110 protein-coding genes and 4 tRNA genes (1 of these 114 running past the window's edge) are annotated in these 115,343 nt (G+C 37.9%); 12 read left to right on the plus strand and 102 right to left on the minus strand.

What is annotated here, in order from left to right; genetic code table 11:
* Positions 1 to 663: 663 nt before the first annotated feature.
* A complete protein-coding gene (locus H4K35_RS07225; RefSeq protein WP_182626719.1) occupies positions 664 to 2,829 on the plus strand; it encodes a M3 family metallopeptidase in 2,166 nt (721 codons plus the stop codon).
* A 40-nt stretch (positions 2,830 to 2,869) separates the two neighbouring features.
* Here H4K35_RS07225 and H4K35_RS07230 read toward each other — a convergent pair whose 3' ends face one another.
* The 43 genes from H4K35_RS07230 to rpsL all read right to left on the minus strand — a co-directional run bounded on the left by H4K35_RS07230 (position 2,870) and on the right by rpsL (position 33,106).
* Entirely contained in the window at positions 2,870 to 3,427 is a 558-nt protein-coding gene (locus H4K35_RS07230) for a hypothetical protein (protein WP_182626720.1), read from the minus strand.
* A gap of 36 nt (positions 3,428 to 3,463) precedes the next feature.
* Positions 3,464 to 4,471 carry an LLM class flavin-dependent oxidoreductase gene (locus tag H4K35_RS07235; protein WP_182626721.1) on the minus strand — a complete coding sequence of 336 codons (1,008 nt, stop codon included), beginning with the start codon at positions 4,469 to 4,471 and terminating at the stop codon, positions 3,464 to 3,466.
* A 153-nt stretch (positions 4,472 to 4,624) separates the two neighbouring features.
* Complete coding sequence (gene xpt / locus H4K35_RS07240; RefSeq protein ID WP_182626722.1) at positions 4,625 to 5,191, minus strand: xanthine phosphoribosyltransferase; 567 nt, start codon at positions 5,189 to 5,191, stop codon at positions 4,625 to 4,627.
* A gap of 151 nt (positions 5,192 to 5,342) precedes the next feature.
* Entirely contained in the window at positions 5,343 to 5,999 is a 657-nt protein-coding gene (locus tag H4K35_RS07245) for a class I SAM-dependent methyltransferase (protein WP_182626723.1), read from the minus strand.
* 242 nt (positions 6,000 to 6,241) lie between these two features.
* On the minus strand, positions 6,242 to 7,690 hold the full coding sequence (locus H4K35_RS07250) for an HmuY family protein (protein WP_182626724.1): 1,449 nt from the start codon (positions 7,688 to 7,690) through the stop codon (positions 6,242 to 6,244).
* Between the two features lie 2 nt (positions 7,691 to 7,692).
* Positions 7,693 to 9,816, minus strand: coding sequence for a TonB-dependent siderophore receptor (locus H4K35_RS07255; protein WP_182626725.1), 2,124 nt, complete (start codon positions 9,814 to 9,816; stop codon positions 7,693 to 7,695).
* A 142-nt stretch (positions 9,817 to 9,958) separates the two neighbouring features.
* Entirely contained in the window at positions 9,959 to 10,894 is a 936-nt protein-coding gene (gene ctlX / locus H4K35_RS07260; protein ID WP_182626726.1) for a citrulline utilization hydrolase CtlX, read from the minus strand.
* Positions 10,895 to 10,904: 10 nt separating this feature from the next.
* Positions 10,905 to 11,819: a dimethylarginine dimethylaminohydrolase family protein gene (locus tag H4K35_RS07265; RefSeq protein WP_182626727.1), complete on the minus strand. Its 915-nt coding sequence runs from the start codon at positions 11,817 to 11,819 to the stop codon at positions 10,905 to 10,907.
* Between the two features lie 126 nt (positions 11,820 to 11,945).
* Entirely contained in the window at positions 11,946 to 13,232 is a 1,287-nt protein-coding gene (locus H4K35_RS07270) for a citrate synthase (protein WP_182626728.1), read from the minus strand.
* A gap of 287 nt (positions 13,233 to 13,519) precedes the next feature.
* On the minus strand, positions 13,520 to 14,809 hold the full coding sequence (gene eno, locus H4K35_RS07275; RefSeq protein WP_182626729.1) for a phosphopyruvate hydratase: 1,290 nt from the start codon (positions 14,807 to 14,809) through the stop codon (positions 13,520 to 13,522).
* A gap of 116 nt (positions 14,810 to 14,925) precedes the next feature.
* Positions 14,926 to 16,035, minus strand: coding sequence for a glutamine-hydrolyzing carbamoyl-phosphate synthase small subunit (gene carA / locus H4K35_RS07280; RefSeq protein ID WP_182626730.1), 1,110 nt, complete (start codon positions 16,033 to 16,035; stop codon positions 14,926 to 14,928).
* 101 nt (positions 16,036 to 16,136) lie between these two features.
* The gene (gene rplQ / locus H4K35_RS07285) at positions 16,137 to 16,616 is read right to left on the minus strand and encodes a 50S ribosomal protein L17 (RefSeq protein ID WP_182626731.1); all 480 of its coding nucleotides are present in this window, start codon (positions 16,614 to 16,616) and stop codon (positions 16,137 to 16,139) included.
* Between the two features lie 33 nt (positions 16,617 to 16,649).
* A complete protein-coding gene (locus H4K35_RS07290) occupies positions 16,650 to 17,642 on the minus strand; it encodes a DNA-directed RNA polymerase subunit alpha (protein ID WP_182626732.1) in 993 nt (330 codons plus the stop codon).
* 25 nt (positions 17,643 to 17,667) lie between these two features.
* Positions 17,668 to 18,273: a 30S ribosomal protein S4 gene (gene rpsD, locus H4K35_RS07295; RefSeq protein ID WP_002987483.1), complete on the minus strand. Its 606-nt coding sequence runs from the start codon at positions 18,271 to 18,273 to the stop codon at positions 17,668 to 17,670.
* An 84-nt stretch (positions 18,274 to 18,357) separates the two neighbouring features.
* Positions 18,358 to 18,741, minus strand: a complete 384-nt coding sequence (gene rpsK, locus H4K35_RS07300; RefSeq protein WP_158962485.1) for a 30S ribosomal protein S11 — start codon at positions 18,739 to 18,741, stop codon at positions 18,358 to 18,360.
* A gap of 11 nt (positions 18,742 to 18,752) precedes the next feature.
* A complete protein-coding gene (rpsM, locus tag H4K35_RS07305) occupies positions 18,753 to 19,127 on the minus strand; it encodes a 30S ribosomal protein S13 (RefSeq protein ID WP_182626733.1) in 375 nt (124 codons plus the stop codon).
* Between the two features lie 2 nt (positions 19,128 to 19,129).
* Entirely contained in the window at positions 19,130 to 19,246 is a 117-nt protein-coding gene (gene ykgO / locus H4K35_RS07310; RefSeq protein WP_002987490.1) for a type B 50S ribosomal protein L36, read from the minus strand.
* A 13-nt stretch (positions 19,247 to 19,259) separates the two neighbouring features.
* Complete coding sequence (gene infA, locus H4K35_RS07315) at positions 19,260 to 19,475, minus strand: translation initiation factor IF-1 (protein WP_002987492.1); 216 nt, start codon at positions 19,473 to 19,475, stop codon at positions 19,260 to 19,262.
* A 5-nt stretch (positions 19,476 to 19,480) separates the two neighbouring features.
* Positions 19,481 to 20,827: a preprotein translocase subunit SecY gene (gene secY, locus H4K35_RS07320; RefSeq protein WP_002987494.1), complete on the minus strand. Its 1,347-nt coding sequence runs from the start codon at positions 20,825 to 20,827 to the stop codon at positions 19,481 to 19,483.
* A 16-nt stretch (positions 20,828 to 20,843) separates the two neighbouring features.
* Positions 20,844 to 21,296: a 50S ribosomal protein L15 gene (gene rplO, locus H4K35_RS07325; protein ID WP_182626734.1), complete on the minus strand. Its 453-nt coding sequence runs from the start codon at positions 21,294 to 21,296 to the stop codon at positions 20,844 to 20,846.
* A 12-nt stretch (positions 21,297 to 21,308) separates the two neighbouring features.
* Complete coding sequence (rpmD, locus tag H4K35_RS07330; protein WP_182626735.1) at positions 21,309 to 21,491, minus strand: 50S ribosomal protein L30; 183 nt, start codon at positions 21,489 to 21,491, stop codon at positions 21,309 to 21,311.
* Between the two features lie 11 nt (positions 21,492 to 21,502).
* Positions 21,503 to 22,027 (minus strand): 30S ribosomal protein S5, encoded by a 525-nt coding sequence (rpsE, locus tag H4K35_RS07335; protein WP_002987497.1) that lies wholly within the window; start codon positions 22,025 to 22,027, stop codon positions 21,503 to 21,505.
* Between the two features lie 6 nt (positions 22,028 to 22,033).
* Positions 22,034 to 22,384 (minus strand): 50S ribosomal protein L18, encoded by a 351-nt coding sequence (rplR, locus tag H4K35_RS07340; RefSeq protein WP_060874045.1) that lies wholly within the window; start codon positions 22,382 to 22,384, stop codon positions 22,034 to 22,036.
* An 11-nt stretch (positions 22,385 to 22,395) separates the two neighbouring features.
* On the minus strand, positions 22,396 to 22,938 hold the full coding sequence (gene rplF, locus H4K35_RS07345; protein WP_182626736.1) for a 50S ribosomal protein L6: 543 nt from the start codon (positions 22,936 to 22,938) through the stop codon (positions 22,396 to 22,398).
* A 17-nt stretch (positions 22,939 to 22,955) separates the two neighbouring features.
* Positions 22,956 to 23,354, minus strand: a complete 399-nt coding sequence (gene rpsH, locus H4K35_RS07350) for a 30S ribosomal protein S8 (RefSeq protein ID WP_002987500.1) — start codon at positions 23,352 to 23,354, stop codon at positions 22,956 to 22,958.
* 22 nt (positions 23,355 to 23,376) lie between these two features.
* Positions 23,377 to 23,646 carry a 30S ribosomal protein S14 gene (gene rpsN / locus H4K35_RS07355; protein ID WP_002987503.1) on the minus strand — a complete coding sequence of 90 codons (270 nt, stop codon included), beginning with the start codon at positions 23,644 to 23,646 and terminating at the stop codon, positions 23,377 to 23,379.
* 4 nt (positions 23,647 to 23,650) lie between these two features.
* Positions 23,651 to 24,202, minus strand: a complete 552-nt coding sequence (gene rplE / locus H4K35_RS07360; RefSeq protein WP_182626737.1) for a 50S ribosomal protein L5 — start codon at positions 24,200 to 24,202, stop codon at positions 23,651 to 23,653.
* 2 nt (positions 24,203 to 24,204) lie between these two features.
* Positions 24,205 to 24,522 carry a 50S ribosomal protein L24 gene (gene rplX / locus H4K35_RS07365; RefSeq protein WP_182626738.1) on the minus strand — a complete coding sequence of 106 codons (318 nt, stop codon included), beginning with the start codon at positions 24,520 to 24,522 and terminating at the stop codon, positions 24,205 to 24,207.
* Positions 24,523 to 24,534: 12 nt separating this feature from the next.
* Positions 24,535 to 24,903, minus strand: coding sequence for a 50S ribosomal protein L14 (gene rplN / locus H4K35_RS07370; protein ID WP_002987507.1), 369 nt, complete (start codon positions 24,901 to 24,903; stop codon positions 24,535 to 24,537).
* Between the two features lie 2 nt (positions 24,904 to 24,905).
* Positions 24,906 to 25,163, minus strand: coding sequence for a 30S ribosomal protein S17 (rpsQ, locus tag H4K35_RS07375; protein ID WP_182626739.1), 258 nt, complete (start codon positions 25,161 to 25,163; stop codon positions 24,906 to 24,908).
* A gap of 17 nt (positions 25,164 to 25,180) precedes the next feature.
* Positions 25,181 to 25,372, minus strand: coding sequence for a 50S ribosomal protein L29 (gene rpmC / locus H4K35_RS07380; RefSeq protein ID WP_002987509.1), 192 nt, complete (start codon positions 25,370 to 25,372; stop codon positions 25,181 to 25,183).
* A 12-nt stretch (positions 25,373 to 25,384) separates the two neighbouring features.
* The gene (gene rplP, locus H4K35_RS07385) at positions 25,385 to 25,804 is read right to left on the minus strand and encodes a 50S ribosomal protein L16 (protein WP_002987510.1); all 420 of its coding nucleotides are present in this window, start codon (positions 25,802 to 25,804) and stop codon (positions 25,385 to 25,387) included.
* Between the two features lie 18 nt (positions 25,805 to 25,822).
* Positions 25,823 to 26,542, minus strand: coding sequence for a 30S ribosomal protein S3 (gene rpsC, locus H4K35_RS07390; RefSeq protein WP_182626740.1), 720 nt, complete (start codon positions 26,540 to 26,542; stop codon positions 25,823 to 25,825).
* An 8-nt stretch (positions 26,543 to 26,550) separates the two neighbouring features.
* Positions 26,551 to 26,961: a 50S ribosomal protein L22 gene (rplV, locus tag H4K35_RS07395; RefSeq protein ID WP_182626741.1), complete on the minus strand. Its 411-nt coding sequence runs from the start codon at positions 26,959 to 26,961 to the stop codon at positions 26,551 to 26,553.
* A 9-nt stretch (positions 26,962 to 26,970) separates the two neighbouring features.
* The gene (rpsS, locus tag H4K35_RS07400) at positions 26,971 to 27,249 is read right to left on the minus strand and encodes a 30S ribosomal protein S19 (protein ID WP_002987514.1); all 279 of its coding nucleotides are present in this window, start codon (positions 27,247 to 27,249) and stop codon (positions 26,971 to 26,973) included.
* Positions 27,250 to 27,260: 11 nt separating this feature from the next.
* Complete coding sequence (gene rplB, locus H4K35_RS07405; protein ID WP_182626742.1) at positions 27,261 to 28,085, minus strand: 50S ribosomal protein L2; 825 nt, start codon at positions 28,083 to 28,085, stop codon at positions 27,261 to 27,263.
* A 6-nt stretch (positions 28,086 to 28,091) separates the two neighbouring features.
* Positions 28,092 to 28,382, minus strand: coding sequence for a 50S ribosomal protein L23 (gene rplW / locus H4K35_RS07410; RefSeq protein ID WP_158962477.1), 291 nt, complete (start codon positions 28,380 to 28,382; stop codon positions 28,092 to 28,094).
* A 7-nt stretch (positions 28,383 to 28,389) separates the two neighbouring features.
* Positions 28,390 to 29,019, minus strand: a complete 630-nt coding sequence (gene rplD / locus H4K35_RS07415) for a 50S ribosomal protein L4 (RefSeq protein ID WP_182626743.1) — start codon at positions 29,017 to 29,019, stop codon at positions 28,390 to 28,392.
* Positions 29,019 to 29,636 carry a 50S ribosomal protein L3 gene (gene rplC / locus H4K35_RS07420; RefSeq protein WP_182626744.1) on the minus strand — a complete coding sequence of 206 codons (618 nt, stop codon included), beginning with the start codon at positions 29,634 to 29,636 and terminating at the stop codon, positions 29,019 to 29,021. Before rplC ends, rplD begins: the two co-directional genes overlap by 1 nt.
* Before the next feature lie 113 nt (positions 29,637 to 29,749).
* Entirely contained in the window at positions 29,750 to 30,055 is a 306-nt protein-coding gene (rpsJ, locus tag H4K35_RS07425) for a 30S ribosomal protein S10 (protein ID WP_026710316.1), read from the minus strand.
* A gap of 11 nt (positions 30,056 to 30,066) precedes the next feature.
* Positions 30,067 to 32,202: an elongation factor G gene (gene fusA / locus H4K35_RS07430; protein WP_182626745.1), complete on the minus strand. Its 2,136-nt coding sequence runs from the start codon at positions 32,200 to 32,202 to the stop codon at positions 30,067 to 30,069.
* A gap of 21 nt (positions 32,203 to 32,223) precedes the next feature.
* On the minus strand, positions 32,224 to 32,700 hold the full coding sequence (gene rpsG / locus H4K35_RS07435; RefSeq protein ID WP_002987522.1) for a 30S ribosomal protein S7: 477 nt from the start codon (positions 32,698 to 32,700) through the stop codon (positions 32,224 to 32,226).
* Positions 32,701 to 32,725: 25 nt separating this feature from the next.
* Positions 32,726 to 33,106 (minus strand): 30S ribosomal protein S12, encoded by a 381-nt coding sequence (rpsL, locus tag H4K35_RS07440; protein WP_002987523.1) that lies wholly within the window; start codon positions 33,104 to 33,106, stop codon positions 32,726 to 32,728.
* A gap of 183 nt (positions 33,107 to 33,289) precedes the next feature.
* On the opposite strand from rpsL, the gene H4K35_RS07445 reads away from it, so the two are divergent.
* On the plus strand, positions 33,290 to 34,951 hold the full coding sequence (locus tag H4K35_RS07445; protein ID WP_182626746.1) for a BamA/TamA family outer membrane protein: 1,662 nt from the start codon (positions 33,290 to 33,292) through the stop codon (positions 34,949 to 34,951).
* Between the two features lie 107 nt (positions 34,952 to 35,058).
* Complete coding sequence (rlmB, locus tag H4K35_RS07450; protein ID WP_182626747.1) at positions 35,059 to 35,793, plus strand: 23S rRNA (guanosine(2251)-2'-O)-methyltransferase RlmB; 735 nt, start codon at positions 35,059 to 35,061, stop codon at positions 35,791 to 35,793.
* A gap of 151 nt (positions 35,794 to 35,944) precedes the next feature.
* On the opposite strand, the gene H4K35_RS07455 is transcribed toward rlmB, so the two are convergent.
* A complete protein-coding gene (locus tag H4K35_RS07455) occupies positions 35,945 to 36,736 on the minus strand; it encodes a rhomboid family intramembrane serine protease (RefSeq protein WP_182626748.1) in 792 nt (263 codons plus the stop codon).
* A 152-nt stretch (positions 36,737 to 36,888) separates the two neighbouring features.
* On the opposite strand from H4K35_RS07455, the gene H4K35_RS07460 reads away from it, so the two are divergent.
* Positions 36,889 to 38,166 (plus strand): replication-associated recombination protein A, encoded by a 1,278-nt coding sequence (locus H4K35_RS07460; protein ID WP_182626749.1) that lies wholly within the window; start codon positions 36,889 to 36,891, stop codon positions 38,164 to 38,166.
* Positions 38,167 to 38,180: 14 nt separating this feature from the next.
* Here H4K35_RS07460 and H4K35_RS07465 read toward each other — a convergent pair whose 3' ends face one another.
* From H4K35_RS07465 to murC, 3 genes are all read right to left on the minus strand, one after another.
* The gene (locus H4K35_RS07465) at positions 38,181 to 38,879 is read right to left on the minus strand and encodes a YjjG family noncanonical pyrimidine nucleotidase (protein ID WP_182626750.1); all 699 of its coding nucleotides are present in this window, start codon (positions 38,877 to 38,879) and stop codon (positions 38,181 to 38,183) included.
* 57 nt (positions 38,880 to 38,936) lie between these two features.
* Complete coding sequence (locus H4K35_RS07470) at positions 38,937 to 39,677, minus strand: RadC family protein (protein WP_182626751.1); 741 nt, start codon at positions 39,675 to 39,677, stop codon at positions 38,937 to 38,939.
* A 128-nt stretch (positions 39,678 to 39,805) separates the two neighbouring features.
* The gene (gene murC, locus H4K35_RS07475; protein ID WP_182626752.1) at positions 39,806 to 41,158 is read right to left on the minus strand and encodes a UDP-N-acetylmuramate--L-alanine ligase; all 1,353 of its coding nucleotides are present in this window, start codon (positions 41,156 to 41,158) and stop codon (positions 39,806 to 39,808) included.
* Positions 41,159 to 41,442: 284 nt separating this feature from the next.
* Between murC and H4K35_RS07480 the strand changes: the two genes are divergently transcribed.
* Entirely contained in the window at positions 41,443 to 41,895 is a 453-nt protein-coding gene (locus H4K35_RS07480; protein ID WP_182626753.1) for a DUF4190 domain-containing protein, read from the plus strand.
* A 1,058-nt stretch (positions 41,896 to 42,953) separates the two neighbouring features.
* On the opposite strand, the gene H4K35_RS07485 is transcribed toward H4K35_RS07480, so the two are convergent.
* The 11 genes from H4K35_RS07485 to hpt form a co-directional block, all read right to left on the minus strand.
* Positions 42,954 to 45,107: a S46 family peptidase gene (locus H4K35_RS07485; protein ID WP_182626754.1), complete on the minus strand. Its 2,154-nt coding sequence runs from the start codon at positions 45,105 to 45,107 to the stop codon at positions 42,954 to 42,956.
* A 54-nt stretch (positions 45,108 to 45,161) separates the two neighbouring features.
* Complete coding sequence (mnhG, locus tag H4K35_RS07490; RefSeq protein WP_182626755.1) at positions 45,162 to 45,566, minus strand: monovalent cation/H(+) antiporter subunit G; 405 nt, start codon at positions 45,564 to 45,566, stop codon at positions 45,162 to 45,164.
* Entirely contained in the window at positions 45,559 to 45,834 is a 276-nt protein-coding gene (locus tag H4K35_RS07495; protein WP_182626756.1) for a monovalent cation/H+ antiporter complex subunit F, read from the minus strand. Before H4K35_RS07495 ends, mnhG begins: the two co-directional genes overlap by 8 nt.
* Entirely contained in the window at positions 45,831 to 46,316 is a 486-nt protein-coding gene (locus H4K35_RS07500) for a Na+/H+ antiporter subunit E (RefSeq protein ID WP_182626757.1), read from the minus strand. The genes H4K35_RS07495 and H4K35_RS07500 overlap by 4 nt, the downstream gene beginning before the upstream one ends.
* A 7-nt stretch (positions 46,317 to 46,323) precedes the next feature.
* On the minus strand, positions 46,324 to 47,835 hold the full coding sequence (locus H4K35_RS07505; protein ID WP_182626758.1) for a proton-conducting transporter membrane subunit: 1,512 nt from the start codon (positions 47,833 to 47,835) through the stop codon (positions 46,324 to 46,326).
* Positions 47,832 to 48,185 carry a Na+/H+ antiporter subunit C gene (locus H4K35_RS07510; protein WP_182626759.1) on the minus strand — a complete coding sequence of 118 codons (354 nt, stop codon included), beginning with the start codon at positions 48,183 to 48,185 and terminating at the stop codon, positions 47,832 to 47,834. Before H4K35_RS07510 ends, H4K35_RS07505 begins: the two co-directional genes overlap by 4 nt.
* Positions 48,186 to 48,204: 19 nt before the next feature.
* Positions 48,205 to 48,645 (minus strand): Na+/H+ antiporter subunit B, encoded by a 441-nt coding sequence (locus H4K35_RS07515; protein ID WP_182626760.1) that lies wholly within the window; start codon positions 48,643 to 48,645, stop codon positions 48,205 to 48,207.
* A complete protein-coding gene (locus tag H4K35_RS07520) occupies positions 48,626 to 50,944 on the minus strand; it encodes a putative monovalent cation/H+ antiporter subunit A (protein ID WP_182626761.1) in 2,319 nt (772 codons plus the stop codon). Before H4K35_RS07520 ends, H4K35_RS07515 begins: the two co-directional genes overlap by 20 nt.
* Before the next feature lie 174 nt (positions 50,945 to 51,118).
* On the minus strand, positions 51,119 to 52,120 hold the full coding sequence (gene obgE, locus H4K35_RS07525; protein ID WP_182626762.1) for a GTPase ObgE: 1,002 nt from the start codon (positions 52,118 to 52,120) through the stop codon (positions 51,119 to 51,121).
* 53 nt (positions 52,121 to 52,173) lie between these two features.
* Entirely contained in the window at positions 52,174 to 52,749 is a 576-nt protein-coding gene (locus H4K35_RS15780; RefSeq protein ID WP_255492396.1) for an adenylate kinase, read from the minus strand.
* 33 nt (positions 52,750 to 52,782) lie between these two features.
* Positions 52,783 to 53,316: a hypoxanthine phosphoribosyltransferase gene (gene hpt, locus H4K35_RS15785; RefSeq protein WP_255492397.1), complete on the minus strand. Its 534-nt coding sequence runs from the start codon at positions 53,314 to 53,316 to the stop codon at positions 52,783 to 52,785.
* A 742-nt stretch (positions 53,317 to 54,058) separates the two neighbouring features.
* On the opposite strand from hpt, the gene H4K35_RS07535 reads away from it, so the two are divergent.
* Both H4K35_RS07535 and purE read left to right on the plus strand, forming a co-directional pair.
* Positions 54,059 to 55,213, plus strand: coding sequence for a 5-(carboxyamino)imidazole ribonucleotide synthase (locus H4K35_RS07535; protein WP_182626763.1), 1,155 nt, complete (start codon positions 54,059 to 54,061; stop codon positions 55,211 to 55,213).
* A 3-nt stretch (positions 55,214 to 55,216) separates the two neighbouring features.
* The gene (gene purE / locus H4K35_RS07540) at positions 55,217 to 55,699 is read left to right on the plus strand and encodes a 5-(carboxyamino)imidazole ribonucleotide mutase (protein ID WP_182626764.1); all 483 of its coding nucleotides are present in this window, start codon (positions 55,217 to 55,219) and stop codon (positions 55,697 to 55,699) included.
* 95 nt (positions 55,700 to 55,794) lie between these two features.
* Here purE and H4K35_RS07545 read toward each other — a convergent pair whose 3' ends face one another.
* From H4K35_RS07545 to H4K35_RS07685, 29 genes are all read right to left on the minus strand, one after another.
* Positions 55,795 to 56,502 (minus strand): sterol desaturase family protein, encoded by a 708-nt coding sequence (locus tag H4K35_RS07545; protein ID WP_182626765.1) that lies wholly within the window; start codon positions 56,500 to 56,502, stop codon positions 55,795 to 55,797.
* A 52-nt stretch (positions 56,503 to 56,554) separates the two neighbouring features.
* Positions 56,555 to 57,625, minus strand: a complete 1,071-nt coding sequence (locus tag H4K35_RS07550) for a mannose-1-phosphate guanylyltransferase (protein ID WP_182626766.1) — start codon at positions 57,623 to 57,625, stop codon at positions 56,555 to 56,557.
* Positions 57,626 to 57,635: 10 nt separating this feature from the next.
* Positions 57,636 to 58,259 carry a SprT-like domain-containing protein gene (locus H4K35_RS07555; RefSeq protein ID WP_182626767.1) on the minus strand — a complete coding sequence of 208 codons (624 nt, stop codon included), beginning with the start codon at positions 58,257 to 58,259 and terminating at the stop codon, positions 57,636 to 57,638.
* Between the two features lie 12 nt (positions 58,260 to 58,271).
* Complete coding sequence (locus H4K35_RS07560) at positions 58,272 to 58,949, minus strand: SDR family oxidoreductase (RefSeq protein WP_182626867.1); 678 nt, start codon at positions 58,947 to 58,949, stop codon at positions 58,272 to 58,274.
* A 2-nt stretch (positions 58,950 to 58,951) separates the two neighbouring features.
* On the minus strand, positions 58,952 to 59,899 hold the full coding sequence (locus tag H4K35_RS07565; RefSeq protein ID WP_182626768.1) for a M28 family metallopeptidase: 948 nt from the start codon (positions 59,897 to 59,899) through the stop codon (positions 58,952 to 58,954).
* A 115-nt stretch (positions 59,900 to 60,014) separates the two neighbouring features.
* Positions 60,015 to 61,652, minus strand: a complete 1,638-nt coding sequence (locus tag H4K35_RS07570; protein WP_182626769.1) for a pyruvate dehydrogenase complex dihydrolipoamide acetyltransferase — start codon at positions 61,650 to 61,652, stop codon at positions 60,015 to 60,017.
* 9 nt (positions 61,653 to 61,661) lie between these two features.
* A complete protein-coding gene (pdhA, locus tag H4K35_RS07575) occupies positions 61,662 to 62,660 on the minus strand; it encodes a pyruvate dehydrogenase (acetyl-transferring) E1 component subunit alpha (protein WP_182626770.1) in 999 nt (332 codons plus the stop codon).
* Positions 62,661 to 63,113: 453 nt separating this feature from the next.
* Entirely contained in the window at positions 63,114 to 64,616 is a 1,503-nt protein-coding gene (locus H4K35_RS07580) for a calcineurin-like phosphoesterase family protein (protein ID WP_182626771.1), read from the minus strand.
* A gap of 10 nt (positions 64,617 to 64,626) precedes the next feature.
* A complete protein-coding gene (locus tag H4K35_RS07585; protein ID WP_182626772.1) occupies positions 64,627 to 66,081 on the minus strand; it encodes a SusD/RagB family nutrient-binding outer membrane lipoprotein in 1,455 nt (484 codons plus the stop codon).
* A gap of 2 nt (positions 66,082 to 66,083) precedes the next feature.
* Positions 66,084 to 69,317: a SusC/RagA family TonB-linked outer membrane protein gene (locus tag H4K35_RS07590; protein ID WP_182626773.1), complete on the minus strand. Its 3,234-nt coding sequence runs from the start codon at positions 69,315 to 69,317 to the stop codon at positions 66,084 to 66,086.
* Positions 69,318 to 69,747: 430 nt separating this feature from the next.
* Positions 69,748 to 70,062 (minus strand): DUF3467 domain-containing protein, encoded by a 315-nt coding sequence (locus H4K35_RS07595; RefSeq protein ID WP_182626774.1) that lies wholly within the window; start codon positions 70,060 to 70,062, stop codon positions 69,748 to 69,750.
* 3 nt (positions 70,063 to 70,065) lie between these two features.
* Positions 70,066 to 74,361, minus strand: coding sequence for a DNA-directed RNA polymerase subunit beta' (gene rpoC / locus H4K35_RS07600; RefSeq protein WP_182626775.1), 4,296 nt, complete (start codon positions 74,359 to 74,361; stop codon positions 70,066 to 70,068).
* Between the two features lie 70 nt (positions 74,362 to 74,431).
* On the minus strand, positions 74,432 to 78,244 hold the full coding sequence (gene rpoB, locus H4K35_RS07605; RefSeq protein WP_182626776.1) for a DNA-directed RNA polymerase subunit beta: 3,813 nt from the start codon (positions 78,242 to 78,244) through the stop codon (positions 74,432 to 74,434).
* 127 nt (positions 78,245 to 78,371) lie between these two features.
* Positions 78,372 to 78,740 (minus strand): 50S ribosomal protein L7/L12, encoded by a 369-nt coding sequence (gene rplL / locus H4K35_RS07610; RefSeq protein WP_182626777.1) that lies wholly within the window; start codon positions 78,738 to 78,740, stop codon positions 78,372 to 78,374.
* A gap of 83 nt (positions 78,741 to 78,823) precedes the next feature.
* Positions 78,824 to 79,312: a 50S ribosomal protein L10 gene (rplJ, locus tag H4K35_RS07615; RefSeq protein ID WP_182626778.1), complete on the minus strand. Its 489-nt coding sequence runs from the start codon at positions 79,310 to 79,312 to the stop codon at positions 78,824 to 78,826.
* A 22-nt stretch (positions 79,313 to 79,334) separates the two neighbouring features.
* Complete coding sequence (gene rplA, locus H4K35_RS07620; protein WP_002987567.1) at positions 79,335 to 80,024, minus strand: 50S ribosomal protein L1; 690 nt, start codon at positions 80,022 to 80,024, stop codon at positions 79,335 to 79,337.
* An 18-nt stretch (positions 80,025 to 80,042) separates the two neighbouring features.
* Positions 80,043 to 80,480 (minus strand): 50S ribosomal protein L11, encoded by a 438-nt coding sequence (gene rplK, locus H4K35_RS07625; protein WP_182626779.1) that lies wholly within the window; start codon positions 80,478 to 80,480, stop codon positions 80,043 to 80,045.
* 54 nt (positions 80,481 to 80,534) lie between these two features.
* A complete protein-coding gene (nusG, locus tag H4K35_RS07630; protein ID WP_182626780.1) occupies positions 80,535 to 81,089 on the minus strand; it encodes a transcription termination/antitermination protein NusG in 555 nt (184 codons plus the stop codon).
* A 13-nt stretch (positions 81,090 to 81,102) separates the two neighbouring features.
* On the minus strand, positions 81,103 to 81,300 hold the full coding sequence (gene secE, locus H4K35_RS07635) for a preprotein translocase subunit SecE (protein ID WP_182626781.1): 198 nt from the start codon (positions 81,298 to 81,300) through the stop codon (positions 81,103 to 81,105).
* A 15-nt stretch (positions 81,301 to 81,315) separates the two neighbouring features.
* Positions 81,316 to 81,386, minus strand: a tRNA-Trp gene (locus H4K35_RS07640).
* A 59-nt stretch (positions 81,387 to 81,445) separates the two neighbouring features.
* On the minus strand, positions 81,446 to 82,633 hold the full coding sequence (tuf, locus tag H4K35_RS07645; protein WP_182626782.1) for an elongation factor Tu: 1,188 nt from the start codon (positions 82,631 to 82,633) through the stop codon (positions 81,446 to 81,448).
* A 58-nt stretch (positions 82,634 to 82,691) separates the two neighbouring features.
* Positions 82,692 to 82,763, minus strand: a tRNA-Thr gene (locus H4K35_RS07650).
* Between the two features lie 23 nt (positions 82,764 to 82,786).
* A tRNA-Tyr gene (locus H4K35_RS07655) sits at positions 82,787 to 82,867 on the minus strand.
* Positions 82,868 to 82,897: 30 nt separating this feature from the next.
* Positions 82,898 to 82,971, minus strand: a tRNA-Thr gene (locus H4K35_RS07660).
* 93 nt (positions 82,972 to 83,064) lie between these two features.
* Positions 83,065 to 83,364: a ribosome-associated translation inhibitor RaiA gene (gene raiA, locus H4K35_RS07665; RefSeq protein ID WP_182626783.1), complete on the minus strand. Its 300-nt coding sequence runs from the start codon at positions 83,362 to 83,364 to the stop codon at positions 83,065 to 83,067.
* 23 nt (positions 83,365 to 83,387) lie between these two features.
* Positions 83,388 to 84,284 (minus strand): tyrosine-type recombinase/integrase, encoded by an 897-nt coding sequence (locus H4K35_RS07670; protein WP_182626784.1) that lies wholly within the window; start codon positions 84,282 to 84,284, stop codon positions 83,388 to 83,390.
* A gap of 68 nt (positions 84,285 to 84,352) precedes the next feature.
* On the minus strand, positions 84,353 to 84,547 hold the full coding sequence (gene rpsU / locus H4K35_RS07675; RefSeq protein ID WP_182626785.1) for a 30S ribosomal protein S21: 195 nt from the start codon (positions 84,545 to 84,547) through the stop codon (positions 84,353 to 84,355).
* Between the two features lie 140 nt (positions 84,548 to 84,687).
* Positions 84,688 to 85,431, minus strand: coding sequence for a LytTR family DNA-binding domain-containing protein (locus tag H4K35_RS07680; RefSeq protein ID WP_182626786.1), 744 nt, complete (start codon positions 85,429 to 85,431; stop codon positions 84,688 to 84,690).
* Entirely contained in the window at positions 85,428 to 86,513 is a 1,086-nt protein-coding gene (locus H4K35_RS07685) for a sensor histidine kinase (protein WP_182626787.1), read from the minus strand. The genes H4K35_RS07680 and H4K35_RS07685 overlap by 4 nt, the downstream gene beginning before the upstream one ends.
* 417 nt (positions 86,514 to 86,930) lie before the next feature.
* On the opposite strand from H4K35_RS07685, the gene H4K35_RS07690 reads away from it, so the two are divergent.
* Positions 86,931 to 88,118, plus strand: coding sequence for a dicarboxylate/amino acid:cation symporter (locus H4K35_RS07690; protein WP_182626788.1), 1,188 nt, complete (start codon positions 86,931 to 86,933; stop codon positions 88,116 to 88,118).
* A gap of 108 nt (positions 88,119 to 88,226) precedes the next feature.
* Here H4K35_RS07690 and H4K35_RS07695 read toward each other — a convergent pair whose 3' ends face one another.
* The 9 genes from H4K35_RS07695 to H4K35_RS07735 all read right to left on the minus strand — a co-directional run bounded on the left by H4K35_RS07695 (position 88,227) and on the right by H4K35_RS07735 (position 104,082).
* Positions 88,227 to 89,369, minus strand: a complete 1,143-nt coding sequence (locus H4K35_RS07695) for an acyl-CoA dehydrogenase family protein (protein ID WP_182626789.1) — start codon at positions 89,367 to 89,369, stop codon at positions 88,227 to 88,229.
* An 11-nt stretch (positions 89,370 to 89,380) separates the two neighbouring features.
* Positions 89,381 to 90,283 (minus strand): helix-hairpin-helix domain-containing protein, encoded by a 903-nt coding sequence (locus tag H4K35_RS07700; protein ID WP_182626790.1) that lies wholly within the window; start codon positions 90,281 to 90,283, stop codon positions 89,381 to 89,383.
* A gap of 46 nt (positions 90,284 to 90,329) precedes the next feature.
* The gene (locus H4K35_RS07705; RefSeq protein ID WP_182626869.1) at positions 90,330 to 90,551 is read right to left on the minus strand and encodes a PspC domain-containing protein; all 222 of its coding nucleotides are present in this window, start codon (positions 90,549 to 90,551) and stop codon (positions 90,330 to 90,332) included.
* Between the two features lie 25 nt (positions 90,552 to 90,576).
* Positions 90,577 to 91,863 carry a DUF2851 family protein gene (locus H4K35_RS07710; protein ID WP_182626791.1) on the minus strand — a complete coding sequence of 429 codons (1,287 nt, stop codon included), beginning with the start codon at positions 91,861 to 91,863 and terminating at the stop codon, positions 90,577 to 90,579.
* Positions 91,864 to 91,962: 99 nt separating this feature from the next.
* Complete coding sequence (locus tag H4K35_RS07715) at positions 91,963 to 93,996, minus strand: putative porin (protein ID WP_182626792.1); 2,034 nt, start codon at positions 93,994 to 93,996, stop codon at positions 91,963 to 91,965.
* A gap of 102 nt (positions 93,997 to 94,098) precedes the next feature.
* Positions 94,099 to 95,604 carry a RagB/SusD family nutrient uptake outer membrane protein gene (locus H4K35_RS07720; RefSeq protein ID WP_255492398.1) on the minus strand — a complete coding sequence of 502 codons (1,506 nt, stop codon included), beginning with the start codon at positions 95,602 to 95,604 and terminating at the stop codon, positions 94,099 to 94,101.
* Between the two features lie 33 nt (positions 95,605 to 95,637).
* The gene (locus tag H4K35_RS07725; RefSeq protein WP_182626794.1) at positions 95,638 to 98,871 is read right to left on the minus strand and encodes a SusC/RagA family TonB-linked outer membrane protein; all 3,234 of its coding nucleotides are present in this window, start codon (positions 98,869 to 98,871) and stop codon (positions 95,638 to 95,640) included.
* A 627-nt stretch (positions 98,872 to 99,498) separates the two neighbouring features.
* Positions 99,499 to 101,019 carry a RagB/SusD family nutrient uptake outer membrane protein gene (locus tag H4K35_RS07730; protein WP_182626795.1) on the minus strand — a complete coding sequence of 507 codons (1,521 nt, stop codon included), beginning with the start codon at positions 101,017 to 101,019 and terminating at the stop codon, positions 99,499 to 99,501.
* Between the two features lie 6 nt (positions 101,020 to 101,025).
* Positions 101,026 to 104,082: a SusC/RagA family TonB-linked outer membrane protein gene (locus tag H4K35_RS07735; RefSeq protein ID WP_182626796.1), complete on the minus strand. Its 3,057-nt coding sequence runs from the start codon at positions 104,080 to 104,082 to the stop codon at positions 101,026 to 101,028.
* 446 nt (positions 104,083 to 104,528) lie between these two features.
* Here H4K35_RS07735 and H4K35_RS07740 point away from each other — a divergent pair, with 446 nt between their 5' ends.
* The gene (locus H4K35_RS07740) at positions 104,529 to 105,128 is read left to right on the plus strand and encodes a ribonuclease HII (RefSeq protein WP_182626797.1); all 600 of its coding nucleotides are present in this window, start codon (positions 104,529 to 104,531) and stop codon (positions 105,126 to 105,128) included.
* A gap of 60 nt (positions 105,129 to 105,188) precedes the next feature.
* Here the strand turns inward: H4K35_RS07740 and hemL are convergent, their stop codons facing one another.
* From hemL to H4K35_RS07755, 3 genes are read right to left on the minus strand one after another with little or no spacing between them, the layout of a single operon-like run.
* Positions 105,189 to 106,469, minus strand: coding sequence for a glutamate-1-semialdehyde 2,1-aminomutase (gene hemL, locus H4K35_RS07745; RefSeq protein ID WP_182626798.1), 1,281 nt, complete (start codon positions 106,467 to 106,469; stop codon positions 105,189 to 105,191).
* Positions 106,470 to 106,475: 6 nt separating this feature from the next.
* A complete protein-coding gene (locus H4K35_RS07750) occupies positions 106,476 to 107,375 on the minus strand; it encodes a glucosaminidase domain-containing protein (protein WP_182626799.1) in 900 nt (299 codons plus the stop codon).
* 7 nt (positions 107,376 to 107,382) lie between these two features.
* On the minus strand, positions 107,383 to 108,267 hold the full coding sequence (locus H4K35_RS07755; protein WP_182626871.1) for a 1-aminocyclopropane-1-carboxylate deaminase/D-cysteine desulfhydrase: 885 nt from the start codon (positions 108,265 to 108,267) through the stop codon (positions 107,383 to 107,385).
* Between the two features lie 216 nt (positions 108,268 to 108,483).
* Between H4K35_RS07755 and H4K35_RS07760 the strand changes: the two genes are divergently transcribed.
* Together H4K35_RS07760 and H4K35_RS07765 are read left to right on the plus strand one after the other, a co-directional pair.
* On the plus strand, positions 108,484 to 110,472 hold the full coding sequence (locus H4K35_RS07760) for a urocanate hydratase (protein ID WP_182626800.1): 1,989 nt from the start codon (positions 108,484 to 108,486) through the stop codon (positions 110,470 to 110,472).
* A gap of 23 nt (positions 110,473 to 110,495) precedes the next feature.
* Positions 110,496 to 111,056: a DUF4136 domain-containing protein gene (locus H4K35_RS07765; protein WP_182626801.1), complete on the plus strand. Its 561-nt coding sequence runs from the start codon at positions 110,496 to 110,498 to the stop codon at positions 111,054 to 111,056.
* 349 nt (positions 111,057 to 111,405) lie between these two features.
* On the opposite strand, the gene H4K35_RS07770 is transcribed toward H4K35_RS07765, so the two are convergent.
* Positions 111,406 to 112,554: a hypothetical protein gene (locus H4K35_RS07770; protein WP_182626802.1), complete on the minus strand. Its 1,149-nt coding sequence runs from the start codon at positions 112,552 to 112,554 to the stop codon at positions 111,406 to 111,408.
* A gap of 346 nt (positions 112,555 to 112,900) precedes the next feature.
* Here H4K35_RS07770 and H4K35_RS07775 point away from each other — a divergent pair, with 346 nt between their 5' ends.
* Positions 112,901 to 114,649 (plus strand): aromatic amino acid hydroxylase, encoded by a 1,749-nt coding sequence (locus H4K35_RS07775; RefSeq protein ID WP_182626803.1) that lies wholly within the window; start codon positions 112,901 to 112,903, stop codon positions 114,647 to 114,649.
* A 15-nt stretch (positions 114,650 to 114,664) separates the two neighbouring features.
* Here the strand turns inward: H4K35_RS07775 and H4K35_RS07780 are convergent, their stop codons facing one another.
* The gene (locus H4K35_RS07780; protein WP_182626804.1) at positions 114,665 to 115,297 is read right to left on the minus strand and encodes a DUF4230 domain-containing protein; all 633 of its coding nucleotides are present in this window, start codon (positions 115,295 to 115,297) and stop codon (positions 114,665 to 114,667) included.
* A gap of 14 nt (positions 115,298 to 115,311) precedes the next feature.
* Positions 115,312 to 115,343 carry the 3' end of a GSCFA domain-containing protein gene (locus H4K35_RS07785; RefSeq protein ID WP_182626805.1) on the minus strand. The gene runs 925 nt beyond the window's last position, so only the last 32 of its 957 coding nucleotides appear in the window; its start codon lies off the right edge, out of view — the gene reads right to left on this strand; its stop codon occupies positions 115,312 to 115,314.

A 115,343-nucleotide genomic window follows, 5' to 3' on the forward strand; every position in this document is an offset into this window, starting at 1 on the left:
TTTCTACTGCTTTTCTATGAACGTCTGCTTGTTTAATGCGGATGCAAAAGTAGTACCTTTTTCACCACTTCCAAATTATTTGTTGCTTTTTTTTCAGTGAAATTCCACTTTTATTCACAACTCATTATTATAACGCACGTTAGATCGAAAAGTTTTTTTTGTAGGTTGCGCGGTTCGCTCGTTGCTCGTCGCTCGTCGCTCGTTGTAAAGCACAATTATCTTACAAAAGAAGAAACTAAACAAACCGTGCAAATCGTAGCGTAGCGAAAATCGTAACGAAGTGAAGATTCATCGAATACCAAAACCAATATAGACTAGGTGAGATAAACCGCACAGATTTTGTTGCTCTTTGCTCTTTGCTCTTTGCTCTTCGTTCTTCGTTCGATGCTCGTTGTAAAGCCCAATTATCTTACAAATGAAGAAACTAAACAAACCGTGCAAACCGCGCAAAGAACAAATCGTAGATTCATCGAACACCAAAACAATTGTAAACTAGGTGAGATAAACCGTGCAAAGAACAAATCGAAAATCGTAACGAAGTGAAGATTCATCGAACACCAAAACAAAATATGAACTAAGTGAGATAAAAGCCAAACAACAAAAAAGACCAACCTAATAATATATGTCTATCTTTGGTTTCATCTATTTTAAACATTAAATATTATGTATGTGAAAAAAGCAATTCTTGGAACCTTAACGGGTGTTTCTTTATTTAGTGTCTCATGCAAACAAAATCCGGATCAAATGGAAGCAGCTACAAATTGGGATGAAAATAATTCCTTTTATACAGAAAGTACGTTACCTTATCAAACAGCAGACTTTGAAAAGATAAAAAACAAAGATTTCAAACCGGCTATTTTAGAAGGAATGCGTCGCCAGGTAGAAGCGATCGATAAAATCACAGCCAACACAGAAGCGCCAACTTTTGAAAACACTTTAGTTGAGTTAGAAAAGTCAAGTGCTTTATTGGATCGCGTAAGTGCTGTCTTCCATATATTGGTTGGAGCCCATACAAATGATGAGATTAAAGCCATTAACCAAGAGCTATCTCCTAAATTTGCTGCCCACCGCGATGGGATCTACCTAAATGATGCTCTTTTTCAAAAAGTAAAACAGCTTCATGATCAGCAAGCATCGCTGGGTTTAACGAATGAACAAACACGTTTATTGGAGGTATACTATCAGGAATTCGTACGTTCAGGGGCAAATTTAAAACCTGAACAGAAGGAAACGCTAAAAGCTATCAATCAAGAATTGGCTACGTTAACAACTACCTTTGGCGATCAGCTCCTAGCGGCAACAAAAGCAGGAAGCGTAGTTTTTACACAAGATGAGTTGGACGGACTTTCGTCTTCTGAAATGGAAGCCTTCAAACAAGCAGATGGAACTTATGCTATCCCTTTAAACAATACTACACAACAACCGATTGCTGCTACTTTAAACAAAAAAGAATCGCGCCAAAAATTATTTGAAGCAGGTTGGAGTCGCACAGAACAAGGTGATGATAACGATACAAGAGCAACATTACTAGCGATTGCGAAGAAAAGAGCTGAAAAAGCAGAATTATTAGGTTATAAAAACTATGCTGAGTGGAGTTTACAAGGAAGTATGGCCAATAAACCCGAACAAGCTAAAAAATTAATGGACCAATTAAGTCCTTATGCAGTGGGTGCTGCGACACAAGAAGCAAAGGAAATTCAAGACCTTATTAATCAAGAGGCCGATCCTTTTACTTTAACTGCTGCTGATTGGGATTATTATGCAGAAAAAATCAGAGAACAAAAATACGCGTTGAACCTAAATGATGTAAAACCGTATTTTGAAATGAATGCTGTATTAGAAAAAGGCGTTTTCTATATGGCACAAAAACTATATGGTATTACCTTCGAGGAGCGCAAAGACATCCCTGTATGGCAGGAAGATGTTCGCGTATTTGAAATTTTCAACGAAGACAAAAGCCCGATTGGTTTATTTTACGTTGACTTTTACGCACGTGAATCAAAACGCGGAGGTGCTTGGATGGGCAATCTAGTTACCCAATCCAAATTATTAAACCAAGCGCCTGTCGTATACAATGTGTGCAATTACCAAAAGCCAGCAGCGGGTCAACCAACACTATTATCACCTGATGAAGTAATTACTATGTTCCATGAGTTTGGACATGGATTACACGGATTCTTCTCTGATGTAACTTATCCTACTTTGGCAGGAACAAGTGTTTCCCGCGACTTCGTAGAATTGCCTTCTCAGTTTCACGAGCATTTTGCCTTTTTACCTGAAGTATTGACCAACTATGCAAAACACTATGAAACAGGTGAGGTAATACCTGCTAGTTTAATCGAAAAAATGAAAGCAGCACAAAACTTTAATATTGGCTATGGTTTAACTGAAATTTTAAGTGCCTCTTTATTAGATATGGAATGGCACACGATTTCTTCGACGACAGCGATTAAAGATGTCGCTACATTCGAAAAAGAAGCCTTAGCAAAATATGGTATTGATTTAGCGACTGTACCACCTAGATATCGCTCTTCTTTCTTCAACCATGTATTTGGCGGTGGGTATGCAGCAGGGTACTATTCGTACACTTGGGCAGAAACACTAGACAATGATGCATTCCAATGGCTCGTAGAAAATGGAGGAATGACCCGTGAAAATGGAGAAATCTTTAGAGCGAAAATTTTATCCAAAGGAAATACAAAACCCTCAGATGAAATGTACCGCGAATTTAGAGGAAAAGACGCAACCATTGATGCTTATTTAAAGATGAAAGGGTTTGATCAACAGAACACATTTAAAAAAGACAATAAATTAGATGCAAAAATCTAATCCACAAAAAAAGGTCAGCGTTGTGTACGCTGACCTTTTTTTATTCATTCACTTCTTTGAAACTAGTAATCATTCGCTCCATTTTTTCTTTATTCTCCTCTTTTCTTTTCTTTAATGTCCAAGTCAATACTTGATAGTAATCGTCTTTTCCCTCAAAGGCAGCAAAAGTATAATAAACGTCTAAACCAGAAACAGTAGCTGTAAAATCAACACGTTTCCCTTTTAACCCATTAATTGTGTTAGCTGTAAATACGAGTTTATTTGGTTCAATATTCGTTAAAGTTGAAGTCAAAAGATCCAACGTTCCTTGAGCAAACAAGTCTAATGTTTTTTCATCGCCTTCTACATTTGTCTCGGCTTGCTCAAACATCGCTTTAATTGCTGCTTTGTTTTCATTGAGCACAATAAAATACAATTCTTCATTGGCATTTTGCAACTGAAAACTCGCTGCACTATTCAGGTGTTTAGTCTTCTGCATTGTTGAAGGTGCATCAATACTAAATTTACCTGGATACCCCATTTCAGTATAGGAACTTTTATTGCTACAAGCGGTTAGTAGAATTAATAGAAGTAACATACTCCCTATTCTCTTTATCATACTATTTGAATTTAGAAAACAAAAATACACAGAAAATTAATTACGCGCCAAATCGTTCATCACTTCAGCAAATAATTGCATGCTGTACTTGCGCTTGTCGTAATCATAGATTGGTGTGGTGATCATCAATTCATCTACTTCAAGCACTTCACAAAAGCGATTGAGTTCAGGCAACAGCTCCTCTTTCGTTCCGATGAAAGAACAAGCCGTCATATTGTAAACAGCAGCTTCTTCTTGTACAGTCCAGATTCCCTGCATCGATTCGATAGGTGGTTGCAATGGTTTTCTGTCATTTCGAATAATTCCCAAAAACATGCGGTAAAATGAGGTGGCTAATCGTTCGGCTTCATGGTTAGAATCCGCCAGTATTGCATTGACACAAGGCATGAAATAGGGTTCGTCTAATTGAGCAGACGCTTTGAAATTATTTCGATATATTTTTCCTGCCATCTGAATTTGATCAGGAGCAAAATGGCTAGCAAAAGCATAAGGTAATCCCAACTCCGCGGCCAAATAAGCGCTATCTGTACTCGAGCCCAAAATCCAAAAGGGGATATCCAATCCTTCACCTGGGAAAGCTCTTACTTTTGCGGTTGCATTAGAGGAACTAAGAAAGGTTTTTAATTCTTGTATTTGCTGCGGAAAGAAATTCGCGCTCATCGTATCATTTCTCCTCAAAGCCATTGCAGTTACTTGATCTGTACCTGGTGCTCTTCCCAATCCCAAATCAATCCGATTGGGATATAAAGATTCTAATGTTCCGAATTGTTCCGCAATTACTAAAGGAGGGTGGTTAGGCAACATAATTCCGCCAGAGCCTACGCGTATTTTTTCTGTTCCACCGGCGACATATCCAATTAAAACAGCAGTAGCTGAACTTGCAATATGAGGCATATTGTGGTGTTCGGCTAACCAAAAACGTTGATAGTTCAGCTTTTCAGCATGTTGTGCAGTCGCTAATACGTTGTTTAACGTCTCTTTCGTCGATTTATCTGCCCCTATGACAGCTAAATCTAAGAAAGAAAAGGGTATATTTTTTTTCATACTACTTACTCTTGTAAAAAATTATTGCAAGCTATTAAGGTAATACTTATAAAAAAGAAACGCTAACCCTATAGAAATAGTTTAACATATTCAGGTCGTCCCTGGAATACCTCTAACTAAAAAACCCATTCACATTGGAATGGGTATACTATTTTATCGGATGGTAATTGTACAGTTTGACAAATCGTCGATGATGGCTAAAGACTCCACGCGAACTCCTTTTTCTTCTAGTAGCGTTCGACCTTGTTGGAAGGCTTTTTCAATGATGAATCCCATCCCAACCAAAGTAGCACCTGATTGCTCAATAAGATCTAATACTCCTACTGCAGCATTTCCATAGGCCAAAAAATCATCAACAAATAGTACATTATCTTCAGGGGTTAGGAAATCATTACTGATCACGACATCATAAGTTCTGTCTTTTGTGAACGAATGGATCTGTGTGTGCAACATATTTTCCATGGTAGATGGCTTCTTTTTCTTTGCGAAGACCACGGGAAGATTGAGCAAATAGCCCGTCATAATTGCAGGTGCAATTCCACTAGCTTCAATAGTCATAATCTTATTGACATTAGTAGCTGCAAATCGGCGTACAAACTCTACGCCAATGGATTTCATTAAAACTGGATCCATTTGATGATTGATAAAGCTATCTACTTTTAAAATTCCTCCTTCAAAACATCGTCCATCTTGAAGAATACGCTGACGTAATAATTCCATTTTTCTTGTGTGTTGTCTATGAATAAATAAAGGAGATTGTATCAAATCTCCTTTGGGTAATATCGATGCGAAGTTAAATAATCTCCATGCGTTTACAAAATTCACAAACGCATTCTTTTAAAACAAGAACAATTCGTTTTCTTCTCTCTTGTTATTTTTTGCCTCTTAGTACAACAAAGGGGCGAATCACTTTATTTCCTAATTTATCCAGGGTATTCTCGATGTATTGCCAACGCTCAACATGGCTATATCCTATATTAGTCATAATGCGAATCAACCATTCTGTCCTGTAAAAATGAAAAATATCTTCATTGGCAAATGGTTGCTGCTGCGCAAAATCTTCTCTAATATAAGACAAAGCGATACTCCCACCTGGTTTCAATACGCGATAAATCTCGGTGAAATACTTGACTGGATCATTCCAAAAATAAACTGTATTGACTGAAAAACAATGATTAAAAACTTTATCAGGATAGGGAAGGATGTTTTCTTCTTGTGCCAGTGTCAAGTCAATTTGTTCCTGCGGCAAAGACTCTTTTACCTTAATTGCCATATCCAACATAAGCGCTGAAATTTCAATCCCCGAATAGTGAATATCTTTGGCTATAGAAAAAATATAAGGCAAGTGTTTTCCGCTTCCGAATCCAATTTCTAAAACAGTTTCGCTCTGATAAAGTTGCAAACGGTCTACTGTTTTGTAAATCATATTGCTATTTGATTTAAACATTACTTCCGCCAACTCCTCTCCTGCTTCTCCTGACGGACATCGCAGCTGATTTGCCACCTCATTTAAATCTAAATTACTCATTCCTTTTAATTTTGTTCAAAGATAGCTATTTAGAATGAGTCCACATAATATTCTATTCGTTTATTTTCATTTCCTTAGCTAAAAAAGTACAAACGAAAAACCCCGAAATGCGATTTCGGGGTTTTCCTAACAAAAATAAACTAACAACTCAATAAAGAACAAATACAAAAAGCTATTTGCCATTCGATTGAATTCAACATATAGAGTGCGACAACTAATCTCTATATAATCTTCTATATTTTTTATCTCAACAAGGCGTATTCGAACTTCGGATATCCGCGGTCTCCTGCTGCATTGAAGAAATCTAACATTCTCATTTTATAATAATTTCCTTTGGCGTCTTTGATTACGTAGAAAACGTCTTTGTACAAAATTTTAGCATTTGCGACCTCTCTCCATGTTCCACCAATAGTAGAAAAGTCTTCAGACAATTTACTTTCTTCAACGCTTTGTAGATTGTACGCCTTGAAAAAGGTCTTATCGCCTTTTGGAATTTCAACTTTGTATGCTTTTACTCCGCCATATCTATTTTGCAAGATAAAATCTGAGTAGCCATAAGATCCTTTTGGGTCACCGGCTTGATCTACTTTATTTGTAAATACAGTAAAGTTAAGATCCCATTTTGTTTTACTCGGTTCAACGGATACGATTCCATTGCTATTAAAGCTAAAGAACGTAAAGTTAAAACCAGGTGTTTTAGGAATGAGTACCTCTTTGTGTGTGCTTTCATTTAAGTCTGCGTATTGCAATAGGTAGCCTCCTTGACGTTTTAGGATGCGCAATTTTTTCCAACCGCGTTCTTTTCCTGTTACTTCTACTGAACCTGGCTCAACATTTCCTGTTCCTGGTTCAAATCCTAAATTGACTAAATAGATTTTATTATCTGCATCGACATCGGATATACGGTGAATTGCAGTAATATCAGGATCTCCAGAAGGATCGTCAATATACTCTAAGTTAGCCGGGTCAAAAGTTCCGATTTTAACCAGTCCTTTCATTGTTTGGATGGTAGCATCTTCACGAACTTCATCAATATTTTTAGCTCCTTTTATAATTCCAGCAGCCATATACACTGATCCGTTTAGACGAACTCTGAACTCACTTCCACTGTCAAAGGCTAAATCCCAAGAGGTACGCTTCACTTCATACATGGCTTTTCCTCCTAAATCGACATAGACTTGATTGGGTTGGGTTGGACCACCTACATTTGGTGTTAAAATTCCACCCAAAGAAGTATCAAAACTAATCATCATAACATTGTACCCTTGAATTTTTGGCGTTTTAGCCTCATAATTCACTTTGGCAATATTAAACTGTATCGTTTTATCCATTCGATCATACGGGAAAATTAAATTTTCAAACGTAAAAGTCGAACTCTTGGTTCCCTTTACGATAGGCACAATTAATTTATCTCCGGCTGCGGCAGGTTGCGTTGAGAAATCTACCCCATAAATTGCTTTACTTGGGATTATCTGAATTTCAATGCTTCCATCCCCTTGTGCAATTTCAGAAAAAACAAGTTCAATCTCTCTTGTAGTTTCAATTTCTCTATATGGAATAGAGGGATCGTCAAAAGCAACAATAAAATCGCGGACATCATTATTTCCATTATTAGAATCTTTCTCACATGAACTGAAAAAAACGAGTGCAACAATTGCAATAACAAGTTTTCCTAATCTAAAATTCTTCATAATTAAAAGCCTAATTTATATTGTAATTTAATAAAGACACTGGTTCCATATCCAATTGGATTTGAAGTAGCCCCAGCTGAATGTCCTGTTCCTCCACTTGTAGTTGAACGGATGTCTTTAATGTCAAATAAGTTTCTCACTCCAACAGTTGCGTGCAACATATTTTTAAAGAACGGTTGTCTAACTGTAATGTCTAACCAAGAATAACTTTCTTGTTTCCCTTTTACGTAGTACTCTCCAAATTCATCTGAACCTTTTTTGAAACGCTCTTCTTCTCCATTGAATTTATAGTATAAAGAAAAGTTTGTTCCTGTTTTTGGCAAGCGGTAATTGATATTAGCGGTCACCTCTGGCGTATACAAGAATTTATCGGTTCCCTTTGGTGCTTGATAAATTTCTTGAGATACTCCTGACATAGTAAAACCAAGACCAAAGTCGAACGAATTCCAACTCAACTGGCTTAAAAACGTCACCCCAATATTGCGGTATAAATCTGTATTTTCGTAAACAAATTTCAATCCGTCTGGATTTACTAATTCGATTAAATCAATTTTGTCTGAAACTTGTAAATAGCGTCCAGTTAAACTATTGCTTACTTCGATATTATCTCCTAAAGCAAAGGTTTTTTTAACGTTTAAGAACGCCGTTTTTCCCTTTTCAGGATTCAAATTTTCATTTCCTTGTAAATCGTGATTCACATCGACGAAATAAGTATATAATTCTTCGTAATTCGGCAAACGAGGGGAAGTTCCAATAGTTCCTCTAACTTCGTAATCACCTGGTAGTACGTATTTCAACACTAAGCTCAACGCGTGTTGACTGTCAAAGGTATTAGATGTCATCAAGCGATACCCCGGGCGTACCATTAATCGCGGCAAAACATTGATTTCAGAAGAAGCGTAAAAGTCATAACTTCCCAATGCTTTTTTCTGTGGATTTTCTGCTAACTGTTCTGACATAGCAGAATATCCGTTGGTATACGCTACTTCATATCCTACTTGAAACTTTGCCTTTTCGAGGTTTACAAACTCGCTAAACGTACCGCGAGAAAAGAACACCTCTCTACTTTCACTTTTAAATGAACTGCGATCGTATTTTTCGTCGTACATAATGCGATATCTGTACTTATCTGTTTCTCGCTCTTGTTTTTGATATGAGAACGATAAATCAAAACGAAATAAATCCTCTAATTTACCAGACGTATTTAATACGTTTGACCAACGTTTTGTATTGAGTATACGATCCGTTGCTACAGGATTGATTGTTTCGAAAATAGGATCTTCGTTAATACTAAACAGCTTCGCATAATCTTTCATACGTTCATCGAAGAACTCGAATTTATAATATACGCGATACGAATTCTTGTGGTAATTCAAAAACCCTTTGACGTTATTTTGATTTTTTGGCAACCATTCATGCCCCCTTTTATCTTCATCTCCAAAGTAGGTAAATCCTTTTCGGTCGTCATACCATCCTTTAAAATCACTGTGGATATAAGATAAACTGGCATATAAATTATCATTGATGTTGTGTCCCATGGTAATTCCTTGAACATGCTTTCCTTTATTCTTCCAGTCATATTCGTTTCCAACGGATTCCTCTTGTACAAACAAGTTGACATTCCAATCGTTGATATTGTTCTTTTTTGTGATAATATTAATGATTCCCGTTACTGCATTGGCCCCATAGTCAACTCCCATGGCTCCCTCAACAATTTCGATTTGTTCGATATCATCAAGGTTAATTTGGGTTAGGTCGGTATTGTTCCCGAATCCCTCGTCTGAGATCATGGGTACGTTATCAATTAAGATGGTAAAATACTGAGCGTCTAGACCAAACATTTTTACTGTTGAACGGCCCGTCCCTGCATTGGGAAGAATTGAAATATTCATTACTTGATTCAAAGCATCTGCTAAAGTAACCGCTCCTAAATTTTCAATGCGTTGTCTATTGATAACAGTTACGTTGTTGACAGCTTTGTTGATCGATTGAGGATTATATTGACCAGAAATCACAATTTCTTCCAATTTTCGCTCTGGTTCTTTGATCGTATCATTCGTTTGAGCAACTACGGAAGAACTCAACGTAAGTAAGGTCCCTGTTGCAAGCAGTAGTGAACGTTTCATTTATATGTAATGTCTTTTATTTAGATAGATTCTTAATTGCAAAGATAAATAAAATATATTATTTAAAATCAATTTAAATAATATATTTTTCATAAAAAAAGCGAAGTTAACTACTTCGCTTTTTGATCTATACGTATAACTACTAGTTTTTAGGTAAAAACACTTCTGCCATCATGCAGCGTGCACTTCCCCCACCACATGCTTCGATAGTATCTAAGCTACTGTGTAGTATTTTTGAATGCTTTTCTAGGGTTTTAATCTGTGCATCGGTCAAGCTGTTATAAGCTTGGGTAGACATGATTAAGTATTTTTCTTCGTTAGCTCCTAGAATTTGCAACATATTTCCTGCAAAATTATTCACTTGCTCTTCGGTAATCAACACTACTTCTTTACCCGATTGTTTTAGGTGATTTAAAACGATTTTTCGCTCTTGTTTATCGTCTATGGTATCCGCACAAATCACGGCAAATGTATCACCTAGACACATCATCACATTCGTGTGGTAAATGTTTTTGCGCTCGCCATTTACAGTTTGAAACGCTTCAAAGATAACGGGATTCATTTCGAAATCTTCACAAAACTCAATAACTAATCCCTCATCTGCACGTGGAGATAAAGCACAATAGGCAATTTCATTGGTGCGATCTAACAGCAAGTTTCCTGTTCCTTCCAAGAATAAATCATCTTCCTCTGCTGATGTATAGTCCCAAATATCGTTGATTACGAATCCTTGTTCTTCTAATATATCCAAGATATCTTCTCGTCTTTCCAATCTTCTGTTTTCTGCAAACATCGGATATAAAACCACTTCTCCTGATTCGTGGAAAGAAATCCAGTTATTAGGAAAAATACTATCTGGTGTATCGGGATCTAGGGTATCATCAACAACGGTAACATTCACTCCTACTGCACGCAATTTTTCTACAAAAGCATCAAATTCTTGTTGTGCTTTTGCATTCACCGTAGCAGGTGTTAAATTGTCTAATACCTTTTGGTAGTAATTGTTAACAGCTGTTTGCTCATTCATACGAAAAGCAACCGGGCGAATCATCAGAATATTATTTGTAATTTGTTTCATAGTATTCGAATTAATCTCGTATTAAAGGTAATGTGGAACAACGCAATAAGCCTTCTTGCTTGGCAATTTCGGCATACGGAATCTCTTCCACTGTTATATTGTGACTTCTCAACCAATTATTCAATCGCGTAAAGTTCTTTTCAGAGACTACTACGTCAGGTGCGATTGAGAATATGTTGGAGTTCATGTGATACATTTCTTCTCGTGTAATTTGGAATAGGTTTTCTTCTCCAAAGATGTCTACCAAGTAATTGTATTCGTTTTGGTCATAGAATCCTCCTTTATAGATTATCGCTTTGTCCAATCCTACAGGTTGAAAACAACAATCGAGGTGAAGTGCATTATCTCTAGGTTCTACTTTAGATTTGACCAAATCAAAGCTCTTAACTATCTTATTTGGAAATAATTCGCGAATAAAGGCAACGCCTAGTTCGTTGGTTCGAGCGGTAATATAGTTGCTGTAATCTGGTCGTTTATAAGAACCGATAAATAGGTGATCATTCCACAACATTACATCCCCGCCTTCGAAATGCATTTCCTCTGGTGCGGATATAATATCGTTGGGATTAATTTGGTCTAAAACGTAGTTAATAGCGGCTAGTTCTCTATCGCGATCGGGAAGTATATTGGCTTTGATAAATTTATTATCAATAACGAATCCGATATCTCGGGTAAAAATCTGGTTGTAGTCTTCAATAATTTCAGGTCGAAAAACCTGTACGTCGTATTTTTGAAAAACTTGATTAAACGCTTCCATTTCGTTAATCATATCTGCTTCTACAGGATACGTACCTGCTTTGATGTGCTCAAGCGATTTAGGATCGTAGGCTTCTTCTATTGTAGGTGTGGGTCCATTACTAACGGCAGTGCCTAGGACCACAGCCCGCAAGCGAGAGGTTTCATTCTTTACATTTAATTGTAACATAAACTGTCATTTTGTACAAATATAGTAAAACCTTTAATGTGTTTGTTTTTTTTGTGAAGTTTGTCAATCCTTGACAAAACATAGCTTAAACAAAAAAGGAGATGTTTATACATCTCCTTTTTGCTCTTATTTTCTTTCATTCATTGGAACGAAATCTCTCAACGGTTCTCCAACGTATAATTGACGTGGACGTCCGATTGGTTCTTTGTTAATTCTCATTTCTTTCCACTGAGCGATCCAACCTGGTAAGCGACCGATAGCAAACATTACGGTAAACATTTCTGTTGGGATACCCAATGCTCTATAGATAATTCCAGAGTAGAAATCTACGTTTGGATATAAGTGACGATCTACGAAGTACGGATCTTTTAATGCTGCTGCTTCTAATTGTTTAGCGATATCTAAAACAGGATCATCAACTCCTAATTTAGCTAACACTTCATCAGCTGCTTTTTTAATGATACGCGCTCTTGGATCGAAGTTTTTGTAAACGCGGTGACCGAATCCCATTAATCTAAATGGATCATCTTTGTCTTTTGCTTTGTTGATGTATTTTTCAACATCTCCACCGTCATTTTGAATAGCTTCTAACATTTCAAGTACAGCTTGGTTAGCACCACCGTGAAGTGGTCCCCAAAGTGCAGAAACACCCGCTGAAATAGACGCGAATAAACCTGCATGTGAAGAACCTACCATTCGTACAGTTGCAGTAGAACAGTTTTGTTCGTGATCTGCGTGTAGGATGAATAATTTATCAACCGCATTTTTAATGATTGGGTCGATTTCATATGGTTCAGTTGGCAAAGCAAACATCAAGTTCATGAAATTATCTACATAGCTTTTTGTATTGTTGTAGTAATTTAATGGATATCCTTTTGCTTTTCTATACGTCCAAGTTGCGATAACTAAGAACTTACTCATTGTTTTACAAACAGCTTCGTATAAGCTCTTCTCACAATCAGCATCGACAACTTTAGGATTAAAAGCCGTTAATGCACTAGTCAAAGAAGCTAAAACGCCCATTGGGTGTGCTGTTTTCGGGAAACCATCAATGATATTCTTCATTTCTTCGTTTACCAAAGAGTATTTGCGAATATCTTTTTCAAATTGAGTTAATTGCTCTTGTGTAGGTAACTCTCCGAAAATAATCAAATAAGAAACTTCTAAAAAGTTAGATTTAGCAGCAAGGTCCTCGATTGAATAGCCTCTATATCTTAAAATTCCTTGTTCCCCATCTAAGAAAGTAATCGCACTTTGGCATGAACCAGAATTTTTGTATCCTGGATCTAAAGTGATAGCCCCTGTTAATGCACGTAATTTTAAGATATCAATTGCTACTTCGTTTTCAGTACCAACTAATACTGGTAGTTCGTGTCTCTGACCATCAACTTCTATAAAAGCTGTTTTAGACATATTGTTATTTTTTATTTTTCTTTACTTTTTATTTATATAATCAAAAACACTTAAAATGTTTTTTTGCAGTCGGAAAGATAGGAAATATTATGCTTACATACAATAGCTAAAAGCTATTAATAATCATTGATTCACAACATTTTCGACACAATTTCTATAAAGGTATATTGTTATAAACAATTATATTTCAATCTACAATATACTATTAAAAAAATAATAAATACTCATTTTTTTTGCAAAAAAAAACCCAACACAATAAGTTGGGTTTTTTTATTAATCTAATGGTATTAGTTTATTTTAAATGCTTTTTCTTGTGGATAATAAGCAACATCACCTAATTCTTCTTCAATACGAAGCAATTGGTTGTATTTTGCCATACGGTCTGAACGCGAAGCTGAACCTGTTTTAATTTGTCCACAGTTTAATGCCACTGCTAAATCTGCAATAGTACTATCTTCCGTTTCTCCTGAACGGTGAGACATCACGGAAGTATATCCTGCATTTTTCGCCATATTAACCGCTGCAATCGTTTCGGTTAATGTTCCGATTTGATTCACTTTAATCAGAATAGAGTTTCCAATTCCTTCATTGATTCCTCTTTCTAGACGCGTTACATTAGTTACAAATAAATCGTCTCCTACTAATTGAACTTTATCACCAATACGCTCAGTTAAGTACTTCCATCCTTCCCAATCATCTTCTTGCATTCCGTCTTCGATAGAAATGATAGGATATTTAGCAGCTAATTCAGCTAAGTAATCTGCTTGTTCTTTCGATGTGCGAACTTTTCCTAAATCACCTTCGAATTTTGTGTAATCGTAAGATCCGTTTACATAGAACTCAGAGGCTGCACAATCCAATGCTAACATAATTTCATCACCAAAGCGGTAACCAGCATTTTCTACTGCTACTTTAATTGAATCTAAAGCGTCTTCTGTCCCTTTTAATGTAGGAGCGAATCCTCCTTCATCTCCAACAGCAGTACTCAATTGTCTATCGTGTAAAACTTTTTTCAAGTGGTGAAAAATTTCTGTCCCCATTTGCATGGCATGTGAAAAGGTGATCGCTTTGACAGGCATGATCATAAACTCTTGAAATGCGATAGGCGCATCCGAGTGAGAACCTCCATTGATAATATTCATCATGGGAACAGGAAGTGTATTGGCTGAAACACCTCCTACATAGCGGTATAGTGGCATACCTAACTCTTCAGCAGCAGCTTTAGCCAAAGCTAAAGAAACACCTAAAATAGCGTTTGCCCCTAAATTACTTTTATTTGGTGTACCATCTAAGTCAATCATCAATTGATCGATATAGTTTTGTTCGAATACGCTTAAACCTACAATGTGCTCTGCGATAATGGTGTTTACGTTTTCAACCGCTTTTAAAACGCCTTTACCCATAAACGCGTGTCCACCATCTCTCAATTCGACAGCTTCGTGTTCTCCTGTAGAAGCTCCTGATGGAACTGCAGCTCTTCCTAAACTACCATTGCTGGTAATAACATCCACTTCAACAGTTGGATTACCTCTAGAATCTAAAATTTGACGTGCGTGAACGCTTAAAATTGTACTCATAATCAAAGTTGTGTATTAGAATTCGGTCGTTAACCTAATATGGTATATTGTTGCTGACCCTTATGTTGTGTAAGTATACTTTTTCAAAGCTAATTTAATCCTAAAAAGGAGCTTTTTTATTTTATTGCCATATTCGAAACGAAATCGTCGAATAAGTATCTAGAATCGTGTGGCCCAGGGCTAGATTCTGGATGATATTGTACGGAGAAAACAGCTTTGTTTTTCATGCGTACACCTGCCACTGTCCCATCGTTCAAATGCAAGTGTGAGATTTCAAGTGTAGGATGATTAGCTAATGCTTCCTTGTCAACTGCAAATCCGTGGTTCTGAGAAGTAATTTCGCCTCTACCGGTTAAGACATTCATGACAGGGTGGTTCACTCCTCTGTGTCCGCTAAACATTTTGTAGGTACCTACGCCTTGAGACAAGCAGATTAATTGGTGTCCTAGACAGATACCAAAAACAGGTAAACTTCCTTCTACTACTTGCTTCACTACGGCTAAAACACCTTTATCAGCTAATGCTTGTGGGTCACCAGGTCCGTTAGACAAGAAGATACCATGCGGATCGAAAGCCAGCAAATCTTCGTACGTACTATTGAATGGGAACACTTTGATATAGCAATCGCGTTCGGCCAAACAACGCAAAATATTTGTTTTAATTCCCAAATCAAGTACAGACACGCGGTAGGTACTATCAGGATTACCGAAAAAGTAAGGTTCTTTCGTAGATACTACAGAAGAAAGCTCTAAACCTTCCATGGAAGGCACTTCGTTCAATAAGGCTTTCAATTCTGCTACTGTTTTACCATCAGTGCTTAAAACGGCATTCATAGCACCATGATCACGGATATAGGCGGTTAACGCTCTTGTATCCACATCAGAGATGGCTACTAATTGATGCGCATCGAAATAATCATAAAGGCTTGCATCAGCATTAGGACGGGAATATTCGTAGCTAAAGTTCTTACATACTAAACCTGCGATTTTAATCCCATCAGAATCAACTTCGTCTGCATTAACGCCATAGTTACCGATGTGTGGATTGGTAGCTAACATGATTTGTCCATAATACGACGGATCAGTAAAGACTTCTTGATATCCAGTCATTCCGGTATTAAAGCAGATTTCTCCGAAAGCGGTTCCCTTAATACCAATTGATTTACCATAAAAAACGGTGCCATCAGCTAAAACAATGATACCGTCTTCTTTTCTTTTATATTCCATGTGTAAGTTGTATTGTAGTGATGCAAAAATAAAGCAAAAAAAAGGACATTCTAAAAAGAATGTCCTTTTAATTTTATAATGAAAACATATGTAATGAATGATTATTCATTTGTTTCTGTTTCAGTTGTAGTAGCTTCAGTTTGAGGAGCGTCAACAGTTTCAGCTTTCTTCTTCCCTCTACGAGTCGTTTTCTTAGCTTCTTTTTTCGCTACATTGTAGATTTCGTTGAAGTCAACGAATTCGATCATAGCCATATCAGCGTTATCTCCTAAACGGTTACCTAACTTGATGATACGAGTGTATCCACCTGGACGATCACCAACTTTTTGAGCAACCTCTCTGAACAATTCAGTAACAGCTTCTTTGCTTCTCAAATAAGAGAAAACAACACGACGATTATGTGTATCGTCAGTTTTAGCTTTAGTTACTAATGGTTCAATATATTGTTTTAATGCTTTCGCTTTAGCTACAGTAGTATTGATACGCTTGTGCTCGATCAAAGAACAAGCCATATTAGCCAACATAGAATTTCTATGTCCAGCTTTTCTACCTAAGTGATTTATTTTTTTTCCGTGTCTCATTGCGTTATCGAATTTAGACTTTAGCGGTCTAGATTATTCTTTATCTAATTTGTATTTTGATAGATCCATACCAAAATTTAATCCTTTCACAGCTACTAATTCTTCTAACTCAGATAAAGACTTCTTACCGAAGTTTCTGAATTTCATCAAATCGTTTTTGTTGAAAGATACTAAATCTCCTAATGTATCTACTTCAGCCGCCTTTAAACAATTTAACGCTCGAACTGAAAGATCTAAATCTACCAATTTAGTTTTTAGAAGCTGTCTCATATGCAATGATTCTTCATCGTATGATTCAGTTTGAGCAATTTCATCAGCCTCTAAAGTAATTCTCTCGTCTGAGAACAGCATAAAATGATGAATCAATGTTTTAGCTGCTTCTGTTAAGGCGTCTTTTGGATGAATAGAACCGTCTGTAGTAATATCAAACACTAACTTTTCGTAGTCAGTTTTTTGTTCTACACGGTAATTTTCTATAGCATACTTAACGTTCTTAACTGGAGTATAAATCGAATCTGTGAAAATTGTTCCGATAGGTGCATTGGGCTTTCTGTTCTCCTCTGCTGCCACGTAACCTCTTCCTTTTTCGATGGTTAAATCCATGGTAATTGAAACACTGCTTTCGCAATTGAAGATAACCAACTCTGGATTTAATACTTGGAAATTAGAAATAAACTTCTGGAAATCACCAGCTGTCATTTGTTCTTTTCCTGAAAAAGTGATGCTTACAGATTCATTATCTACATCTTCCACCTGACGTTTAAAACGTACCTGCTTTAGGTTAAGGATAATTTCAGTAACATCCTCAACAACACCAGCGATGGTAGAAAACTCGTGATCAACTCCTTCGATACGTACTGAAGTAATAGCATACCCCTCTAACGAAGACAGAAGTACTCTTCTCAATGCATTACCAATAGTCAATCCATATCCCGGTTCTAAAGGTCTAAATTCGAATTTACCTTTAAAATCGGTCGAATCAATCATGATAACTTTATCGGGCTTTTGAAAATTAAATATTGCCATATTTGTTTCGACTGAATGTCAATTATTATTTGTTGTACAACTCTACGATTAACTGTTCTTTGATGTTTTCTGGAACTTGAAGTCTTTGAGGTACAGCAACGAAAGTACCTTCTAAAGTTTCAGGATTCCAAGTAATCCATTCGTAAACAGAACTAGAATTAGATAACGAACGTTCGATAACTTCTAAAGATTTAGATTTTTCACGAACAGCAACTTTATCACCAGCTTTTAATTGGTAAGAAGGAATATTCACTACTTCACCGTTCACTGTGATATGTCTGTGAGAAACTACTTGACGTGCAGCTCTACGAGAAGGAGCAATTCCCATTCTGTAAACTACGTTATCTAATCTCGATTCACACAATTGAATCAATACCTCACCAGTAACTCCACGAGCAGCCGCAGCTTTCTTGTAAATATTACGGAATTGCTTTTCTAAGATACCGTATGTGTATTTTGCTTTTTGTTTCTCCATCAACTGGATTGCATACTCAGATTTTTTAGCTCTTTTCTTTGCTAATCCGTGTTGTCCTGGAGGGTAGTTTCTTTTTTCGAATGATTTATCATCTCCGAAAATAGCTTCGCCGAACTTACGAGCGATTTTTGTTTGTGGACCAGTATATCTTGCCATTTTTCAAAATAAAAAAAAGGTAGGGATTATGAATTCAGGTCACTTTCCTCCGATAATCTATCCTACCTTTGGTTATACTATAAATTAAACTCTTCTTCTCTTAGGAGGACGACATCCGTTGTGTGGCATTGGAGTAATATCGATAATCTCAGTTACTTCGATTCCACCGTTATGTAAAGATCTGATTGCAGATTCTCTTCCGTTTCCAGGACCTTTTACATATACTTTTACTTTTTTCAATCCTGCCTCAAGTGCAACTCTACCACAATCTTCAGCAGCCATCTGAGCAGCGTACGGAGTGTTCTTTTTAGAACCTCTGAACCCCATCTTACCTGCAGACGACCAAGAGATTACTTCACCTTTCTTGTTTGTTAAAGAAATAATGATATTGTTGAATGTTGCATTAATATGAGCTTCACCTGTTGTTTCTACAACAACTTTACGCTTTTTTGTATTCGCTTTAGCCATATTACTACTTATTATTTAGTTGCTTTTTTCTTGTTAGCAACAGTTTTTCTTTTACCTTTTCTCGTTCTCGAGTTATTTTTCGTTCTTTGACCTCTAAGTGGAAGTCCTGTTCTATGACGAATACCTCTGTAACATCCGATGTCCATAAGACGTTTGATGTTTAAAGAGATTTCTGAACGTAACTCTCCTTCAATTTTGAAATAACTTACTGCTTCACGGATAGCTCCGATCTCATCATCATTCCAATCTTGTACTTTCTTATCTTCATCTACATTGGCTTTAGCTAAAATTTCTTTAGCTCTACTAGAACCAATTCCGAAGATATAAGTTAAAGCAATAACTCCTCTTTTGTATTTAGGTATATCTACCCCTGCGATTCTTGCCATAATTATCCTTGTCTTTGTTTAAATCTAGGATTCTTTTTATTAATAACGTAAAGTCTACCTTTTCTACGTACTATGATGCACTCGGCACTTCTTTTTTTAACTGATGCTCTTACTTTCATTTTAATAGCCTCTTTAATATCTATAAGTAATTCTTGCTTTGGTCAAGTCATATGGACTCATTTCCAATTTCACGCGATCACCAGGTAACAACTTAATGTAGTGCATACGCATTTTACCTGAGATGTGCGCGATCACAACGTGACCATTTTCTAATTCTACACGGAACATTGCATTAGACAATGCTTCAATTATTGCTCCGTCTTGTTCTATTGCTGATTGTTTTGCCATAAAAATTAAGCTGTCGCTCTTCTATTTTTACCACTCGTCATCATACTATCGTACTGTTTGTTCAATAAGTATGAATTAACTTGTTGGATTGTATCAATTACAACGCTCACCATAATTAATAGTGAAGTTCCACCATAAAACATCGCCCATCCTTGTTGAACTCCTAAGATACTTACGATAATTGCTGGGAAAACAGCAATGATAGCAAGGTAAAGAGATCCAGGGAATGTAATCAACGACATAATTCTATCTAAGAAATCTGCAGTTTCAGAACCTGGTTTAACCCCAGGAATAAAACCACCACTTCGCTTCAAGTCATCTGCCATTTTATTAGTAGGTACTGTAATCGCGGTGTAAAAGTACGTAAAAATAATGATTAATAAAGCAAAAAGTAAATTATACTCCCAACCGAACACATTATGGAATGTATTACTGATTGATTTTGCAGTATCCGAAGTTGATAAACCAGCTACAGCAGCAGGCACAAACATGATCGCCTGAGCGAAGATAATTGGCATAACTCCTGAAGCATTTAGTTTTAAAGGAATCCACTGACGGTTTCCTCCTAACATGGATTGATCGTAGGTTCCAGAAGCACTTCTACGTGCATATTGAACTGGAATTCTGCGCACTGCAAGAGTCAAATAGATACAAGCAACGATAATCAATAACCATAAAATTACTTCAATAACAACTAACATTGGTCCTCCGTTATTTTCTGTAATACGCGATTGGAACTCTTGAATGAAAGACATAGGAAGTCTTGCAATAATACCAACCATAATCAATAACGAAATACCATTTCCAATCCCTTTATCAGTAATTTTTTCTCCTAACCACATTGCGAAAATAGTCCCGGCAGTTAGAATCATTACTGAAGAAAACAAGAATGAGAAAGAATTAAAACCTAGCAAAAATGCATCTGACGGCAATTGCACATACAAGTTATAGATATAACTTGGTCCTTGTAATAAGGTAATACCAATAGTTAACCATCTTGTAATTTGATTCATTTTCTTTCTACCGCTTTCTCCATCATTTTGTAATTTTTGCAGATAAGGAACCGCAATTCCCATCAGCTGCACCACAATGGAAGCAGAAATGTAAGGCATAATACCTAAAGCAAAAACAGATGCTTGTGCGAAAGCACCACCTGTAAACACGTTAATTAACCATCCAATTCCTTGATCAGTTTGATCCGTCAACGCTTGCAATTTCGTTGCATCAATACCTGGTAGAGTTACTTGTGTACCGAAACGGTACACAAGTAATAGTCCTAATGTGATTAAGATTTTATTTTTTAACTCTTCAATTTTCCAGATACTGGCTAATGTTTCAAAAAACTTCTTCATCCTGTTCACTAAGATTTTATAACGTTACAACTTCTCCTCCTGCTGCTTCGATAGCTGCTTGGGCAGAAGCTGAAAATTTATGAGCAGAAACTTTTAATTTTGCTTTTAGCTCTCCACGTCCTAAAACCTTAACTAAACTGTTTTTTGTAGCTAATCCTAAATCAACTAATTGAGAAAAATCTACAGCATCAGTTACTTTTCCGCTATCAACAAGACCTTGTAAAGCCTCTAAGTTAATCACAGCGTACTCAACTCTGTTAATGTTTTTGAAACCGAATTTAGGTACACGTCTTTGAAGTGGCATTTGTCCTCCTTCAAATCCGATTTTTTTCGAGTAACCTGAACGTGATTTAGCACCTTTATGTCCTTTTGTAGAAGTTCCTCCTTTTCCAGAACCTTCACCACGACCAACACGTTTGTTTTGGTTGTGTACTGAACCGTTTGCTGGTTGTAAATTACTTAAATTCATCTATTGCGAATATTATTTAATTTCTTCTACAGAAACTAAGTGTTGAACTTTATTTACCATTCCTAAAATTGCGCTAGTAGAATCGTGTTCAACTACCTGACCAATCTTACGAAGTCCTAAAGCCTCTAATGTTCTCTTTTGGTTAAGAGGACAATTAATTTGGCTTCTTACTTGTTTTATTTTGATTTTCGACATAATCTTTCAAATTAACCTTTAAATACTTTTTCTAAAGAAATTCCTCTTTGTTTTGCAACTGTAGAAGCGCTTCTTAATCGTAATAAAGCATCGAAAGTAGCTTTCACCACGTTATGTGGATTCGAAGAACCTTGAGACTTAGATAATAAATCTGTAATTCCTACAGCTTCAACTACCGCTCTGACAGAACCTCCAGCAATAACTCCCGTACCTAATGATGCAGGCATCAACAATACACGAGCTCCACTGAATTTTCCTTTTTGTTCATGCGGAATCGTATGACCGTTTAAAGGAACTTTAACTAAGTTTTTCTTAGCATCTTCAACTGCTTTAGCAATAGCCTCAGATACATCTTTAGATTTACCTAAACCGTGACCCACTACACCGTTTTCGTCACCTACTACAACAACAGCAGAAAAACCAAAAGCTCTTCCCCCTTTTGTCACTTTAGTAACACGGTTAACACTAACCAAACGATCTTTTAAATCAAGACCGCTTGGTTTTACAAATTCTACGTTTTTATAATTTTGATACATAACTAATTAGAATTTTAATCCAGCTTCTCTAGCGCCGTCTGCTAATGATTTAACACGTCCGTGGTATAAATAACCGTTTCTATCAAAAGATACAGTTTCGATACCTGCTTTTAAAGCTTTCTCTGCGATTAGTTTTCCAACCGATGCAGCAGTTTCAACATTGGTTCCTCTTGTTATCCCAGCTTCTCTTGACGATGCTGACACTAAAGTTACTCCATTTACGTCATCTATGATTTGTGCATAGATCTCTTTATTACTTCTGAATACAGAAAGTCTTGTTCTTGCAGGAGTACCGCTAACAGTCTTTCTAATTCTGAACTTTATACGTTGTCTTCTTTCAGATTTTGTTAATGACATAGTCTTAATTTTTAAGCTGATTTACCTGCTTTTCTTCTTAATTCCTCACCTACAAACTTGATTCCTTTTCCTTTGTAAGGCTCTGGCTTACGGAAAGAGCGGATTTTTGCAGCTACTTGACCTACTAATTGTTTGTCGTAAGAAGTTAATTTTACTAAAGGATTTTTACCTTTTTCTGATATAGTTTCTACTACAACTTCAGGAGCGATATCCATCACGATATTGTGAGAGAAACCTAAAGCTAAGTCTAACTTTTGTCCTTGATTAGAAGCACGATATCCTACCCCTACAAATTCTAAAGTTATTGTAAATCCTTCAGAAACACCAGTAATCATATTGTTGATTAAGCTACGATATAATCCGTGTTTTGCTCTTTCATCTTTTGCGTCAGATGATCTTTCAACAATAACTTGATTATCTTCTACTTTAACACTAACTGTATCGAATTTCTGAGTAAGCTCTCCTAATTTACCTTTAACAACAATAACGCCTTCTTGAACATCAACTGTTACACCAGCAGGAATTGCTATCGGACTTTTTCCTATTCTTGACATTTCTTAGTCTTTTTAAATTAGTATACGTAACAAACTACTTCTCCACCAACATTAAGTTGTTTTGCTTGTTTCCCTGTCATCAATCCTTTTGATGTAGAAACGATTGCAATTCCCAAACCATTTAAGATTCTAGGAAGGTCAGTTGCAGAAGCGTATTTACGCAAACCTGGTTTACTAATTCTTTGGATATCTCTAATCACAGACTCTTTTGTGTCTTTATCATATTTCAAAGCTATTTTGATGGTACCTTGAACTGTACTGTCATCAAATTTGTAGCTTAAGATATATCCTTGATCGAATAAAATTTTCGTGATTTCTTTTTTGAAGTTAGATGCTGGGATCTCTACCACTTTGTGGTTTGCACGCACAGCATTTCTAATTCTTGTAAGGAAATCTGCTATTGGATCTGTATACATTGTTTTTACCTTTAAATCTTAATTACCAACTTGCCTTTTTAACTCCTGGTATCAACCCTTGGTTAGCCATCTCACGGAAAGTAACACGAGAAATACCGAATTGACGCATATACCCTCTAGGTCTTCCAGTTAATTTACATCTGTTGTGTAAACGCACAGGAGAAGCATTTTTAGGTAATTTTTGTAACCCTTCGTAGTCACCTGCTTCCAAAAGAGCTTTTCTTTTATCCGCATATTTAGCTACTAATGCTTGTCTTTTAACCTCACGGGCTTTCATTGATTCTTTAGCCATAACTCTAATTCTTTTTAAAAGGTAATCCTAATTCAGCTAGTAAAGATTTTGCTTCTTTATCTGTATTAGCAGATGTTACAAAAGTAATATCGAAACCAGCGATTTTGTTTACTTTATCAATATTGATTTCAGGGAAAATAATTTGCTCAGTTACACCTAAGTTATAATTTCCTCTACCGTCAAATCCTTCAGATTTAATACCAGAGAAATCTCTTACTCGTGGTAAAGCCGAAGTAACTAAACGATCCAAGAATTCATACATTCTTTCTCCACGTAAAGTAACTTTAGCTCCAATTGGCATTCCTTTTCTCAATTTGAAAGAAGCAACGTCTTTCTTAGAAATAGTAGCTACAGCTTTTTGTCCTGTAATTTTAGTTAATTCTTCTACTGCGTAGTCAACTAACTTTTTATCAGATACAGCTGCACCAACACCACGGCTAACAACAATTTTCTCAAGTTTAGGAACTTGCATAATGTTCTTGTATCCAAACTCCTCTTTAAGAGCAGAGATTACTCTGCTTTTATATTCTTCTTTAAGTCTTGGTATATAAGCCATAACTATAATACTTGATTTGATTTTTTAGAAACTCTTACATTTTTTCCATTTTCATTCTTCTGGATAGCTACTTTCGTAGTATCGTTAGTTTTAGGATCAACGATCGCTAAATTAGAAATATGGATAGGAGCCTCTTTCTTAACAATTCCACCTTGAGGGTTAGTAGCGCTAGGCTTAACATGCTTTGAAATGATGTTTACCCCCTCAACAATAGCTTTGTTTTTTTCGCGTAATACACGTACGATTTTTCCTTCAGATCCTTTGTGATCACCAGCGATAACACGTACAGTATCTCCTGTTTTTATCTTTAGCTTAATCATGTTTAGAACGATTTACAACACCTCAGGTGCTAATGATACAATTTTCATGAATTGTTTTTCACGAAGTTCTCTTGCTACTGGTCCAAAAACACGAGTTCCTTTCATTTCACCTGCAGCATTTAATAATACACAAGCGTTATCATCGAATCTAATGTATGATCCATCAGCTCTTCTAACCTCTTTTTTAGTGCGAACAACTACAGCAGTAGAAACTGTACCTTTCTTAACGCTTCCATTTGGAGTTGCGTCTTTGATACTTACTACAATTTTATCTCCTACTGAAGCGTAACGACGCTTTGTTCCACCTAATACACGGATTGTCAAAACTTCTTTTGCTCCCGTGTTATCTGCTACTTTAAGTCTAGATTCTTGTTGTACCATAATTATTTCGCTCTTTCAATGATTTCAACTAATCTCCAACATTTTGATTTAGATAATGGACGTGTCTCCATAATTCTAACTGTATCACCAATGTTGCAGTCGTTTGTTTCGTCGTGTGCCACATACTTTTTAGTTTGCTTCACGAACTTTCCATATAATGGGTGTTTTACCTTTTTTACTTCAGAAACAACAATAGATTTCTCCATTTTGTTGCTAGTAACAACACCTATTCTTTCTTTTCTTTCTTTTCTATTTTCCATCTTTCAGCAGAATACAATTATTGTAACTCTCTTTTGCTTAGCTCTGTGTTCACTCTTGCAATTGTTCTTCTCACCTTTCTGATTTGAAGTGGATTCTCGATTGGAGAAATTGCATGAGTCGCTTTTAAGCTATTTAATGCGTTAGTCAATTCTTTTAATTGCTCTTGTAAATCAGCTACAGATAGGTTTACTATTTCAGATTGTTTCATGATAAATTTCTATTATGCTTCGAAATCTCTAGCAATTATAAATTTTGTTTTCACAGGAAGTTTTTGAGCAGCTAAGCGTAAAGCTTCTTTCGCTACAGATAGTGGCACGCCACCAACCTCAAACATTATTTTTCCTGGTTTTACCACAGCAACCCAGTATTCCACTGCACCTTTACCTTTACCCATACGCACTTCAAGAGGCTTCTTAGTGATTGGCTTGTCTGGGAAAATCTTGATCCACAATTGTCCTTCACGTTTCATGAAACGAGTTGCAGCGATACGCGCAGCCTCGATTTGACGAGAAGTGATAAATGCTGAATCTAAAGATTTAATTCCGAACATACCATTTGAAAGTTCATGCCCTCTTTGGGAAATCCCTTTCATCTTACCTTTCTGTACCTTACGGTATTTTGTTCTTTTAGGCTGTAACATTTTTCTTCAGTTTAAAAATTACTTTCTTTTGCGTTGGTTAGGTCTACCTTTACTAGATCCTGCTGATTTAGATTGTTTTTTATCCATACCAGCTAACGGAGAAAGATCTCTTTTACCGTAAACTTCACCTTTCATGATCCACACTTTAATTCCCATTCTACCGTAAGTAGTATGAGCTTCAGCAAGTGCATAATCGATGTCTGCTCTGAAAGTAGATAATGGAATTCTTCCTTCTTTGAATGATTCTGAACGAGCCATTTCAGCACCGTTCAAACGACCAGAAATCATTACTTTGATTCCTTCAGCATTCATTCTCATCGCAGCACCAATAGCCATACGGATTGCTCTACGGTAAGAAATTCTGTTTTCGATTTGACGCGCGATACTAGCAGCCACTAAAAACGCATCAAGTTCAGGTCTCTTAATTTCAAAGATATTGATTTGAACTTCCTTATCAGTAATCTTTTTCAATTCCTCTTTCAACTTGTCTACTTCTTGTCCACCTTTCCCGATAATGATACCAGGTCTAGCAGTAGTAATAGTAACGGTTACAAGTTTCAAAGTTCTCTCGATGATTACTTTAGATACACTAGCTTTTGATAAACGAGCATGGATATACTTTCTGATTTTGTGATCTTCAGCGATTTTGTCACCGTAATCATTTCCACCATACCAGTTTGAGTCCCATCCTCTAATAATACCAAGGCGATTCCCGATCGGATTAGTTTTTTGTCCCATACTGTTTATTAATTGCTTTGTGTGTTATTATTAGATCCTAATACAACTGTAACGTGATTAGAACGCTTTCTTATTCTGTGTGCTCTTCCTTGAGGTGCAGGACGAAGTCTTTTCAACATCATTCCTCCATCTACTCTAATTTCTTTTACAAAAAGTCCAGCTTCTTCCATGTTTTCTTCGCTGTTTTTTGCTTGCCAGTTTGCGATTGCAGATAAAAGCAATTTCTCTAAATTACGAGAAGCGTGCTTTGAACTGAATTTCAATATATTTAGAGCTTTTTCTACTTTCTGTCCTCTTACTAAATCCGCTACTAAGCGCATTTTTCTTGGAGAAGTAGGGCAATTGTTTAGCTTAGCAAAAGCAACTTGCTTATTAGCTTCTTTCGTTTGCTCAGCTCTTTCTCTTTTACGAACTCCCATAGCTTCTTATTATTTTTTACCTTTATTCTTTGCACCAGCGTGACCTCTAAACGATCTTGTTGGTGAAAATTCCCCTAATTTATGTCCAACCATGTTCTCTGTTACATATACAGGAACAAATTGACGACCATTATGTACTGCGATTGTCTGTCCAACGAAATCTGGAGTAATCATAGAAGCTCTTGACCATGTTTTGATCACAGCTTTATTTCCAGACTCTACATTTTTAAGAACTTTCTTCTCTAATTTAAAGTGAACATAAGGTCCTTTTTTTAACGAACGTGCCATGTCTTACTCTTTTATTTCTTTCTACGTTCAACGATATACTTGTTACTCGACTTAACTTTAGAACGAGTTCTATAACCTTTAGCAGGCATCCCGTTTCTTGAACGTGGATGTCCTCCAGAAGAACGACCTTCTCCACCTCCCATTGGGTGATCTACCGGGTTCATAGCTACAGCTCTAGTTCTTGGTCTTCTACCTAACCATCTTGATCTACCTGCTTTACCAGAAACGATTAATTGGTGATCGTGGTTCGATACAGCTCCAATCGTAGCCATACAAGTTAACAAAATCAAACGCACTTCTCCAGAAGGCATTTTAATTGTTGCATACTTACCATCTCTTGCTACTAATTGTGCGAAAGTACCAGCTGAACGAGCAATTACTGCTCCTTGACCAGGACGTAATTCAATACAAGAAATAACAGTTCCTAAAGGAATTTTACTTAAAGGCATTGCATTCCCTACTTCAGGTGATGCATCTGGTCCAGAAACTACAGTTTGTCCAACTTTCAGACCAGCTTGAGCGATAACGTATGTCTTAGCTCCATCCGCATAAGCAAGTAATGAAATAAATGCTGAACGGTTTGGATCATACTCGATTGTCTTAACAATTGCAGGAACTCCTTCTTTTGCTCTTTTGAAATCGATGATACGATATCTTTGTTTATGACCACCACCTGTGTAGCGCATGGTCATTTTTCCTTGACTATTTCTACCTCCAGATTTTTTTTTCGGTGCTAGTAAACTACGCTCCGGCTTATCAGTTGTTATAGCGTCAAAACTATTTACAACTCTAAAACGCTGACCTGGGGTAATAGGTTTTAATTTTCTAACTGACATTATTTATTAGATATTTGAATAAAAGTCTATATTATCTCCTTCTTTCAATTCAACTATTGCTTTTTTGAAAGCATTAGTTTTAGCGTTAATCATACCGCTTTTTGTATACTTAACAGAACGCTTAGCACCATAGTTCATAGTATTCACGTTAACAACACTAACACCATAAGTAGCTTCTACCGCTTTTTTGATCTCAATTTTGTTTGCTTTTCTATCAACTACGAAACCATAACGACCAAAAACTTCGCCGTCTTTTGTTACTTTTTCTGTAATTATAGGCTTAATTAAAACACTCATGTTCCTATTATTTGCTTAAATTTTCAACAATTCCAGCCACAGATCCCTCTGTCAAGACTAAGCTTCCCGCATTTAAAATAGCGTAAGTACTTAATTCTGAGTTAGTTACAACAGCAGCCTTCTCTAAATTGCGTGATGACAAATATACATTTTTATTTGATTCACCCAACACAAATAGAGATTTTTTATTTTCTAACCCTAAAGCTTTCAATACACTAATGAAATTCTTAGTACTTGGAGCTTCGAAGTTGAAGTTTTCTAAAACGATTAAGTTCTCTTCGCGAACCTTAATTGAAAACGCCGATTTTCTTGCCAAGCGTTTTAAGTTCTTATTCAATTTGAAAGAGTAGTTTCTTGGTCTTGGTCCGAAGATTCTTCCTCCTCCTCTGAATACTGGTGACTTGATGCTACCTGCTCTCGCCGTTCCAGTTCCTTTTTGTTTTTTAATCTTGCGTGTACTTCCTGCAATCTCAGCTCTTTCTTTTGCTTTGTGCGTACCTTGTCTTTGATTTGCTAAATATTGTTTAACATCAAGATATACTGCATGATTGTTTGGCTCAATACCGAATACTGAATCTAAAAGTTCAACTTTTCTACCAGTATCTTTCCCTGTAATATCTAAAACTTTTACTTCCATTACTTCTGAATGATTACATAAGAGTTTTTGTGTCCTGGAATAGCTCCTTTAACCACAAGTAAGTTCTTTTCAGCAACTACTTTTAAAACTCTTAGATTTTGTACTGTTACATTTTCTCCTCCAGTTCTTCCTGCCATGCGCATTCCTTTGAATACTCGAGATGGATAAGAAGAAGCTCCCACAGAACCTGGTGCTCTTAAACGATTTTTTTGACCGTGAGTAACTTGACCTACTCCACCAAATCCATGACGTTTAACAACTCCTTGGAAACCTTTTCCTTTAGATACACCTTGAACGTCTACATACTCTCCTTCTATGAACAAATCAACTGTGATAACATCACCTAATTTGTGCTCTCCTTCGAATTCTTTGATCTCAACGACTTTTCTTTTAGCAGATGTTCCCGCTTTTTTAAAGTGACCTAACTCAGCTTTAGTAGCGTGTTTATCTGTCTTGTCATCGAAACCAAGTTGTAACGCTTCATACCCGTCAACCTCATTGGTTCTGACTTGGGTAACGACACATGGACCAACTTCGATTACTGTACATGGAATGTTTTTTCCATTTTCGTCGAAAATACTAGTCATGCCGATTTTTTTACCAATTAACCCAGACATAAATATTTAATTAAATTATTTAAACTTATTTAAAAGAATTAAGCATTAGAGCCTTGACAGCTCTAATACTCAATCCCTACTCTTTATTTTTTATTTGAAATTGCGTTGAATGATCACACTTTAATCTCAACTTCTACACCGCTTGGTAACTCTAATTTCATTAAAGCATCAATTGTTTTAGAAGAAGATGAATAAATATCTAACAATCTTTTGTATGAACTAACTTCAAATTGTTCTCTTGCTTTTTTGTTTACGTGTGGTGAACGTAAAACAGTAAAGATTTTTTTATGAGTTGGTAACGGAATTGGACCTGTTACTACTGCACCTGTACTTTTTACAGTTTTTACGATTTTCTCCGCTGATTTATCAACCAACATATGATCGTAAGATTTTAATTTTATTCTGATTTTTTGACTCATTTTCTCGAAAATTAAGCGTTTCCTTTTGCTTTAGTGATTACAGCTTCTGAAATGTTTGATGGTGTTTCAGCGTAGTGAGAGAACTCCATTGTAGAAGTAGCTCTACCTGATGATAATGTTCTCAATGTAGTTACATATCCGAACATTTCTGATAATGGCACAGAAGCTTTAACCACTTTTGCTCCATTTCTATCATCCATGCTGTTGATTTGTCCACGACGACGGTTCAAATCCCCAACGATATCACCCATGTTTTCTTCAGGAGTCAATACCTCTAACTTCATGATAGGCTCAAGAATTACAGCACCAGCAGCTTTAGCAGCCGCTTTGTAACCCATTTTCGCTGCTAATTCGAACGATAAAGCATCCGAGTCAACCGCGTGGTAAGAACCATCTGTTAAAGTTACTTTCATCGAATCCATTTCGAAACCTGCTAAAGGCCCTTGTTTCATCGCTTCTTTGAATCCTTTTTCTACAGAAGGAATATATTCTTTTGGTACGTTTCCTCCTTTTACCTCATTTACGAATTGTAATCCAACGAATGGTTTTCCATCCACGTCGTCAGCAGGTCCAATTGTAAACACGATATCCGCGAATTTACCACGTCCACCTGATTGTTTTTTGTAAGACTCTCTGTGGTTTGCAACACGAGTAAGCGTTTCTTTGTACTCAACTTGAGGCTCCCCTTGGTTCACTTCAACTTTGAATTCACGTCTCATACGGTCGATTAATACATCTAAGTGCAACTCTCCCATACCAGAGATTACTGTTTGTCCAGAAGCTTTATCTGTTTTCACAGTAAACGTAGGATCCTCTTCAGATAATTTAGCTAAAGCAGTACCCATTTTATCCATATCCGCTTTTGTTTTTGGTTCAATAGCGATACCGATAACTGGATCAGGGAAATCCATACTTTCTAATACGATAGGATGTTTTTCATCACATAATGTATCCCCTGTTTTGATATCTTTAAATCCAACAGCAGCTCCAATATCTCCAGCCTCAATATATTCGATTGGATTTTGTTTGTTTGCGTGCATTTGGTAGATACGAGAAATACGCTCTTTGTTTCCTGAACGTGTGTTCAATACGTAAGAACCAGCATCTAAGTGTCCTGAATAAGCTCTAAAGAAAGCTAAACGTCCTACGAAAGGATCTGTAGCGATTTTAAATGCTAATGCAGCAAACGGCTCAGCAACTGATGGTTTACGAACAACTGGCTCTTCAGTATCAGGATTTGTTCCTTCGATAGCTTCCTTATCCATTGGAGAAGGTAAGTAACGACAAACAGCATCCAACATAAACTGAACCCCTTTGTTTTTGAAAGATGAACCACAAGACATTGGGATGATGCTCATATCTAATGTAGCAGCACGTAATGCTCTATGGATTTCGTCCTCAGTGATTGAGTTCTCATCTTCCATATATTTTTCAAGTAGATTCTCGTCATAAGCCGCGATCTCCTCGATTAATTGACCTCTGTATTGTTTAACATCGTCAACCATATCTGCAGGAATCTCAACTACGTCAAAAGTAGAACCATGATTTTCATCATGCCATACGATTGCGCGGTTTTTCACTAAGTCAACGATACCTTTGAAATCTGCTTCATCACCAATTGGTAATACGATTGGCACAGCGTTTGATTTCAACATATCTTTAACTTGCTGACATACTGCTAAGAAGTTAGCTCCTTGACGGTCCATTTTATTAACGAACCCCATACGAGGAACTTTATAGTTATCAGCTAATCTCCAGTTAGTTTCAGATTGTGGCTCAACACCATCAACTGCACTAAATAAGAATACTAATCCATCTAATACACGTAAAGAACGGTTCACCTCTACTGTAAAGTCAACGTGACCCGGAGTATCAATAATATTGAAGTGGTACTCCATAGACTCAGCTATCTTCTCACCTTGTTTAGTTGGGAAATTCCAAGTACAAGTAGTCGCTGCTGAAGTAATAGTAATACCTCTTTCCGCCTCTTGCTCCATCCAGTCCATTGTAGAAGATCCTTCGTGAGTCTCTCCCATTTTGTGGTTTTTACCTGTGTAGAACAAAATACGTTCTGTAGTAGTTGTTTTACCAGCATCGATGTGAGCAGCGATACCAATATTTCTTGTATATTTTAAATCTCTTGCCATTGTATAAGTTTTCTGTAGGGATTAAAATCTAAAGTGAGAGAACGCTTTATTAGCCTCAGCCATTTTGTGCGTATCCATTCTCTTTTTAACTGCAGCACCTTCTTCTTTAGCAGCAGCTAAAATTTCAGAAGCTAATCTTGCAGCCATAGATTTCTCATTTCTTCTTCTCGCATACAAAATCATCCATTTCATTGCCATAGAAATTTTTCTATCTGGACGAATTTGCATAGGAATTTGGAATGTAGCCCCTCCAACACGACGAGAGCGAACTTCTACGTGTGGCATAACGTTAGTTAACGCCTCTTTCCAAATTTCTAATGAAGTTTTCTCCTCATCTTGTTTCTTCTCTTCAACGATTGCTAAAGCATCATAAAATACTTTAAAAGCCGTAGACTTCTTACCATCCCACATTAAGTTATTCACAAAACGCGTCACTAATTGATCATTAAATTTCGGATCTGGTAAAAGAGGTCTCTTTTTCGCCTGTCTTTTTCTCATGTCTTTTTCTTAAACGTTTAAACGATTATTTTTTGTCTTTAGGGCGTTTTGCACCATATTTAGATCTTCTTTGTGTTCTACCGTTTACTCCAGCAGTATCCAAAGCTCCACGTACGATGTGGTATCTAACACCTGGCAAATCTTTTACCCTTCCTCCTCTAACTAATACTATCGAGTGCTCTTGTAAATTGTGTCCTTCTCCTGGGATGTAAGCGTTTACTTCATTACCATTTGTCAAACGTACCCTTGCAACTTTACGCATTGCAGAGTTAGGTTTTTTAGGTGTAGTAGTATAAACACGCGTACAAACTCCTCTTCTTTGAGGACAAGAATCCAAAGCAACCGATTTACTCTTCTTAGTTAATTGGGTTCTCCCTGTTCTTACTAATTGTTGAATTGTTGGCATAATGTTTATTAATAATTTCTACAATATATTATTCCCCACTATATACGGGGTTGCAAATGTAGAAAGTTTTTTTCTTTTATCAAAAGACAATCTATTAATTTTCAAGTAATTTATTTATTTTATTCTTTAAGTCTCAGCTTCTTACTTTTTTTATTTTACTTTACACCTAAATATATAGTCAAGGTGCCTAAGTTAATTCTCTCTCTTTTTTTGTGTTGCTTGCTAGGATTTACTAGCTATGGACAAGATGTGCTATTGACCCTTGAAATAACAGCTACCCAAGAAAAAGAGCGCGAATTGCTACACGCCTTGGCGTATGAAAAAAAACATTCGGATTTACAATCTGTCAATCAAGCAGTTGCTCAAATTGATCAACTGTTACAACAAAAAGGATATCTTTCCTTCACTAAAAAGAAGGAACAACAAGATCTTCACATTACTTATCACTATACACTAGGTGATCCTATTCGCCAAGTGATCCTATCGAACAATCTACTCTCTGCTTCGATTCAACAACAACTCAATTTTACGCGAGACAGTCTTGTTCTCGATTTTGAAGCGTTGTCTCCTCACTTACAACAATACACCAAACAATTGGATCAGCATGGCTTGGGAATGTCAACCTTACAGTTACTCAATCACAACATAAGCAACGCTATTTTATACTGTGATTTAAAAATTGACCTTACCAACAGTCGCCAACTGGATCAGATCGCCATAAAAAGCACCACCAAGGTTCCTGAACACATTATTCGACAGGTGACCAAGCGCTACCTCAACAAACCATATAGTGACCAACTTGTCTCTGCCCTTTCACAAACCGTGAGTGAGCTCGACTTTTTGAAGTCCTATAAAACACCAGAAACCTTGTTTACGGATGATGCAACTACCTTATATCTATATGTAGACAAAGCCAACACCAATTCTTTTGATGGTTTTATGGGGTTTAGCACAGATGAAGAGGACAAATTCACCATGGCAGGCTATCTTGATTTAGCACTACACAATGTACTAAACAAAGGTGAGTCCATCGCCTTGTACTGGCGCAGTGATGCAAACAAACAAACGCAATTTGACTTCAAAACCTCTTTTGTATACCTTTTTAATACTCCTTTGAATGTAAGCGGTCAGCTCAATATTCAAAAACAAGATACGATTTACCAAAACACTAAACTTGGTCTACAACTGGGCTATGCCATCCGATACAACCAAAACCTCAAGTTGGGCTATCAAAGCACCTCTTCTACTACCAACAGTGTATTACCTTCGATGGAAAATTTTGACAGCACCTTTTTTACGCTAAACTATACATTAACAAAAAAACGAGCGAATCTTCCTCTATTTCCTATCAATTATACTTTAGATGCATTGGTTGGCACAGGAAACCGAACAACAGAGGATTCTAAGCAAGCACAATACATCGTACAAGTTCACGCCAATAAGAATATTGAGCTAGCTCCCAAGCATTACTTTTATATCAATTGGACCTATTACGCGTTGTTCAGCAAAGACTATCTGATTAACGAATTATATCGCTTTGGTGGAAGTCAGTCCTTACGCGGATTTCAGGAAAACAGTTTACTGGCCAATCAGCTGAATTTAATTAATACGGAATATCGCTTTTTAGTACATCCCAGCCTGTACTTGCACACGCTTTTTGATTATGCCATTCAAACCTATAAACCCTTGGAACAAAAGAACACCTTATATAGTATAGGTATGGGACTAGGTTTTATAACAGCCTCGAGTTACTTTAATCTATCTTTTGCCAACGGCAAACAACCGGGTATTCCATTTTCTTTTGACAATACAACCATTCACATCGGCTTCAAAACGTTGTTCTAATTTTATCTTTTAAGTTGGCTACTACCATTGCAACATCGGAAGACAAAAGTTTAGCGCTACTGCAAAAAACATCTAACGCATAATAAAAATATAACTACCTTTGCGCCATGGATCAGGAGAATCAAATTTTTGGTATTCGCGCGATAATCGAAGCCATTGAAGCAGGTAAAGATATAGATAAGGTATTCTTACAAAAGGATGCACAAGGTGAATTAATGAATGAGTTAATCAAAACACTAAAGAGAAACAACATTAACTTCTCTTATGTGCCAATTGAAAAGCTCAATCGCTTGACAAAGAAAAATCACCAAGGAGCTATTGGTAGCATTGCACCTATTACATTTATCTCATTAGAGGAGTTGGTTGAAACTACCTTAGAGAAGAAAGAGAAGCCTCTTTTTGTTGTGTTAGACCAATTATCTGATGCGCGTAATTTTGGCGCAATCATCCGCACGGCAGTTTGTTGTGGGGCAGACGGAATTATTATTTCTAAAAATGGTGCTGCTCCTGTAAATGGGGATACCATCAAAACTTCTGCTGGTGCTGTTTTCAATATTCCTATTTGTAAGGTAGACCACATCAAAGATGCTGTTTTCTATTTGCAAGGTTCTGGCGTATTAACGTTAGGTGCTACTGAAAAAGCAGAAAAGGAGATCTACGATGTTGACCTCAACGTTCCAATGGCTATCATTATGGGTAGCGAAGATAGAGGAATCAATCCTTCCGTTTTAAAGATCATTGATGAAAAAGCAAAACTACCTATGTTCAGCACCATCGATTCGTTAAACGTATCGGTTGCATGTGGCGCTTTTCTATACGAAATCATTAGACAGAGACGATAGTTGGATAGGCAAATATCCAAACGAAGGAAAGGTAGATCGAAATACCAAAACAACTAGGAATTAGTTGACTCTATTTAAAAGTAGAAGCGTACGCTTTCAACAATAAAAAAGGAAAGGATTGCCATGGCAATCCTTTCCTTTTTTAGTTGAGCTAATTTTCACTCGCAAAATAAGTGCTGCTATCCCCATTTTCCTTTATGTCACTTCTCTTATATAGTATAGGCAATGTTTTTCGATAGGGATTTTTCAAAGCTTCAGCTTGGCGTACTTCTTTGGGGATGATCACAAAATTGCCCTCCGCATCAAAGCACTGCATAAAGGGATCGTTGCTTTCATTATAATCGGGTGACTGCCATTCGTATTTGTATACCTTCTCTGCATATACAGGTGATTTTAATACGAAAGACAACAGCATACCCGTGATAAATCCACTGAGGTGACCTTCCCAAGAAATACCTTCTTCAATATCGGGAAACACGTACCAAATCATACTGCCGTAAAGCATCACAATCAGAAGAGACAATGCGACTAAGCGGAAATACTTGGTTTGTATTCCCTTGAAGAACATATAGCTCACCAGCACATAAATCAATCCACTTGCTCCAATGTGATAGCTTTCTCTTGCGATCAACCAAGTACCTAATCCGGATAAAAGGATTCCCCATCCCAAGATTTGCCACACTTGTTTTTTGTAAAAGAATTGAACGAGCAACAGCAAGACAAATAGGGCGACGGAATTGTTGTAAATATGTTTGAGTCCTCCGTGAATAAAAGGGCTGAAAATGATCCCCCTCAATCCTTTTAGAGTGCGAGGATATACTCCATATTGGTACAATTGTAAGTAGTCTTTCCAATCCAACCAATACACCGTCCAAATCAACATTAGAAATAAGACGGGCAGTATGATTAAATCGGCAGTGATGACAAGTTGTTTCTCTTTCATTTGATCCTGTTGAATGCTAGGTAAAACATAAAGATATAAAATAGTGTTTCAATTCAGCTAGATAAAGCAAAGAGAATGTATACAATTTTAAACGACTTCTTTTTATATGAGATTATAGATTGTATTTTTGTATTTCTCAAAATCACAATGTCATGGATGCACCATTAGCAGAACGAGTACGACCGCAGACCTTAGCTGACTATGTCAGTCAAGCACACTTAGTGGGGGAAAAAGGAATCTTAACAAAGCAATTGCAAACGGGTTTTATTCCTTCTTTGCTTTTTTGGGGACCTCCAGGCACGGGCAAAACGACATTGGCTGAAATCTTAGCTAAAGAGAGTCAACGTCCTTTTTACGTTTTGAGTGCGATCAACTCGGGGGTAAAAGACGTCCGTGAGGTGATTGACAAAGCGAAATCGAATCACGGTTTATTTACGGCTCGCAATCCGATTTTGTTTATAGACGAGATTCATCGCTTTAGCAAATCCCAACAAGATTCGCTTTTAGCGGCGGTTGAACGCGGCTGGATAACTTTAATTGGCGCAACAACAGAAAACCCTAGTTTTGAAGTTATTCCTGCCTTGCTTTCGCGCTGTCAGGTTTATACGTTAAACGCTTTTACCAAAGAGGATTTACGCGCACTGCTAGACCGCGCTATCGCTAAGGATTCTTTTCTAAAATCCAAACGCATCGACCTACAGGAAACCGAAGCACTTTTTCGTGTATCGGGAGGAGATGGACGAAAGCTCCTCAACACCTTTGAACTGATTGTCAATGCAACAACGGGTGATGATATAGTGGTCACCAATGACTATGTAATGCAAATTGTTCAGAAAAATACGGTTCTTTATGACAAAACGGGAGAACAGCATTACGACATTGTCTCAGCATTCATTAAATCCATCCGTGGCAGTGACCCCAATGGGGCTGTATATTGGTTGGCCCGTATGATTGAAGGAGGGGAAGATGTAAAATTTATTGCAAGGCGATTAGTTATTGCAGCTTCTGAAGATATTGGAAACGCTAACCCGACGGCTCTAATCATGGCCACTTCTACCTTTCAGGCTGTATCTGTTATTGGCTATCCGGAGAGTCGAATTCTCTTGAGCCAATGTGCGATTTACTTAGCCACGTCTCCAAAGAGCAACTCGACCTATATGGCCATTGGTCAGGCGCAACAAATGGTAAAGCAAACGGGCGATTTATCGGTTCCCATTCACTTGCGCAATGCGCCGACCAAACTCATGAAGGAATTGGGTTATGGAGAAGAGTATAAATACTCCCACGACTATCCGAATAATTTTGTCGATCAGGAATTTCTTCCTGCAGAACTTACTGGCACAGTCTTCTATGAGCCTGGACAAAACAGCCGTGAAAATAGCACGCGTGAGTTCTTAAAAAACAGATGGCAATTCAAATACAACTACTAATACAAAAGCCTGCTCTACAGCAGGCTTTTTATATCTAATAAGGTATTGACTTGTGGCAAAGTTAAGGGAACTGGTTTGCGGTGTTCGTTGTAATAGATAACATCCATTCCCACATTTTGCGCTCCTTCGATATCTGCCAATAGATTGTCTCCAATCATAACTGTGTCTTCCACTCCTACTTTAGCTAATTGCAAGGCATAGGCAAAGATTTTGGCGTCTGGCTTTTTTACACCCGCTAGTTCAGAATTGGTTACCGTTTGAAAGAAACCATCAATTCCCGAGTTCTTGATCTTACGCGCCTGAACTTGATCAAATCCATTGGTGATAATATGTAACCTATACTTCTCGTGGAGGTACTCTAGGATTTCAACTGCACCATCGAATAGGTAATTGTGGTTGGGAAGATAATGCAAGTACTTATCTCCCACTTCCAGCATGCGTTCTGTCGATGTGGTATACTCCAACAACTCAAAGGTATCTCGGATTCTACCAATGCGCAATTCCGCTTGAGATACTTGATTAAGACTATAGCGATCCCAATAATTTGCATTAATATCGACATAATGCTCTAAGAACGCTTCAATAGTAAAGGGCAATTTCATTTCGTCTAGCACTTGCTCGAAAGCTAAAGCAGAATTCTTTTCAAAATCCCACAAAGTATGATCAAGGTCAAAAAATATATCCGTTTTATGTTCAAACTTTTTTAAATACATCCGTTTTATTTCTTAGTATGAGTACAAAAATACGCATTTTGAAAAAAAAGGGACACCTTATAAGGTACCATGATCTGCAAAACTATAATAATCATATTCGGTAATGATGAAATGATCTAAAATAGAGATATCCATAATCTTACCTGCTTCTTTAATTTTCTTGGTGATTTGGAAATCCGCTTCACTAGGTTTGAGTTTTCCTGAGGGATGATTATGAACGAGAATAACGGCTGTTGCTTGTTTTTCTATGGCTAGTTTAAACAGTATTCTCAAATCCACAATTGTTCCTGTGACACCTCCTTTACTGATGTTTACTGTATCAATGCATTGGTGACTGATGAAGGGATTCTCTTTATTGGCGACAACAGCACGAACGCGATTGGCGTTGTTTAAAAATATGACCCAGAACTCCTCATGGGTTAGTTCTCCTAGTTTGGGTTGCATCAATTCAAATACATCTTGACTACAACTAATTTTATTTTGATTCACGGCATCTGCCCTTCGTCTACGTTGCCCAAGTTCTAGCGCGGCAACGATTGCAATTGCTTTGGCTTGACCGATACCTTTAAACTGTTGCAAGTTCGAGACGGATTGTTTAGCCAATTCGGACAGGCTGGTATCAAAGTTCGCTAAAATCCGTCGACTGAGGTCAATTGCGCTTTCGTTTTTATTTCCCGAACCGATTAAAATGGCAAGCAACTCCGCATCACTAAGGGAGTTTTTTCCTTTGAGGAGGAGCTTTTCTCTTGGGCGATCATCTTCTGCCCAGCTGGAAATAGGTTTTCTGATGGCTGACATTATCTTGCGGTTTTTACTCTTTCAACCTCTACAAAAAGCAGTCCTAAAAAACGAAAAGAAACCTCAACTATTCGTTTATTCAATATTCTCTATAAAAAAATCCTTTCGTTGAAAGGATTTTTTTTTTTTTATATTGTTTGAACGTAGGCATTCAAATCTAACCCGCCATAATCTCCAGAACTCATAAATAACAATACGCTATTTTTTAATTCCAGTGTTTTGATAAATGCTTTAAAGTCTTCCGCATTGGTATAGGTTGTCAAAGATGGTAAGGCGAAGGCCTCTTGCATTTGAGTTGCAGGAATCTCTGGCATGCGTTTGATTTTTAAAGCTTCTAAGGAATAGAAAACTACAGCTTGATCTGCAGGGTCTAAACTACCTTTGTATTCAGTTAAGAAATCAGCATTCAAGCTGCTATAGGTATGCAATTCTAAACAAGCTACTAGCTTTTTGTCTGGGTATTGTTCGCGAACTGCCTTCATTGTTGCTTTTACTTTACTTGGCGAATGTGCAAAATCCTTATAGACCACTGTAGTATTGCTGTCATACAATTTTTCTAAACGTTTAGAAGCGCCTTTAAAACTGGTAATAGCATCATAGAAATCATCTTCGTCAATTCCCATATTCTGACATACCCATTTAGCACCACTGATGTTATTGATGTTGTGCTGACCAAACACCTCTAAGGGCATCGGTCCTTCGGAAGTCACTAAATAAGCAACTCCATCAACAATCTCATTTTCTAGGGTTGTATACGGGATTTTGCGAATTGGATTGCTACTTTCTTCAGCTATTTGTTTGACGATTTCATCTTCTTCGTTGTAAATTAGAATGCCGCCATTGGTAATTTTATCAATAAAAATGCGGAACTGATCCACATAGTTCTCCATCGTTGGAAACACGTTAATATGGTCCCAAGCAATACCGCTCAAGAGAGCGATATTGGGTTCATATAGATGAAATTTCGGACGTCGATCAATAGGAGAAGAAAGATATTCATCGCCTTCAATGAGGATGAAATCATTTTCATTAGTTAGGTTCACCATACGATCAAATCCCTCCAGCTGTGCTCCTACTAAATAATCCACTTCGACGCCATGGTAATTTAACACGTGCAACACCATCGAAGTAATGGTCGTTTTTCCGTGAGAACCTCCAATGACTACACGGGTTTTATTCTTGGCATGTTCATAAATAAACTCGGGATAGGAATAGATTTTCAGGCCTAACTCTTTAGCTTTGATCAACTCGGGGTTATCTTCTTTGGCATGCATACCCAAAATCACAGCGTCAATTGCCGGTGTAATTTTTTCTGGATACCAACCTTCTGTTTCGGGAAGTAGTCCTTGCTTGGCTAATCTCGTTTTAGAGGGTTCAAAAATAGCATCGTCACTTCCTGTAACAACATCTCCTTTTGCATGTAAGGCTAAGGCAAGATTGTGCATGGCACTTCCCCCTATTGCGATAAAATGTACGCGCATTATATATCTTTTTTACGTCGATTCTTATTGGAGGATAAAATTACAATTTTATTACTAAAAAAACAGAATACATTTTCGAATGCCGGTACAAAATCTGTCTTCCTTTCAGTAATTTACAAGTAGCCTCTAGTCGTAGTTGTTGCTATATACCTATCCATCTCGTTGGTATTTCTGCTGTCTTCTTATACCTAGGTGTTCACAATTTTGGTGCAAATTTGCTTTTCACTAAAGAATTGAGACAAAATATATCGTATTTTTGCTAAAATTTATATAAAAATCACCCTATGAACAATTACAATCCACCACCAGTACCGCCACAAAAAAGTGAGAGCAACACGCAAGTATTGGGTATTTTAGCTCTTGTAGCAGGGATCATTGCTTTACCTTCTTCTTTTATTCCGTGTTTTGGACTTATAGCGCTTATTGTTTCAGTTGTCGCCATTGTATTGGGGATCTTAACTATCTCCAGTGCTAAGAAACACAACGAAGCAAAAGGGTTAGGAATAGCTGGGCTTGTGCTTGGAGGCATCAGTTTTATTATTATACTCGCTTGGGGAGCATTCTTTGCTACTGCTGCCAATGCTGTAATTAATGATCTCAACGACATACAGAATGAGATTGAAAGCCTTAATCAAGACGATTATACCCCTTATTACGAGGAGGAATATAACGAAGCAGAAGATTCACTTCAAGGGCAAGGTGAGGTATACTATTTAGACGAGCAAGTAGCAGAATAAGGGTGAACAACTATAAGATAATTAACTGTATTTTTTTTGTTTTAATGCTCTGTCTATGGGGGTATATTTTCTGGCTTACTACAGCTACCTCAACCGCTTTCAGTATTCGTTCTTCTTGTGAGGGACTCCCTGAAACCTTATGTAGAAGCAGAGGCCTAACACGAGATTTTATGGCGTTAATACAAGGAAAAAAAGACTTAATCAACCCTTATAGCTATTCGATTTTTCTCTTTTTTATTTATGTAAGTATAAGTAGGGGACTATTAGTTCTGCTTCCTATATCTTATTATAAAAAGGGACTATTATATGTCGATCTCCCCTTGTTATCTATTTTCTTTTTATACGCATTTATCCCCTTATTGGGAATTATTTAAAAAACATACAAGAGGCTGTCCAAAAGGCCTAAAAACAAAACCCCTTCTTTTTTAGACGGGGTTTTTTCATTGTCTATCCCGATTGTGCGGATTTTTACTCCTGAGGTAAAAATAGTTGTTTCAATCTATAGAACAAGCTCAACAAAATACAAAGCAACGGATATTCATAGTGCCTATTTCATCCCCCTAACAACAGTTAGACGGATAGATGAAGGCCCAGGGAACAAATCTGCACCATCGGACAAAGAGCTTTGTATTTACATGAATTTAGACGAAAAAGAAGGGGTAGTTTCTTGCAGTAAAACGGAAAGAGGTTGGATTTTGTTCGAGTCTTGTTCGAGTCTTGTTCGAGTCAGCTTCGGTAAATCGGGGTTTATCCCAAGTAAATACGCATGTCTATCGAAGAAGACCCGAACAAGAGTAAAACCAAACAACACAAACAACTAAATAACAGCTTTTTGCATTGTTTGGTTGTGCTCTTGTTTTGCAAATAATGGAAAAACAAGGAAGGGAGTATTGCAGGTTAATTTTGAATGATGTAGGTGTGTAGCTTGTGAATAACAAAGTACGATTGTTAAAAATAGTAATCAGGACGAGACAGTACAGCACAAAAAAACCCCATCTAAAATTAGATGGGGTTCTATGTTGTTAGGCTTTTCAGAAAGCCTATATTGATGTGTTCAGTTATTTTACAACATTCATTTCATCCACAATGTGTTTTGCATCAGCAAATTTGTCGATGATGAATAGTACATAACGGATATCCACGTTGATTGTGCGTTGTAATTCTGGATCATAGATTACGTCTCCAGCCATTGCTTCAATGTTACCATCAAAAGCCAAACCAATCAACTCTCCTTTTCCATTCAATACAGGTGAACCTGAGTTACCTCCTGTAATATCGTGGTTTGTTAAGAAGTTTACAGGTAAGTGACTTTGTTTATCAGCATACACTCCGTAATCTTTTGCATTATACAAGTCGATTAATTTTTGTGGAACGTCAAACTCTTCATCTCCAGGAATGTGTTTTGCCACAGTCCCTTTTAGCGTAGTGTACCAGTTTTCTTTTGCATCATTTACTTTTTCTCCTCTTGGCAAGTCTTTTACTGTACCATAAGTTAGGCGTAAAGTAGAGTTTGCATCTGGATAGTATTTTCCTTCTGGGTTACTTTTTCTAACACCGTCAACGAACAAGCGATAAGCTTTTTGGTATTTGTCTTCTAATAGAGCTAACTCGTCACTTTTTGCGCGGTATTGTTCCATAATTGCAACCGAAAGTTTCAATAGTGGATCGTTTGCAATAGTTGTATTTGTTGGGTTCGCTAAGAAAGCTTCAATTTTCGATTTGTTTACAAAAACACTTTTTTCAAAAGCTTCGTTTACGAATTTTTGGAAATCACCGTTATACTCTTTTTGGATTTGAGCGATATAAGGCGCGATTGCATAACCCTCCGATTTTGTAGCATACAATTCTAATTGTTTCGCCAACATTTCTTTTTCTAAAGCCTCGTTTTGTCCTTCATAGATATCCTCTATATAAGCGATAAAATCATCATGCATTTCAGCTCTTTTCTTATCATCACCAGCAGCATAAGCTTCTAATCCACCTGACAAGCGGTATGGTGTAGCAGCTAAAGCTGAAGTACGCAATAAGGTCATCAAGTAATTATCGTGACGTGCTTTTGTATTAGTTGCTTTATAGAAAGCGTTGATATCAGCGATTACGTTACCGTATTTTGCTTTATTTTCTTTTTTATTTGCCCATTTTTGGAACTCGTTTTCTGCTTTGGTTTTTGTTGCAACCGTTTGGTGTTGATTTAATGCATCAATCATCCCTTGTCTGTTTTTCCAGTAGTTTGCAACACCTGCATATTTAGAGGCATAGTTCAGACGCACAGCGTCATCTTGTCCCATGTATTTTTTCATTACGTCCATTCCCAATCTTGAACCTTCAACCCAAGCTGGATAAGCGTATTTAATATTTTGTTCAACTCCTTGTGCAGGCATCCAACGGTTTGTTCTACCTGGGTATCCCAAAATCATAGAGAAGTCACCTTCTTTGATTCCCGCAATCGAAACAGGTAATACGTGTTTTGGTTTCATTGGAACGTTATCAGCAGCATATTCAGCAGGGTTTCCCTTTGCATCTGTATATACGCGGAACAAAGAAAAATCTCCTGTGTGGCGTGGCCATTCCCAGTTGTCAGTATCTCCACCGAATTTACCAATGCTATTTGGTGGGGTACCTACTAAACGAACGTCGTTAAAGTCTTCATAAACGAAGTAGTAAAACTCATTACCTTGAAAGAATGACTTTACAGATACAGTATATCTACCATCACCGTCGTTTTCTTTTTGAATTTTAGCAATCTCTTGGTTGATTGCTTTTTCTCTATCAGCTTCAGACATTTTATCATTTACCACGCTCAAGATACGTTTTGTAACGTCATCCATGCGCACGAAGAAACGTACAGATAATCCTTTTGCAGGGCGTTCTGCTGCTTTGTCTTTAGCCCAAAATCCATTGGTTAAAATATCATCTTCTGGTGTTGATAAGCTCGCTATCTTATCGTATCCGCAGTGGTGGTTAGTTAAAACTAATCCTTGATCTGAAATGATCTCAGCTGTACATCCACCATCAAACTGAACAATTGCATCTTTCAGCGAGTGGTTATTGATGCTGTAAATTTCTTCAGCTGTAAGCTGTAATCCCATTTTTTCCATATCGCGTTGGTTCAAACGCTCAAGGAACATTAAAAACCACATTCCCTCGTCTGCCTTAACTTTGATCGGCGCTACAAGTAAAAAAGCGGTCAGTAATAGAACGATTTTTTTCATAATTATATTAGTATGTTACTTAGTTGTGCGAAGATAGTTTAATAAACAAAATAATTAATCCTTATCCTCATCAATTTTATTGTTATTTGTCTTGGGATGAATGTTTTTCCCTTCGTGTTCTTTGGGGTTATCGAAACCATATCGGTCTTTCAATTCGTCAATTACGGAGCGATTCCACAATTTTATTCCGGTCATATAAGCAGTTCTAGCGATTAAGAATGCGGCGACTGGGGAAGTGATGAACAAGAAAAACACAATGGCAAATACTTTGGTCGTAATTGAAAACTCGGAGAAGTGAATTGCCGCTGCCCCTAGAATACAACCGATCCCCAGGGTTGCTGCTTTAATGGTGATGGAAAGTCGGGTATAGAAATCGGGCATTCGAAAAATACCGATGGAGGCAATTAGGATAAAAATAGCACCTAATGTACTCAATATCATGATTAGTATATCAGTCATCTCTTTCTCTTTTATCAAGGTAAAACGAAAAGGCTACTGTACTCAAGAAGGCGATCAGCGCCATAATCACAGCAACATCTAAAAATATAGGGTTATTGGCGATCAAACTAAACAGTCCAATAAATCCAACACCTACGGTTATCAGTAAATCAATAGCCACTACACGATCAACTACAGCAGGTCCTTTTAAGAATCTAATAAAGATCAGAATCAAGGACAGGCAGATGATGGGCATCACTACGTATATCAAATAAGTTTCTACTGTCATCGTAAAATAGCTAAGAGTTTCATTTCTGTTCTTTCTTTCATGCGTTGGATAAATTTATCTTTATCTTTCAAATACATGGTATGAATAAAGATATGGCTTTTATCATCAGCAATATCGATTACCATGGTTCCTGGAGTTAGGGCAATAATATTGGCTAACATGGTAATTTCAAAATCTGTTTTTGCATCGATTTCGTATTTTATAATTCCTGGGGTGGTGTGGTAATTGGGTGTGATCACATCAATTGCCACTTGTAAGTTGGCTTGCAACATATCCACGAAGAAATAGAAGGCAAAAACAATAATTTTGGGTACGCGATAAAAGTATTCTTTATCGGCCTTATTGGAGGAGGTTTTGGTCAACATCCAGAGGATAAAAAACCCAGCTACACCTCCAAAAAAGAAATTGGCATAATTTAGCTGTCCGGTTAGGGCCACCCAAACAAACGTCAACAGGATATTAAGTAAAAAGTATTTTAGCATGTTTTCGTTATTTTATCCCTTGTAAAACTGATTCTATATAAATCGAAGGATTCATCATCTCGTGGGCAACACGTTCAGATACTTCGAAAATTAAAGGCGCATTAAACCCGATAAACAAAGACACTGCAGCTAAAGCGGCTACTGGTAAGATCAGGGCTACTTTCCCAGAGCTCACAAAAGGGGCAAAGTGGTCAATTTCTTCGCTATTGGGTTTGGGTAAATCCTTCCAAAACACTTCGGACCAAATACGGGCTACGATAAACAAGGTTATAAAGCTCGCAAAAATCAATGTCCCTAGCAAGACATATTGTTCCAATCGAAAGGCTTCTTGAAAGAGCATGATTTTGGGCCAGAATCCTGATAAAGGAGGGATTCCTACCAGTGAGAACAAGATCACGGCAAAGAGAATCGACAATTTCGGATAATCTTTATACAATCCTCCTAAGCGGTTGATGTCTTGAGTTTCTCTAATCTTTTGAATTAACCCACTCATCATAAACAAATTACTCTTGACAATTACATCGTGAATCAGGTAGAAGATCACCCCTACGAAGGCTAATTCGGTATACAAACCAAAACCAGCAATGAGGTATCCGATATGACAGACAATAAAGTAAGAAAGAATACGTCGAATATTTCGCTTATTGATTGCGCCGAGGGCACCGCTGATCATTGTTAGGATGGCAATGACAACAAATACACCAAGGAGAAAGTCATCGGGTTGGAAGACAATAGTAAACACGCGAAACATGGAGTACACTCCCATCTTGGTAAGTAATCCGCCAAAAATAGCCCCAATAGCTGAAGGTGGCGTATGATAAGAGGAAGGCAACCAGAAATACATCGGGAATACAGCAGATTTGATTCCAAATCCAACGAAGAACAACAAGGCTGTGACAGTTACAAGTCCGCGATTTTCTACAATTGCTACTTGATGTGCAAGATCGGCTATGTTTAAGCTTCCAGTAATTCCGTAAAGGATTCCGATGGCTGTTAAAAAAATGGTTGAGGCCAACATATTCATTGTAACGTACTTGACTGCGGATTCCATTTGTCTCTTCTTTCCCCCTAGGGTTAGCAAAACAAAGGAAGAGATAATCACCACCTCGAACCACACATATAAGTTGAAGATATCTCCAGTTAAGAAGGCACCTAACAATCCCATGATGAGGAAGTGAAAGATGATGAAGTAACCGTATTTTATACGGCTGATATTAATAGCGGACGTAGAATAGATCCCTACGGCCAAAGCGACTGTTGCGGTTAATAAAACCATAACGGCACTTAACGTATCAGCTACGAATGTTATTCCAAAAGGCGCTTTCCAGCTTCCGAGTTGTAAGGTAATAGCGCTGTGCTCCCAAGTGGCTGTAAACAAATTCCAACACAGGAGAAACGCAATACTATTTCCAACGATGCTTATTATTTTTTGAATTTTGACGTTTTTCCAAAAAATCAACAACACAACCGCTGTAAACATATGAGCAAATATGGGCGCTAATATGAAGTTTGAAATCATATATCTAAATCTTGAATATTAAGGGAATCTAAGTCGTCTGTTCCAGTAGTACTGTACACTTTATTCAGTAAAACAATGGCGAAAGCAGTTAAGCCAAAACTGATTACGATTGCCGTTAAGATAAGTGCTTGGGGCACTGGATCAGCATAAGCATCAAAAAACTGGGTGTGTTCTTCATCGATTATAGGTGCTTTTCCTTTGGTTAGTTCCCCCATTAAAAAGATAAGGATATTCGCTCCATTTCCCAGCATCATCAATCCTAAGAGCAATTTAACCATGCTTCGTCGAAACATGAGATAAATACCGGCTGAATACAATATCCCTACTAAAGCGACTAGTAATAATTCCATGTATAGGTATCTTTAATCATTAAACATTTTCTGCGATTGTAAAGAGGATGGTCAATACCACGCCAATTACAACCAAATACACGCCAATATCAAAAAATAGGGCAGTTCCTACGGCTCCGATAACGGCTACAGATTCGGCGAACCAAACACCTGTCATCACGGGTAATCCCACAAAAACAGGGACAAGTGCACTGATAATTGAAATCGACAACCCCAGCCCGATCAAACGCATTGGTGAGAACTGAAACAGCGCTAAGGTTTGTTTTGTACTATAGGCGAAGGAGTGTAACACAAAGGCAATGGAAGCGATTAATCCGCCGACAAAGCCACCTCCTGAGAGATAATGTCCTCGTAATAATACAAACAAAGAGAACAAAATCAGCAAAGGCAATAAATAATTCGTTGCCGTTCGCAGGATTGTTGAATCCAATACTTGATTCTTATTCGGAGATTTCTTCATCTTTCTTTCCGTATTTTAGTAGACCATATACACCTAATGCAGCGATGGAGAGTACGATGGTCTCAATTAATGTATCAAATCCTCTAAAATCAACGAGAATCACGTTTACCACGTTTTTACCTTTTGCTAGCACATAGGCATTTTCAGCGTAGTATCGACTAATTTCTTTATCTGCTGGAGACACTAGGGCTTGGAGGGTAATCAACGATATTAAAGCGCCAAATGCGATAGATACGACAGCATCTCTCACTTGTATTTTTCGGTTACTGAGTTTGAGGAAACCGGGTAGTTTAAACAAAACCAATACAAAGAGCACCACCGTTAGGGTATCAATTGCAAATTGTGTCATGGCTAAATCGGGTGCACCGTAGAAAACGAAGATCAAACAGATACAGTAGCCCACAACTCCCGTTGCTGCGATAGCAGACAAACGCGAAGGCGTATTGATGGCAAAGAAAATAGCTATTACCGTAATTAAAAATACGACTAATTCGTACACTCTAAACTCAGATAATCCTTCGGTATTCACGCGCAACGGCACATCGGCGAATAATTTATACCCGACAAGTCCGATGAAGAAAACGATTATCACCATCAAATACAAGCGGAGGTAGCCACTTTGGAACAAGCGAGTATAAGCATAGGCAAAAAGCCTAAACTTCTCGATGGCGTAACCGAAAATATGTTGAGGCGAAACGTTGCAAAAGCGCGACATAACGTCTAGGGAGTTTTTGTATCCCTTAAAGGCAAAATACAGAGCTGTACCTCCAATGATAGTTGCTCCACTCAGGGCTACAATCTCATTAAAGCCGTGCCATATAGCCAATTCCATTTCAATAGGTTTTCCACCGATAGCACGTACAACAGATCCGAGGATTTCCACGTTGACGAATTGAGGGAGAAGTCCAAAAATCAAACTCAATGCAGCCAGTACCAAAGGGGGCAGCCACATTTGAATAGATGGTTTAGGCACCTCTTGGCAAGCTTCTTTCACTTTGCCGAAGAATGGTTTGATTCCCACGAGGAATCCCGAAGCCGTCAGGAATACATTGGTCACCACTGCGGCAATGGTAAACACCAAGGCCCAAGGATTAATAGGATAATTAAACGTGGCGTCGTAAATAACTTCCTTCCCTATAAAACCAAATGTGAGGGGAATTCCTGCACTTGATAGGGCGGCGATCAAAGCGGCAGTAGCTAGTGCTGGCATTGCTTTGTACAATCCTCCCAATTGATTGATATCACGGGTATGTGTTTGATGGTCGACGGTTCCTGTAACTAAGAAAAGCGTTGCTTTGTACAAAGCGTGTACTAAAATAAAAATCGCAGCGGCATAAATAGCATTTTCTGATCCTACTCCAAGTAGAAAAACGATCATTCCCAGGGCAGAGATAGTTGTATAAGCTAATATTCCCTTCATATCCTTGCGGAAGACTGAGTGTATTGCGCCAAATAACATCGTTATACCGCCTATTAACTGTAAAGTGGTATTCCAATACAGGTGATCCCCTAAAATAGGCGTAAAACGCGCTAAAAGATATATTCCTGCTTTCACCATAGTTGCAGAATGCAAGTAAGCCGACACAGGTGTTGGGGCTTTCATGGCACCGGGCAACCAAAAGTGGAAAGGAAATTGGGCAGATTTTGTAAAAGCTCCCATGAACAAGAAGAACAACAAAATGCCATAAGAGCTGTGTTCTTTTAAGAATTGCGATTGGGTCAGTAATTCGTGAATGGAATAGGTTCCTGCAATACTGCCGACTACTGCGGCAAAAGAAAGCAAGAAAAACCCACCGAGACCTGTAATTCCGAGTGCCCAAAGTGCACTTTTTCGCGAGTCTTCCTCTTCGTTATTAAATCCGATCAGGAAAAAGGAAGTAATACTGGTCAATTCCCAAAATACAAATAAGGTAATTAAGTTATCTGACAGTACAACCCCTAACATGGCGGCCATAAAAAGTCCGAGAAACGAAAAAAACCGGTGAATATAAACATGTCCTTTTAGATAGTATGAGGCATACCAATAGACGAGTGTTCCAATTCCTGTAATCAAGAGGGCGAACAACAAAGCTAATCCATCTAGCTTGAAGTCAAAAGCAATACCCAAAGAGGGTACCCATTCATTTCTAAACATTACTATTTCCTTTCCAGACTTTATTTGTGGTATAAAGGATAGGAAATAGACAAAAAGACCGAACGGTAGTAAAGTTAATAATCCTGTAAACTTAGAACGTCCTAAACCCTTCAGGAAAAGTGTACTAAAAGCTAGTACAAAAGTGAGTAAAATAATTAATAGCATAAATGAGCTTTATTTCTCTTTTTCCGAATATTTCAACTGAGGGTAAATATATAAAAAAATCAAAAAAAAACTAGAAAAAACCAAGAAATGCGTCTTTATTTAACAAAACTATAACCATTTAAAAGCAGGTATATCCATAAAAAAAGCGAGATTGAAAAATCTCGCTTTACAGGCTTAGTTAGTTAACATTTGCCACAATCTATCTTTTAATTCTTGCAAACCTTGATTAGCAACTGCCGATATAAACATATAGGGCACGCCTTGTAAAGTTTGATCGAGTTCTTCTTTCATCTCTGCTTTTAGCTCTTCGTCGAGCATATCAGATTTAGTAATCACCAAAAGGCGGTCTTTATCGAGCATTTCAGGATTGTATCTTCTGAGTTCATCCAGCAAAATCTCATATTCTTTTTGGATATCTTCTGCATCAGCAGGAACCATAAATAGAAGGGTTGAGTTTCGCTCAATGTGGCGCAAGAAATAGTGACCTAAGCCTTTTCCTTCTGCTGCACCTTCAATAATTCCAGGAATATCAGCGATTACGAACGATTTAAAATCGCGGTAAGCGACGATTCCCAAATTGGGTTTCAAAGTTGTAAACGGATAATCTGCAATTTTGGGTTTAGCTGAAGTTAAGACAGACAACAAGGTTGATTTTCCTGCATTGGGAAAACCTACTAACCCTACATCTGCCAACACTTTTAACTCGAGGATAATGTCTAGTTCTTGGCCAGGCATCCCTGGTTGAGCATAACGAGGCGTTTGATTTGTAGACGTTCTAAAGTGCCAGTTACCTAACCCTCCTTTACCCCCTTTTCCTAAAATGCGCTTCTCATTGTGTTCGGTAATCTCAAAGAGAACTTCTCCTGTTTCTTTGTCTTTTACAACAGTACCCAAAGGCACTTCGATAACTTTATCTTCTCCGTCTGCTCCTGTACTTCTTGAACTTCCTCCATCTCCTCCGTGTCCCGCTTTAATGTGGCGCATGAATTTTAAATGGTACAATGTCCATAGCCCTTCATTTCCGACAATATAGACATGACCTCCTCGTCCACCATCTCCACCGTCAGGACCTCCTTTTTCAATAAATTTTTCTCGGTGCAAATGCGTAGAACCTCTTCCACCTTTTCCTGAGGCTACATAAATTTTTACGTAGTCTACAAAATTCCCTTCAGTCATCTTTTATTTTATTACCTTGTCTTTGTATTTGTCTTTCGTTTGCAAAAGATCGATTAGATCAAGCGGTCAATCACAGCGCTTAATCGCGTTGTAATTTCTTCAACGCTACCAATTCCATCTACGGAATTGTAACAGTTTTTTGCCGTATAGTACTCAATTAATGGCGCAGTTTTTTCATTGTATTCTTCATAGCGACTTCTGATGATTTTCTCATCTTGATCATCTGCTCTTCCACTTGTTTTTCCGCGCTCGAGGATACGTTGCACCAAAACATCGTCATCAGCTTCTAAACCAATTGTTCCTACAAAACGAATGTTTTTTTCTTTTAATAAAGCTTCTAAAGCTTCTGCTTGTTGAATGGTACGCGGAAATCCATCAAATAAAAACCCTGCTTTATCCATGTTTTTCTCTACCTCATCTGCAAGCATATCAATTGTAATAGAATCTGGGACTAATTCTGCTCTATCCATAAAGACCTTGGCCTGTCTTCCTAATTCTGTTCCGTTTTTTAAGTTATAACGAAATACATCTCCAGTAGAAATATGAGTTAAATTGTATTTTCCTTTTAGAAATTCTGCCTGAGTACCTTTACCTGCACCAGGTTTTCCAAATAAAACTATTGCAATCATGCTACTATACTTTATTTATGCTGTTACTGTTTATTATTCTTTTATCTGATAGATAGCCGGGATATTTCTTCCATGCTTGTCATAATCCATACCATATCCTACGATAAATTTGTTCTCAATTTCAAAAGCGACATAGTCCAATTTAATATCTTTGGTATAGGCTTCTGGTTTTAAACACAAGGTACAGATTTTCAATTCTTTTGGACGTTGTTGTTCGAAAAGCTTTTTCAAGGCTACCAACGTATTTCCAGTATCTACAATATCTTCAATGATAATTACGCGGCGATCCGTTACGTCAATATCTAGTCCTAATAACTGATTGACTTGATTTGTCGATTGGGTTCCAATATATGAAGCCATCTTGACAAAACTCATTTCACACTCGCCTTTATAGTGCTTCACTAAATCGGAAACAACCATAAAAGATCCATTCAAAACACCAATAAAAACTGGCGTTTCTCCATTCATGTCTTGCAGTATTTCACTTGCGATCTCTTTGAGTCTCTCTTGAATTTGTTTTTCAGAAATGAAAGGAACAAAAGTCTTGTCTAAAACTTGGATTTCCATAAACAATTGAATTGATAATTTGCAAATATACAAAAAAGATACACCACATTTATACACCTTAGGTAATGAATTCCAAACAAATTCATAGTGAAATTCGAAAAATTACTTTGAATAACAGCTCCCAAGACGGTATGTTAACCAATAGTTAGGGGCAAATCTGAACAAAGAAAACAAGCTAGAAATAAATATTTCCCCTCTTCTTCGGTTTTCCAATCATTAACAGCAGTAAGATTCCCTCTCGCAAATACCGCATTTTTTTTTCCTTGGCACAACTAGGGAAGAGCTTTAGTACTATGTAAGGATAGTGCCTAAAAAAAAACGTAGCGCTTTCTACAAACGCTACGTCTAAAACAAACTAATTCAATCTAACTCTAAAACCAAAGCTAATAAGTTTTATTGTTAAGATTACTTTTTATACACCAGATCAAGGGCATATATTATTTTTTAATACAATATACCTTAATTATATTGTTTCAAATATAAGTTAATTTTTTAACTAACCAAGCGGTATTTTAAGTTTTTTTTCACACTACTATTTTTCTATTATCTCGGTTTGTATCTCCCCTATCCTCATAAAGTTCAATAAAACCAGATATTAGATACTACTTACCTATTCCCGCTATGCATCGATCAAGCGGTTATTTTAATTCTTTAGGGGTTGTTTACTGACTTTTTTTGTTGGGACTATATGTTCACCATTTGAATTAGTATATCTTTGCACAAACACAATTACAACAACACAATGAATTATTATTCAACTGATTTTCGCTTGGGAATATTAGGTGGTGGACAACTGGGAAAAATGCTTTTGTACGACACCCGCAAGTTTGACATTGCTACTTTTATCTTGGATCCAAGTAAAGAGGCGCCAGCACAATATGGTGCACATCAATTTTTTCAAGGGGATTTAATGGACTATGAAACGGTATATCGCTTTGGAAAAAAAGTAGATGTTTTGACCATTGAAATTGAAGGTGTTAATTTGGATGCCTTAGATCAATTACAACAAGAGGGAATAAAAGTATACCCTGCGCCTGAAACGTTGCGTTTGATTCAACACAAAGGCAAACAAAAGGATTTTTATACTTCTCATAACATCCCTACAGCGCCCTATACACGTTACGCAACTAAAGAGGCACTACAAGTCGCAGTCAATGAAAATCGCATTGCCCTTCCTTTTGTATGGAAATCGGCTCAATTCGGTTATGATGGCAATGGAGTAAAAGTGGTTCATTTGGTTGAAGACCTAGCGGGATTACCGGAGGTGGAGTGCATTGCAGAAACAATGGTTGCCTTCAAAAACGAATTAGCGGTTATTGTAGCTCGTTCAGCCTCTGGTGAAATTAAAACATTTCCCGTTGTAGAGATGGAGTTTCACCCTGAAGCAAATCAAGTGGAATACGTGATTTGCCCAGCGCGCATTGATGAAAAAGTAGCGGACAAAGCAAGAGCAGTTGCACTAAGTGTCTCTGAAAAATTTAATCATGTTGGTTTATTGGCGGTTGAGATGTTTCAAACGCAAGAGGACGAAATTCTAGTTAACGAAGTAGCACCACGTCCACACAATTCAGGCCACTACTCGATAGAAGCAAGCTATACCTCACAATTTGAACAACATATTCGCGCTATTTTAGATTTACCATTGGGTAATACAGACAGCAAAGTAGCGGGCGTCATGGTTAACCTAGTAGGTGCTGAAGGATACACAGGACAAGTATATTACGAGGGCATGAACGAAATTCTTGCTATTGCAGGTGTTACCCCTCACATCTACGGAAAACAAGAAACCAGACCTTTCCGCAAAATGGGGCATGTTACCATTGTGAATAGCGATATGGACAAAGCGCGAGCAATCGCACAACAAGTGAAAGAAACCATCAAAGTAATCAGTCAATAAATTATGAAAATAGCTGTAGTAATGGGCAGTATCTCAGATATGCCTATCATGCAAGACGCCATCGATATTATCAAAGAATTTGGCGTTGAAGTAGAAGTAGATATCGTTTCTGCACACCGTACTCCTGAAAAATTAGTTGAGTTTTCATCTCATGCACATAGCAGAGGTATTCAAGTAATTATCGCAGGTGCAGGCGGAGCCGCACACTTACCGGGTATGGTAGCGTCTATGTCTCCCCTTCCCGTGATTGGAGTACCAGTAAAGTCAAGCAATTCAATTGATGGTTGGGATAGTGTACTTTCTATTTTGCAAATGCCAGGTGGTGTACCTGTTGCAACCGTTGCATTAAATGGAGGTAAAAATGCAGGTTTATTGGCTTTGCAAATTTTGGGAAGCCAAAACCAAGAACTCCAACAAAAAATGATCGCTTATAAAAACGGACTGAGAGAAGCTGTTTTAAAAGCAGCGGCAACGCTAAAACAATAGTAAAAACAGTGATACACACGTATCAATTAAGATAAACTAAACCAGTAGTTCTACGAGCTGCTGGTTTTTTTTTGCCTAAGTTCAAGCACACAAGATTAAATTTTACTTGTACGAAAGAGTCGATCCCATAAGGTAGTATAAAAACCGAAATTTGTTTGGGGATCTAAGTGATGTCTATTGTGAAAACTCGCTGTTCCCAACCAACTCACCCAGCCTTTAGTTCGCAAAGCTCTAACTTTATTAAAGTGACCTATGGTTCCCCAAATCACGTTGATTATCAAATAAATACCAACCGCAACATAGTGAAAGGGATATACATAGAGAACGACAAGAAGCATAGCTCCAAATCCAAGAGCTTCAAACGGGCTCAACACAAAAAGACTCAATGCATTTACCCCGATATGTTCGTGGTGCTTTTGATGAATAAAGCGATACAACAACTTAGCATGGGCTAGTTTGTGAAAACAGTACATCAGGAAATCGACAATCAGAATCAAAACTAACAATTGAATCAGGACAACGCCCCACTTTGGTGCGGTAAAATCGACGATCAAATAGCCCTGTTTCCAGGTAAAAGCACCCAAGACAAAAACCAATACGTTACAGCCCCAAGTCGAGAGTACAGCCCACACATCAGATCGTACAATAGGTTGAACGTCGTTGACCTCAACGCTATTCTTTCGCAACCTATGCCAAATTACATAGAGAGACAAAGAGGCTAGTATCAAAGCTAAATTCAGCACTGCTCCTAAAGCTGTGATAACTTTGAAATCACTGTGAAATAACTGTTCGATTTGACTCATGTAATTCCTATTTATAAAAAAAATCCTTGCTAAACAACAAGGACTTCTTCATCTATTTTGTTTTCTTAGCCTCGATATACTGACTAACTGTTTTAATTTCTTGTTCCTTTTTCTTCGGATAGATCAATAGAATGTCTTCTTTATCCACGACAATATAATCACTTAATCCGTCAATTATCACACGTTTTCCTTTATCTGATCTCACGATGTTATTGGTAGCATCATTGAAATATACGTCTGCATTAACGACTGCGTTATCTGAGATATCTTTGGGTAGCTTGTCGTAGAGCGACCCCCAAGTACCGAGGTCATTCCAATCAAAGGTCGCTGGCAAAACGTAAACGTTATTCGCTTTTTCCATTACCGCATAGTCGATAGAGATATCTGCTGCCTTGGAGTAATTTTCGTCTATAAAAGCCTTTTCTTGATCGGTATTAAGTAAATCATACCCCGCGTCAAAAAGCTCGCTCATTTCGGGCTGAAAATTAGAAAAAGCATCTAAGATCGCACTAACACTCCACACAAAAATACCCGAATTCCACAAGAAGTGTCTACTTTGGATGAACTTTCTCGCCGTGACGTAGTCTGGCTTTTCTCTGAATTGAACTACTTTTTTAATTGGTCTTGAGTCTAGTTTATTGAATTCAATATAGCCGTATCCCGTATTGGGAAAAGTAGGGAGTATACCCAAGGTCATCAAGACTTGATCTCTTTCGCACACATCAAAGGTACGTTGTAAATTAGAGACAAATTGAAGTTCATCTTCAATCCAATGGTCGCTAGGTGCAACTACCATTACCGCATCAGGGTTGAGCTTTTTTATCTTCATCGCTGCGTACAAAATACACGGTGCAGTATTTCGCATGGCAGGTTCTAGTATTATATTAGTAGATGCTACAGCTGGCAATTGTTCTTGAACGATTGTTTTATAATTCTCATGCGTCAAGATCAAAATATTTTCTTTTGGGATTAACTGAGACAATCGCATAAACGTTTTCTGGATCAAGGTTTCCCCTGACCCTAACATATCGTGGAACTGTTTGGGGAATTCTGGAGTACTAACTGGCCAAAAACGCGAACCAACTCCTCCCGCCATTACAACAGCATAATAATTCGAACTCATACTATTCTTCTTATTGTTTTACAACATAATGTGTCATCATTTCAACTTCGGCGTTTGCCTTGAAGACAAACAATCGCCCTGTTGCTACTTCTAAACACTCAAATCGTTTTACTCGTAAAGGACCTCGTTTAAACACCTTGCCATTATGCGTTTTGAAATGACTTCCCAAGGGTATTTCATATACAAAACACTGGTTAGTGCCTTTTTCTACTGCATCATACATGCGCATTGCGATAGACAAGCGCTCATCAGTATCGCTACTTGCAGCGGGATTTCTAAAGTGATTGGCCAATAAAGGCAACAATCGATCTGGAAAGACCTCTGGTCGTAAAAAAGGCAACATGAGTAAGCGAAACGTTTGCTTCCACTCCACACCATGCGGTTTGATCGTTCCTCCATACTTCTGAAAAGCTACTAAGTGTGCAATTTCGTGAATTAACGTCATCAAAAAACGGTAAGGATTGAGATTGGAGTTGATCGTAATCAAGTGTTTGCCGTCGAATCCTCTCGTATAGTCACCGTGTCTTGTTACCCTTTCATTCACAATTTTCAGGTGAATGTGGTAGTGTTTAATCAATTCAAAAGCTGCATCTAAAGCTTGTTCTGGTAAATAGGGTTTGAGTATCGTAATCAATCTATTGTTTTTTTAAGGGGTGGTACTCGAAGCTTGCAGTACTTTACCATTAAAATATTTATTTCCCGTAAGTGCGAAATCACAAATGTATTCCCCAATTTCTTCAGGCATTAAAGGCGCTTGATAACCCGGAAAGGCTTCTTCTAACATTTCCGTTTGAACAGCTCCTAAGGCAATTACATTAAAAGAAATCCCTTTCTCTTTGTATTCTTCCGCGAGGAGTTCGCTCAAAATAATCACTGCTCCTTTACTCGAGCTATAGGCAGCTAATCCGCCAAACTTCATTGTCCCTTGCACACCTCCCATACTGCTGATAGTCACCACATGGCTATTTACAACAAAATAGGGAATACACAGTTGAACCAAACGAGCCAGTCCAAATACATTTACTTTATAAACCCACTCGAATTCATCTTGTGTTATTTCTTCAAAAGGCTTATTCACTAAAGCACCAGCATTGTTAATCAAAATATCTACATGCCCCCATTGGGTAGCGACATAGTCTCTTACTTGCTGCAAATCTGCTTCTACTGTCAGATCAATTTCCAAACAAGTTACATTTTCAATCGCTGCTAATGCAGCAGCTTTTTTTCGAGAAACGGCTAAAACTTTATGCCCTTTTTCCGCTAGTATTTTCACTGTTTCTAATCCAATACCGCGGCTTGTTCCCGTAACAATAATATGTTTCATCATTAGTTTTTCAATCTAATTTCACCAGAGGGTAAGTTAATCAATTTTTCTACGACAGGAACAAATTTCGCTGTAAGTTCAGTCATAAAAGGTATATCCATTAGATGGGCTTCGTCCTTGACGTGGTGGTAATATTTGAAGTTTTCAAAATCTGAAGAACTAAACGTCTGACTTGGTATTTTATAGGCTAAATAAAACGGGTAGTTATCTGAGCGTTTAAACAATTGCATTTTTTCTGCTTCTTCAAATCTACCTGCGAGATTTTCGCCTGCTATTTCATTAATTTTAGCGGCTAGGTTGCTCTGGTCATAGCCTGTAATAAAGGTGGTATACTCACGAGTCATCGGCACACCTAACATTTCGAAATTCAGCATAAGCACAACGTTTGCCTCTTCACTTTTTAAGCGATTCGCCAAGTGTTCTGATCCTAAAAGGCCTACTTCTTCAGCAGTAAAAAAGCACACTAACACGGTGCGTTTCATGTCTTTTTGGGAGAGGTTACGCGCTAATTCCAATAGGATACTAACACCTGAGGCATTGTCATTCGCACCGTTAGCAATCGAATCTCCAGCAATGGCCGTTTGAATTCCTATGTGATCGTAATGCGCACCGAGAACCACAATTTCATTTTTCAACTGAGGGTCTTTTCCCGGAATAACTCCAACGACATTCCACGTATTCGCTACCTTAGTCAGTTCATCTTCGTATCGCTCAAAATAAGGTTCAATACCGTATGCTTTCAACTCCTTTGTCAAGTAGGTTGCCGCTTTGATATTCCCTTCTTTTCCTGAGTCTCTGCCCAATAACTCATCAGACGCTAAGTAGTTTAACGTCGTGCTTATGTTTGTAGCGGATACCTCCTCTTTGCGTTGTTCCGATATAGTCGTCGTCGCAGTACAAGAAGCCAAAAAAATTGCTCCTAAAAAACTTATATACTTCACTTTTAACATGCTCCAAAAATACAAAATACACTTCTTATTTTACAGTGTTTTTGCATTAGTTTATAGTAAAAAAACAAAAAAAGCTTGCAAATTGCAAGCTTTTCATTTATTTCCGATGTATTGATTAGGCCAGCATGGTAACTGGGTTCTCAATATAACTTCTCAGCGTTTGTAAGAATTGCGCTCCGGTAGCACCATCGACTGTTCTATGGTCACAAGCCAAAGTAACAGTCATCGTATTTCCAACAACTATCTGACCGTTTTTAACTACTGGTTTTTCAACGATAGCCCCTACAGATAAAATTGCAGAGTTCGGTTGATTGATAATTGATGTAAACGACTGAATACCAAACATTCCTAAATTAGAAACTGTAAAAGTACTGCCATCCATTTCTGCCGGTGTCAGTTTCTTTGTTTTCGCTTTACCTGCCAATTCTTTTACTTTTGCTCCAATGTGTGTTAAAGACATCTGATCTGTAAAAGGCAATACAGGTACCACTAAACCATCTTCTACTGCTACAGCAACTCCAATGTTGATATGGTTATTAAAAATCGTTGCGTTATCTGTCCATTGTGTATTCACTTGTGGGTGTTTACGCAAGGCCATTGCACAAGCTTTCACTACCATATCATTGAAAGACACTTTTGTATCAGGCATTTCATTGATTAACTTACGAGAAGCCATGGCATTATCCATATCGATCTCGATAGTTAAGTAATAGTGAGGAGCTGTAAATTTAGATTCGGCTAAACGACGAGCAATTGTTTTGCGCATTTGTGAGTTTTTCACTTCTTCGAAGCTTACCTCACCAGCAGGGATAAATGGTTTCACCTCTGGCGCAGTTGCTTGAGCAGCTGGGGCAACTGATTGTGCAGGAGCTTGCGCAGTAGCTGGAGTGAAGTTTTCAACGTCGCGTTTAATAATGCGTCCGTTTTCTCCTGTTCCTTTTACTTGTGCAAGGTTAATTCCTTTCTCTTCAGCAATTTTTTTAGCCAAAGGCGAAACGAATACACGTCCTCCATTTGATGATGCCGCAGGCGTTGCTACAACTTCTGCTGCAGGTGTAGCAGCTTTTGGTGCTTCAACAGGGGCAGCTGTTTCTGCTGGAGTTGCGACAACTCCACCATTTTTTGCTCCTTCTACTAGGGCCGTAACATCCGTCCCAGCAGGACCTAAAATAGCTAAAACGCTGTCAATAGGCGCTGATTCACCTTCTTGAATTCCTACATATAAAAGAGTTCCTGCTTCAAAAGCTTCAAATTCCATTGTTGCTTTATCTGTTTCGATCTCTGCTAAGATATCTCCCTCTTCTACTTTATCACCTACCTTTTTTATCCAGCTTGCAACAGTACCTTCCGTCATTGTATCACTTAAACGGGGCATTGTGATTACTTTTACTCCCGCAGGAATTGCTGCTGGAGCAGGGCTAGCCGTATTTTCAACTGCTTTAGGCGCTTCTGCTTCCACTGCTTTTTCAGCAACAGGAGCTGATCCACCACCTAATAGTGCAGTGATATCTTCACCTTCTTTTCCAATAATAGCAAGAAGCGAGTCAACTGGAGCAGCTTCTCCTTCTTGTAATCCAATGTATAACAATGTACCTTCATAAAAAGATTCAAATTCCATTGTTGCTTTGTCTGTTTCAATCTCAGCAAGGATATCACCTTCTGAAACCTTATCTCCAACTTTCTTTAACCAAGCCGCAACAACACCTTCTGTCATGGTGTCACTTAAGCGAGGCATTGTAATTACTTCTGCCATATTATTTTATTATAATCTATGAGGTAAAAAAGGGTAATTTTCTTGATCGTACACCACGTCGTACATCACATTAAGGTCTGGGAACGGAGATTCTTCAGCGAATTTCTCACATTCAGACACTAAATCTTTCACGCGTTGATCCATTGCTTCGATTTCGCTTTCTGTAGCGTAACCGTTTGCTTTGATCACATCCAACACTTGTGTAATTGGGTCGATTTTTTTGTACTCTTCTACTTCTTCTTTTGTGCGATAGTGTTGTGCATCGGACATAGAGTGCCCTCTATATCTATACGTTTTCATCTCTAATAAAGTAGGTCCGTCACCACGACGCGCTCTTTCGATCGCTTCGTACATTGCTTCGGCAACTTTTACAGGATTCATTCCGTCAACAGGACCACTTGGCATTTCATAACCTAATCCTAATTTCCAGATTTCAGAGTGATTCGCCGTACGCTCAACAGATGTTCCCATTGCATATCCATTGTTTTCAATAATGAACACCACTGGCAACTTCCAGTTCATTGCCATATTGAAAGTCTCATGCAATGATCCTTGACGCGCAGCACCATCTCCAAAGTAACACATCGTTACTGCTTTTCTATCAAAATATTTATCTGCAAATGCCAATCCAGCTCCTAGAGGAATTTGTCCACCCACAATACCATGTCCTCCATAGAAGTTGTGCTCTTTAGAAAAAATGTGCATCGAACCTCCCAATCCTTGAGAAGTACCTGTTCCTTTCCCTAACAACTCCGCCATAATTCTTCGTGGATCAACACCCAATCCGATTGGTTGTACGTGATTTCTGTATGCTGTAATCATTTTGTCTTTTGACAAATCCATTGCGTGTAAAGCTCCAGCCAAAACCGCTTCTTGCCCATTATACAAATGTAAGAACCCTCTTACTTTTTGTTGAATATATAAAGCTGCAAGCTTGTCTTCAAACTTTCTCCAAAATAGCATGTCTTCATACCACTTTAGATAAACTTCTTTTGTAATTTCTTTCATATGACTTTACTTTTCATGAGTAGAAAACCTACTCTAAATACAGACTTTGCTAAATACCCACTATTACTGTGGATAGGCAAAAATAGCACATCTACCTTAGATTGAAAAATTTATTTGAAGTATTTTAAATTAGAACAATTATTCTTTATATTTTTTAAGAAAATATTTAATTATCCTCGAACATTTCCTCTTAACAATACTATTAAATTAAGGCATCGACTTGGTTTGAAACCAATTATTCACAGTAGATTCAAGCTTTTTATAACAAAGATGTAGAAGAAGCAAAGGACGTATTCATTTTCTAAAATTTACCAAGAGGATCAAGTAGATCTTTCTATGAGCAACGACCTTTTGCAAACGTTCTTTCTCAGGGGCCTCTATTGGTAAAAAAACTAAGCCCTTCTGGAGATTATCTCTTCAAAGGGCTCAATTCACGCTTAAAATAAAATATAATTAGGTAATTACTTCGGTATAGGTATTCCCAAAGCGATCAGTTACCATAACGGTAATGTTTTTCGCTTGGTCTGAGGGGCAAAACAAAAACATATGATCAGTCAATCCTGGCTCCACCCATTTTCGTTTTACGGGTAATTTAGGTCCTTCGTGCAGTTGCATACTCAAGGGATCTTTGGCTCTAACTCGGACCAAGGCTCCTTTTTCTACGCCATCTTCCAGCCAAACCCCTGTCCAATGTTCATCCCAATTCCAAATATTTACACTCCAATTGCCTGGGAAGTCAGGGTGTTCATCTTTTTTATACACCCTAAATTGGGTTTCCTTAGGAAGTCCTATTCCCTTGTAGTACCAGCTAAGTGCTGCACCGTTGACTTCGTATACCCCATAGCCACTCGGCGTTCCATCTTGACAAATCGGACCACTCCACCAAGCACCACAAACTGTGCCATGGCAATGTTCGTATAGGTTGTCATTCAGTATAATATTTTCATTAAAATGAGTATGTCCAGACATGAGATGCGCGTGATAAGGCGCTAGCAAGTTGTACAAATGCTTGCGATTACTAACCATAGCACCGAGTGATTTCTCGGCAGGATAGCGTTCGAAATGCCTTGTAAAGGACGGAATATGTTGAAATACAACTACCGTACTCCCATGGGGCACAAGAGCGAGGTCTTGCTCTAACCACGCCAACTGGTTTTCGGTAATATATCCGATATACTCTTTGTCTTTTCCGATAAAAAACACATCGTTAAGCACAACATAATGAACGAGTCCGCGGTTAAATGAATAGTACTGTGGCCCATACATTGTGGTAAAAGTAGACGCAGATTTTTCGTCACTTCGCTGTTCTAAGTCCGCATCGTGGTTTCCGAACACTTGAAAAAAGGGAATTCCCGTTTGTTGTACCGCTTGATTGTATTTGGCCGATAGTTGATGTTGATCCCAGATCAAATCACCACATCCCACGCCAAAAACATGGGGGCTATTCAACTGCTTTACTGTTGCTAGCGTATCAGGTACAGTCTCACTCAACAATTGCTCTGCTTCTTCCTCTTTTTGGATTTGCGGATCTGCCCAAACAATAAAATGGTGTTTATAATCAGATTCTTTTACTGGTTCGAGGGCAAAAAAATGTGGACTCGTCTGCTTTTGTTTTTGTATTTTTTGGAAAAACAAAGCTGAACCATTGGCTTGTTTTTCTATACTATATCCTGCTGGAATTGAAATAAATACAAACTGCGATTGAGGAGCAGACTGGAAGCTGTAACTTCCAGCGGCATCCGTTTGGACTACTTGATATCCATCAGAAACCACCACTTGAGCTAATCCCTTGCCATGAACAGTCACTTTACCCGTTACCCTCACGCTTTTTAACTCATCCCCACTCTCATTAGTGGTAGAATTCAATATTCCTGCTGTAGCCTCTTGAAGAGGAAGGATAGAAACGGCTCCCGCTGTTAGGGCGACATTTTTTAAAAATTTTCGTCTTGAGTTCATCGTTTACCGTTTAATTTTGCCACCAAATTTTCACATTTATATCATCTCCCCCCATCTTCTGCACTTGTAGTTGGTAATTGGTTTTGTTTTTTGTTCGAATATCCAACGGATACGGGAAACGTGAAGGCATTTGTCCGTCATTCATCATGGCATTCGTTTGAGGTAATTTAGGAAACCCCGTACGTTTATATTCAAACCACTGCTGATAATCATTCATATACAAAGCGTAATACTTTTGCAGCATAATTCGCTCCAAGGTTCCGTCGTATTCCGTATTTGGATTAGCGAAATAATCTAGAGGAACTTCGGTTTCATGGAATTTCATTGCGGCTTCAACCCCGCGTCTATAAAACTCTTCCGCCCCAGTTATGTATCCTTTTTGCGCTAATTCTGCTTGTATAAATAAAATTTCTGCATAAGTTACTAGAGGCGTTTTAGTCGGATTAGCTGCCATTTTATTGTTCAGGGTAGAAGCTTCATAGTCAAACTGCCCATCGGATCCTTCAAATGCACTTGGAATTCCTTTATAGCCAATATTCACTTTCTTCTTATTTTCCATTCTCGTGGCTTGTGTTGCAAATACAGGCAGACGCGGATCTTTAAACGCATTTAAATTATCGATGAAAAAACTAGCCATTTTCTTGTTTAATGTAAAATCTTGAATACGGCTCCAAGGTGATATATTCGGCGTTACCCCCGTAATGATCAAGGTTGCTTCTTCTTCAGAAGATGAAATAATCGGATAAGTAATAGGATCATTTAAAATAGCTAGCATTTTAGGGTAAGCCTCTTTATGGGTTTTATTTGATATACGCAACAACAAGCGCAAGTGCAAGCTATTGGTAAACTTTTGCCATTTAGTCAAATCATTGTTAAACAAAATGTCTTGATAATAGACCATTCCCCTTTTTGTATCATATAAGCTATTGGCGCGAGTTAAATCAGCCAATAGGCTATCGTATATTTTTTCTTGATCATCAAAAGCGGGGTAAATCAACCCTTCACCACCTTTACCTGCATCGAAGTAAGGCACATCGCCAAACAGATCCACAAGATTCGACGCCATCCACACGCGCAGGGTAATTCCGATAGCTTCATAATTGCTGTCTTTCGTGCGAACCGCTGCTTGTTCAATATCTTTTGCCGTTTTCATCCAACGGTAGTAGGTATTCCACGGAGCAGCCCCAATGTTATCCGACAAATTATAGTGCTGAATACCATAGGACGATTGCGGAAAAGTCACAATATCCTGCATTAATTCACTGTTGTATGACCAGCTGCGATACATATTGCTCGTTGCAACTTCGTAAATCAACGGATTTAATAAGGTTCCTGGACTGATTTCTTGTAGTCGATTGGGATCGGTATTGGTCTCGTCAAAGGTAGTTGTACAACCGACAAGTTGTAGAGCAAAACAAGCGAATACGCTCACGTACAACAAAGAAAGTATTTTATTTTTTCGCATAATTAAAATTCTAATTTAAGGTTAAACCCATAGGTTGCAGGTGAGGGTAATTGCCCCATCTCTACACCAGGCATCATAGATCCTCCATTTAACGCCGCAGTTTCGGGATCAAAAATGGGAAAGCTCGTTAATGTTGCTAGGTTTCTTCCAAACACAGATACAGATAATCGCGTCATTTTCAATTTATCCAATACTGATTTAGGGAAGTTGTATTCAATACTCACATCGCGAACTTTCAAGTAAGAAGCATCAAAACTATTGGATTCCAAATTGGCTCTTCGATAGTATTCACCGTAATATGCTGCTGGATTGACTTTGGTCGTATTTGGAGCGAATGTACCGTCTTCGTTACGCACAACTCCCTCACCAATGATAAAGCCTTCCTCTCTTCCATATAGGGTATGTCCTAATTTTCCTTGTTCAGACATTTTATGGTGGGTTTGAGAATAAACTTTTCCACCATAGGAACCATCTAAGGTAAAGCTCAATGTGAAGTTTTTGTATTTGAACGTATTGACCCAACCCGCAGTCCAATCGGCATAAGCACTACCGATATACTCTACTTCTTTGGATTGTTCAGGCAATCCTTTATCTGTATAGACAATTTGACCTTCGTCATTGCGTACAAATTTATAACCATATAAATCCCCCGTGGTTCCTCCCACTTTACCTATAATTTGAGCAGTTCCTGATTCTGCAAGTACTTGTTGGTCTCCTCCTTCTAAATCAGGTGATAAAGACAATATTTTATTGTTGTTCTTCGCCCAGTTTAGCGTGGTATTCCACGTAAAGGATTTTGTTTTAACTGGTGTTGCGTTTACCACAACCTCAATACCGCGATTTCGAACCGTTCCTGCATTTACAAAGGCTCTTGAGTAGCCTGTTACTAGATTTAGTGGTATGGTAATGAGTTGATTTTTCGTTTTAGTTTCATATAATGTTAAGTCGAATCCCAATCGATTTTTAAACATTCTGTGTTCATATCCGATTTCAAAACTCTGAGTTCCCTCCGGTTTCAAATCGATATTGTGCAATGTCGTTGGTGCTGTAGCTGAACTTGGAAATTCGCTGTTTTCATAATACAATTTTGTTTTATAAGAAGACGTTCCATTTCCAACATCTGCATAGGAAAAACGCAACTTTGAGTAATCAATCGCGTGAGGTAAAACCAAGATATCGCTTAGCACTACACTTGCATTAAGAGAAGCATACATGAACGACCAGTTCATCTCAGGCAAACTACTCGACCAATCGTTTCTCAGCGTACCGTCTAAAAAGATCATATTTTTATACCCTACGGATGCCATTCCGTACAGGGAGTTTACTTTTAGGTTCTCATCTGCAATTTTTGTACTGGGCTTGTCTTTACCATTGGCAATCATATACACCCCAGGCGTTACCAATCCTCTTACCCAACTCGCATTGCTATGCCATTTAGAGTCGCGCATATTCCCTCCTAATGACAATCCATAGGTAAAAACATCGCCTTTATCTTCTGTATAGCTCAACAAGAAATCGGTGTTTATTTCGGTAAAATTAATCTGCTGTGTTTTAAAATAGCCTTCGCCAAACTTGGTGGTATTGTATGGACGGCGCTCTTCGCGTTTGTCTGCTCTTGAATTGATAGCTCCTCTTAACATCAACTTTAATTTAGGAGCTAAATCAATATCAGTAGACAAACTACCTACGATGGTATTGGCATTTACTGCATTGGTTGTCTCGTAGGCGATTAAGTATGGATTTTCGATATAGGAACTAAATGGGTGAATTTGCTCCAATTGATATTTGTCTTTTTTCCAAATAGGTCTGTACCAATCCAAGTCCACATTGGGATTTTGGAAGATCATAAAGTAACCAATGGTGTGATTCCCATATCCTGTACCCGGCAAATTATCACTACTTCTGTTGCTATAGCTAACATTTGAGTTTACAGTTACCCCTCTTGCAATTTCGTACTTGGCTTTAGTTGCAATAGTGGTGCGATCAAATCCAGTATTAGGCATGATCCACTCATTCTTAGAATGTGTAATTGTAGCGCGAATACTTCCTTTGTCATTTCCACCAGAAAGCCCTAAGGAGTTTGTAGTCGTTAAACCTGTTCTCCAAAAATCTTTAATGTTATTTTTATAAGGTCGCCACAAGGTGCGTTCTTCACCTTGACCTTCTGTGGTTGGGTCATACTGAAAGTAGTATTGTCCATCAAATTTAGGTCCAAATGCACTACTCGTACTTCCTGTATTAGCTCCATCTTCAGAGGTACCATAGGAATAGAATGGATCTCCGTCTTTATTAAAACTCTTTCCCGATCCTTGTCCGTACTGGTATTGATAATCGGGCCAATGTTGAATCACATCAAAGCTGACGTTTGAATTGAAGCTAACCCCCAATCCTTTGTTCTTTTTCCCTCCGGATTTAGTGGTGATCATCAACACCCCATTTCCAGCTCTTGATCCGTATAAGGCTGCTGCACCAGGTCCCTTTAAAACGGTTATACTTTCGATATCATCTGGATTAAGATCAGCAATTCCATTTCCATAATCAACAGGTGCATCATCGCCAATATAGGCAGTTTCAGATCCACTCGACCACAAGTCACCACCTACAATCACACCGTCAACAACAATCAAGGCTCCATTAGCTCCTAAATTAACAGAGCGATCGCCTCTAAGCTTGATCTGAGTTGAATTCATCGGACCTGAGTTAGAAGACAACATAGTCATCCCAGCGACCTTTCCTTTTAGTTCGTCTGACCAGTTATTGGAACGTGCGTGATTTAATTCTTCCCCATTGAGCGTTTGTTGGGAATACCCCAACTGTTTTTCTTCTCTTTTAATTCCTAAAGCCGTAACGACTACTTCGTTTAATACACTTGTGGTTTCTTTTAGTTGTACGGTTAGAAAGTTTAGATCGCCCACAGATAAGGTTTGGGTTTCAAAACCTAAAAATGAGATCTCCAAAACAGTCGTTTTCAAATCATCATACGGCAGGCTAAATTCTCCCTCCAAATTGGTTTGCACCGCTTTTCCCGTAGTCAAATTGCGAATCACAGCTCCTGGTAGAGCTAAGTTTTGTTGATCGACAACTTTTCCACGAATGACATTTTGTTGGTTAGCTGAGGCGGAAATCTTCTGCCCTTGAAACTGATCTTCTCTAGCATAAAGTGTAGCTGTAGAAGAAAACAGCATGGCGCTAAGTAAAAAAATTAGGCTTGTTGTATTGCGCTGATTTTTTTTCATACTAAGGTTGAGTAATTAATTCATTTTATGCTGACAAAACAAATCAATTCTATTCTTAAGCGCAATTAAACTCAATTAAGCTATGGTTAACCGATGTAAACTTTTAGTTATGAAATTTTGGAAATGGAAAGGATCAGAACAAAAGAGAGACCACAAAAGACAAGCATCTTCCATGAAATTAAAACAACTCTAAATCAAGCGGTAAACTAGGCATTTGCAGTAGTAAGGGTTTGAAAAAAGATCTCGCCCATTGCGATTACGAATGGATAAAAGGTAACATTAAGCTAACAAACCACAAGAACAAGCACGTATATTAGGAAAACATCAACAAACTGTTAAACCAATCTAGAAGGAAAACCGCTAGGTAAGGAATAGGACATAAAAAAAAGCCCCGTGCTTTCGCACAGGGCTTTTCGTTATATAGCGTTAATTAAGCATCTCCTTTGGGACCAAAATTAATGGGTGGCATCATCGGATTATTCGTTGATTCATAATCCTTAATTTCTCCATTTGACTGTTCAAACCTATGGATATTATCTTCCAGTGCTTGTAAAAGTCGCTTTGCATGTTGTGGAGTTAAGATAATTCTCGACTTCACTCTTGCTTTTGGTACTCCTGGCATAATGTTTACAAAATCGACAACAAATTCAGTGTTTGAATGATTGATTATTGCCAGATTTGAATAGGTTCCTTCTGCCGTAACTTCATCCAATTCAATGTTGAAGTTATTTTGTTCTTCAGCCATGTCTTAGAAATTTAATTCTTGTTCTTGCGTTAAAAAATCGCCGTTTTCATTTGTAGAAACAATAATACTTTCATACTCGCGCATACCAGTACCTGCAGGGATTCTATGTCCAACAATTACGTTTTCTTTTAATCCCATTAACGTATCAATCTTACCAGCAACTGCTGCTTCGTTTAACACTTTTGTTGTTTCCTGGAACGACGCTGCAGAGATAAATGACTTCGTTTGTAATGACGCTCTAGTAATACCTTGTAAAATTGGCGTACCAGTTGCTGGCATAACATCTCTAGAGATTACCAAGTTTTTATCTTCGCGTTTCAACAATGAATTTTCATCGCGTAGCTCGCGCATTGAAACGATTTGTCCTTCTTTCAAATTCTCAGATTCTCCAGCATCAACAACAACTTTCATTCCGAATAAACGGTCGTTTTCAACAATGAAATCACTTGTGTGAACCAATTGATCTTCTAAGAATAGCGTATCTCCTGGATCTTGAATTTGAACTTTACGCATCATTTGTCTAATAACAACCTCGAAGTGTTTGTCATTAATTTTCACCCCTTGTAAACGGTAAACTTCTTGAATCTCGTTTACTAAGTATTGCTGTACAGCAGAAGGCCCTTGGATACGTAAAATATCATCTGGAGTAATGGCACCATCAGATAATGGTAAACCAGCTCTTACGAAGTCATTCTCTTGAACTAAGATTTGGTTTGAAAGTTTTACTAAATACTTTCTAATATCTCCTGTTCTTGATTCAACAACGATCTCTCTGTTACCTCTCTTCACTTTACCGAAAGATACAACCCCATCAATTTCAGAAACTACAGCTGGATTCGACGGATTACGCGCTTCTAAAAGCTCTGTAATACGAGGTAAACCTCCTGTAATATCCCCTGCTTTTGAAGTGTGACGAGGAATTTTTACTAAAACTTTACCAGCTTTAATTTTCTCCCCATCATTTACCATTAAGTGAGAACCTACTGGTAAGTTGTATGAACGAATTAACTCCCCATCTTTACCGTAAATTAACAAAGTAGGAATTAACTTTTTGTTTCTAGATTCGCTAATAACTTTCTCTTGGAAACCAGTTTGCTCATCGATTTCAACCATGAACGTTTGTCCTTGTTCGATATCTTCATAAGCAACCTTACCAGTGAATTCGGAAACGATTACACCGTTATAAGGGTCCCATTTACAGATCGTAGCTCCTTCTTCAACAACATCACCATCATTTACATAGATTGTTGATCCATAAGGAATATTGTTCGTTGTTAACAAAATACCTGTATTTGGATCGAACAATTTCACCTCTGTAGAACGAGAAATTACGATGTTGATTTTATTTCCTTCATTGTCTTCACCTTCAACTGTTCTAAGTTCTTCGATCTCTAAACGACCTTTAAACTTAGCGTTGATAGTAGAAATTTCAGAAATATTTCCTGCAGTACCCCCAACGTGGAACGTTCTCAATGTCAACTGTGTACCAGGCTCCCCAATAGATTGAGCAGCAACAACACCCACAGCTTCTCCTTTTTGAACCATTCTTGCTGTAGCAAGGTTACGTCCGTAACACTTCGCACAGATACCTACTTTAGCCTCACAAGTTAACGGTGAACGAACTTCAACCGATTCGATTGGAGAAGCGTTGATAGCTTTAGCAATTGCTTCAGTGATTTCCTCACCAGCACCAACAATGATCTCAGAGTTTAATGGGTTGATTACGTTGTTCAACGCAACACGACCTAATACTCTTTCTCCTAATGATTCGATTACCTCTTCGTTTTTCTTTAATGGCATTACATCAATACCTCTTAAAGTACCACAGTCTACAGAGTTAACAATAACATCTTGTGCAACATCATGAAGACGACGAGTTAAATATCCCGCATCCGCAGTTTTTAACGCCGTATCCGCAAGTCCTTTACGAGCACCGTGGGTAGAAATGAAATACTCTAAGATCGATAGTCCTTCCTTAAAGTTAGAAAGAATCGGGTTTTCGATAATTTCACCACCACCTGCAGTTGATTTTTTCGGTTTCGCCATCAAACCACGCATACCTGTTAACTGACGAATCTGCTCTTTAGAACCCCTCGCTCCAGAATCCAACATCATGTATACAGAGTTAAATCCTTGTTTATCTTCGCGAATATTCTTCATAGCCAACTCGGTTAACATAGCGTTGGTAGATGTCCAAACGTCAATTACCTGGTTGTAACGCTCGTTATTTGTGATAAGCCCCATATTATAGTTCATCGTAATGTGATCTACTTGTTGGTTAGCATCATCAATCAAATCTTGTTTTTTCTCTGGAACGATAATATCACCCAAACTGAATGACAATCCTCCGCGGAAAGCGTATCCATACCCCATACCTTTGATATCATCTAAGAATGCAGCAGTTGTAGGTACGTCCGTAGTAGCTAAAATACCACCAATAATATCACGTAGTGATTTCTTTGTCAATACCTCATTGATATACCCTGCTTTTTCAGGAACTACCTCGTTAAACAAGATACGTCCAGCAGTTGTTTCAATGATTCTGTATGCTAATTCACCTTTCTCATTGTAATCTTTTGCGCGAACTTTCACACCCGCATTCAAGTCCAGTTTCCCTTCATTGATAGCGATATGTACTTCTTCTACCGAATAGAAAGTTAATCCTTCTCCTTTTACAATTTCTTCTGGTGTAGACTTACGCAACTTGGTCATATAGTAAAGACCAAGTACCATGTCTTGAGAAGGTACAGTAATAGGAGCACCGTTCGCAGGGTTTAAGATATTATGTGAAGCCAACATTAACAATTGAGCTTCTAAGATTGCCTCTGGTCCTAATGGCAAGTGAACCGCCATCTGGTCACCATCGAAATCCGCGTTAAACGCCGTACACACCAATGGGTGTAACTGAATCGCTTTACCTTCAATCAATTTTGGTTGGAACGCCTGAATACCTAAACGGTGTAACGTAGGGGCACGGTTCAATAGAACTGGGTGTCCTTTAATCACGTTTTCTAAGATATCCCAAACAACTGGCTCTCTTTTATCTATAATTTTTTTCGCAGATTTTACTGTTTTCACAATTCCTCTCTCGATCAACTTACGGATCACGAACGGTTTGTAAAGCTCAGCTGCCATATCTTTTGGCAATCCACATTCGTATAATTTCAATTCAGGTCCAACGACAATAACCGAACGAGCAGAATAATCCACACGTTTACCTAATAAGTTTTGACGGAAACGCCCTTGTTTACCTTTTAATGAATCAGAAAGTGATTTCAATGGACGGTTAGACTCAGTCTTAACAGCAGAAGATTTTCTAGTGTTATCGAAAAGTGAATCCACCGCTTCTTGAAGCATACGTTTCTCGTTACGCAAAATTACCTCAGGAGCTTTAATCTCCATTAAGCGTTTTAAACGATTATTACGGATAATTACACGACGATACAAGTCATTCAAATCTGACGTTGCAAAACGTCCACCATCCAATGGCACTAATGGACGCAATTCAGGTGGAATAACTGGAATTACTTTTAGGATCATCCACTCAGGTCTATTCTCGCGATTCTCATTTGATTCACGGAAAGCCTCTACCACTTGAAGGCGTTTTAATGCTTCGGTTTTTCTTTGCTTAGATGTTTCGTTATTAGCAGCGTGACGCAAAGTATAAGACAATTGGTCTAAATCCGTTGTTGCTAATAAATCCATGATACATTCAGCACCCATTTTGGCGATGAATTTATTTGGATCTGTGTCATCTAAGAATTGATTTTCCATTGGAAGAGAATCTGCAATATTCAGGTACTCTTCTTCTGTTAAGAAATCTAAGCGATTTAATGCATCACCCTCGGCATTTTTTGCAATACCAGGTTGAATTACTACATATCGCTCATAGTAAATAATCATGTCAAGCTTCTTTGAAGGAAGCCCTAAGATGTATCCAATTTTATTAGGTAAAGAACGGAAGTACCAAATATGTGCAATAGGCACAACTAAATTGATATGCCCTACTCTATCTCTACGTACTTTCTTTTCAGTAACTTCAACACCACAACGGTCACAAACGATCCCTTTGTAGCGAATTCTTTTATACTTACCACAAGCACACTCGTAATCTTTTACAGGACCAAAAATACGCTCGCAGAATAAACCGTCACGTTCTGGTTTATGCGTACGATAGTTAATTGTTTCTGGCTTTAAAACTTCCCCTCTTGATTCTGCAAGAATCGATTCAGGTGAAGCCAAACCAATTGAGATTTTATTAAACCTTTTTACGGTATTTTTCTCTTTATTTCTATTCATGGTAAACTTACTTGTTAAAGTGTATGATATAGAGTAAGCAGCATGCACTGCTCACTCTAAAATCTATAGTTTATTCTTCTAATCTGATGTCTAATCCAAGACCTTTTAATTCATGCATTAACACATTGAATGATTCAGGTAATCCTGGTTCTGGCATAGTTTCTCCTTTAACGATTGCTTCGTAAGTTTTCGCTCTACCAATAACGTCATCTGATTTTACCGTCAAAATCTCACGTAATGTACTTGATGCTCCGTATGCTTCTAGAGCCCAAACCTCCATCTCTCCAAAACGCTGACCTCCGAATTGAGCCTTACCTCCTAACGGTTGTTGCGTAATTAATGAGTATGGTCCGATTGAACGCGCGTGCATCTTATCATCAACCATGTGTCCTAATTTCAACATGTAAATAACCCCTACTGTTGCTCTCTGGTGGAATCTTTCTCCAGTTCCTCCATCGTACAAATAAGTATGTCCAAATCTCGGAATACCAGCTTCATCTGTAAGCGCATTGATTTGATCTAATTCAGCACCGTCGAAAATTGGAGTAGCATATTTTTTACCCAATTTCTGTCCAGCCCATCCTAAAACAGTTTCATAGATCTGACCAATGTTCATACGAGAAGGTACCCCTAGTGGGTTTAACACGATATCAACTGGTGTACCGTCTTCTAAGAATGGCATGTCTTCATCTCTAACGATTCTAGCAACAATACCTTTGTTACCGTGACGTCCTGCCATCTTATCCCCAACTTTTAACTTACGTTTCTTAGCGATATATACTTTTGCAAGTTTTAAGATTCCTGATGGTAATTCATCCCCAACAGTAATCATAAATTTCTCTCTACGCAACGCCCCTTGTAAGTCGTTTAATTTGATTTTGTAGTTGTGGATCAAGTCAGTAATCATACTGTTTGTCTCCTCGTCTACTGTCCATTGTCCTTTAGTCAAGTGAGCGAAATCATCAACAGCATGAAGCATTTTTTGAGTAAATTTCTTTCCTTTCGGCAAGATTTCCTCTCCTAAATCATTCAATACACCTTGTGATGTTTTACCATTGACAATAAAGAACAACTTCTCAACCAAACGATCTTTCAACTCATTAAACTTCACTTCGAATCTTGTTTCTAGTAAAGCTAAATCGTCTTTATCTTTTGAACGCTTGCGTTTGTCTTTTACTGCTCTTGCAAATAATTTTTTGTCTAATACAACCCCTCTTAATGAAGGCGAAGCTTTTAACGATGCATCTTTAACATCCCCAGCTTTATCACCGAAGATTGCGCGTAATAACTTCTCTTCTGGCGTTGGATCAGATTCACCTTTCGGTGTAATTTTACCAATAAGGATATCCCCTGGTTTAACTTCAGCTCCAATGCGGATCATACCGTTCTCATCCAAGTCTTTTGTAGCTTCCTCACTTACGTTCGGGATATCATTAGTCAACTCTTCGTTTCCTAATTTTGTATCTCTCACTTCAAGTGTGTAGTCATCGATATGGATAGAGGTAAAGATATCTTCACGCACTACTTTTTCTGAAATTACGATAGCATCCTCAAAGTTGTACCCTTTCCATGGCATAAAGGCCACTTGTAGGTTACGTCCAAGTGCTAACTCTCCATTTTGTGTAGCATATCCCTCACATAGTACTTGTCCTCTAGTTACTCGATCCCCTTTGCGAACAATAGGTTTCAAGTTGATACATGTACTTTGGTTGGTTTTTCTAAATTTAATTAGATTATATACTTTTTCGTCTGGATCGAAGCTGATTAAACGCTCTTCATCCGTACGATCGTATTTAATAATAATTTTCTGTGCGTCAACATACTCAACAACACCTTCTCCTTCAGCGTTAATTAAAACACGAGAATCTGAAGCTACTTGTCTTTCTAAACCTGTACCTACGATTGGAGAATCCGCACGCAATAAAGGCACAGCCTGACGCATCATGTTCGATCCCATCAACGCACGGTTGGCATCATCATGCTCCAAGAATGGAATCAAAGACGCTGAAATCGAAGCGATTTGGTTCGGAGAAACGTCGGTATAGTGTAAATCTTTCGGTTCAACCACTGGGAAATCCCCTTCTTCTTTTACAACTACACGCTCTTCTGTAATGTTTCCTTCGTTATCCATCGGAACGTTCGCTTGTGCGATTAACATTCCTTCTTCTTCTTCAGCACTTAAATATACAGGCGCATTGACGATATCTACTTTTCCATCCACTACTGGACGGTAAGGTGTTTCGATGAATCCCATATTGTTCACTTTTGCATACACCGCTAGCGAGGAGATCAAACCAATGTTTGGTCCCTCAGGCGTTTCAATTGGACATAAACGTCCGTAGTGTGTATAGTGAACGTCACGCACCTCGAATCCAGCTCTTTCTCTAGATAAACCTCCAGGTCCTAAAGCAGATAAACGACGTTTGTGTGTAATCTCTGCCAATGGATTGGTTTGATCCATGAACTGAGACAGCTGATTTGTTCCGAAAAATGAATTAATTACTGACGATAACGTCTTAGCGTTAATTAAGTCGATTGGAGTAAACACCTCGTTGTCACGTACATTCATACGCTCGCGAATTGTTCTAGCCATACGTGCTAAACCAACACCAAATTGAGCTGATAACTGCTCACCTACAGTACGTACACGACGGTTTGATAAGTGGTCAATATCATCAATCTCAGCTTTAGAGTTAATCAATTCAATCAAGTATTTAACAATAGTGATAATATCTTCTTTTGTTAAAACTTGTTTGTCAATTGGGGTATCAAGATTAAGTTTTTTATTCATTCTGTAACGACCTACCTCACCTAGATTGTAACGTTGGTCGGAGAAGAATAATTTATCAATAATACCACGTGCAGTTTCCTCATCAGGCGGTTCTGCATTACGCAACTGACGGTAGATGTGCTCTACAGCCTCTTTTTCAGAGTTTGTAGGGTCCTTCTGTAATGTATTATGAATGATGGCATAATCTGCCTGATTATTGTCTTCTTTGTGTAGGAGGATATTCTTAACGTTCGCCTCAATGATTTCTTCGACATTATCTTTATCTAGGACTGTATCACGGTCTAAGATAATCTCATTTCTCTCAATTGAAACTACTTCTCCTGTATCTTCATCTACGAAGTCCTCGTGCCATGTATTTAACACACGTGCAGCAAGTCTACGTCCGATGTATTTTTTCAATCCTGTTTTTGATACTTTTACCTCTTCAGCTAGGTCGAAAATCTCTAGGATATCCTTGTCTCTTTCGAATCCAATAGCACGGAATAAGGTAGTAACAGGTAATTTTTTCTTTCTATCAATATACGCATACATCACGCTATTGATATCAGTAGCAAACTCAATCCATGACCCCTTGAAAGGAATAACTCGCGCCGAATACAATTTAGTACCGTTAGCATGGAAAGACTGTCCAAAGAACACACCAGGTGAACGGTGTAATTGAGACACTACCACACGCTCAGCTCCATTGATTACGAATGTACCGCTAGGCGTCATATACGGTATTGTTCCTAAATACACATCTTGAACAATCGTTTCAAAATCCTCGTGTTCAGGGTCAGTACAGTACAATTTTAAACGCGCTTTTAACGGAACGCTATACGTTAGTCCTCTATCAATACATTCTTCAATTGAATAGCGAGGAGGATCAACAAAGTAATCAAGAAACTCCAATACAAACTGATTTCTCGTATCAGTGATCGGGAAGTTCTCCATGAAGGTATTATATAAACCTTCATTACCTCTTTCTTCTGATTTCGTTTCTAACTGAAAGAAATCCTTAAAAGACTTAACCTGGATATCCAAAAAGTCTGGATACGCAGGAATATTCTTTGTAGAGGCAAAATTTAATCTTTCATTCTGATTTGTGATCATCAATGGACAATAAATTTTGTTTATAATGTTTAATAGGATTTACGCACAAATCACTTTATACGCAAAATGGTTTAGGCCTTTGAGATTGCTCCCAAGACCTAAACCTAAAATATTTTGGTTAAAAAGCTTATTTAAGCTCAACAACAGCTCCAGCTTCTTCCAATGCTTTTTTAAGACCTTCAGCCTCATCTTTAGAAACACCTTCTTTGATGTTTGCAGGAACTGAATCAACGATATCTTTAGCTTCTTTAAGACCTAAACCAGTTAATTCTTTAACTGCTTTAACTACTGCTAATTTAGAAGCACCAGCGTCTTTTAATACTACTGTGAATTCAGTTTGCTCTTCAGCAGCTCCAGCGTCTCCACCACCAGCTACAACTACAGCAGCAGCTGCAGGCTCAATTCCGTATTCGTCTTTTAATATAGTTGCTAATTCGTTAACTTCTTTAACTGTTAAGTTAACTAATTGTTCTGCGAATTGTTTCAAATCTGCCATTTTTCTATCTTTTAATGATTTGTAAAAATATAATTTATTAATGTGCGTTCGTTTATGGAACATTCAAACACAAGAATCTCTTTTTATTCTTCGTCTTTGAATTGGTTTTGTAGAGCTGAGATAACTCTTTGAGCTGGTGATTGTAGTAATCCGATGATTTCTCCAATAACTTCCTCTTTAGATTTAATAGCTACTAACGAGTCTAATTGGTTATCGCCAATGTAAACTTCTTCGTTAATATAAGCTCCTTTTAATGCAGGTTTATCGCTTTTCTTTCTAAAGTCTTTGATGATTTTAGCCGGTCCGTTAGCAACGTCCGAAATAAAGATAGCGCTGTTTCCTTTTAAAACTGAAGCTAAATCCTCATAGTTTCTCTCAGAAGCTTCCATTGCTTTAGCAAGCAACGTATTCTTAACTACTTCAACTTTGATTCCTGCTTTGTTACAAGCTCTTCTCAAGTTTGTAGTAACCTCTGCATTTAATCCTGAAATATCAGCTATATAAAAGATATTAGCATCTGCTAACTGACCTTTTATTTCTTCTATCGCTACTGCTTTTTGTTCTCTAGTCATACGTAAAAATTTTTTCTACCAATTATACTGCTTTAGGATCTAAAGCAATAGCAGGGCTCATAGTACTAGATATATGAATAGACTTAACATAAGTACCTTTAGCTGCTGTTGGTTTTAATTTGATTAATGTTTGAATCAATTCAGCTGCGTTTTCTTGAATCATATCAGCACTAAACGATACTTTTCCAATACCTGCGTGAACGATTCCCGTTTTATCAACTTTAAAATCGATTTTACCAGCTTTCACTTCTTGAACTGCTTTCGCTACGTCCATAGTTACAGTACCAGTTTTAGGGTTTGGCATTAATCCTCTAGGACCTAAAATACGTCCTAATGGTCCTAATTTCCCCATAACAGCAGGCATAGTGATGATCACATCAACATCTGTCCAACCGTCTTTGATTTTTTGTAGGTACTCATCTAATCCAACATAGTCTGCTCCAGCAGCTGTAGCTTCAGCTTCTTTATCCGGAGTAACTAATGCTAACACTCTAACATCTTTTCCAGTTCCGTGTGGTAAAGTAACTACCCCACGCACCATTTGATTTGCTTTACGTGGATCTACACCCAAACGCACAGCGATATCAACAGATTCGTCAAATTTTGCAGAAGCAACTTCTTTAATTAAAGCAGACCCTTCTTTCAAAGAATAAAATCTACCTTTCTCAATTTTAGCAGCAGCTTCCTTTTGCTTTTTTGTTAATTTTGCCATTTCTTTTTTCTTTTACAATTAAAAAGGAGCTGTTCCTGTTACTGATATACCCATAGATCTTGCAGTACCCGCGATCATTGACATCGCTGATTCAACAGTAAATGCGTTTAAATCCGGCATTTTGTCCTCTGCGATAGCACGTACTTGTTCCCAAGTTACGCTAGCTACTTTTTTTCTATTAGGCTCACCAGATCCAGATTTCACTTTTGCAGCCTCTAATAATTGAACAGCAGCAGGTGGCGTTTTAACAACAAATTCGAATGATTTGTCTTTGTACACAGTAATTTGTACTGGTAAAACTTTACCGGGTTTATCTTGTGTTCTAGCATTAAATTGCTTACAGAACTCCATGATATTAACTCCAGCAGCCCCCAAAGCAGGTCCAACCGGTGGCGAAGGATTCGCAGCACCTCCCTTAACTTGTAGTTTAACTACTTTACTAATTTCTTTTGCCATTTCTAAAAAAATTTAGCACATCTCTTTTGGAAGCAAAGATGCGTCTATGTAACATTATATTTTTTCTACTTGTGTAAAGCTTAGTTCCAAAGGTGTCTTTCTTCCAAAAATCTTCACCATTACCTCTAACTTACGCTTATCTTCATTGATGTTTTCGATTGTTGCATCGAAACCTTTAAACGGTCCATCAGTCACTTTTACTGACTCGCCAACTTCATATGGAATTGCACCTGAATCAACTTTAACTGCTAATTCATCGACTTTTCCTAACATGCGATTAACTTCTGATTCTCTTAAAGGCACAGGATCTCCTCCACGTGTTTCCCCAAGAAAACCAATAACCCCTGTTATGGATTTAATAGCATGCGGAACCTCTCCTGTCAAGTTAGCCTCAATCATCACATAGCCTGGAAAGTAAACGCGCTCAGTTGTTTTCTTTTTACCATTCTTATCTTCAGTAACCACTTTTTCTGTCGGCACTAAAACTTGCGAAAGATAATCTGACAAACCTAAACGAGAAATCTCAGTTTCGATATAATTCTTCACTTTGTTCTCTTGTCCACTTACCGCACGAACCACATACCATTTTTTGACATTTGTATCAGCCATAATATTTTTCTCCTTATGATCTTATCCAATTATAAAACTTCCCTAATAGGTCTCCAAACAAACTATCTACTCCCCAAGTAGCAAGTGCTAACACAATTGCGAAGATCGCAATAATGATTGTGTACTTTTGCACTTCAGCCCAAGGCGACCAAGTTACATTTGATTTAAGTTCTGTAAAAGCTTCTGATATGTAATTAAATACCTTTGCCATGTTATATTGTTTTTGCACGGGTGGAGGGATTCGAACCCCCATCAACGGTTTTGGAGACCGCTATTCTACCCTTGAACTACACCCGTTTGTTATAAAAGTCAGCGGTTGCCCGCTGACTTTAAAAAAATTTATTTATACTAAGTAATTAGTCTAAAATTTCAGTTACCTGACCAGCACCTACTGTTCTACCACCTTCACGGATAGCGAAACGTAAACCTACTGATAAAGCGATTGGGCTTAACAACTCAACAGTGATTGTTAAGTTATCTCCAGGCATAACCATCTCAGTTCCTTCTGGTAATTGGATTGTTCCAGTTACGTCAGTTGTACGAACGTAGAATTGAGGACGGTAGTTGTTGTGGAATGGAGTGTGACGTCCACCTTCTTCTTTTTTCAAGATATAAACCTCAGCTTTGAATTTAGCGTGTGGTTTTACTGAACCTGGCTTACAAATAACCATACCACGACGGATATCAGTTTTGTCAATACCTCTCAATAATAAACCTACGTTATCTCCAGCTTCTCCACGGTCTAAGATTTTACGGAACATCTCAACTCCTGTAATAGTAGAAGTTAATTTGTCAGCTCCCATACCGATGATTTCAACTGGGTCTCCTGTATTAGCAACTCCAGTTTCGATACGTCCTGTAGCAACAGTTCCACGTCCTGTAATTGTAAATACGTCTTCAACTGGCATTAAGAATGGTTTCTCGTTGTCACGTACTGGCTCTTCGATCCAAGCGTCAACTTCATCCATTAATTGCAATAATGCATCAACCCATTTTTGCTCTCCGTTTAAAGCTCCTAAAGCAGATCCTTGAACTACTGGTCCATTATCACCGTCGTATTGGTAGAAAGATAATAAATCTCTAACTTCCATTTCAACAAGCTCTAATAACTCAGCGTCATCTACTAAGTCAACTTTGTTTAAGAAAACAACAATTCTAGGAATACCTACTTGGCGTCCTAATAAGATGTGCTCACGAGTTTGTGGCATTGGTCCATCAGTAGCAGCAACTACTAAGATAGCACCATCCATTTGAGCAGCACCTGTAACCATGTTTTTCACGTAATCCGCGTGACCTGGACAGTCAACGTGTGCATAGTGACGGTTTTTAGTTTGGTACTCTACGTGAGAAGTATTAATTGTAATACCACGCTCTTTTTCTTCTGGAGCATTATCAATTGAATCAAATGAACGAGCTTCTGAGAATCCTGCGTCAGCTAAAACTTTAGTAATAGCAGCAGTAGTAGTAGTTTTACCGTGGTCAACGTGTCCGATAGTACCGATGTTTAAGTGCGGTTTCGAACGATCAAAAGTTTCCTTTGCCATGATCTAATAATTTAATCTTAGTTATATAATTAGTGTTCAAATATAATAAAAAAACCTGAGCCAATGACGGGATTTGAACCCGTGACCTCTTCCTTACCAAGGAAGCACTCTACCCCTGAGCTACACCGGCTTATGCATTTTTATATTTAGTCGTGGGGAGAGCAGGATTCGAACCTGCGAAGGTTTCCCAACGGATTTACAGTCCGTCCTCGTTGGCCGCTTGAGTATCTCCCCTCAAACCTTTGGTTTTTATCTCTTTCTTTGAGCCGATGGAGGGACTCGAACCCACGACCTGCTGATTACAAATCAGCTGCTCTAGCCAACTGAGCTACACCGGCATTTGACTCAATAGAAAAAGTCCGCTATTTCTAACGGACTGCAAATGTATATATTTTATTGATTAAAAAAAACAATTTACTGATTTTTTTACATTAATGTGCTTTCATTTTCTCTTTGTACTTCACAACCATGCGTTCGATTGCATCAACACCTAGATCAACACCCTCCTCAAACGTTTTACACGTTTTTTTAGCAATGATATCATCTCCGGGAACTAATAATTTAACCTCAACTGTTTTGTTTTCTTTGTCATTGGTATTTTCAACTTTTAAAAATACGTCTGCCGAAATCACTTTGTCGTAAAATTTACTCACTTTAAGCATTCTCTCATTGATAAAATCTACCAACTTGCGATCCACATTAAAATTAACTGCTTGAATGTTTACTTTCATAACGCTCTGTTTTTAAGGTTCTTCTATTTTTTTTTCTGCAACCTAGGATGAGTCCTCATATATGTCTCTTTCAATTCTTTTAGATTTACATGTGCGTATACCTCTGTTGACGCTAAACTTTGATGCCCCATTAACTCCTTGATAGAGTTGATATCCGCTCCGTTTTCTAGAAGATGTGTAGCAAATGCATGCCTCAACATATGTGGACTATTTTTCTCCTTTGTTGTTGTCTTACTAAAATAGGAATTAATCACCCGATAAACAAATATTTCATCAACTTTAGTGCCCTTCTCCTCTATTAAAAAATAGTTAATTTCCTGAAGATCTAGCAAAACGTTCGCTCGCTCAGCGAGATATCGCTTCAAAAGCTGGAACAAACTGTCTATCATCGGCACATAACGCACCTTATTTCCCTTACCCGTGATACGAATCATCCGCGTATAAAAATCAACATCAGCAACTTGAACTCCACAAAGCTCACTTCGACGCAATCCTAAGCAGTACAACATCTCCACAATAACCAAATCGCGCAAAGCGGCAAATCCCTCCTGACTTTCAAGCGTCGCCCGTACCTCATCGACTTCTGCCATCGAAAAGGGCAACTGCAACTTCTTTTCAACTTTGAGGGTTTTGTGTTGTTGAAGCGGACTTACTTCTACCACGCCAATTTTCATCAAAAATTTATAAAACGCTTTCAGCGCACTCATCTTGCGATTGATTGAACGCTTGCTGATTCCCGTTTCCATTAAGGTCACAATCCACAAACGAACCACATCGTACTTGATAGTCAAATAATCCTCTCCTTCCTCCAACTGATCCAAGAATGCAGCAATATCTCGTTGATAAGCCGAAAGGGTATGGGAAGAATAATTTTTCTCCTTCGCTAAGTACTCTAGAAATTTTACTACATTTTTATCCATAAAAAAACCGTTGTAACAAAGATAATACTTTATTACAACGGCCTTATACTTTAATCCTACGTTTAAGTCTAGATTTCTACTGAATCTCTTAAGTGTTGGATATATGCAGCTTTTTGCATTTTGTCTCTTTTTAAAACCGATGGTTTTGTAAAGTGCTGACGAGATCTTAATTGACGTAACGTACCTGTTCTGTCAAATTTTCTTTTGTAGCGCTTTAGTGCTCTATCAATATTTTCTCCGTCTTTAATTGGAATGATCAACATGTTTTCATACACCTCCTCTCATTTGGTGATGCAAAAGTAAAACTTTTTTTATACAACACAACAAAAAAACTTTTTTATTTTCTTTATTTAGAATAATACTCCTATTACATCGTCATTACAATCCGCTCAAGCTCAACCAATCAATTACTCCCCAACCACATTTTAAACGCTTGCACTCGTTCGCGGCTAACGATAATCTCTTTGTCGTAGTTTTTCACCCTTAGCTTTAGACGGGAGGTGCTAAGTTGTGTAATTTGTTCGATGTAATCAATCGACACGAGTTGATGCCTATTGACTCTAAAAAAAGTCAAAGGATTTACGAGCTTCAAAACAGCATCGATGGAGTTCACATCCAGTAGATACATTCTCCCCTCTGTTGTTACTAGGTATACCCCACGGTCTTCCTTAAAAAAACAAACCACCTCATCCACCAAGACTATTTTTATTTGCATCCCCACCTTAATTGCAAAGCGCTTGACATAGGAAGAACCTCCCATACTTGTGCGTATCCCTAGCACTTTTTCTGCTATGCTGCGTTGCTGATTCTCATACTTCTCCATAGCGTGTAGCAACTCCGTTGGATCAATGGGTTTTAGTAGATAATCTATACTGTTCAACTTAAATGCTTTAATCGCATAGTGATCAAAACTCGTCACAAAAATAAGTGCACTTTTTACTTCTACTTGATCAAAGATTTCTAGGGACAACCCATCCGCCAACTGAATATCCGCCATAATCAAATCTGGATGTTCGTTTTGCATCAACCACAGCATCGCTTCACTGACAGAATACAACACACAAGAAACAGTGTATCCCAATTTAGTTAATTCGCGCACCAGTAGTCGAGCAGCTGGCTTTTCATCTTCTATTACAACTATTTTCATCCATTTTTTCTTATAGGCAAAGGAATAATCACACTAAAGTCTCTCGCTGTTTCCTCAATTCGAATTTCTTGTTGCAACAACAGTTGACAGCGATTGGAGAGATTTTTAAGTCCCAATCCCGAGGTATACTCTTGTTTGGGTCTAGCACACTTCTCATTCCACACCTTCAATCCTCCATTAAAAATACTCAAAGTTATGCGAATTTTACCTTCAGAAGGAATCCCATTGTGTTTAACTACGTTTTCTAGCAAAAGCTGTAAGCTCAACGTTGGTATCAAAGCGTCTTGATAGCCATATACTTCTTCTGCTAAGTGAAAATCAACAGCATTGTCATAGCGAACATTTAAGAGATAGATGTAGTCTTGGGTAAATTTCAATTCTTCAGCTAAGGTACTTGACGTAGCATCCAATCGCTCTAGGACATAACGATAAATTTTTGAAAAAGAACGAGCAAATTGCTCAGCCTTGACCGGATCTTCCTGAATAGTGCTTATCAACACATTGAGGTTATTGAACAAAAAATGTGGAGCTAACTGTTCTTTCATGCGTTCAATTTGATTTTTCTGCAGCGCAATCTCCATCTCTTTATTTTTCAATTCCAAAATTCTCAATTGATCGTGATAGGCAAAAGTAAAAACGACAAGCAAGATAAACACACTCAATACGATCACACCCAAAAAGTTACCCAACCTCATGTGATTTCCATGAATATACTCCGAAAAGGAAACGCCATAAAACCAATGTAAAAGCATTCCGAGAAACAAATAATACGCTGTAATCGAGGTTATAATACCAGACAAAAAGTAGAGAGTGTTCTGCGAGCGTTGATTGAATGCAATACCTGTTTTCTTTTCCTTTCGTTTAAACTGCACGCTAAGCAAAATACTTATCACAACATTTGAAGCGTAAATAAGAAAAGAAAGAACAAATGAAAAAAAGGTATTCTTTACAAATCGGGGATTCACAAGTATTTCATTCCAAGACAGCGCACTGCCATAAAAGGCATAGTACGAAATAGCTAAGCTTATTAGCATACTTAAACTTAGAGCCAAAACCAGATGGCGATACCAATTTACAATCATATGTATTCGTTTTATACGATTCACAACTCGACACAAAAATAGAAAAATCATTATTTTGGTGTGTCCTTCCACCATGTAATCCCCTCACTCCCATTCGGGTTTCCATCTAAATAACAAGACAAATCTACTATTTGGCTTCGACTTAGAAAAAACCAAATGCGCGAACGGTTAAATTAGCTGCTTGAACGGTAAAGAGGAGCAAGTCAACTGATCATTCTTACCGTTCACCTATCTAAGCGCATAAAACCGATTGTGTTTATTTTATTTTTTAAACAACTTAAACTATTTCATTGATTATCGAAACAACGCAATCCCTTCCCTTTGTTTACTGCTACCATCTATATGGTATATTATTTCTTTTTTACTGTAAAAATGCTACATGGTTTTTACTTTTACTTTGAATTAAAAAAATCAACGATGCAAAAAATATTAAACAATACTATTTTCCGTTTATTGCTAGGAGCGATAGTCGGATTAATCGCTGGAAGTTATCTCAATGAAACCCTCTTGCAAATTATTTTATCGACGAGGCATATTTTAGGTCAGCTGATTTTGTTTCTCGTTCCCTTAATCATATTGGGGTTTGTTGTCTCTTCCATTACCAAACTACACCGAGACTCCCTTCGAATCATTGGTTTTTCGGTAGCCATCGCCTATATTTCGAGTATAGGGGCCGGTTTTTTTAGTGCCACTTTGGGATATGAATTAATTCCGCGGTTACAGGTTACCAACACCGCTTCTGAACTAAGAGAGATTCCCGAAATGCTGTTTAAATTAGATATTCCTCCTGTATTTGGAGTAATGACAGCATTAACCCTTGCTTTGATGATTGGGATTGGGATTTTATGGATCGAATCCAAGCCTTTAGAAAAGGTTTTTGATCAGTTTAAGGATATTGTTTTGCTGCTGGTCAACCGCGTTTTGATTCCGATATTGCCTTTTTACATTATGAGCAATTTTGCTATTCTGAGCTATGAGGGATCTATTCAATCCCAACTTCCTATTTTTATTCAGGTTATATTGATCGTGATTGTCGCTCATTTTGTATGGTTAGCCATACTGTATACGCTAGCAGGCCTATATAGCAAGAAAAATCCGTGGGAGGTAGTAAAGCATTACGGTCCGGCCTATTTAACAGCCGTAGGCACGATGTCCTCAGCAGCAACCTTAGGTGTAGCCTTACAGTCGGCACATAAAAGTAAGGTGTTAAAACCTGCAATCACCGATTTCACTATTCCTTTTTTCTCGAATATACACTTATGTGGATCGGTATTGACGGAAGTGTTTTTTGTTATGACGGTTTCTCAAGTACTCTATGGCAGTATCCCGTCTATAGGAACGCTTATTGTATTTATTTTGTTGTTGGGTATATTCGCCATTGGCGCCCCTGGTGTTCCAGGCGGTACGGTGATGGCTTCTTTGGGAATTATCACCTCCGTATTAGGCTTCGACGATGCGGGAATTGCTTTAACACTTACGATTTTTGCCTTACAAGACAGCTTTGGTACAGCTTGTAATATAACAGGTGATGGTGCATTGAGCATGATGGTTACCAAGTACAGTGAACAAAGAGAAAGTTCAACAACCGAAACTGTTCAGTCCTGAAATAACGCTATACAACTTGTACAGCACAAAAAAACCCCACCTAAAAATAGGTGGGGTTTTATATTGTTTGGCTTATTAGACAGCCTCTCTTCTATGCAACTAGATACACTATTCTTTTAATATATTTCTAGAAATAACTAATTTCTGAATTTCTGTTGTTCCTTCTCCAATAGTACACAGTTTAGAATCACGGAAGAATTTCTCTACTGGGAAATCTTTTGTGTATCCGTATCCACCGTGGATTTGGATCGCATCTGTTGAAACCTTCACACATACTTCAGAAGCATACATTTTTGCCATTGCTCCTAATTTAGTCATCGGCTTATTATTGTTTTTCAAGAAGGCTGCTTTGTGTAACAACAATTCAGAAGCTTCAATTTCAGTTGCCATGTCGGCTAACTTAAATCCTATCGCTTGGAAATCGCTGATTGGCTTTCCGAATTGCACTCTTTCTTTTGAATACTTTAACGCAGCTTCATAAGCTCCTTTTGCAATTCCCAAAGATAAAGCACCAATTGAAATACGGCCACCATCTAAAACTTTCATCGCTTGGATAAATCCTTCACCTACTTCACCTAAACGATTTGCGTCTGGTACGCGACAGTTATCAAAAATCAATTCTGCCGTTTCAGAAGCGCGCATTCCCAATTTATTTTCTTTTCTTCCACTTGAAAATCCTGGTGTTCCCTTTTCAATAACAAAAGCAGTCATTCCGCGAGAATCACCTTTCTCACCTGAACGTGCAATTACAACTGCAACGTTTCCAGAAATAGCGTGTGTAATAAAGTTTTTAGCACCGTTTAACACCCAGTGATCTCCATCTTTTACTGCTGTAGTATTCATTCCTCCTGCATCAGATCCTGTATTGTGCTCCGTTAATCCCCAAGCACCAATCCACTCTGCAGTAGCTAATTTTGGCAACCATTTCTTCTTTTGCTCTTCATTTCCGAACGTCAAAATATGATTTGTACATAATGAATTATGAGCTGCTACAGATAAACCGATCGATGAATCTACTTTTGATATTTCCTCTACAATTGTAATGTATTCGTGATAGTTCAATCCTGATCCTCCATATTCTTCTGGAACCAGTACACCCATATACCCCATTTCCCCTAATTTCTTAAATAAATCAACTGGAAAAATCTGTGCTTCATCCCACTCCATAATGTATGGACGTATATTTTGTTCTGCAAAATCTCTAATAGACTCAGCAATCATTGCTTGAGTTTCATTGTATTCAAAATTCATGGTTGTTTAATTTAATTCCTAATTTTCAAATATAAACTAATTATATGAATCCTGTCAAGTGGAATTTTTTCAATTTCTCTTAATTGTTCTTTATTAACAAAATCTCCGTGCAAACTTCGATATTTAACAATCTCTCTTGCGAGAAAATAATTCAAATACGGGATATTTTTCAATTCATCTACCCCAGCTTCATTGAGGTCTACAGGATTGATTTGGGGCGCGTTTAGAACGGCAAACTGCTGAAAAAGTAAGCTTATCACCTCCTCAGAAAGTCCATACACAAATTTTAATTGATCCATGTGAACATAACCTCCCCATTTGTCTCGATCATCAATAATACGCTTTGACAATGCAGGACCTATACCGCGAATTAGCTGTAAATGTTCTGCGGTAGTCCCGTTAATATCTTGCATCGGAAGTAGGCCTTGATTCGATGGAGCATTTTTAGTAGCAATTGTTGTGTTTACCTGTGTTTTTTGCATTTTCGCTTTCGCATAAAACACAAAATACGGACTATACTTTTGTATCCATTCTTCGGAAACTCCTGTCACTTTTTGGAAATCACTTGTAGAGGTGATGATTTGGTTAGTGGCTCTAAAAGCCAAGAGTCGATCAATCTCCTCCGTTGATAATTCCAAGAAAAACCCTTTATAATCGCTGATATAATTGGGGTTGAAAGGATAGATTGTATCCTTCCTTTTTGATGCTAATCGGTTAAGACTATCCAGTTCTGCTTGTAGGGCTACTTGGATGTTTTGAGGAATCACATCGGGGGGTTGTGTTTGGTTTGTATAGTAAACCAACAGGCACAAGGTTATTTGAATCAGCATAAACCCAAGCAGCAGGAAAATAAATCCACGCTTTTGTGTTTGGGTATAGTAAGACCAATGATAAAAGTAGTTGTTTAATTTCATACACAATCAAGGCTTGTGTATTACAATTCAACGTTAGGTGGTATATCTACAAATCAAAAACAGAACTTCGCTTTGTATAGATTAAATCTTTCAAACGCACGAAAAAGGCCAAGGTCAAATAGAGTGCGAAAGCTAAACCCAACGTAAAAAAAGAGAGGTAAATAAAGAATAGGCGGATATTCGTAACGCGAATCCCTAAACGTTCTCCCAAGCGGGTAGAAACTTTAAAGCCGTGCTTCTCCAAAAAATAGCGCAAATTGTTTATCATCATTCTTTTCTGTTGTAATACAAATTTAATTCTTTTTATTTAGAATAGCGCGACCAATTGCACAAGACAGACATTTATTCACATCGCAATAGGTCTTTTTCAATTGAATGAGGGCTTGGCTATCAAAAGCATTGTCGATTACTACGCCTTCGCGCTCAAATAAAGCAACAATTGCATTAGATTCTGCTTTTAATTCAGCACTAAGAGCGGTGATATTCTCTACTTCCTCTTCCCTATTTTTATTGCAAGCCCATACATATTGCATGGGAATAACCGTATTGAGGAGGAGAAGCTCTTGAAAGGCAAGCGTCACTTCTTTTTTTTGCGGTTTACTTTCTTTGTAAAAAGTATAGTGGGTTTCCCAATACGGGCTTACTTCTGCTTGTACTAGATGCAATAAATGGGAGCGTCCTCGAGTCTCCAGTAGTTGACCCAATTGATATTTGTGCTTAAAAAACCACGAGGCAAGTTGAGCCAAGCGAATAGTTGGAAAATTTGGAGGCCGAAGTTTAAAGAAATGCATAGTGGTCGGACTTCGGGCTTGTAGTTGGTACTTGTGTTGATAAAACCGCCATCGGCCGACTAAATCCCAATAATAGCGATCTACGACTTCCTCCTCCTCTTGAAGAAGACCTGCCATACCAAAAAATAGTGCTTCGATCGCCATTAATTCTTCGCCTTCTTTTAACAAAATCTGAATTGGCAGGGCTTTTGCCATTTCAAAAAAGGCATCCCCATTGACGTTCAAACCGAAATTTTTAGCTACTAGGCAAAATAAGACTTGGTTCCAGTTGTAGTTTGTTTCCTGCAATAGCTGTTCAATTTGTTTGGCTTTATCTTGCAGACGCTCAATGTAGAGCGTTTCTTTCCATTTAGACCATTCAATCGGAGTTAGGGTGTCTTTTAGGAGGGTTTGACAATTAATAGTAGTCTTGGGTGCAAGGAGCTTTTCGACTTGGTACATGACTTGCTTTTGCACATAGTCCGCGACAACTAAAGTCGGTATTTCACTTCCCTTTGAATTGAAGACTGGCATATCGTAGTCCCACACTACATGTAAGATCACATTGTCATAGCGGGCATCGTTTTGGTGATGATGCCGATACCAATCGGAAGATTGGAGATGTACTTCGACATTGCCAATCCAACGCTGTCCGTCGAGTGTAATTTGCGCGTAAAAAAAATCTGGTCCTGCCAAGCTAGACCATTGCCCAGGATGTTGCACAGTCACTAAGTGTTGTTGTGCTGTTCGCATTGTCAGGGTGGTAAACAGTTGTTTATTCCACACATATTGTACAAAGGCTTCTTTCATGATGCAGATTTTAGTACGAATATTCAACAGAACAAAAATCTGACCAAAAGAAATCGCAAAGCACAAAAAAAGGTTAGCCTGATGCTAACCTTATATAATTTAACTAAAGAAGTTCCAAACTAACCCAAATCTAAAGGTAAAATCCTTATAGGGATAATTAGGTGCAGTATAGTATTTATAACCTGACATGCTGCTATTAAAGTGTTCTAGGATAAGATAGATACGCGCGGTACGCACCTTCATATCAATGAAAAAGTCAAAAACAGGATAATCGCCAATTTTCACTTTATCTTGCACGTAAAAATCGCCAATTACCGGATTGTAATCATTTCCATAATACTTACTAAAATATGTAAATGTAATACCTGTTTGGAATTTCAACGCTTTCTTAAACATGGCGCCTTTATAGTAAAACGTATTACGTGTTAGCAATTTTGGCACGTTTATGATGGCATCGGCCTGATCAACTTCTTGATATAAAATGGTATTGTCTAACCCAAATTTTCCAAATGTGATTTCTTTTGACGCTTGTAACGAAAGGTAGTTAATTGTATTGCCGTATTGTTTAGGCGTAATCAACAATTGTTTTGCAATACCAAATTCATTGTAGTCAGGATTGTCATTGGAGAAATATAATTTATCTTTAATTACTTGATACGATCCTTCTAAAGTGATCCAAGGCGTTTTTAGCTTAGCATCAAATTGATTGATCTTTTCATTGTTAAAGTTATTATTCCAGTTGTAATGCAGGTAATCACTTTGGTATAAGTAAAAGTTCAAATTTCCCATGCGATTCAACTTCTGATACCCCGCTTGCAATCCGATATTCTCTGCAAATGAGTAATCAATATTGGCTTGTATATTACTGGTATTGTCATTTCCTAGAGAATTATACACCAAGAGAAAGGCATTCCAATTTTCCTTTTTATAGGTATATTTTCCACCGACCAAGGTTATGTTTTTTTCTAATAAATTTGGAATAAGTACATTGTTTATGTTTGCAAAACTCTTGTAGTTATAATTGTATTTATAGAAATCCGCATACACTTCGATACGTCCCAGTAAGCCCGATTGAAAGGCAGCCCCTACTTTATTAGAAAGAGTATAGTATCTAGTTTTATTTGAAATAGACGATTGAAAAGAGGCACCAAAGCGATCTTTTTGGGTATACGTATTATTTAAGTCCGCTTGGGAGTACTCAAAGAATTTATCCTCATAAGCAAATTCATGGGTCAATAAAATACCGTTAGCAAGCGAACTATTCAATTGATATTCGTGGTGTAAAAACAAGCGTTTTCCTTTTAATAGTGTTTCTCCATCACGAAAATACACATTGAGGCGTTCGCGTTTATTATATGGTTTTTCACTTGATTCGAATAAATCTAAATCGACAATACCTCCGTTTTCTTGATTCAAAATGTCTTGAGCTACGAAGTGGGTGAAAAGGACATAGCGTTTATTGGGCGAATAATAGCTTCCACCTATTCGGAAGTTTCCTGTTGAAGACAATTGACTCATGTATTTCCCTAAAGAACGCATTCCTTTATAAGCGAGGAATAAATTGAGGTGTTCACTGGTATTCAGGGTAATAAAAGCATCCAAACTTTGTCCTTGTTTCATAACCGTTTTATAATATAATTCGGTACGTGGTGTTGGACTTGAATGATAGGTAATATCTTCTGCTCTGAGGTAGTTAAACTGTTTAGCTTCAAAACCAAAATCAGGCAAAACAGCATTTGCTTTTATATTGTATTTCAGGGTTGCATAGGTTTGTCCTTCATTGGCAAAAGGCAATAAGCCGAAATTATCTTTTCGCAAGTAGTTAAACTTGTAGTAGCTCTTTAATGCCAAGGCGGTATCCACAGCCACCGTATCACGAAGAATCGTGATGATCTTATAGTCTTTGATAGGGGCAACTGAATCTTTCTTTACCTTTTCTCTTAAACTTCTTTTTTCTTGATTTCCCTGTTGTGGTTCTTGGTTTCTAGGATCGCCAAAGTTGTTGTTATAAGGGTCGTTTGGATCCCCAAAATTTGTTGTATTCCCTCGATCTATTCTTGCTGGTTGCAACTGAGCGTAGGCAACCACACAAAAGCCCAGCAAACAAAATACCAAGTAAAGACACTTTCGCATAAAAAATAAATTTAAGCAAAGTTAATTTTATTTTTATTATAATAGTGATACTGTGTCAATTTAAGATAATAAAAAAAGCCATCCGAAGATGGCTTTCTATATTTAGTTATTATAAACTGGGTTATTTAAGATTTCTGCTTGAGGAACTTTAAACGTAAGTCTAGCGTCATCATATGGAATTACATTTGTTGGAAAGTACAAGTGGTTTGATCCATATTTAAATTCTTTCTTATTACGCTTAATAGCTGCATAAGTTTTCCCTTCACCCCATAGCTCAATTCGAGTTTGTAAAAGGATTTCATCTAATAGTGCTGATCCACTTAATCCATCGATATATGCTACATCATCTAAACGGATTTCCATGAGCTTTTTAAGTGATGCTTTAGCTGCACCATCATTGCTTAGTCTTGCATTAACTTCTGCATTCAATAAATACATCTCTTCAACACGCATATAAACATAATCAGATTGAACAATACGAGCACCCATTAAGATTTTTCCATCCGAAGCAAAGAATTTTCCAACAGGAAGGATTGATAATTCTCCGTAATCTTCAGAATCGCCGTTAATATCATCAAATTCCGGACCTTCCTTGAATTGAGCTTTACGAACATCATTAGCAGGAATTGCATCGTATAATTCTTTACTAATTCCTTTAGTATCTCCAACAGCCGCATAGCTATAGGTATAGATATCAACTTGACCCCACCAAGAAACTAAGTCTAAATTCGTTTGAAGATCAATTACTCCAGACCACATCCAGTTCGGGTTATCATTTACCTTATTAAATCCTTTCAACAATACATCTTTAGAAGCTAAAGGATATTTTGTCATAACTTCAGCAGATAATCGAGCTGCTTCAGTTAAAGCGTCTGTAGTTCCTTTACTAGCATATACATATGCTAGGATTGCTTGTGCTACATTGTAATCCACTGCCTTTCTTTGACCCGTAACATTACGCCCTGCTGCCTCATATAACGCTAATGATTCTGTTAAATCATCGATCATCAATGCGTATACTTCCTGCGTATGTTTTGATGGTGTATTATAATCTACTGCTTGTGTATAGATTGGAAGAATCTTTTCGTTTGCATCATAACCTAACGTATACATATTAACTAAGTTGTAATACATATAAGCGCGAAGCGCTTTAGCTTCAGCTACAACTGCTTTATCCTTATCAGATTCAGGCACTTTTTTACCATCTGCGCCAGCTAAATTTGTAATAATCTGATTTGTACTGCGAATCATGAAGTAGTAAAAACGCCAAGGTTTAAAATTCGGATTTGCAGCATAATTTTGCATATCTGAAAAATCTACTACTCCTCTATACCATCCATAGATAGCACTGTTTAAGTTCATATCTCCACTTAACATATCCGTGTAGATATCATACCCTTTTTGACCGAAATCATCATGTCCTGTTGTTCCTCCACCAAAAGCCAACATATTATATGCATATAGTCCATTTAATGTACCATCTTTTAGGTGTGGTGATGTTTTTGAAATTTCGTCAATATCACTTTTTGATATATACCTTGTTGAACTAATGTCTAAATAATCTTTAGAACACGCCCCCAAAAGCAATCCTGCTCCAAGAGCAACCATCAATATTTTTTTCATTTATCTATTTCTTTTGGATTAAAACTTAACTCTTACACCACCTGTAATAGTAGTTAATGGAGAGTATCTATAGGTGTCTGAAGTACCAAATTCATTCGTCATTGGATTAAATCCATCACGTTTTGTAAACAAGAATAAGTTATCTCCAGAAACATAGAAACTCAAATCAGCTAAGCCCATATTTTTTACAATGTTTTTAGGCAATGTATAACCTAAGCGAATGTTGTTGATGCTCAAGTAATCTGCTTTTGTCAAATAACGCGTTGAAAGTGATGCATAGTTCGGATCTACTCCACTTGACAAACGAGGTACATCAGTGATGTCACCAGGCTTTTGCCAACGGTTTTCAATGTCTTTATGCCAGTTATTTCCTCCAATTCGTCTGTTATCCATCAATCCAGCATAAGTATCATCATATGCATATCCACCTAAACTGTATAAGGCTTGAACACTTAACTCCCATCCTTTGTATCCTGCATTTAAGTTGATTCCTCCTCTAAGCGTAGGAATTGCAGACTTTCCAACAAACTTCTGAGTTGCCTCACCATAAAGTGTTGTTGTCTCTTTTTCGACACTTCCAGCAAATTCTGGTTGATTAACTAAGAAATCAGTCATTGAGGCAATTTTTTGTCTATCACCATTCGCATCCTCATATGTATACACATACCACTGAGCTTGACCTGTTTCTGCATTAACACCAGCGTATTCTCTCAAATAGAAATCACCAATTGAGTGTCCTGCAGCACGTCCCATTACACCACTAATATCCACAGGTTTCTCTCTACCTGTCATTGGATCAATTGGCATATTGTTCAATTTATTTTTCAAGTGCTCTCCATTGATTGACAAATCGATGAAGGCATCTTTTGTTTTCAATAAATGTCCTACAACATTAAACTCAATCCCTTGGTTGGTTAAACGTCCATCATTAACAGTAATTCCTTCATAACCAACTGATGGTCCTAACTTACGGTTAAAAATTAAGTCATCTGTTTTCTTTAAGTAGTAATCAACACTTGCATCAATATACTTTCCTAAACTAAACTCTAAACCAACTTGGAACATTTTAGATTTCTCCCAAGTTAAATCAGGGTTACCAACTTTATCTTCATAAATAGCTAAACCTCCATCATAGTTCCAAACTTGCCATAGATTCTCTCCTGGGTGATAAGCTTCTACGTTTCTTCCGTCAATCACGGTATATGACGTTTGGTCTCCTGTTAAACCGTAACTCGCTTTTAATTTTAAATTACTAAAAACATTTTGGTTCATCATGAACTCTTCTCTTGTTACTACCCATGCAGCACCAACAGATCCAAAAGTCCCCCATTTGTCATTCTTGAATTTAGACGATCCATCACGACGAATAATACCTCCAAGGAAGTATTTCCCTTGATAATCGTAGTCTACTTTTGCAAAGTAACTCTCAAGAGTATATTGATCTAACCATCCTCCACTTGGGCTGCTAATTGCCGCATTATTCAATTGTGTTGAACTAGGATCCGCTAAAGCGTTTTTACTCATTTCATTCAATCTGAACTCATAAGAACTATTTTCATGAGCTGCTAAAACTTCTAATCCATGATCACCAAATACGTTTTTGTAACGCAACATTTTGGTCCAGTTGTAGGTAAACAATTCTGATTTAACTTTGTAAATAGACCCGCCCATTGAAGCCGCAGAACCATAGAAAACACTGTTCAATACGTCTCTTGTATTGCTGTAGAACTGTCCTCCGATATTAGTTTCAAATGTCAATCCATCATAAAGATCAACTGTAAATGAAGCATTTGCACTAACTTCATCTTTTGTACTTTTATCTTTTCCATACGTAGCATCACCAATAGCATTCGTTAAAGCACCAAATCCTCGTCCTGTTCCATAGTCATATTGACTACCGCCATAGATATCTGGAATTTTATTTCCATTGGCATCTCTAGTGAATAAAGGATAGATAGAAGGAATATTATCTGTAAACCAGAAAATACTTCCTGAATCAGTTGTTTGTCCTGGACTATTTGTTTCAGCATGCGTATATCCTAAATTCATCTTAGCATCCAACCACTCTTTTGGTTTGTGCTGTAAATTTAAACGCCCTGTTAAACGCTCATAATCAGAATTAACTGAATACCCTTCGTCTTTTAAGTAACCCAAAGAGGTAAAGTACGAAGTTTTTTCTGAAGACCCACCCATAGTAAGGTTTGCTTCTGTACGAATAGACGCTTTAAACGCGTAATCTTCCCAATTTTCAGGATTATACTTTCTTGTCACTCCTGGGCGCACTCTTCCTGTAGTAGGATCAATTAACTCTCCACCGTTAGCAACATTCCACATATTATAACGTGGGTGAATTCCATAACCTTGGTGAAATAATGTGTTATTTGCCCAATCAGTAGCTTCCTCATCATTATACTGTAGGCTTGGGTGAAATTTACCAAATCCTTTAGCTGACTCCCATGAAAGCTCAGCATAACGCTCTGGAGAAGTGATTACGTTATAACGAGGTAACGCTCTCCAGTTCACCCCTGTTTTTGTTTCAACTTCGATAAAAGAATCACTTCCTCTACCTGTTTTAGTATTGATGATTACAACTCCATTCGCTCCACGAGAACCGTAGATTGCTGTAGCAGTAGCATCTTTTAATACTGTCATTGAACCAATATCAGAAGGGTTGATCGAACTGATACTTCCCATAAAAGGAACACCATCTACAATGTACAATGGATTTCTGTTTCCGTTTACTGAACCGAATCCACGAATACGAACTGTTGGCTCAGAACCTGGCTGACCACTTGTTGTAATAACGCGAACCCCTGCAGCTTCTCCTGATAAAGCCGATACCGCATTGGATACGTTTTTGTTCTCAATGCGTTTGCTGTCAATTTGAGTTGCTGAACCTGTAAACGATTCTTTTTTCGCTGTACCATATCCTACAACGATAACTTCGTCAAGTACGTTGTCTTCTGCAGTCATCGTTACATTGTGTAACGCTGCATTACCTACCGTATACTTCACGTCTTGCATACCGATAAAAGAAAACACAAGCACTTGTCCTGGTTTCGTTTTTAACGTATACTTTCCATCTAAATCGGTTTGTGTCCCTTCTTGGGTGCCTTGAATCACAACCGTTACTCCTGGTAGTGGCATACCGTCTTCCATTACCACCCCAGAAAGTGTTTTCTCCTGTGCAAAGCCCACTTGTACAAGTAGGATCATTATGCACGCATAAATCCACTTAATCTTCGATCTCATTCTTAAAAAATTGATTAGTTAGTTAAACAAATCTAAACATTTTTTCTCACACCTCCTAAACCATTTTCACTAAATCAAGATAAAAAAGCGACGTCAAAAAGATAATATCTAATAAATCATTAGTTTTATTGCTAATTTAAACGGATAAACTCAACTCTATTTCAATAAAACGAATAGTATATGTAAGACTCTAAATATTGAACTAATCAAATATTTAATATATTTTTAGCAAAACAGCCCGATTTTAATTAACGAATCGCATCTACACTATCCTTCATAATAAGTATTAAAACATTTATTTTAAATAAATAAAAAGAAGATTTATCCATAAAAAATTAAACCTTGTCTCCTAATTCAATGAATTTGCACAACAATTGTTAATAACATACAATTCCTGGCGGAGTGAGCAAGATAAAGGTGCATGCATTCCGAACACAACCTCCTACAAATTAACGAAGTAACTTCAATCATGCTACAATATAATTAGCAATCGGACAAATTGAGAACAGCTCCTTTGCTGTATTCAAGCTAGTATAAGAAAAACCCCAATAAAAAAACCCCGTCGAATTGACGGGGTTATACCTTAAAAAGGACAAAGCCTTTTTGTGCTTTCAGTACTATTACTGTTTAGTAGCTTTCGTTTTGGTCAATTTTACTCGCATTGATCTCATTACGAGGAATAGGGAACGCCAGTTTAGGTGAACCATATAGCATTCCTTCTTTTGATTGTGGCGTACTTGCTAAGTTTTCTTTGTTTCTCATTTGATCCTCAAAGCGGAATCCTTCGAAAATAAGTTCCTTACGTCTTTCCGTTAACACAGTCGCTAACGTAAGTTTATCGTACTTCGCTACTGGTTTATCGTCATAGCGCTCTGCCGCAATTTTATTCAATAGATTTAGCGCTGCACCTTCTTCTGTTTTTGATCGCACTGCTGCTTCAATGAAATTAAATGCCAACTCTTCATAACGCATTACCTTAATATTCGAACTAATTTTCGTGTATTTACCAAAGTTGCGGTAGTACTCGAACGAATAGCGAATTGCAGGATCCACAACAACTGTACCATCCAATTCTTTCTCCGTTAGTTTGACGAATTTATTTGGTCCAACTTTTTTGTAGTTTCCTTTATCATTTTGGGTCAGGTTATTGTACCCTTGCATTTCAACAGAAGAGCGAATATCGGTTTGATCTTCGAATAGATCTTGTAAGTTCTCCTCTAATCCAACTACGTCTCCGTATCCTCTATACGCATAGATATTATACAAAGAGTTGTTTCCTAAATTATTGACGTTGTCTTGTGCTAATTCGAATACTGAATTACTTTGAGGTTCTTCAGCGCTAAATGAAGCCACATAAGCGCTCTGCTGAATAATTCCTCCTCCTAATTCCATTGCTTTTTGAGCACTTGTCAAGGCGATCGCATAATCACTCTCTTGAAAAGCTCCAAAAAACAAGGCTACTCTAGATTTCACACCGTAAATAGCTTGTTGAGTGAAACGCTTTTTATTTGTCGCATTTTTATCGACTAATGCCAAAGCATCATCTAAATCCTTATAGATGTTGTCGCGCACTTCACGTACAGATAAACGCTTGTAATTCTTTGCATCTAGCTCGCCAAATTGCTTGATGTAAGGGATTCCCAATCCATCTAATCCACTGTCACCTACATATTGTTGACCGTAAAGACGCAACAAGTCGAAATGTGCTAAAGCGCGAATGGCCAAAGCTTCTGCTTTTCCTTGATTAATATCTTTCTCACTTCCCGTTTTAATGGTAGCGCCAATCGCTAAGTTTGCAGAACTAATAACCTCGTAAATTTTCTTCCACGTATCAGATGGATACGCATGTGTAGGCGTTAAATTATAGCTTGACACATTTTGAAAACGGTTTGAAAATCCCGCGGCTGCATAAGCGTTATCTCCACGTACTTCGCTGTAAATAATGATATCACGGCCATAATAAGCAGCTTCTACCATTCTATAATAGGCGCCTGATACCGTTGCACGCAAATCCGTTACTGTCTCGATTGGTTTCGCTTCAATATCACGAGCTCCCTCTAGGGTAGCGTCTAAGCGATCATCTGAACAACTTGTTAATCCAGATGAAAGCAATGCTAGGGCTACAATTGAAAATAGTATCTTTTTCATATCTTTTTAAAACTTAACATTAACAGAGAATACAATTGATTTAACCGGTGGAGTTGCAAGGTTTACATAACCTGAAGCATCTACTTCTGGATCGTAGTTCAACCCTTTATCCTTAACCCAAGTCCACAAATTTGTACCGATTACAGAAAGCGTTAATCCGTCTACTTTCAGTGCTCTTGTGATTTCTGAGTTAAAGTTATACCCTAAGCTAACGTTTCTCAATCGGATATAATCTCCATCGTATAAAAATCGCGTGGATGGACTAGTATAATTAGCATTTCCTCCTGTTGCTTCATATTGAACAATTGGCACATTAGTGATATCCCCAGGCTTTTGCCATCTATCCATTACATCTGAAGATGCATTAGATGAGATCAATGCACTTGTTGTTCCAGCTGTTTTAAATGCATATTGTTCATACACTTTGTGACCTCCAGCAAAAGTAAACATTCCGTCTAAGAAGAATCCTTTGTAATCTACGTGTAGATTTGCTCCTCCCGTAAACTTAGGCAGTGCACTTGCTCCTTGGAATCTAGCTTCTGCATCACCGTATTTCGATGTTTTCTCATTATTAGCATCATACCACATTGGTTGCCCTGTTTGAGAATCAACTCCTGCCCATGTCGGCATATACCACTCTGCAACTGAATGTCCTTTTACATCGGCAGTATACGATTTAAAATCTTTTATTTCAACCCCATCAAAAACAGGCATTTCAGTAATTCTATTGCGTACCGTACCAAAGTTTGCTCCAACTGAAATGTTAAAATCTTTTGAACGAACGATATCTGCGTTTACCTCTAGCTCAATACCACGGTTATTCATCGCTCCCATATTCATCATTTGAGAATCGAAACCAGACATTTTAGATAGTGTTCTCTTGTAAAGTAAATCACTTGTTTTACTTTCGAAATAAGTAGCACCTAAAGTAAAGCGATCGTCAAACATTCCCAACATAAATCCGAAATCCATCTTTTGTTGTTTTTCCCATCCAATTGGTCCACCAATTTGCACTGGGATCAAAGCTGCCTCACCATCATAAGAAACAACATCTACTTGACGCACATATTGATTCGGATTAATTTGTGAGTTACCATTTGTACCGTATGAACCTCTAAATCGCATAGTAGAAATTGTAGATTGATTCGCCATCCAATTTTCTAAGTGCATATTCCAAGCTCCTCCTACAGAATAGAAGTATCCAATGCGATCAGTAAATTTAGAAGAACCTTCGCGTCTACCTGTTACGTCTACTAAGAATCTATTTTGATAGTTATAGTTGATAATCCCTACATATCCTAAGTTTGCATCATCCAAAAAGGCATAGTTAGCATCTTTATTCGCAGCTGCTGCAGCTAGGGAATTAAACCCATCCAAAAGAACTTGTCCTGATCCTTCTAAGAAACGGCGTTTTGATTTTTGATACTCCATCAACACTTTTGCGTTGAACTGGTGGTTATCTCCTAAATAGAATTTGTAATCCAATCCATTTTGCGCCACGTAATTGAAGTTATTACGAACCGCTTTTCCAGCCGTACCACCGTAGTTTTTACCATCTCCGTGTACTGCATTTCTAGTTTCAGAATAATCCGCTAACGTATAGTCAACAGCCATAGACGAAGTGAATTTCAAGTCGTCTGTAATTGCATAGCTAATAGAGTTAGAGTTAATTACACGTGTTACATCGTTTAACGTTTGATTGTGTTTGGTCGTATACACCACATTGTGATAACCTGAATTTGGCAAATAGTAAGATCCATCAGCATTGTACAATGGATTCCAAGGATTCATCACCAATCGAGTATAGTTCGGATTAGAGAAGTAAGCGCCTCCTTCAGAAATACCATTTTGCTTGGTATTTGTTACTTTAATACTCGTATTAAATTCAACTTTATCCGTGATTTTTTGCATGAAACTCAACGATGCTCCAATACGTCTAAAGTCAGATCCAATTACTGTACTCTCGATTTTATCATGTGAAAGGGAAGCGTAGAAGTTGTGACGTTCACTACCTCCTGTTGCAGAGAAGTTGATACTTGTTAGAGGAGCATCTGCATTTTTCACATACTCACTCCAGTCATTATCAGGACGACCAGCAGCCACCCAATTTCCGTAGTTACCAGATTTTGAGTAATTCGCTAAAGCATAAGCACCTGCCTCCTCACGTGTGAACACAGCTCCTTTTTCTCCAAAAGTATTATACAATCCGTCTAAAAAGATTTCTTCTTTTTGATTAGACGACAATAAACGCGGTCCGCGCACTGCGTTATTTTGGAAACCTACGCGCGTGCTAAAATTGAACTTAGTCGCCCCTGATTTACCGCGTTTAGTTGTAATTAAAATTACACCATTAGTACCACGCGCACCGTATACAGCTGTTGCACCAGCATCTTTCAACACAGTCATCGATTCGATATCAGCAGGGTTGATTGTCGCCAATAAAGACAACGAGGTCGAAGGTGAATCAGTCCCTTGATTTCCTCCAGAGAAATCACCATCGTACATTGGAATACCATCAATAACATATAAAGGCTCATTTGTAGCCGTCATCGAGTTACGTCCGCGAATACGGATATTTTGTTTTGCTCCAGGTGAACCAGATGAAGCTGACATCTGTAAACCAGCTACACGCCCCTGTAACGCTTGGTCTGCAGAAGCCATTGGTGTCGCAGCTACTGCTTCTCCTTTAATTGCCACAGCATTTCCCGTTACTTGATTCTTTGTTTTAACCTGTCCATAAGCCAAAACAATAACCTCTTCTAACATATCTTCTACTGCTTTCATCGTTACATTATAAGTGGTAGCCGCACCTACTTTATATGTAACATCTTTTAAACCGATAAAAGAAAACGAAACAACATCTCCTTCTTTTACTTTGATAGCATAATTTCCATCTAAATCGGTTTGTGTGCCCATTGTTGTGCCTTGAATCACAACTGTCGCCCCAGGCAAAGGAAATCCTTCTTCAGAAACCACACCGGTAAGTGTCTTTTCTTGAGCGAATGAAATTTGCACAAATAGAACCATAAATAGCCCTATTGTCCATTTTAGCTTTGATCTCATTACTTAAATTGAATTAGTTAGTTCGCAAACATAAAAAACTAAACTAAAAACTAGTTAACTTTCGTCATCATTAACGAGAAACAAATCATTTAAATACTAATAAATAGAAACATAATCAAAGAAATTGTACAAAAAACAACAAATCAATTACAAAACATACTAAATAAACAAGTAATACCTAGCCTTGTTCTTATTAAAAAACTTAACAAAAACTTATTCAAATTCTAACATTTAACAGATCAAAAACTGCGTTCAAACGCAGTAAAAACGGCAACAAACTAAGGATCAACCCTTAACCTTATCTAGAGTGATATTTAGCTTTTTTTTTCTTATTGTTAAAATATGCGTTATTATACTTTCGTTAATGGATTTAGTGGTAAATAATACCTAATCCTCCTATAAGTTGACGTGTAGAATCTTACCTTTGTTTTCTATTATATTCACTTATGTTACTACATCACTTTTCAGAAGCGCTATATGAAGCAGGAACAGATGAAGCTGGCAGGGGCTGTATCGCTGGACCAGTAACTGCGGCGGCTGTTATTTTGCCCCCTGATTTTTCAAATGAAATCTTAAACGACTCTAAGCAGCTGTCTGCCAAGAACCGATACGCATTGCGCACACTCATAGAAGAACAAGCCCTGAGTTATGGGGTCACTCATTTACACGAGGATGTGATTGAAGAATTAAACATTTTACACGCTGCGATAAAAGCCATGCATGAAAGTGTATACCAACTCAATCCTTTTCCTGATTTCTTACTGGTAGACGGCAATAAGTTCACTCCTATTCCCGATCTTCCCCACCAATGTATTGTAAAAGGAGATGCGAAATACTTAAGTTTAGCCGCCGCTTCAGTCTTGGCAAAAACCTATCGCGATGACTATATGGACCGCATACACGAAGAGTTCCCTATGTATAATTGGAAGAAAAACAAAGGATATCCCACCCAAGAGCACCGAGCCGCCATTTTGGAGTACGGTCCTTGTAAATATCACCGCAAGTCATTTAAACTTTTACCTGATCAATTAAAGTTAGATTTATAAAAAAAAGCTCTTTTGTCATAGACAAAAGAGCTTTTCTTATTCGTTATTGGGGTTTAGCGCTTATGCAAACACCTTGTCAACCGCCTGAATCGTAAAATCTAAATCTTCATACGTCAACGCATCCGTAATAAACCAAGTCTCATACGAAGAGGGAGCAATATACACTCCTTCTTTCAACAAGCCGTGAAAGAATGTTTTAAACGTATCATTATTTCCATATCCTGCCGTTTCAAAATCCACCACTTCGCGCTCATCAAAAAACACAGAAATCATAGAACCAACGCGGTTGATTGTATATTTTATTTGTTTTGCCTCTAGCACAGCTCGAATGCCTTTCTCCAAGTAGGCTGTTTTTTCTTCTAGGCGTTTGAACACAGTTACATCGCTATTAATCGCTTGCAACATTGCCAACCCTGCCGCCATAGCCAATGGGTTTCCGGACAAGGTTCCCGCTTGATAAACAGGTCCAACAGGAGCTAAATAATCCATTACTTTGGCAGAACCAGCGAAAGCTCCAACAGGAAGGCCTCCACCTATTACTTTTCCAAAAGTGACTAAATCTGCGCGTACACCAAATAATTCTTGTGCACCACCGCGTGCAAGGCGGAATCCCGTCATCACTTCGTCGAAAATCAACAATGCGCCATGGTCGTCACACAACTGACGCAATCCTGCTAGGAATCCCTCTTTCGGAGGAACACACCCCATATTACCCGCAACAGGCTCAATGATGATCGCTGCGATTTCGCCTTTATTTGCTTCAAAGATCGACGCTACATTAGCTAAGTCATTGTAAGTTGCCAATAATGTATCTTTTGCTGTTCCTTGTGTAACTCCAGGGCTATTTGGTGAACCAAACGTAACCGCTCCACTTCCAGCCTGTATCAAAAAAGAATCAGAATGTCCGTGATAACATCCTTTGAACTTAATAATTTTCTCACGTCCTGTATAGCCACGGGCAAGTCGAATCGCACTCATACAAGCCTCTGTACCCGAATTCACAAAGCGGATTTTATCAATATGAGGTACCATAGATACCGCTAATTCCGCTATTTCCGTTTCTATTTCTGTTGGCATCCCAAATGAAGTACCCTTCTTCGCTTTTTCAATTACTGCTTCCACTACAGGTGGATAAGCATGCCCCAACAACATAGGACCCCAAGAATTGATATAATCCACTAAGCGATTCCCGTCAACATCATACAAATAAGCTCCCTTTGCTTCTTTGACAAAAATAGGCGTTCCTCCTACTGACTTAAATGCGCGTACTGGAGAGTTTACTCCTCCAGGAATAACTTTCTCAGCTTCGGCAAAAAGCTGACTACTTCTTTGATATAACATGGTGTTTTATAATTTTAAGCGTTGACCAATCGATAGATTAGTTCCATTAAGATTATTTGTCTTCTGTAACTTTGCTACAGTTGTATTGTATTTTTTAGATATAGAATACAGCGTATCTCCTTTTTGAACCGTATGGGTTTTGGAGGAAGCTACGCGGGTTTCTGATTGTTTAGTATCTATTTCCTTTTTTACTTTAGCTGGTTTGTCCCCGAGTACTTCGCGGTCATATTGATCCAGAGAATAGCGTTCTATTAAACTAATCAATTTGAATGCATATTTAGGATCCGTAGCATATCCAGCCTTTTTGAGTCCATGCGCCCATCCTTCATAGTCGTCTTTATCCAAAGAAAACAAGTCGTTATAACGACTACGAGAAACTAAAAATTGGGAGTGATCGCGATAGGATTCTTCCGGTCGATCATACTTTCTAAAACACTCATCGGGAGCATCATCTGTATGACGAACTGAGGGTCCGTCCCATTCTTTATGACATTTAATCCCAAAGTGATTATTGGCATTCCTACTCAGCGTCCCCTGACCAGAACCCGATTCTAACACGCCTTGTGCCAAAGTGATACTAGCAGGAATTCCGAATTGACTCATATTGTCTTTCGCTATATCCTTATACAGTAGAATATAATCTTGTATCATATCCGTTGTCACAGCAACACGGGAAGTAGCCTCTAAGGTTTCGCTAGATTTTGCGGCGACTCTCTTTTCTTTTTCTTTCTTGGTTTCCTCGTGCACGCGACGTTGCTCTTCTACTTGGCGCTGTTGTGCTCTGTACTTCTCTTTTGAGACTAATTCGCTTGTCTTGTTCTTCTTGCCCGTTAGTTTGGAATTTTTCTTCACCCCACAACTTACAAGTGTAAGCAGGCAAAACATTAAAAGGATTTTTTTACTCATATACTAGCTACTTTATTTTTTCATTCCAACCTTGTAAACCTCCAGTGTGAATAGCGAGAATCTTACTGTTTTTTGCGAACTGTTTGCGTTCAATTAAATCAAAGATACCAAAAAGTAGTTTACCTGTATAAATTGGATCTAAAAGAATTCCGGTATTTCGTTCAAATTCACTTATAAAATGCAAGAGATCGGCATTGTACTTCGCATATCCTCCGAAGTGATACGCTGAGACTAACGACCAATTGTCTTGCTGGGCGTACTGGGCAATTGCTTCCGTTAAGAAATCGCCTTTTAAGGCGGGAAATCCCATTACTTTTTGATGGGACCAAGAGCGGTTAATAATACCTGCAATTGTACCACCTGTTCCCACAGCACAACAGATATGGGTGTATTGTTGATCTCCTTCTTGGAGAATCTCCTGTGTTCCCCGAACTGCTTCACTATTTGTTCCTCCTTCAGGAACCAAATAAAAATCGCCAAATTCGCGTTTTAAGTCAGCCAAAAAAGATTGGGATTCTTTTGTGCGATATGCAGTACGCGTCACAAATTTAAAACGCATACCATCCGCTGATGCTTTTTTAAGTGTTGGATTATCCAGATAAATACGTTCGATTTCTTCTCCGCGAATTACCCCTATGGTTTTGATCCCAAATAATCTTCCCGCTGCTGCAGTGGCAGCAATGTGATTGGAATAAGCACCGCCAAAAGTCAGCAATTGCTGACAATCTGAAGCTAAGGCAGCTTGTATGTTGTACTTTAGCTTTCTAAACTTATTGCCTGAAATTTCAGGATGCAGAAGATCTTCTCTGCGTATAAAAAGTTCGACCCCATCGGCAAATGGAAGTTCAACTTTAGTTGTTGGTACATCATCACAGGCAAAAATAGACAGCATCATAAATCAAATTTCGGGTTTTTTATGCTCCATAGCTCAAGCGAAATCCGCATTTATTTGTACAAATATTAAAACAAATAATACAAGAGTTTTTAGTAACTTACCTACGGAAAAAATGAATCAAAAACGAAAGCTATACGCGTGGACAAAACTAGCTAATAATTTTGATGTTTTGACTTAAAAAACACATAATAATTAATCAAAAAAACTCATACAATGACTTTTAAGGAACTAATTTCACAAGGAATTCCAAATGAGCTACCGGCGAAAAAAGCGTATGATCCGGCAATTAACCATGCCCCTAAACGCAAAGAAATACTGACAGAAGAAGAGAAGAAACTTGCCTTGAAAAATGCTCTACGTTATTTCGATGCCAAGCATCATGCTGAGTTAATCCAAGAATTTAAAGAAGAATTAGAAACCTACGGTCGCATCTACATGTACAGATTCAGACCTGATTACGAGATGTACGCAAGACCGATTGAGGAATATCCAGGAAATTCTACACAGGCAAAAGCGATTATGCTCATGATTCAGAACAATTTGGATTATGCCGTCGCACAGCATCCACATGAATTAATCACCTATGGTGGAAATGGAGCTGTTTTTTCCAATTGGGCGCAATACTTGTTAACCATGAAGTATTTAAGCGAAATGACAGACGAGCAAACGCTAGTGATGTATTCGGGTCATCCCATGGGACTATTTCCTTCACATGCTAAAGCACCTCGCGTAGTGGTTACCAACGGAATGATGATTCCCAACTACTCTAAACCGGACGATTGGGAAAAATTCAACGCTTTAGGTGTTACCCAATATGGTCAAATGACTGCAGGAAGTTATATGTACATTGGCCCACAGGGAATTGTACACGGAACAACCATCACCGTACTAAACGGGGGGCGAAAAATCGCAAAAAACGGCGAGGACTTAACAGGAAAAATATTTATTACCTCTGGTTTAGGAGGAATGAGTGGAGCTCAACCAAAGGCGGGTAATATAGCGGGTTGCATTACCATTTGTGCAGAAGTAAATCCGAAAGCCGTACACACTAGACACTCACAAGGTTGGGTTGACGAAGTGATTTCAGACTTAAACCAATTGGTTGCTCGCGTTCAACAAGCCCAAGCAAATAAAGAGATCGTTTCTATTGCCTATCAAGGAAACGTAGTAGATGTATGGGAAAAATTCGCAGAGGAAGAGGTATTCGTTCACTTGGGCTCGGATCAAACGTCTTTACACAATCCTTGGGCGGGTGGTTATTATCCTGTTGGATTGTCCTTTGAAGAAGCAAATGATATGATGGCGAACAACCCTGTATTATTTAAAGAAAAAGTACAAGAATCCCTGCGCAGACAAGCTGCTGCAATTAATAAACACACAGCAAAGGGAACCTATTTCTTTGACTATGGAAATGCCTTCTTATTGGAAGCCTCTCGAGCTGGTGCTGACGTAATGGCGAGTAATGGAATTGACTTCAAATATCCAAGCTATGTTCAAGACATCATGGGCCCTATGTGTTTTGACTATGGTTTTGGTCCATTCCGTTGGGTATGTGCCTCTGGAAAGCCAGAAGATCTAGCAAAAACCGATGAAATTGCTTGTCGTGTATTAGAGGAAATCATGCAAAATTCACCTGTAGAAATTCAACAACAAATGGCCGATAACATTCGTTGGATCAAAGGAGCGCAAGAAAACAAACTAGTTGTTGGATCTCAAGCGCGTATCTTATATGCCGACGCAGAAGGTCGAATAAAAATTGCAGCAGCCTTTAACAAAGCGATTAAAGAAGGAATTATCGGTCCGGTAGTATTGGGTCGCGATCACCACGATGTATCGGGAACAGACTCCCCTTACCGCGAAACATCAAATATTTACGACGGTTCTCGATTCACAGCCGACATGGCTATCCACAATGTCATTGGCGATAGCTTTAGAGGTGCTACTTGGGTATCCATCCACAATGGTGGTGGCGTTGGTTGGGGAGAAGTGATCAACGGTGGTTTTGGTATGCTTTTAGATGGAAGTAAAGAAGCAGACGAAAAACTAAAATCCATGTTGTTTTGGGATGTTAACAACGGTATTGCAAGACGCAACTGGGCACGTAATAAAGAAGCAACATTCGCAATCAAACGCGCCATGGAAATGGAGCCTTTACTAAAGGTTACTCTTCCTAATATCGTTGATGAAGATCTATTAAATTAACTCACAAACAAAATAAGTAAGCGATGAAAACAGTATCTAAATTTCTCATTCTTGCGGCTGTTAGCATTTTTTCAGCCTCTTGTAGTAGTGTGCGTGTTTCTGCTGATTACGACAAAAACACGAATTTTACTTCCTATCAAACCTATGCTTTTTTCAAAGAGGGAATTGACAACGTAAAATTAAACGACTTGGACAAGAAACGTATTCTAAACGCAATTGACCAAGAGATGGCAGCAAAAGGCTTTACTAAAACAGATAGTAATCCTCAGCTATTAGTGAACATCTTCACTAAATCACAACAGCAAGTAAACGTTACAACCAATAACGATTACTTCTACTCAAGATACGGCTATTACGGTTGGGGCTATGCACCTTATTGGGGAGCACCTTCAACAACAGTATCTACGTCAATAGAAGGGAAATTGTACATCGATTTCATCGATACAAACAAAAAAGCGTTAATCTGGCAAGGGATTGGAACAGGCTATATTGACAATGCCAATACTCCTGAAAAGAAAGAAGCCAAAATTCAAGGGTTTGTACAGAAGATCTTAAGTACATATCCTCCTGAGGTAAAGAAGTAGAAGAAAACAAACTGTAAATCATAAAAAAGGGTCGTAGCGAATTCACTACGACCCTTTTTTATATCAATTACCCCTCTTTCAAAAGTATATGCCCGATCAAGAGCACTTTGCTTCAATACATCAGTACAATCGGACTATAATCAAACAAGTTACTTCTTCTTATTTAAACTGACTACTTCGTTTTTCACACGAATTCTATAAAAAAGGTAACCCTGTCTCATCTTTACAAAATTAGCATCAAATTATCTATTAACTGCAACGAATTTACAAGGGTAACATACAAGTAAAAAAAAACAAAAAAGGATGACCTAGAAGGTCATCCTTTTTTTAATTATATAATTTTCTATAATTAAAATTGAGCTTTAACTGTAGATATTTTATTAACTTGTCTAGTTGACTTTTTAGCTTTCGCAGACATTATATTAACTCCATTACCTGCAGAAACTGGTTTGTAGTATAATGCATCAGTTAATTTATTGTATTTAATATCAAATGCAGTCTCATCTTCAACAGTATAAATACCAGCTGATTCTAAAACGAACACTTCAGTTTCAGGATTAAATCCAATAGAAAACTGAGTATCTTCAGCAGGCTCTGCATAAATAACTGACTGATTAACAATAGAGTACATATCATAAATATTCCACTCAGCAACTGGCGTATTGAAAGGTGTCTTAGCAGCAGCTCCTTCTTCAGTTGGCTGTACAATAAAGAACTCAAATCTTGTAACCATTGTGTTAGAACCTACAGTTGCTTTATCTTTATCAAAAATAGTTACACCAAACATAAGTGCAACACCACCTCCGTTTAATGGATATGTTTTAGGAATAAAGCTTCCATCAGCTTGTTCCACAGCGTCAATAGTCATTTGTGAGTAATCCAAATCGTATGATACTCCACCTAATACGATTTGATTTTCACCAACTTCTGGAATCTCAACTTCATTAACAACTACAGACACTACATTACTATCATTGTAATCAGCTTTAGTAGCAGTAAATTTAAATGTTCCAGCAGCATCAGCTTTCCATGGGTTAGCTACTACAGTTCCATCTTCTTTTTTAATTTGAAACCCTGCAACAGTTGCACCTTTATCATCTTTTACAGTAAAATTAACGTTATCTCCAACATTTACTTCATTGTTGGTAACTGACAATACTAACGTTCTTTTTTCGATAGGAGTATCATTTTTAGTAACTTTAATTTTCACAGTATTACTATCAACTGCTCCTTTTTTCTTAGCTACAATGCTAAATTCACCTTCTTCTGTAAATTTGTAAGGATTAGTAATTTTAGTACCATCTTTGTAAAGTTCAGCAGCTTTTTCAGCTTTTCCGTTTGACTCTACAGTAAAAGTAACTGATTCATCAACCTTGATTTCCGTTTTGTCCGCTTTTAACGTAAGTTTCGGATCTTCGCTTTTGTTATCGTCGCTACTACAAGAAGCTCCGAATGTAGCCAAGCCCGCTACAGCCAAAAACATAAATAATTTTTTCATAAATATTTGCTTTAATTAGTTAATAATTGTGTTGCAATATAAAAACATTTTTGAAACTAAAAAAAAAATTAGTTAATATTATCTTTAATGTTCCCTAATAATCTACGGTAATAAACAAATCTTATAGATTATACCACCCTATACACTAAAATATTTAACATTTTAATTATACATAATAGAAATATTTAACCCTATAATTACATATTTAAGATTTTAACATTTCAAACAACGTAAACGTATAGTCAAGATTTCATTATTCTCTATTTGTAAATCATAAAAGCAAGAAACTATAATACATTCATCTTTTTCCTTATATTTACCGCAACCAAACTACTATTTGAATACTATGGACGCAAGAGAATACGAAAGCAATGAATTAATAGACCGCTTACCACCACATTTAAAGCAATTTATCAAGCCTCAAGACTACGAGGACTACACCCCGATAAACCAAGCGGTATGGCGCTATGTAATGAGAAAGAACGTCGATTATTTATCGAAGGTAGCACATGATTCCTACTTGGAAGGGTTAAACAAGACTGGAATCTCGATTGAATCTATTCCAAGCATGTATGGAATGAATCGCATATTAAAGGAAATTGGTTGGGCAGCCGTGGCAGTAGATGGTTTTATCCCACCCAACGCTTTTATGGAATTCCAAGCATACAAAGTACTTGTTATAGCCTCTGACATTAGACAACTAGAGAATATTGAATATACACCCGCACCTGATATTATTCACGAAGGCGCTGGACACGCTCCAATTATTGCCAATCCCGAATATGCAGAATATTTAAGACGCTTTGGAGAAATTGGATGCAAAGCAATTTCTTCTGCACATGATTATGAGATTTACGAAGCAATCCGCTTACTCTCTATTCTAAAAGAGGCAGAAGGTGTCGATGAAGCTGACATTAAAAAAGCAGAAGACGAAGTTGATCGCCTACAAGCAATCACAACCGCTCCTTCTGAAATGGCTTTAATCCGAAATTTACATTGGTGGACCGTAGAATACGGCTTAATTGGGACAGTGGACAATCCAAAGATCTATGGTGCTGGATTGCTTTCGTCTATTGGAGAAAGTGCTTGGTGCATGACGGACAACGTAGCAAAACTTCCTTACACCATTGAGGCAGCTAATCAAGGGTTTGACATCACCAAACCACAACCTCAACTCTATGTAACTCCTGATTTTGCCTATTTAAGTGAAGTATTAGAAAATTTTGCCAACAAAATGGCTATACGCAAGGGTGGTTTGGAAGGAATACAAAAGTTAATCGACTCCAAAGCGCTAGGAACAATTGAATTAAATACTGGTATTCAAATTTCAGGACACTTTACAAATGTAATTGAACACGAAGGAAAACCATCATATGTCCAAACAACGGGACCTACGGCTTTGTCTTACCGCGAAAAAGAACTCGTTGGACACGGCACAGAAACACATCCTCACGGTTTTGGAACAGCACTAGGTCGCTTAAAAGGCATCAACCTCGCAATTGAAGATATGAGTCCTCGCGACTTAAAAGCCTACAATCTATTCGAAGGACTACCTGTAACTTTGGAATTTGAAGGCGGTATTACGGTTTCAGGAACGAATATCACTGGTATTCGAAACATACACGGAAAAATTATCTTAATCAGCTTTAAAGATTGTACAGTCAAACACGGGGATACCATACTCTTCCAACCAGAATGGGGAACTTATGACATGGCAGTAGGTGCATCGGTTATATCAGCCTTCTCTGGACCTGCAGATTACAAGAGTTTTGACCTAGTGAATCACGTTCCTTCTTCTAAAACAATCAAAGCTAAAAGAGATGAGGACCGCATTAAATTAGAAACAATCTATCAGGCCGTTCGCCAAATGCGTGAAGACAACAAATCTATTGATCTTAATGCTACACTGGACACCTTAATTCAATCCTATCCAACCGATTGGTTATTGACCGTTGAAATTCTAGAACTAGCAAAAAAGAACAAAGACGAAAGTCTATACCAAAAGGCGATGAGTCGCTTAGAACAACTAAAAGTAGAAAGACCTAAAGTAGCGCACTTAATCGTTGATGGAATAAGCATCATCGAACAAGCGTAAAACATATAGCAATTACTAAGGAAGGAAAGTGGCTGATAAGTCACTTTCTTTTTTTATGGTATTTCCTTGGTATTCCAATTTCCATCCTAACATATTGGTTACCACTAACAGTTTCCCTAATTCACTCATCAAGCGATTTTCAGCATTACTCTTTAAGGTCGATTGCTCAATCTTCTTTTGTAAATCGTCCTTTATTCGCGCATTTATTTTGTTGTAATCCGTTCCTGTAAAGGGATTAAATGTACTAGTTTCCACGTCATACAATTTGTAATCGGGATAAATATTCACCTCAGGATCAGGAATATGCAACAGTTGAACTACTTGGCGCTCTTCGTCAATCTGGTATTGTAGTTGAGTTAAATCATAAGCTACCGTAGCCTTAGCATTGACAATAACCACTGCTTTTTTGGTAAAAGAAACGAGGTTCAACAAATACTTTTGTTGGTCTTCATAGGTCATCACTTGAGAATAATTCGCCTCTGTCACAATTAATTTACTCACATTCTTCAATTGCTCTTGAATTAAATTCGAGTTATACTCAATCTTACTCGTAGATGAACCGCCAGCGTAATGGTATACCACTACACCCATAAACATAAAGAATAGCACCAAAAAAAAGGAGAACAAAATTCGCAAAAGTCTTCTCATAGCTGTAAGGTTGTTTATCTAAAATTCATAAAAGGATAGCGAACTA

Origin of the sequence: Myroides sp. NP-2 (assembly GCF_014145665.1) — a bacterium.
GTDB lineage: Bacteria > Bacteroidota > Bacteroidia > Flavobacteriales > Flavobacteriaceae > Flavobacterium.

Excerpts from the sequence above, each read along its gene's own strand:
- H4K35_RS07510 (WP_182626759.1), bottom strand. The coding sequence starts at position 48,185 with ATGGAATTATTACTAGTCGCTTTAGTAGGGATATTGTATTCAGCCGGT.
- H4K35_RS07695 (WP_182626789.1), bottom strand. The coding sequence starts at position 89,369 with ATGAATTTTGAATACAATGAAACTCAAGCAATGATTGCTGAGTCTATT.
- H4K35_RS07470 (WP_182626751.1), bottom strand. The coding sequence starts at position 39,677 with ATGTCAGCCATCAGAAAACCTATTTCCAGCTGGGCAGAAGATGATCGC.
- rplA (WP_002987567.1), bottom strand. The coding sequence starts at position 80,024 with ATGGCAAAATTAACAAAAAAGCAAAAGGAAGCTGCTGCTAAAATTGAG.
- rpsJ (WP_026710316.1), bottom strand. The coding sequence starts at position 30,055 with ATGAGTCAAAAAATCAGAATAAAATTAAAATCTTACGATCATATGTTG.
- rlmB (WP_182626747.1), top strand. The coding sequence starts at position 35,059 with ATGGATCAGGAGAATCAAATTTTTGGTATTCGCGCGATAATCGAAGCC.
- obgE (WP_182626762.1), bottom strand. The coding sequence starts at position 52,120 with ATGACTGAAGGGAATTTTGTAGACTACGTAAAAATTTATGTAGCCTCA.
- rplF (WP_182626736.1), bottom strand. The coding sequence starts at position 22,938 with ATGTCAAGAATAGGAAAAAGTCCGATAGCAATTCCTGCTGGTGTAACA.
- H4K35_RS07515 (WP_182626760.1), bottom strand. The coding sequence starts at position 48,645 with ATGAAGAAATCTCCGAATAAGAATCAAGTATTGGATTCAACAATCCTG.
- rplP (WP_002987510.1), bottom strand. The coding sequence starts at position 25,804 with ATGTTACAGCCTAAAAGAACAAAATACCGTAAGGTACAGAAAGGTAAG.
- rplJ (WP_182626778.1), bottom strand. The coding sequence starts at position 79,312 with ATGACTAGAGAACAAAAAGCAGTAGCGATAGAAGAAATAAAAGGTCAG.
- H4K35_RS07710 (WP_182626791.1), bottom strand. The coding sequence starts at position 91,863 with ATGAAAGAAGCCTTTGTACAATATGTGTGGAATAAACAACTGTTTACC.
- H4K35_RS07730 (WP_182626795.1), bottom strand. The coding sequence starts at position 101,019 with ATGAAAAAGATACTATTTTCAATTGTAGCCCTAGCATTGCTTTCATCT.
- H4K35_RS07250 (WP_182626724.1), bottom strand. The coding sequence starts at position 7,690 with ATGAAGAATTTTAGATTAGGAAAACTTGTTATTGCAATTGTTGCACTC.
- rpsS (WP_002987514.1), bottom strand. The coding sequence starts at position 27,249 with ATGGCACGTTCGTTAAAAAAAGGACCTTATGTTCACTTTAAATTAGAG.
- carA (WP_182626730.1), bottom strand. The coding sequence starts at position 16,035 with ATGGAATATAAAAGAAAAGAAGACGGTATCATTGTTTTAGCTGATGGC.
- H4K35_RS07740 (WP_182626797.1), top strand. The coding sequence starts at position 104,529 with ATGTTACTACATCACTTTTCAGAAGCGCTATATGAAGCAGGAACAGAT.
- H4K35_RS07520 (WP_182626761.1), bottom strand. The coding sequence starts at position 50,944 with ATGCTATTAATTATTTTACTCACTTTTGTACTAGCTTTTAGTACACTT.
- H4K35_RS07225 (WP_182626719.1), top strand. The coding sequence starts at position 664 with ATGTATGTGAAAAAAGCAATTCTTGGAACCTTAACGGGTGTTTCTTTA.
- fusA (WP_182626745.1), bottom strand. The coding sequence starts at position 32,202 with ATGGCAAGAGATTTAAAATATACAAGAAATATTGGTATCGCTGCTCAC.
- H4K35_RS07780 (WP_182626804.1), bottom strand. The coding sequence starts at position 115,297 with ATGAGAAGACTTTTGCGAATTTTGTTCTCCTTTTTTTTGGTGCTATTC.
- mnhG (WP_182626755.1), bottom strand. The coding sequence starts at position 45,566 with ATGACTGATATACTAATCATGATATTGAGTACATTAGGTGCTATTTTT.
- rplD (WP_182626743.1), bottom strand. The coding sequence starts at position 29,019 with ATGGAAGTAAAAGTTTTAGATATTACAGGGAAAGATACTGGTAGAAAA.
- rpmD (WP_182626735.1), bottom strand. The coding sequence starts at position 21,491 with ATGTCGAAAATCAAAATAAAACAAGTAAGAAGCCAAATTAATTGTCCT.
- rplX (WP_182626738.1), bottom strand. The coding sequence starts at position 24,522 with ATGATTAAGCTAAAGATAAAAACAGGAGATACTGTACGTGTTATCGCT.
- rplC (WP_182626744.1), bottom strand. The coding sequence starts at position 29,636 with ATGTCTGGGTTAATTGGTAAAAAAATCGGCATGACTAGTATTTTCGAC.
- H4K35_RS07685 (WP_182626787.1), bottom strand. The coding sequence starts at position 86,513 with ATGATTGTAAATTGGTATCGCCATCTGGTTTTGGCTCTAAGTTTAAGT.
- H4K35_RS07270 (WP_182626728.1), bottom strand. The coding sequence starts at position 13,232 with ATGTCTAAAACAGCTTTTATAGAAGTTGATGGTCAGAGACACGAACTA.
- ykgO (WP_002987490.1), bottom strand. The coding sequence starts at position 19,246 with ATGAAAGTAAGAGCATCAGTTAAAAAAAGAAGTGCCGAGTGCATCATA.
- H4K35_RS07580 (WP_182626771.1), bottom strand. The coding sequence starts at position 64,616 with ATGAACTCAAGACGAAAATTTTTAAAAAATGTCGCCCTAACAGCGGGA.
- H4K35_RS07245 (WP_182626723.1), bottom strand. The coding sequence starts at position 5,999 with ATGAGTAATTTAGATTTAAATGAGGTGGCAAATCAGCTGCGATGTCCG.
- H4K35_RS07750 (WP_182626799.1), bottom strand. The coding sequence starts at position 107,375 with ATGAGTAAAAAAATCCTTTTAATGTTTTGCCTGCTTACACTTGTAAGT.
- H4K35_RS07485 (WP_182626754.1), bottom strand. The coding sequence starts at position 45,107 with ATGAAAAAAATCGTTCTATTACTGACCGCTTTTTTACTTGTAGCGCCG.
- rpsQ (WP_182626739.1), bottom strand. The coding sequence starts at position 25,163 with ATGGAAAATAGAAAAGAAAGAAAAGAAAGAATAGGTGTTGTTACTAGC.
- rpsN (WP_002987503.1), bottom strand. The coding sequence starts at position 23,646 with ATGGCTAAAGAATCAATGAAAGCCCGTGAGGTTAAAAGACAAGCATTA.
- H4K35_RS07585 (WP_182626772.1), bottom strand. The coding sequence starts at position 66,081 with ATGCGAAAAAATAAAATACTTTCTTTGTTGTACGTGAGCGTATTCGCT.
- H4K35_RS07680 (WP_182626786.1), bottom strand. The coding sequence starts at position 85,431 with ATGAAAATAGTTGTAATAGAAGATGAAAAGCCAGCTGCTCGACTACTG.
- rpsE (WP_002987497.1), bottom strand. The coding sequence starts at position 22,027 with ATGTATCAAAATTATAAAAACGTAGAATTTGTAAAACCAAGCGGTCTT.
- rpsH (WP_002987500.1), bottom strand. The coding sequence starts at position 23,354 with ATGTATACAGATCCAATAGCAGATTTCCTTACAAGAATTAGAAATGCT.
- xpt (WP_182626722.1), bottom strand. The coding sequence starts at position 5,191 with ATGGAATTATTACGTCAGCGTATTCTTCAAGATGGACGATGTTTTGAA.
- H4K35_RS07235 (WP_182626721.1), bottom strand. The coding sequence starts at position 4,471 with ATGAAAAAAAATATACCCTTTTCTTTCTTAGATTTAGCTGTCATAGGG.
- H4K35_RS07500 (WP_182626757.1), bottom strand. The coding sequence starts at position 46,316 with ATGCTAAAATACTTTTTACTTAATATCCTGTTGACGTTTGTTTGGGTG.
- rpsL (WP_002987523.1), bottom strand. The coding sequence starts at position 33,106 with ATGCCAACAATTCAACAATTAGTAAGAACAGGGAGAACCCAATTAACT.
- murC (WP_182626752.1), bottom strand. The coding sequence starts at position 41,158 with ATGCGCGTACATTTTATCGCAATAGGGGGAAGTGCCATGCACAATCTT.
- rpsM (WP_182626733.1), bottom strand. The coding sequence starts at position 19,127 with ATGGCAAGAATCGCAGGGGTAGATATACCTAAATACAAAAGAGGAGTT.
- rplL (WP_182626777.1), bottom strand. The coding sequence starts at position 78,740 with ATGGCAGATTTGAAACAATTCGCAGAACAATTAGTTAACTTAACAGTT.
- H4K35_RS07775 (WP_182626803.1), top strand. The coding sequence starts at position 112,901 with ATGGACGCAAGAGAATACGAAAGCAATGAATTAATAGACCGCTTACCA.
- rpsK (WP_158962485.1), bottom strand. The coding sequence starts at position 18,741 with ATGGCTAAAGCGAATACAAAAAAGCGTAAAGTTGTTGTAGAAACAACA.
- H4K35_RS07715 (WP_182626792.1), bottom strand. The coding sequence starts at position 93,996 with ATGCGAAAGTGTCTTTACTTGGTATTTTGTTTGCTGGGCTTTTGTGTG.
- H4K35_RS07535 (WP_182626763.1), top strand. The coding sequence starts at position 54,059 with ATGAATTATTATTCAACTGATTTTCGCTTGGGAATATTAGGTGGTGGA.
- rpsC (WP_182626740.1), bottom strand. The coding sequence starts at position 26,542 with ATGGGACAAAAAACTAATCCGATCGGGAATCGCCTTGGTATTATTAGA.
- hemL (WP_182626798.1), bottom strand. The coding sequence starts at position 106,469 with ATGTTATATCAAAGAAGTAGTCAGCTTTTTGCCGAAGCTGAGAAAGTT.
- H4K35_RS07760 (WP_182626800.1), top strand. The coding sequence starts at position 108,484 with ATGACTTTTAAGGAACTAATTTCACAAGGAATTCCAAATGAGCTACCG.
- raiA (WP_182626783.1), bottom strand. The coding sequence starts at position 83,364 with ATGAAAGTAAACATTCAAGCAGTTAATTTTAATGTGGATCGCAAGTTG.
- H4K35_RS07735 (WP_182626796.1), bottom strand. The coding sequence starts at position 104,082 with ATGAGATCAAAGCTAAAATGGACAATAGGGCTATTTATGGTTCTATTT.
- nusG (WP_182626780.1), bottom strand. The coding sequence starts at position 81,089 with ATGGCTGATACAAATGTCAAAAAATGGTATGTGGTTCGTGCGGTAAGT.
- H4K35_RS07595 (WP_182626774.1), bottom strand. The coding sequence starts at position 70,062 with ATGGCTGAAGAACAAAATAACTTCAACATTGAATTGGATGAAGTTACG.
- rplW (WP_158962477.1), bottom strand. The coding sequence starts at position 28,382 with ATGAGTGTTTTAATTAAGCCTATAATTACAGAAAAAGTAACAAAAGAC.
- rplR (WP_060874045.1), bottom strand. The coding sequence starts at position 22,384 with ATGTCATTAACAAAATCTGAAAGAAGACAACGTATAAAGTTCAGAATT.
- rplQ (WP_182626731.1), bottom strand. The coding sequence starts at position 16,616 with ATGAGACACGGAAAAAAAATAAATCACTTAGGTAGAAAAGCTGGACAT.
- purE (WP_182626764.1), top strand. The coding sequence starts at position 55,217 with ATGAAAATAGCTGTAGTAATGGGCAGTATCTCAGATATGCCTATCATG.
- H4K35_RS07690 (WP_182626788.1), top strand. The coding sequence starts at position 86,931 with ATGCAAAAAATATTAAACAATACTATTTTCCGTTTATTGCTAGGAGCG.
- H4K35_RS07290 (WP_182626732.1), bottom strand. The coding sequence starts at position 17,642 with ATGGCAATATTTAATTTTCAAAAGCCCGATAAAGTTATCATGATTGAT.
- H4K35_RS07725 (WP_182626794.1), bottom strand. The coding sequence starts at position 98,871 with ATGAGATCGAAGATTAAGTGGATTTATGCGTGCATAATGATCCTACTT.
- eno (WP_182626729.1), bottom strand. The coding sequence starts at position 14,809 with ATGAGTACAATTTTAAGCGTTCACGCACGTCAAATTTTAGATTCTAGA.
- H4K35_RS07230 (WP_182626720.1), bottom strand. The coding sequence starts at position 3,427 with ATGATAAAGAGAATAGGGAGTATGTTACTTCTATTAATTCTACTAACC.
- rpmC (WP_002987509.1), bottom strand. The coding sequence starts at position 25,372 with ATGAAACAATCTGAAATAGTAAACCTATCTGTAGCTGATTTACAAGAG.
- H4K35_RS07670 (WP_182626784.1), bottom strand. The coding sequence starts at position 84,284 with ATGGATAAAAATGTAGTAAAATTTCTAGAGTACTTAGCGAAGGAGAAA.
- rpoB (WP_182626776.1), bottom strand. The coding sequence starts at position 78,244 with ATGATCACAAATCAGAATGAAAGATTAAATTTTGCCTCTACAAAGAAT.
- rpsU (WP_182626785.1), bottom strand. The coding sequence starts at position 84,547 with ATGTTGATCATTCCAATTAAAGACGGAGAAAATATTGATAGAGCACTA.
- pdhA (WP_182626770.1), bottom strand. The coding sequence starts at position 62,660 with ATGAAAGAAATTACAAAAGAAGTTTATCTAAAGTGGTATGAAGACATG.
- H4K35_RS07705 (WP_182626869.1), bottom strand. The coding sequence starts at position 90,551 with ATGATAAACAATTTGCGCTATTTTTTGGAGAAGCACGGCTTTAAAGTT.
- H4K35_RS07765 (WP_182626801.1), top strand. The coding sequence starts at position 110,496 with ATGAAAACAGTATCTAAATTTCTCATTCTTGCGGCTGTTAGCATTTTT.
- H4K35_RS07550 (WP_182626766.1), bottom strand. The coding sequence starts at position 57,625 with ATGAGTTCGAATTATTATGCTGTTGTAATGGCGGGAGGAGTTGGTTCG.
- hpt (WP_255492397.1), bottom strand. The coding sequence starts at position 53,316 with ATGGAAATCCAAGTTTTAGACAAGACTTTTGTTCCTTTCATTTCTGAA.
- H4K35_RS07700 (WP_182626790.1), bottom strand. The coding sequence starts at position 90,283 with ATGAAATTAAACAACTACTTTTATCATTGGTCTTACTATACCCAAACA.
- H4K35_RS07495 (WP_182626756.1), bottom strand. The coding sequence starts at position 45,834 with ATGACAGTAGAAACTTATTTGATATACGTAGTGATGCCCATCATCTGC.
- rplK (WP_182626779.1), bottom strand. The coding sequence starts at position 80,480 with ATGGCAAAAGAAATTAGTAAAGTAGTTAAACTACAAGTTAAGGGAGGT.
- H4K35_RS15780 (WP_255492396.1), bottom strand. The coding sequence starts at position 52,749 with ATGATTGCAATAGTTTTATTTGGAAAACCTGGTGCAGGTAAAGGTACT.
- rpoC (WP_182626775.1), bottom strand. The coding sequence starts at position 74,361 with ATGAATAGAAATAAAGAGAAAAATACCGTAAAAAGGTTTAATAAAATC.
- rplE (WP_182626737.1), bottom strand. The coding sequence starts at position 24,202 with ATGGCTTATATACCAAGACTTAAAGAAGAATATAAAAGCAGAGTAATC.
- H4K35_RS07545 (WP_182626765.1), bottom strand. The coding sequence starts at position 56,502 with ATGAGTCAAATCGAACAGTTATTTCACAGTGATTTCAAAGTTATCACA.
- H4K35_RS07770 (WP_182626802.1), bottom strand. The coding sequence starts at position 112,554 with ATGAAAAAATTATTTATGTTTTTGGCTGTAGCGGGCTTGGCTACATTC.
- H4K35_RS07465 (WP_182626750.1), bottom strand. The coding sequence starts at position 38,879 with ATGTATTTAAAAAAGTTTGAACATAAAACGGATATATTTTTTGACCTT.
- secY (WP_002987494.1), bottom strand. The coding sequence starts at position 20,827 with ATGAAGAAGTTTTTTGAAACATTAGCCAGTATCTGGAAAATTGAAGAG.
- H4K35_RS07565 (WP_182626768.1), bottom strand. The coding sequence starts at position 59,899 with ATGTTAAAAGTGAAGTATATAAGTTTTTTAGGAGCAATTTTTTTGGCT.
- H4K35_RS07755 (WP_182626871.1), bottom strand. The coding sequence starts at position 108,267 with ATGCTGTCTATTTTTGCCTGTGATGATGTACCAACAACTAAAGTTGAA.
- H4K35_RS07590 (WP_182626773.1), bottom strand. The coding sequence starts at position 69,317 with ATGAAAAAAAATCAGCGCAATACAACAAGCCTAATTTTTTTACTTAGC.
- rplV (WP_182626741.1), bottom strand. The coding sequence starts at position 26,961 with ATGGGAGTTCGTAAAAGAGAAAGAGCTGAGCAAACGAAAGAAGCTAAT.
- H4K35_RS07455 (WP_182626748.1), bottom strand. The coding sequence starts at position 36,736 with ATGAAAGAGAAACAACTTGTCATCACTGCCGATTTAATCATACTGCCC.
- rpsG (WP_002987522.1), bottom strand. The coding sequence starts at position 32,700 with ATGAGAAAAAGACAGGCGAAAAAGAGACCTCTTTTACCAGATCCGAAA.
- rpsD (WP_002987483.1), bottom strand. The coding sequence starts at position 18,273 with ATGGCAAGATATACTGGTCCACAAACAAAAATCGCTCGTAAGTTCGGC.
- secE (WP_182626781.1), bottom strand. The coding sequence starts at position 81,300 with ATGGCAAAGGTATTTAATTACATATCAGAAGCTTTTACAGAACTTAAA.
- rplO (WP_182626734.1), bottom strand. The coding sequence starts at position 21,296 with ATGAATTTAAGTAATTTACAACCAGCAAACGGTTCAGTACACAACCAA.
- rplB (WP_182626742.1), bottom strand. The coding sequence starts at position 28,085 with ATGTCAGTTAGAAAATTAAAACCTATTACCCCAGGTCAGCGTTTTAGA.
- tuf (WP_182626782.1), bottom strand. The coding sequence starts at position 82,633 with ATGGCAAAGGAAACTTTTGATCGTTCGAAACCGCACTTAAACATCGGT.
- H4K35_RS07460 (WP_182626749.1), top strand. The coding sequence starts at position 36,889 with ATGGATGCACCATTAGCAGAACGAGTACGACCGCAGACCTTAGCTGAC.
- infA (WP_002987492.1), bottom strand. The coding sequence starts at position 19,475 with ATGGCAAAACAATCAGCAATAGAACAAGACGGAGCAATAATTGAAGCA.
- rplN (WP_002987507.1), bottom strand. The coding sequence starts at position 24,903 with ATGGTACAACAAGAATCTAGACTTAAAGTAGCAGATAACACGGGAGCA.
- H4K35_RS07570 (WP_182626769.1), bottom strand. The coding sequence starts at position 61,652 with ATGGCAGAAGTAATTACAATGCCTCGCTTAAGTGACACCATGACAGAA.
- H4K35_RS07265 (WP_182626727.1), bottom strand. The coding sequence starts at position 11,819 with ATGTTACAATTAAATGTAAAGAATGAAACCTCTCGCTTGCGGGCTGTG.
- H4K35_RS07505 (WP_182626758.1), bottom strand. The coding sequence starts at position 47,835 with ATGATTTCAAACTTCATATTAGCGCCCATATTTGCTCATATGTTTACA.
- H4K35_RS07720 (WP_255492398.1), bottom strand. The coding sequence starts at position 95,604 with ATGGTTGCTCTTGGAGCAGGATTGCTTTTGGGGGCGTGTTCTAAAGAT.
- H4K35_RS07255 (WP_182626725.1), bottom strand. The coding sequence starts at position 9,816 with ATGAAACGTTCACTACTGCTTGCAACAGGGACCTTACTTACGTTGAGT.
- H4K35_RS07480 (WP_182626753.1), top strand. The coding sequence starts at position 41,443 with ATGAACAATTACAATCCACCACCAGTACCGCCACAAAAAAGTGAGAGC.
- H4K35_RS07560 (WP_182626867.1), bottom strand. The coding sequence starts at position 58,949 with ATGAAACATATTATTGTTACGGGAACAAGCCGCGGTATTGGATTAGAA.
- ctlX (WP_182626726.1), bottom strand. The coding sequence starts at position 10,894 with ATGAAACAAATTACAAATAATATTCTGATGATTCGCCCGGTTGCTTTT.